General features: G+C 62.8%; 98 protein-coding genes, 3 pseudogenes and 2 CRISPR repeat arrays (2 of these 103 running past the window's edge). Of the genes and pseudogenes, 53 read left to right on the plus strand and 48 right to left on the minus strand.

From position 1 onward, the window contains the following. From AC0L2V_RS13485 to AC0L2V_RS13505, 5 genes and pseudogenes are all read left to right on the plus strand, one after another. On the plus strand, positions 1-437 hold the 3' portion of the coding sequence (locus tag AC0L2V_RS13485; RefSeq protein ID WP_473520309.1) for an MBL fold metallo-hydrolase. It extends 523 nt beyond the left edge of the window; 437 of the gene's 960 nt are visible here — the last part of the coding sequence; its start codon lies off the left edge, out of view; it ends in the stop codon at positions 435-437. A gap of 52 nt (positions 438-489) precedes the next feature. Further along, complete coding sequence (locus tag AC0L2V_RS13490) at positions 490-696, plus strand: (2Fe-2S)-binding protein (protein WP_473520438.1); 207 nt, start codon at positions 490-492, stop codon at positions 694-696. Between the two features lie 148 nt (positions 697-844). After that, positions 845-1012 (plus strand): hypothetical protein, encoded by a 168-nt coding sequence (locus AC0L2V_RS13495; protein WP_473514872.1) that lies wholly within the window; start codon positions 845-847, stop codon positions 1010-1012. A gap of 85 nt (positions 1013-1097) precedes the next feature. Then, positions 1098-2349, plus strand: a pseudogene (locus AC0L2V_RS13500) (cytochrome b). Between the two features lie 99 nt (positions 2350-2448). Beyond that, a complete protein-coding gene (locus AC0L2V_RS13505) occupies positions 2449-3954 on the plus strand; it encodes a mechanosensitive ion channel family protein (RefSeq protein ID WP_473520310.1) in 1506 nt (501 codons plus the stop codon). Positions 3955-4087: 133 nt separating this feature from the next. On the opposite strand, the gene AC0L2V_RS13510 is transcribed toward AC0L2V_RS13505, so the two are convergent. Then, positions 4088-5080 carry a sensor histidine kinase gene (locus tag AC0L2V_RS13510; RefSeq protein WP_473520311.1) on the minus strand — a complete coding sequence of 331 codons (993 nt, stop codon included), beginning with the start codon at positions 5078-5080 and terminating at the stop codon, positions 4088-4090. Positions 5081-5203: 123 nt separating this feature from the next. Between AC0L2V_RS13510 and AC0L2V_RS13515 the strand changes: the two genes are divergently transcribed. The 9 genes and pseudogenes from AC0L2V_RS13515 (at position 5204) to AC0L2V_RS13555 (ending at position 11419) form a co-directional block, all read left to right on the plus strand. Further along, positions 5204-5989: an alpha/beta fold hydrolase gene (locus AC0L2V_RS13515; protein WP_473520312.1), complete on the plus strand. Its 786-nt coding sequence runs from the start codon at positions 5204-5206 to the stop codon at positions 5987-5989. Positions 5990-6043: 54 nt separating this feature from the next. Continuing rightward, positions 6044-6139 (plus strand): annotated as a pseudogene (locus AC0L2V_RS13520) (NmrA family transcriptional regulator); the annotation flags it as partial. A gap of 336 nt (positions 6140-6475) precedes the next feature. Continuing rightward, positions 6476-7246: an SDR family oxidoreductase gene (locus tag AC0L2V_RS13525; protein WP_473520313.1), complete on the plus strand. Its 771-nt coding sequence runs from the start codon at positions 6476-6478 to the stop codon at positions 7244-7246. 199 nt (positions 7247-7445) lie between these two features. Continuing rightward, positions 7446-8276, plus strand: a complete 831-nt coding sequence (locus AC0L2V_RS13530) for an alpha/beta fold hydrolase (RefSeq protein WP_473520314.1) — start codon at positions 7446-7448, stop codon at positions 8274-8276. 97 nt (positions 8277-8373) lie between these two features. Further along, positions 8374-8796 carry a cupin domain-containing protein gene (locus AC0L2V_RS13535; protein ID WP_473520315.1) on the plus strand — a complete coding sequence of 141 codons (423 nt, stop codon included), beginning with the start codon at positions 8374-8376 and terminating at the stop codon, positions 8794-8796. Between the two features lie 72 nt (positions 8797-8868). Further along, positions 8869-9306 carry a CBS domain-containing protein gene (locus tag AC0L2V_RS13540; RefSeq protein WP_473520316.1) on the plus strand — a complete coding sequence of 146 codons (438 nt, stop codon included), beginning with the start codon at positions 8869-8871 and terminating at the stop codon, positions 9304-9306. A gap of 64 nt (positions 9307-9370) precedes the next feature. Beyond that, positions 9371-10015, plus strand: coding sequence for a glutathione S-transferase C-terminal domain-containing protein (locus AC0L2V_RS13545; RefSeq protein ID WP_473520317.1), 645 nt, complete (start codon positions 9371-9373; stop codon positions 10013-10015). Beyond that, the gene (locus AC0L2V_RS13550; protein ID WP_473520318.1) at positions 10002-10721 is read left to right on the plus strand and encodes an SDR family NAD(P)-dependent oxidoreductase; all 720 of its coding nucleotides are present in this window, start codon (positions 10002-10004) and stop codon (positions 10719-10721) included. Before AC0L2V_RS13545 ends, AC0L2V_RS13550 begins: the two co-directional genes overlap by 14 nt. Positions 10722-10771: 50 nt before the next feature. Continuing rightward, entirely contained in the window at positions 10772-11419 is a 648-nt protein-coding gene (locus AC0L2V_RS13555) for an HD domain-containing protein (protein WP_473520439.1), read from the plus strand. Positions 11420-11531: 112 nt separating this feature from the next. On the opposite strand, the gene AC0L2V_RS13560 is transcribed toward AC0L2V_RS13555, so the two are convergent. Genes AC0L2V_RS13560 through AC0L2V_RS13575 form a run of 4 tightly spaced genes read right to left on the minus strand, consistent with a single transcriptional unit; the run spans position 11532 to position 16873 of the window. Continuing rightward, a complete protein-coding gene (locus AC0L2V_RS13560) occupies positions 11532-12239 on the minus strand; it encodes a response regulator transcription factor (protein ID WP_128177292.1) in 708 nt (235 codons plus the stop codon). Beyond that, positions 12229-12618, minus strand: coding sequence for a response regulator (locus tag AC0L2V_RS13565; RefSeq protein ID WP_128177265.1), 390 nt, complete (start codon positions 12616-12618; stop codon positions 12229-12231). The genes AC0L2V_RS13560 and AC0L2V_RS13565 overlap by 11 nt, the downstream gene beginning before the upstream one ends. Beyond that, positions 12615-13262, minus strand: a complete 648-nt coding sequence (locus AC0L2V_RS13570; protein ID WP_128177267.1) for a response regulator transcription factor — start codon at positions 13260-13262, stop codon at positions 12615-12617. The genes AC0L2V_RS13565 and AC0L2V_RS13570 overlap by 4 nt, the downstream gene beginning before the upstream one ends. Then, entirely contained in the window at positions 13259-16873 is a 3615-nt protein-coding gene (locus tag AC0L2V_RS13575) for a PAS domain-containing protein (protein WP_473520319.1), read from the minus strand. The genes AC0L2V_RS13570 and AC0L2V_RS13575 overlap by 4 nt, the downstream gene beginning before the upstream one ends. Positions 16874-17156: 283 nt before the next feature. On the opposite strand from AC0L2V_RS13575, the gene AC0L2V_RS13580 reads away from it, so the two are divergent. Beyond that, complete coding sequence (locus AC0L2V_RS13580; RefSeq protein WP_473520320.1) at positions 17157-17678, plus strand: carboxymuconolactone decarboxylase family protein; 522 nt, start codon at positions 17157-17159, stop codon at positions 17676-17678. Positions 17679-18069: 391 nt separating this feature from the next. On the opposite strand, the gene AC0L2V_RS13585 is transcribed toward AC0L2V_RS13580, so the two are convergent. Together AC0L2V_RS13585 and AC0L2V_RS13590 are read right to left on the minus strand one after the other, a co-directional pair. Continuing rightward, positions 18070-19797 carry a DHA2 family efflux MFS transporter permease subunit gene (locus AC0L2V_RS13585; RefSeq protein ID WP_473520321.1) on the minus strand — a complete coding sequence of 576 codons (1728 nt, stop codon included), beginning with the start codon at positions 19795-19797 and terminating at the stop codon, positions 18070-18072. Beyond that, on the minus strand, positions 19794-20825 hold the full coding sequence (locus AC0L2V_RS13590; RefSeq protein ID WP_473520322.1) for an HlyD family secretion protein: 1032 nt from the start codon (positions 20823-20825) through the stop codon (positions 19794-19796). The genes AC0L2V_RS13585 and AC0L2V_RS13590 overlap by 4 nt, the downstream gene beginning before the upstream one ends. Positions 20826-20907: 82 nt before the next feature. Between AC0L2V_RS13590 and AC0L2V_RS13595 the strand changes: the two genes are divergently transcribed. Continuing rightward, positions 20908-21534, plus strand: a complete 627-nt coding sequence (locus AC0L2V_RS13595; protein ID WP_473490904.1) for a TetR/AcrR family transcriptional regulator C-terminal domain-containing protein — start codon at positions 20908-20910, stop codon at positions 21532-21534. Between the two features lie 344 nt (positions 21535-21878). Here the strand turns inward: AC0L2V_RS13595 and AC0L2V_RS13600 are convergent, their stop codons facing one another. From AC0L2V_RS13600 to AC0L2V_RS13610, 3 genes are all read right to left on the minus strand, one after another. Further along, positions 21879-22247 (minus strand): SPW repeat protein, encoded by a 369-nt coding sequence (locus AC0L2V_RS13600; RefSeq protein ID WP_473520323.1) that lies wholly within the window; start codon positions 22245-22247, stop codon positions 21879-21881. 258 nt (positions 22248-22505) lie between these two features. Next, the gene (locus tag AC0L2V_RS13605; protein ID WP_473520324.1) at positions 22506-23816 is read right to left on the minus strand and encodes a patatin-like phospholipase family protein; all 1311 of its coding nucleotides are present in this window, start codon (positions 23814-23816) and stop codon (positions 22506-22508) included. A 228-nt stretch (positions 23817-24044) separates the two neighbouring features. Further along, complete coding sequence (locus tag AC0L2V_RS13610; RefSeq protein WP_473520325.1) at positions 24045-24398, minus strand: cupin domain-containing protein; 354 nt, start codon at positions 24396-24398, stop codon at positions 24045-24047. A 501-nt stretch (positions 24399-24899) separates the two neighbouring features. Here AC0L2V_RS13610 and AC0L2V_RS13615 point away from each other — a divergent pair. Together AC0L2V_RS13615 and AC0L2V_RS13620 are read left to right on the plus strand one after the other, a co-directional pair. After that, the gene (locus tag AC0L2V_RS13615) at positions 24900-25538 is read left to right on the plus strand and encodes a response regulator transcription factor (protein WP_473520326.1); all 639 of its coding nucleotides are present in this window, start codon (positions 24900-24902) and stop codon (positions 25536-25538) included. Between the two features lie 110 nt (positions 25539-25648). Further along, positions 25649-27487 carry a PAS domain-containing sensor histidine kinase gene (locus AC0L2V_RS13620; RefSeq protein ID WP_473520327.1) on the plus strand — a complete coding sequence of 613 codons (1839 nt, stop codon included), beginning with the start codon at positions 25649-25651 and terminating at the stop codon, positions 27485-27487. Between the two features lie 9 nt (positions 27488-27496). On the opposite strand, the gene AC0L2V_RS13625 is transcribed toward AC0L2V_RS13620, so the two are convergent. The 4 genes from AC0L2V_RS13625 to AC0L2V_RS13640 form a co-directional block, all read right to left on the minus strand. Next, positions 27497-28486: an ABC transporter permease gene (locus AC0L2V_RS13625; protein ID WP_287309657.1), complete on the minus strand. Its 990-nt coding sequence runs from the start codon at positions 28484-28486 to the stop codon at positions 27497-27499. Beyond that, positions 28486-29244, minus strand: a complete 759-nt coding sequence (locus AC0L2V_RS13630) for an ABC transporter permease (protein WP_473520328.1) — start codon at positions 29242-29244, stop codon at positions 28486-28488. Before AC0L2V_RS13630 ends, AC0L2V_RS13625 begins: the two co-directional genes overlap by 1 nt. 101 nt (positions 29245-29345) lie before the next feature. After that, a complete protein-coding gene (locus AC0L2V_RS13635) occupies positions 29346-31148 on the minus strand; it encodes an oligopeptide/dipeptide ABC transporter ATP-binding protein (RefSeq protein ID WP_473520329.1) in 1803 nt (600 codons plus the stop codon). A gap of 29 nt (positions 31149-31177) precedes the next feature. Next, complete coding sequence (locus tag AC0L2V_RS13640) at positions 31178-32734, minus strand: ABC transporter substrate-binding protein (RefSeq protein ID WP_473520330.1); 1557 nt, start codon at positions 32732-32734, stop codon at positions 31178-31180. A gap of 802 nt (positions 32735-33536) precedes the next feature. Between AC0L2V_RS13640 and AC0L2V_RS13645 the strand changes: the two genes are divergently transcribed. The 3 genes from AC0L2V_RS13645 to AC0L2V_RS13655 are packed head-to-tail and all read left to right on the plus strand — an operon-like array spanning position 33537 to position 36199. Then, the gene (locus AC0L2V_RS13645) at positions 33537-34751 is read left to right on the plus strand and encodes a macrolide family glycosyltransferase (protein WP_473520331.1); all 1215 of its coding nucleotides are present in this window, start codon (positions 33537-33539) and stop codon (positions 34749-34751) included. Positions 34752-34754: 3 nt separating this feature from the next. Further along, positions 34755-35267, plus strand: coding sequence for a hypothetical protein (locus tag AC0L2V_RS13650; RefSeq protein WP_473511122.1), 513 nt, complete (start codon positions 34755-34757; stop codon positions 35265-35267). Continuing rightward, positions 35264-36199 (plus strand): hypothetical protein, encoded by a 936-nt coding sequence (locus AC0L2V_RS13655; RefSeq protein WP_473520332.1) that lies wholly within the window; start codon positions 35264-35266, stop codon positions 36197-36199. Before AC0L2V_RS13650 ends, AC0L2V_RS13655 begins: the two co-directional genes overlap by 4 nt. A gap of 2 nt (positions 36200-36201) precedes the next feature. Here AC0L2V_RS13655 and AC0L2V_RS13660 read toward each other — a convergent pair whose 3' ends face one another. Beyond that, positions 36202-36474 (minus strand): hypothetical protein, encoded by a 273-nt coding sequence (locus AC0L2V_RS13660; protein ID WP_473520333.1) that lies wholly within the window; start codon positions 36472-36474, stop codon positions 36202-36204. Between the two features lie 103 nt (positions 36475-36577). Between AC0L2V_RS13660 and AC0L2V_RS13665 the strand changes: the two genes are divergently transcribed. Genes AC0L2V_RS13665 through AC0L2V_RS13675 form a run of 3 tightly spaced genes read left to right on the plus strand, consistent with a single transcriptional unit; the run spans position 36578 to position 40657 of the window. Next, entirely contained in the window at positions 36578-37237 is a 660-nt protein-coding gene (locus tag AC0L2V_RS13665; protein ID WP_473520334.1) for a (2Fe-2S)-binding protein, read from the plus strand. Then, positions 37237-39645: a xanthine dehydrogenase family protein molybdopterin-binding subunit gene (locus AC0L2V_RS13670; protein ID WP_473520335.1), complete on the plus strand. Its 2409-nt coding sequence runs from the start codon at positions 37237-37239 to the stop codon at positions 39643-39645. Before AC0L2V_RS13665 ends, AC0L2V_RS13670 begins: the two co-directional genes overlap by 1 nt. Before the next feature lie 22 nt (positions 39646-39667). After that, positions 39668-40657 carry an FAD binding domain-containing protein gene (locus AC0L2V_RS13675; RefSeq protein WP_473520336.1) on the plus strand — a complete coding sequence of 330 codons (990 nt, stop codon included), beginning with the start codon at positions 39668-39670 and terminating at the stop codon, positions 40655-40657. A 470-nt stretch (positions 40658-41127) separates the two neighbouring features. Here AC0L2V_RS13675 and AC0L2V_RS13680 read toward each other — a convergent pair whose 3' ends face one another. Both AC0L2V_RS13680 and AC0L2V_RS13685 read right to left on the minus strand, forming a co-directional pair. Beyond that, the gene (locus AC0L2V_RS13680; RefSeq protein WP_473514903.1) at positions 41128-44310 is read right to left on the minus strand and encodes an efflux RND transporter permease subunit; all 3183 of its coding nucleotides are present in this window, start codon (positions 44308-44310) and stop codon (positions 41128-41130) included. After that, positions 44307-45518: an efflux RND transporter periplasmic adaptor subunit gene (locus AC0L2V_RS13685; RefSeq protein ID WP_473511112.1), complete on the minus strand. Its 1212-nt coding sequence runs from the start codon at positions 45516-45518 to the stop codon at positions 44307-44309. Before AC0L2V_RS13685 ends, AC0L2V_RS13680 begins: the two co-directional genes overlap by 4 nt. A 765-nt stretch (positions 45519-46283) precedes the next feature. Here AC0L2V_RS13685 and AC0L2V_RS13690 point away from each other — a divergent pair. The 3 genes from AC0L2V_RS13690 (at position 46284) to AC0L2V_RS13700 (ending at position 49589) form a co-directional block, all read left to right on the plus strand. Then, positions 46284-48551 (plus strand): 2OG-Fe(II) oxygenase, encoded by a 2268-nt coding sequence (locus AC0L2V_RS13690; RefSeq protein WP_473511111.1) that lies wholly within the window; start codon positions 46284-46286, stop codon positions 48549-48551. Between the two features lie 203 nt (positions 48552-48754). Further along, positions 48755-49039, plus strand: coding sequence for a hypothetical protein (locus AC0L2V_RS13695; RefSeq protein WP_091597632.1), 285 nt, complete (start codon positions 48755-48757; stop codon positions 49037-49039). Beyond that, positions 49029-49589, plus strand: coding sequence for a type II toxin-antitoxin system VapC family toxin (locus tag AC0L2V_RS13700; protein ID WP_473511110.1), 561 nt, complete (start codon positions 49029-49031; stop codon positions 49587-49589). Before AC0L2V_RS13695 ends, AC0L2V_RS13700 begins: the two co-directional genes overlap by 11 nt. A 290-nt stretch (positions 49590-49879) precedes the next feature. Here AC0L2V_RS13700 and AC0L2V_RS13705 read toward each other — a convergent pair whose 3' ends face one another. Together AC0L2V_RS13705 and AC0L2V_RS13710 are read right to left on the minus strand one after the other, a co-directional pair. Then, complete coding sequence (locus AC0L2V_RS13705; RefSeq protein WP_473511108.1) at positions 49880-51094, minus strand: aldo/keto reductase; 1215 nt, start codon at positions 51092-51094, stop codon at positions 49880-49882. A gap of 158 nt (positions 51095-51252) precedes the next feature. Continuing rightward, complete coding sequence (locus AC0L2V_RS13710) at positions 51253-52113, minus strand: helix-turn-helix domain-containing protein (protein ID WP_473520337.1); 861 nt, start codon at positions 52111-52113, stop codon at positions 51253-51255. Positions 52114-52403: 290 nt separating this feature from the next. Here AC0L2V_RS13710 and AC0L2V_RS13715 point away from each other — a divergent pair, with 290 nt between their 5' ends. Together AC0L2V_RS13715 and AC0L2V_RS13720 are read left to right on the plus strand one after the other, a co-directional pair. Beyond that, a complete protein-coding gene (locus AC0L2V_RS13715; RefSeq protein ID WP_473511104.1) occupies positions 52404-53093 on the plus strand; it encodes a hypothetical protein in 690 nt (229 codons plus the stop codon). A gap of 51 nt (positions 53094-53144) precedes the next feature. Then, positions 53145-53360 (plus strand): hypothetical protein, encoded by a 216-nt coding sequence (locus tag AC0L2V_RS13720; protein ID WP_287171293.1) that lies wholly within the window; start codon positions 53145-53147, stop codon positions 53358-53360. Between the two features lie 144 nt (positions 53361-53504). On the opposite strand, the gene AC0L2V_RS13725 is transcribed toward AC0L2V_RS13720, so the two are convergent. From AC0L2V_RS13725 to AC0L2V_RS13770, 10 genes are all read right to left on the minus strand, one after another. Continuing rightward, positions 53505-54521 carry a formate dehydrogenase subunit gamma gene (locus AC0L2V_RS13725; RefSeq protein ID WP_473511102.1) on the minus strand — a complete coding sequence of 339 codons (1017 nt, stop codon included), beginning with the start codon at positions 54519-54521 and terminating at the stop codon, positions 53505-53507. A 53-nt stretch (positions 54522-54574) separates the two neighbouring features. After that, on the minus strand, positions 54575-55171 hold the full coding sequence (fdh3B, locus tag AC0L2V_RS13730) for a formate dehydrogenase FDH3 subunit beta (RefSeq protein WP_027151217.1): 597 nt from the start codon (positions 55169-55171) through the stop codon (positions 54575-54577). A 15-nt stretch (positions 55172-55186) separates the two neighbouring features. Further along, complete coding sequence (locus AC0L2V_RS13735) at positions 55187-58099, minus strand: formate dehydrogenase subunit alpha (RefSeq protein ID WP_473520338.1); 2913 nt, start codon at positions 58097-58099, stop codon at positions 55187-55189. 7 nt (positions 58100-58106) lie between these two features. Continuing rightward, positions 58107-58325, minus strand: coding sequence for a formate dehydrogenase (locus AC0L2V_RS13740; RefSeq protein WP_292403870.1), 219 nt, complete (start codon positions 58323-58325; stop codon positions 58107-58109). A 33-nt stretch (positions 58326-58358) separates the two neighbouring features. Next, positions 58359-59018 carry a TorD/DmsD family molecular chaperone gene (locus tag AC0L2V_RS13745; RefSeq protein WP_473520339.1) on the minus strand — a complete coding sequence of 220 codons (660 nt, stop codon included), beginning with the start codon at positions 59016-59018 and terminating at the stop codon, positions 58359-58361. Between the two features lie 114 nt (positions 59019-59132). After that, a complete protein-coding gene (locus tag AC0L2V_RS13750; protein WP_473520340.1) occupies positions 59133-59819 on the minus strand; it encodes a DUF3306 domain-containing protein in 687 nt (228 codons plus the stop codon). Beyond that, entirely contained in the window at positions 59816-60328 is a 513-nt protein-coding gene (locus AC0L2V_RS13755) for a DUF3305 domain-containing protein (protein WP_473520341.1), read from the minus strand. Before AC0L2V_RS13755 ends, AC0L2V_RS13750 begins: the two co-directional genes overlap by 4 nt. Positions 60329-60341: 13 nt before the next feature. Beyond that, positions 60342-61358: a DUF6352 family protein gene (locus tag AC0L2V_RS13760; RefSeq protein WP_091597660.1), complete on the minus strand. Its 1017-nt coding sequence runs from the start codon at positions 61356-61358 to the stop codon at positions 60342-60344. Continuing rightward, complete coding sequence (locus AC0L2V_RS13765; protein WP_473520342.1) at positions 61355-61897, minus strand: DUF6505 family protein; 543 nt, start codon at positions 61895-61897, stop codon at positions 61355-61357. Before AC0L2V_RS13765 ends, AC0L2V_RS13760 begins: the two co-directional genes overlap by 4 nt. Then, on the minus strand, positions 61888-62625 hold the full coding sequence (locus AC0L2V_RS13770; RefSeq protein ID WP_156942557.1) for a biotin/lipoate--protein ligase family protein: 738 nt from the start codon (positions 62623-62625) through the stop codon (positions 61888-61890). The genes AC0L2V_RS13765 and AC0L2V_RS13770 overlap by 10 nt, the downstream gene beginning before the upstream one ends. 101 nt (positions 62626-62726) lie before the next feature. Between AC0L2V_RS13770 and AC0L2V_RS13775 the strand changes: the two genes are divergently transcribed. Together AC0L2V_RS13775 and AC0L2V_RS13780 are read left to right on the plus strand one after the other, a co-directional pair. Next, positions 62727-64766 carry a 4Fe-4S binding protein gene (locus AC0L2V_RS13775; protein ID WP_473520343.1) on the plus strand — a complete coding sequence of 680 codons (2040 nt, stop codon included), beginning with the start codon at positions 62727-62729 and terminating at the stop codon, positions 64764-64766. A 246-nt stretch (positions 64767-65012) separates the two neighbouring features. Further along, entirely contained in the window at positions 65013-66248 is a 1236-nt protein-coding gene (locus AC0L2V_RS13780) for a GGDEF domain-containing protein (protein ID WP_288142045.1), read from the plus strand. 9 nt (positions 66249-66257) lie between these two features. Here AC0L2V_RS13780 and AC0L2V_RS13785 read toward each other — a convergent pair whose 3' ends face one another. Beyond that, positions 66258-67544 carry a hypothetical protein gene (locus tag AC0L2V_RS13785; RefSeq protein WP_473520344.1) on the minus strand — a complete coding sequence of 429 codons (1287 nt, stop codon included), beginning with the start codon at positions 67542-67544 and terminating at the stop codon, positions 66258-66260. Between the two features lie 109 nt (positions 67545-67653). Here AC0L2V_RS13785 and AC0L2V_RS13790 point away from each other — a divergent pair, with 109 nt between their 5' ends. Continuing rightward, positions 67654-67860, plus strand: a complete 207-nt coding sequence (locus AC0L2V_RS13790) for a DUF6494 family protein (protein ID WP_031254328.1) — start codon at positions 67654-67656, stop codon at positions 67858-67860. 41 nt (positions 67861-67901) lie between these two features. Here AC0L2V_RS13790 and AC0L2V_RS13795 read toward each other — a convergent pair whose 3' ends face one another. Beyond that, positions 67902-68777: a substrate-binding domain-containing protein gene (locus tag AC0L2V_RS13795; RefSeq protein WP_473520345.1), complete on the minus strand. Its 876-nt coding sequence runs from the start codon at positions 68775-68777 to the stop codon at positions 67902-67904. A 100-nt stretch (positions 68778-68877) separates the two neighbouring features. On the opposite strand from AC0L2V_RS13795, the gene AC0L2V_RS13800 reads away from it, so the two are divergent. The 5 genes from AC0L2V_RS13800 to AC0L2V_RS13820 are packed head-to-tail and all read left to right on the plus strand — an operon-like array spanning position 68878 to position 74296. After that, positions 68878-69570: an ABC transporter permease gene (locus AC0L2V_RS13800; RefSeq protein WP_473520346.1), complete on the plus strand. Its 693-nt coding sequence runs from the start codon at positions 68878-68880 to the stop codon at positions 69568-69570. Positions 69571-69572: 2 nt separating this feature from the next. After that, complete coding sequence (locus tag AC0L2V_RS13805) at positions 69573-70295, plus strand: ATP-binding cassette domain-containing protein (RefSeq protein WP_473520440.1); 723 nt, start codon at positions 69573-69575, stop codon at positions 70293-70295. 8 nt (positions 70296-70303) lie between these two features. After that, entirely contained in the window at positions 70304-71155 is an 852-nt protein-coding gene (locus AC0L2V_RS13810; protein WP_473520441.1) for an ABC transporter substrate-binding protein, read from the plus strand. Positions 71156-71205: 50 nt separating this feature from the next. Continuing rightward, complete coding sequence (locus tag AC0L2V_RS13815) at positions 71206-72327, plus strand: molybdopterin-binding protein (protein WP_473520347.1); 1122 nt, start codon at positions 71206-71208, stop codon at positions 72325-72327. A gap of 7 nt (positions 72328-72334) precedes the next feature. Next, positions 72335-74296, plus strand: coding sequence for a molybdopterin biosynthesis protein (locus tag AC0L2V_RS13820; protein WP_473520348.1), 1962 nt, complete (start codon positions 72335-72337; stop codon positions 74294-74296). Positions 74297-74306: 10 nt separating this feature from the next. Here AC0L2V_RS13820 and mobA read toward each other — a convergent pair whose 3' ends face one another. Together mobA and fdhD are read right to left on the minus strand one after the other, a co-directional pair. Then, complete coding sequence (gene mobA / locus AC0L2V_RS13825; protein ID WP_473520349.1) at positions 74307-74954, minus strand: molybdenum cofactor guanylyltransferase MobA; 648 nt, start codon at positions 74952-74954, stop codon at positions 74307-74309. Then, positions 74944-75834: a formate dehydrogenase accessory sulfurtransferase FdhD gene (gene fdhD / locus AC0L2V_RS13830; protein WP_473520350.1), complete on the minus strand. Its 891-nt coding sequence runs from the start codon at positions 75832-75834 to the stop codon at positions 74944-74946. The genes mobA and fdhD overlap by 11 nt, the downstream gene beginning before the upstream one ends. Before the next feature lie 181 nt (positions 75835-76015). Here fdhD and AC0L2V_RS13835 point away from each other — a divergent pair, with 181 nt between their 5' ends. From AC0L2V_RS13835 to fdhF, 4 genes are all read left to right on the plus strand, one after another. Then, positions 76016-77272 (plus strand): molybdopterin molybdotransferase MoeA, encoded by a 1257-nt coding sequence (locus AC0L2V_RS13835; RefSeq protein WP_473520351.1) that lies wholly within the window; start codon positions 76016-76018, stop codon positions 77270-77272. A 129-nt stretch (positions 77273-77401) separates the two neighbouring features. Further along, positions 77402-77641, plus strand: coding sequence for a sulfurtransferase TusA family protein (locus AC0L2V_RS13840; RefSeq protein ID WP_031254334.1), 240 nt, complete (start codon positions 77402-77404; stop codon positions 77639-77641). Between the two features lie 208 nt (positions 77642-77849). Beyond that, positions 77850-79523 carry an NADH-ubiquinone oxidoreductase-F iron-sulfur binding region domain-containing protein gene (locus tag AC0L2V_RS13845; protein WP_473520352.1) on the plus strand — a complete coding sequence of 558 codons (1674 nt, stop codon included), beginning with the start codon at positions 77850-77852 and terminating at the stop codon, positions 79521-79523. A gap of 1 nt (position 79524) precedes the next feature. Beyond that, entirely contained in the window at positions 79525-82314 is a 2790-nt protein-coding gene (gene fdhF / locus AC0L2V_RS13850; protein WP_473520353.1) for a formate dehydrogenase subunit alpha, read from the plus strand. Between the two features lie 64 nt (positions 82315-82378). On the opposite strand, the gene AC0L2V_RS13855 is transcribed toward fdhF, so the two are convergent. The 6 genes from AC0L2V_RS13855 to AC0L2V_RS13880 all read right to left on the minus strand — a co-directional run bounded on the left by AC0L2V_RS13855 (position 82379) and on the right by AC0L2V_RS13880 (position 88878). Then, the gene (locus AC0L2V_RS13855; protein ID WP_023797622.1) at positions 82379-83128 is read right to left on the minus strand and encodes a ribonuclease activity regulator RraA; all 750 of its coding nucleotides are present in this window, start codon (positions 83126-83128) and stop codon (positions 82379-82381) included. 23 nt (positions 83129-83151) lie between these two features. Continuing rightward, positions 83152-84315, minus strand: coding sequence for a mandelate racemase/muconate lactonizing enzyme family protein (locus AC0L2V_RS13860; RefSeq protein ID WP_473520354.1), 1164 nt, complete (start codon positions 84313-84315; stop codon positions 83152-83154). Positions 84316-84381: 66 nt separating this feature from the next. Beyond that, complete coding sequence (locus tag AC0L2V_RS13865; RefSeq protein ID WP_473520355.1) at positions 84382-85479, minus strand: ABC transporter ATP-binding protein; 1098 nt, start codon at positions 85477-85479, stop codon at positions 84382-84384. 10 nt (positions 85480-85489) lie between these two features. Further along, positions 85490-86380, minus strand: a complete 891-nt coding sequence (locus AC0L2V_RS13870; protein WP_473520356.1) for a carbohydrate ABC transporter permease — start codon at positions 86378-86380, stop codon at positions 85490-85492. Then, positions 86377-87336 carry a carbohydrate ABC transporter permease gene (locus tag AC0L2V_RS13875; protein ID WP_473511069.1) on the minus strand — a complete coding sequence of 320 codons (960 nt, stop codon included), beginning with the start codon at positions 87334-87336 and terminating at the stop codon, positions 86377-86379. Before AC0L2V_RS13875 ends, AC0L2V_RS13870 begins: the two co-directional genes overlap by 4 nt. Before the next feature lie 66 nt (positions 87337-87402). Next, entirely contained in the window at positions 87403-88878 is a 1476-nt protein-coding gene (locus AC0L2V_RS13880; protein ID WP_473520357.1) for an ABC transporter substrate-binding protein, read from the minus strand. A 211-nt stretch (positions 88879-89089) separates the two neighbouring features. On the opposite strand from AC0L2V_RS13880, the gene AC0L2V_RS13885 reads away from it, so the two are divergent. From AC0L2V_RS13885 to AC0L2V_RS13925, 9 genes and pseudogenes are all read left to right on the plus strand, one after another. Continuing rightward, on the plus strand, positions 89090-89797 hold the full coding sequence (locus tag AC0L2V_RS13885; protein WP_027151244.1) for a GntR family transcriptional regulator: 708 nt from the start codon (positions 89090-89092) through the stop codon (positions 89795-89797). Between the two features lie 59 nt (positions 89798-89856). Then, positions 89857-91023 (plus strand): mandelate racemase/muconate lactonizing enzyme family protein, encoded by a 1167-nt coding sequence (locus tag AC0L2V_RS13890; protein ID WP_473520358.1) that lies wholly within the window; start codon positions 89857-89859, stop codon positions 91021-91023. 63 nt (positions 91024-91086) lie between these two features. Then, positions 91087-92436, plus strand: coding sequence for a mandelate racemase/muconate lactonizing enzyme family protein (locus AC0L2V_RS13895; protein WP_473520359.1), 1350 nt, complete (start codon positions 91087-91089; stop codon positions 92434-92436). 17 nt (positions 92437-92453) lie between these two features. Continuing rightward, positions 92454-93653: a mandelate racemase/muconate lactonizing enzyme family protein gene (locus tag AC0L2V_RS13900; RefSeq protein ID WP_473520360.1), complete on the plus strand. Its 1200-nt coding sequence runs from the start codon at positions 92454-92456 to the stop codon at positions 93651-93653. 309 nt (positions 93654-93962) lie between these two features. Beyond that, positions 93963-96263: a CRISPR-associated helicase Cas3' gene (gene cas3 / locus AC0L2V_RS13905; protein ID WP_473520361.1), complete on the plus strand. Its 2301-nt coding sequence runs from the start codon at positions 93963-93965 to the stop codon at positions 96261-96263. Between the two features lie 46 nt (positions 96264-96309). Further along, a complete protein-coding gene (gene cas5c, locus AC0L2V_RS13910; RefSeq protein ID WP_473520362.1) occupies positions 96310-96978 on the plus strand; it encodes a type I-C CRISPR-associated protein Cas5c in 669 nt (222 codons plus the stop codon). Continuing rightward, a complete protein-coding gene (gene cas8c / locus AC0L2V_RS13915; protein ID WP_473520363.1) occupies positions 96975-98723 on the plus strand; it encodes a type I-C CRISPR-associated protein Cas8c/Csd1 in 1749 nt (582 codons plus the stop codon). Before cas5c ends, cas8c begins: the two co-directional genes overlap by 4 nt. Then, positions 98720-99676, plus strand: coding sequence for a type I-C CRISPR-associated protein Cas7/Csd2 (gene cas7c / locus AC0L2V_RS13920; RefSeq protein WP_473520364.1), 957 nt, complete (start codon positions 98720-98722; stop codon positions 99674-99676). Before cas8c ends, cas7c begins: the two co-directional genes overlap by 4 nt. Before the next feature lie 2 nt (positions 99677-99678). Further along, positions 99679-99846 (plus strand): annotated as a pseudogene (locus tag AC0L2V_RS13925) (CRISPR-associated protein Cas4); the annotation flags it as partial. Positions 99847-101201: 1355 nt separating this feature from the next. After that, a CRISPR array of direct repeats spans positions 101202-101831; the repeat unit is 32 nt; unit sequence GTCGCCCCTCTCGCGGGGGCGTGGATCGAAAC. A gap of 100 nt (positions 101832-101931) precedes the next feature. After that, positions 101932-102491: direct repeats of the CRISPR family, unit length 32 nt; unit sequence GTCGCCCCTCTCGCGGGGGCGTGGATCGAAAC. Between the two features lie 663 nt (positions 102492-103154). Here AC0L2V_RS13925 and AC0L2V_RS13930 read toward each other — a convergent pair. The 7 genes from AC0L2V_RS13930 to AC0L2V_RS13960 form a co-directional block, all read right to left on the minus strand. After that, a complete protein-coding gene (locus AC0L2V_RS13930; RefSeq protein WP_473520365.1) occupies positions 103155-103889 on the minus strand; it encodes an ABC transporter ATP-binding protein in 735 nt (244 codons plus the stop codon). Then, entirely contained in the window at positions 103882-105654 is a 1773-nt protein-coding gene (locus AC0L2V_RS13935) for a branched-chain amino acid ABC transporter ATP-binding protein/permease (RefSeq protein ID WP_473520366.1), read from the minus strand. Before AC0L2V_RS13935 ends, AC0L2V_RS13930 begins: the two co-directional genes overlap by 8 nt. Further along, positions 105647-106480: a branched-chain amino acid ABC transporter permease gene (locus AC0L2V_RS13940; protein ID WP_473520367.1), complete on the minus strand. Its 834-nt coding sequence runs from the start codon at positions 106478-106480 to the stop codon at positions 105647-105649. The genes AC0L2V_RS13935 and AC0L2V_RS13940 overlap by 8 nt, the downstream gene beginning before the upstream one ends. A 66-nt stretch (positions 106481-106546) precedes the next feature. Continuing rightward, a complete protein-coding gene (locus tag AC0L2V_RS13945) occupies positions 106547-107713 on the minus strand; it encodes a substrate-binding protein (RefSeq protein WP_473520368.1) in 1167 nt (388 codons plus the stop codon). A gap of 54 nt (positions 107714-107767) precedes the next feature. Next, complete coding sequence (locus AC0L2V_RS13950) at positions 107768-108613, minus strand: nitrilase family protein (RefSeq protein ID WP_473520369.1); 846 nt, start codon at positions 108611-108613, stop codon at positions 107768-107770. 261 nt (positions 108614-108874) lie between these two features. Further along, positions 108875-109504, minus strand: a complete 630-nt coding sequence (locus AC0L2V_RS13955; RefSeq protein WP_292596107.1) for an ANTAR domain-containing response regulator — start codon at positions 109502-109504, stop codon at positions 108875-108877. After that, entirely contained in the window at positions 109505-110644 is a 1140-nt protein-coding gene (locus tag AC0L2V_RS13960; protein WP_473520442.1) for a transporter substrate-binding domain-containing protein, read from the minus strand. Between the two features lie 45 nt (positions 110645-110689). Here AC0L2V_RS13960 and AC0L2V_RS13965 point away from each other — a divergent pair, with 45 nt between their 5' ends. Together AC0L2V_RS13965 and AC0L2V_RS13970 are read left to right on the plus strand one after the other, a co-directional pair. After that, the gene (locus tag AC0L2V_RS13965; RefSeq protein WP_473520449.1) at positions 110690-111127 is read left to right on the plus strand and encodes a hypothetical protein; all 438 of its coding nucleotides are present in this window, start codon (positions 110690-110692) and stop codon (positions 111125-111127) included. Between the two features lie 51 nt (positions 111128-111178). Beyond that, on the plus strand, positions 111179-112684 hold the full coding sequence (locus AC0L2V_RS13970; RefSeq protein ID WP_473520370.1) for a calcium-binding protein: 1506 nt from the start codon (positions 111179-111181) through the stop codon (positions 112682-112684). A gap of 247 nt (positions 112685-112931) precedes the next feature. Here AC0L2V_RS13970 and AC0L2V_RS13975 read toward each other — a convergent pair whose 3' ends face one another. Then, a complete protein-coding gene (locus AC0L2V_RS13975; protein ID WP_473520371.1) occupies positions 112932-113135 on the minus strand; it encodes a DUF6074 family protein in 204 nt (67 codons plus the stop codon). 31 nt (positions 113136-113166) lie between these two features. Between AC0L2V_RS13975 and AC0L2V_RS13980 the strand changes: the two genes are divergently transcribed. After that, the gene (locus tag AC0L2V_RS13980; RefSeq protein ID WP_473520372.1) at positions 113167-113421 is read left to right on the plus strand and encodes a hypothetical protein; all 255 of its coding nucleotides are present in this window, start codon (positions 113167-113169) and stop codon (positions 113419-113421) included. Between the two features lie 21 nt (positions 113422-113442). Here the strand turns inward: AC0L2V_RS13980 and AC0L2V_RS13985 are convergent, their stop codons facing one another. Next, on the minus strand, positions 113443-114213 hold the 3' portion of the coding sequence (locus AC0L2V_RS13985; RefSeq protein WP_473520373.1) for a LysR family transcriptional regulator. 99 nt of this gene lie beyond the right edge of the window; the window shows 771 of its 870 coding nt (coding positions 100-870); its start codon lies off the right edge, out of view; it ends in the stop codon at positions 113443-113445.

Consider the following 114213-nt stretch of genomic DNA (forward strand, 5'->3'; position numbering starts at 1 on the left):
AGTCGCCCGATTTCTCCCGCGCCTCCATGCCAACGGGGTTCCCGGATGCGCTTCGGCGGGCGGCCAAGCGGTTCGTGAACGAGTACCGCAGCCAGTTGCGGCCGTTTGAGACAGAGCACGAGGTGGCGCCGGGGGTGGTTGTCACGCTCACTGGCGGACACACCCCCGGGCACAGCGTGGTCCGCCTGGCGTCCGGCGGCGATAGGCTGACCTTCGCCGGCGACGCCGTGTTCCAGGTCGGGTTCGACCAACCCGACTGGCACAACGGCTTCGAACACGATCCTGAGGAGGCGGCCCGCGTCCGCATCAATCTTTTGCGGGAGCTGGCCGCGACCCGTGAGCCGCTGGTGGCCACTCACCTGCCATTCCCGTCTATCTGCCATGTGGCGGTGGACGGCGATGTCTTTCGTTGCGTACCGGCTGTCTGGGACTACTGACCCGCTTGTCGGGTCAGAGCCGCACCAGGTCGGCATCGAGACTTATCGCGCCATGATCGTGTGCTCGTGCAATGTGTTGAGCGATCAGGATGTCCGCTCCGCCGTCAAGGCGGAGCGGACGTGCACGATCCGCCAGGTCTATGGCTGTCTCGGCTGCAGCGCCCAGTGCGGCCGTTGCGCGCGTACTATCCGCCGCATCATTGACGAGGCGCTCGCCAGCGCTCGTGCGGCATCCTGCAACGGCCGCACGCAGTCCTGACTTGGCCGCCTCGGCCGTCCGGCGCAGCCTTTCAGTCAGGAACCCATAGACCAACGTATCGGACGCATGCGTCCTCGGCATTATAGTTCGAACACTGGAAAGGCTGGCATGCTTGGGTCCTCCACAACCCAACCAAGGAGCATCGGAAATGACGCTCGGATTCGTTCTTTCGAGGATGCTGCAGATATTCCTGAGGGTCTGGGCCGTCGACACGACGGCGAAGCCGGTTAGGCGCGGCGGTAATGGGTTTGCTCGCGCGATGGTCCCGCCGATCTACTTACGCGTCCCGTCGAGGAAGGTTCGTGACCGCGAGTGAACCCGCTCATCCGTGTTAAAGGGCGGCTGGCCAAGGAGCGCCGGCCGATATCGATACCGGCAATTTCAAAACCAGAGGCACTCCGATGAGCGGTGGGCATTCCACCTATATTCCCAAGACCAGGATCGGACGCTGGTTCGACGCCCGCCTGCCGGTGCCGCGCCTGGTGCATGATCAGTTCATCGTCTACCCGGTTCCGCGCAACCTGAACTACGCCTATTCGTTCGGCGGCATCCTGTCGATGATGCTGGCCGCGCAGATCGTTACCGGCGTCGTGCTGGCCATGCACTACGCGGCCGACACGACACTGGCCTTCAATTCCGTAGACAAGATCATGCGCGACGTGAATTCCGGCTGGCTGTTGCGCTACCTGCACTCCAACGGCGCGTCGTTCTTCTTCATCGCGGTCTACGTCCATGTCTCCCGTGGCCTCTATTACGGCTCCTACAAGGCGCCGCGCGAACTGCTGTGGGTCCTCGGCTGCACCAACCTTCTGTTGATGATGGCTACGGCGTTCATGGGTTACGTGCTGCCTTGGGGACAAATGTCGTTCTGGGGCGCGACCGTCATCACCGGCTTCTTCAGCGCCATTCCGCTGGTCGGCGAATGGATCCAGCAGCTTCTGCTCGGCGGCTTTGCGGTGGACAATCCGACTCTAAACCGCTTCTTTGCGCTGCATTACCTGCTGCCGTTCATGCTGACGGGCGTCGTCATCCTGCACATTTGGGCGCTTCACGTCGCCGGCCAGACCAATCCGGCAGGCATCGACGTGAAGTCGGAAACCGACGTCGTGGACTTCACGCCCCATGCCACAATGAAAGACGTGCTCGGGGCCGTGGTGTTCCTGCTCGCCTTTGCGTACTTCGTGTTCTACGTGCCGAACTATCTCGGGCATCCGGACAACTACACCGCCGCCGACCCGTTGAAGACGCCGGCGCATATCGTGCCCGAGTGGTACTTCCTGCCCTTCTACGCGATCCTGCGCGCCGTCACCTTCAACATCGGGCCGGTCGACTCGAAGCTCGGCGGGGTGCTCGCCATGTTCGGCGCCATCGCCGTGTTGTTCTTCGTGCCCTGGCTCGACACGTCGAAGGTGCGCTCGGCCGTCTACCGGCCCTGGTACAGGCGGTTCTTCTGGCTGTTTGTCGCCAACGCCCTCTTCCTTGGCTGGCTGGGGTCCAAGCCGGCGGAAGGCTGGTATCCCCGCCATGCAGGTATCGACCCTCTACTACTTCGCGTTCTTTCTCGTCGTCATGCCGCTTCTGGGCGCGATCGAGACGCCGCGCCGGCTGCCGAGCTCGATAACCGAAGCGATCCTGGAGAAAGGCAAGGATTAACACCGAAGGTTCGCTCGTCATGCTCCGAGGCGAGGATTGTGTGAGGATTTTATGGATTCGGATCCGGTCACGAGCTGGTGGAATGCTCCCCATCTCTACATGGTGCTGGTCGGTCTCGCCGGCATAGTCGTTTGGCACGTCATTCCGCGGCGGCTCTCCACCACCAGGCTGATTGTCCAGATCGCATTCTTCCTTACCATGTCGGTCCTGCTGCTTGACGGAGCCGTGCTCCCCTACGAACCGACACGGGGCACCGAGACAACCGCTAGCGCAATCCTCGTCGGTTCGGCCAAGTTGCTGTGGTGGGTTCACCTCGCCTGGGCGCTGATCGGATTTGTCCGCATCTATCTCGTGTTCGAGCGCAAGCCGCGCGAGGCGCGCCTTCTGCAGGACCTCGTCGTCGGCGCCGTCTATGTTGGGATGCTGCTGTCGATCCTGGCTTTCGTCTTCGGTGCGCCGGTCGGAACGCTGATCGCCACCTCGGGCGTCTTTGCCATCGTACTCGGACTGGCGCTCCAGAATACGCTGAGCGACGTCTTTTCGGGCATCGCGCTCACCCTCGGCCGACCTTATGTGCTTGGGGACTGGATCGTTCTGAGCGACGGCACCGAAGGCCGCGTCGTGGAGACCAACTGGCGATCGACCCACCTGCTCACTTTGGCCCACAACGTGGTGGCGCTGCCGAACAGCTTCCTCGCGAAGCTAGGGCTGACCAATGTCAGCAGCCCTGAGGAGAGCCATGGGCTGTCCGTCACGATAAGATTGGCGCCGACCAAGATGCCGGCGATCGTCGCGGACGTCATGAACGCGGCCTTACAAAGCAGCAACACAATACTGAGGGAGCCGCCGCCAGTGGTCGCCATCAAAGCTCTGGATGCGACGGCGATCGAGGTCGATTTGTTTTTTCGGGTCGCAAATGTTGGCCAGCGTATTCCAGCGACGAACGAAATCTTCGACCTTGTCTACCGTCATTCCAAGTCCGCGGGTTTGCGGCTGGCAACGCCACCCTCCTCTTCGATTCTCATGAATGACTTGCCGAACGAAGAGACGGCAAATCTCCCAGAAGTCACGCCGATCAAGCTTATAAATGCCATACCAGTATTCTCGGCGTTGACGGACAACGAAAAAGAAGCCCTCGCGGCAACGGTTACGGTGCGCACCTATCGCAAGGGCGACATCATAGCACGACAGGGAGAGATGCTGCCCTCCCTCATGATTGTTCGGACGGGCATCATGGTCCGAGAGCGCGGCGAAGATGACGCCCAGCCGCAGGAGATCGGCCACCTCGCTCCCGGCGACTTTTTCGGAGAGACGGGCCTGCTCGCGGGCATTGGCGAGACCTCGACCTTGCGCGCAATGAGCCACGTCGTGGTCTACGAGATTGACCAGCAAAGCTTCGCGCCCCTGCTGCTCGACCGGCCCGAAATGGCTGAAGATCTTGCGGCGGTCCTCTCAGCCAGGATGTCCCTCGGCGGTAGCCGCACCGGACAAGAGCACACGGATTCGAAATTCGCGCTGCTCAAAGCCATGCAGACGATCTTTCACCCAGCACCGTTCCGGCGCGTTTCGAGCGCCGGCAGACCGGGCGTACAAGAAGGGAGATAGCCATGAGCATCCGACAAACCAGCGTCACAGATATCGTTTTGCCGGTGTCCAGCGAACCGGCGAGCGGTTTCAAGGTACGGCGCGTATTGCCCTCCAGGGGCGCCCTGTGAGCCGGCACCCTATTGGCTTGCAGTTAATCCTGACGGGCCTCCATGGCGGGCAGGCGCAATATCACTGTCGTGCCCGAGCCGAAGGCGCTTTCGATATCGACACGGCCGCCGTGGCACTCGGCAAAATGCTTCACCATCGGCAGGCCGACGCCGCCCAGGCCCGTGCCCTTGGTGGTGAAAAAGAGATCGAAGGCGCGGAGCACGGTCTCGCGCGTCATCCCGATGCCACTGTCCTCGACCCGGAGTTCGACGGCAGTTCCAGGATCCAGAACGACCGCAGCGGCGCTTATCGAGATCAACCCCCCATTTGGCATCGCATCGCGCGCGTTGAACACGAGATTCAAGATCGCGTTCTGTAAACCCAGGGGATCACACCTCGCAGCGGGCAGATTTCGCTCGACGTGAACCATAAGACGGATGTTCGCCTCCAATGTGCTTTGGACGAGGTTTTCGACCTCGGCCAGGCATGCGCTTACGCTTGACCGTTCAGGCGTCCGATGACTGGTTGCGGCACATCCTACGGTTTCCCTCACGAGCGCGCCGGCTTGCTGCAGGGCGGTCCTGGCGCTGGCGATTACGGGGTCGAGAGCTGGAGCCGTCGAGACGCTCGGGTCGCGGGCGACCCGATTCAGTGCAGATGAAGCGACCTGAATAAGATTGCCCAGATCATGAACAATGCCGGCCGTCGACTGCTCTACCGGCGCGTCGGACGGGGAAACATCGGTAGTCCGGTCAAAGACATGATTGTCGGCCGTGCCTGATCTTGTTTCCGCGCCTGACATTTTCATGCCCTCTTTTGTTCGGTCGACCCTGGCAATCCGGTCGTGTGAGGACACTATATTGAGGAGCATTTCCGGGTCGATTGGATGGAGGACGAGGGCGAGCCATACGGCGGTATATGTCTCGCTGCAGTTTTCGCCGGATTGATCGCCATGGCGGCGCGGCCTTGCCCCGGCGATGCATTCGATCGATGCCGGGAACCTACCCGTGCGCCGACCACCGGCTACAGCTGCCACTCCCCCGGGTGCATTGTCCTAGACTTTCGGATCGCCTGACCGAGCCGTCCGTCGAATATTTTCGCGCGCCAAGTGGGCGCATTCTTTTCGGTATCGGACGACCCGCCGCACAGGAGAAGACACGTGCACAAGATCATCAGAGCTCTGGCCCTTGTTTACGCATGTTGCGTGTCGGACAGCGCGACGACGCAGGCCGCGGACCATCAGGCAAAACCGACGATCGTGCTGGTGCACGGGGCCTTTGCTGAATCGTCGAGCTGGAACGGCGTCATCGCCGAGCTCAACAGGGACGGTTTCCGGACCATCGCTGCGGCCAACCCACTTCGCGGCGTTGCAAGCGATGCGGCCGCCGTATCGGCCGTCATCGGATCCATCGGCGGACCGGTCGTCCTGGTAGGCCATTCTTACGGCGGGCCGGTCATCACCGAGGCAGCTAACGGGAAGAACAATGTGAAAGCGCTGGTCTATGTGGCCGGATTCGCCCCGGACAAAGGCGAGTCCAGTCTCACGCTTTCGGGGAAGTTCCCAGGCAGCACGCTTGGCGAGGCGCTCCTGTCGGTGGCGCGGCCGGATGGAGGACAGGACCTCTACATCCAGCCGGAAAAGTTTCACCTGCAGTTCGCGGCCGATGTGACGGCAGCGCAGGCCAGCCTGATGGCGGCGACACAACGCCCGGTGGCTGACGCCGCCCTGGCAGAACCCTCCGGCGCGCCTTCTTGGAAGACAATTCCATCCTACGCGATCTACGGCTCGGCGGATCGGAATATCCCGCCGGCGGTCATGAAGTTCATGGCCGAGCGCGCGCATTCGGTGAAGACCATCGTCGTCGAGGGCGGGTCGCACGCGCTGATGGTCTCGCGTCCAGAAGCGATCGCCTTGCTCATAGAGGAAGCCGCATCGGCGCAGTGACGAAACCTCGCGCCGGCTGCATTCAACAAGTGCAAGCCCCCAGGAGACATCGACATGAAAATCGTGGTCATTGGCGGCACTCGGTACATCCGGTTAGCGACCGTCGAGAGGTTGCGTCAACAGGGGCACGACGTCGTGGCGGCGTCGCCGCAACGTCGTGCCCTCACAACGGTGGCACCTCATGATCCCGGCCACGCTGGCAGACCTCTTCGGGAATTCCTCGAGAACACCGCCTCCGTCCTGCGCCACCTATGGCACGGCCGACAGCTTTGGCTTCGGCTACTACGGCAGCGCCTCGGAGTTCCTGGGTCGGGGCCAAGCGAGGGACGGCTGCGAAGACAGTGTCGCTTGAGCCAAGCCCTTGCGCTGGCGGTCGAGCGAGTCGCGGACGCGCGTCGCTCTCATCGAGGAATTCAGGGCCGGCACGGTTAGAGCCGCCGGCGTTGTTCCAAGTAGATCTTTTCGAAGTCAGAACAGGAGAATGACATGAAAATCGTAATCATCGGTGGCACCGGACTTATCGGCTCCAAGACCGTCGCAAGGCTGAGCGTGAAGGGCCACGACGTGTTGGCGGCGTCGCCAAGTGGCGGCGTCAACACCTTCACCGGTGAAGGATTGGATGAGGCTCTTGCCGGGGCGGCGGTTGTCATCGACCTCGCCAATTCACCGAGTTTCGAGGACGAGGCCGTTCTCGAGTTCTTCGAAACAGCCGGAAAGAACCTGCTCGCGGCGGAAAAGGTTGCCGGGGTGAAACACCACATCGCGCTCTCGATCGTCGGGGCGGAGCGCCTGCCCCGCAGCGGTTACCTGCGCGCCAAGATCGCTCAGGAGAAGCTGATCAGGGAGTCGGGAATTCCCTACACGATCGTTCACTCGACCCAGTTCTTCGAGTTCCTTGGCGGCATTGCGCAGTCGGCAACCGTCGGTGACACGGCTTCGGTATCGTCGGCCTATTTCCAGCCCATCGCCTCCGACGACGTCGCAGATGTGATGGCTGACGTGGCGCTCTCCCAGCCGATTAACGGCGTGATGGAGATCGGCGGCCCCGAGCCCTTCCGCATGAACGAACTGGTCGCGCGTTTTCTGCAGCTCGCCAACGATCCCAGGAAGGTGATCGGTGATCCTCATGCGCTCTATTTCGGGACCGAGCTAGACGACCGATCGCTTGTCCCGGGCGCGGGCGCCCGCATCGGTTCGACGCCGTTCGAAGACTGGTTCGACCACGCCCCGTCTCGGCGAAGCGGTGTTGCGGCGTAACGGCGGCATCTGAAGACAACCCGCAAGGGAAACGACGATGGACCACAAGCTGCCCATTGCGCCTCAGGCAAGTCGCCGAGCCCTCCTCCTCGGCGCAGCGGCCGCCGGCATTGCAACCGGCCTGCCCAAATATGCGCTCGGGCAAGGGCCAGCCGGCCAGGAATCGAACTCATCCATCTCTCAAGAAGGATCGAAAGATATGAGCACTACCACCACCAAGGATGGCACCGAGATCTACTACAAGGACTGGGGTCCGAAGGATGCTCAACCGATCGTCTTCCACCACGGCTGGCCGCTCAGCGCCGACGACTGGGACACGCAGATGCTTTTCTTCGTCGGGCATGGATATCGCACCATAGCCCATGACCGGCGCGGGCACGGCCGTTCCGCGCAGGTGAGCGACGGTCACGATATGGATCACTATGCTGCCGACGCGGCGGCGGTGGTCGAGCATCTCGGCCTGAGGGACGCAATCCACGTCGGCCACTCGACCGGCGGCGGCGAAGCCGCTCATTACGTCGCCCGCCACGGCAACGGGCGCACCGCGAAGCTCGTCCTCATCGGCGCGGTGCCGCCAATCATGGTGAAGACGCCGGCCAATCCTGGCGGCCTTCCGATCGAAGTGTTCGACGGGCTGCGCAAGTCGCTCGCCGACAACCGCGCGCAGTTCTACATCGATTTCCCATCGGGCCCCTTCTACAGCTTCAATCGGCCGGGCGCGAAAGCGATCCCGGGCATCATCCAGAACTGGTGGCGGCAGGGCATGATGGGCAGCGCCAAGGCGCACTACGACGGCATCAAGGCCTTTTCGGAAACCAATTTCACCGACGACCTCAAGATCATCGACGTGCCGACACTCGTCATGCACGGCACGGACGATCAGATCGTGCCCATTGCCGATTCCGCGCCGTTATCCGCAAAGCTTCTGAAGAACGGCACGCTCAAGATCTATGAGGACTTTCCGCACGGGATGTGTACCACCCATGCCGATGTGGTGAACGCCGACTTGCTCACCTTCATCAGGTCCTAGGCTCACGCCGTGTCCTCAGGCGAGAGCCCGATCGCCGGCCGTCCTCCCCTCCGGCCGGCGATCACCCCCAATCTCAACCGCAACTGGAGCCAGACAAATGATCAGGACCATACTTTACAGCACCGCTGCTCTCGCGGCGTTCATCGCCACCGCGGCCCTGGCCGACAATGCGGCTGGCGCTTTCAAGAACGTGAAGCTGGTCTACGACCATCCGCTTCCCAACGTTCCGGGCAAGAGCATGAGGGGCGTGCTCGTTCACTACGAGCCTGGCGGCAGTTCGCCCGCACATCTCCACCCCAAGTCGGCCTTCATCTACGCCACGGTTCTCGAAGGCGCGATCAAGAGCCAGGTCAATGACGGGCCGGTGACCACTTATCGCGCTGGCGAAAGCTGGTCGGAGTACCCCGGCGATCGCCACAGGGTCAGCCAGAATGCCAGCGAGACCGAGCCCGCACGGCTGCTTGCCGTCTTCGTCGTCGACACCGGCGAGACCGAACTTGTGCTGCCCTTCGAAGAGTAAGGTCGGGATTCATCGCCCTGCTGAACGGGGAAACCGCCGCCGAAGCATTGATGCAACCAAGGACGGCCGCAAATGCTCATCGATAAACTGCATGCCTTCACGTCATCGCGCCTCGCCGTGATCGACGTCAATGCGACGGTGCAGGCGGCCGCGCTGTCGCTTTCCAGGCCCGGCATCGGCCTGGTTGTGGTGTGCAATGCTGGCTGGGTCGCGGAGGGTGTGCTCAGCAAATCCGATCTCGTGCGCCATCTCACCGGCCTGGGGGCCAAGACACCGCCAGTGTCCGACCTGATGAACAGATCCATTGTCTCGTGCAGTCCGCAGGACGATGTCCACGACGTATGGCAGACCATGGCGGTGCGAAGCTTGCAGAACATTCCGGTCATCGACGTCGGCGCCAGGCCTCTCGGCATACTGGACATACGCGACGCAATGAAAGTGTTGTTCGAGCAGGAAGAAATGCAGGAGCGGATGCTCTTCAACTATGTCGCCGGGGTCGGTTACCGCTAGCCGCTTTACCTGCAGCGATGCCTCGCGCCTCCAAGCATCTCCTCCAAAAAAAGGATCGTTGAACATGAAACTATACTACAGCCCGCTTGCGTGCAGTTTGGCCGATCACATCGCCCTACTCGAAGCTGGCGCGCCATTCGAGCGGGAGAGCGTTAACCTGAAGACCAAGCGAACGGCATCGGGGGCCGATTTCAACGATGTAACGCGAAAGGGCTACGTTCCGGCGCTGGTGCTGGACAGCGGAGAAATCCTCACCGAGAACATCGCCGTCCTCGATTGGCTCGCCACGGAGTATCCAACGCTCGGTATTCCAGGAAACCTTGGCCGCACGCGCGTGCTAGAAGCGCTGGTTTTCATCTCGACCGAGGTGCACCGCAGCTTCAAGCCGATGTGGCAAGCAAGCAGCGAAACCCAAAAGGCACAGGCAAGAGCGACGATCTCCAAGCTGCTGGACATACTCTCCGAGAGGCTTGCGGGCAACTACCTGTTTGGCGCAACGCCCAGCGTCGCGGATTTCTATCTGTTCGTTATGCTCTTGTGGGCCGAGCGCTATGATGTCGGCATTCCCGCGCCATTCGTTGCATTGCGTCGCCGCATGGCGAGCCGTCCGGCAGTGCAAGCGGCCATGCGGCAAGAGGGCCTGATCTCATTGATAGACAGTGAAGCGAATGCTCACACCCGTGAAGAGCGCGATCATGTCACTGGATGACAAGGTTGTCATCGTCACCGGAGGAAGCTTTGCCAGGCAAGGTGCGAAGATCCTCATCACGGGACGCCGCCCAGCAATGGTGGAGGAAGCGGCCGCTGAGCACCCGAATATAATGAGTCTCGTCGCCGACGCTGCGAAGCCCGAGGATGCCCCTCGCACCATTGCGAAGGCAATCGACACATGGGGACGTCTGGACATCCTCGTAAACAATGCCGGCGCTGGCGCTCTCTTGCCTCTGGGCGATGCTACCGCTGAGCGGATCGCGGACATCTTCGCGGTGAATGTCGTTGGCCCAAGCCTGCTGGCGTCGGCAGGCCTTCCGCATCTGACGGCGGCGAAGGGAGCGATCATAAACATATCGAGCACGTTCGGTCACAAGCCCGCGACGGGTCTGTCCCACTACGCCGCCAGCAAGGCAGCGCTCGAACACCTGACGCGCTGCTGGGCGCTCGAACTCGCGCCACAGGGAGTGCGGGTCAACGCCATCGCTGCCGGTCCAACCGAATCGGGAGCACCGACGGGTATGATGGGGCTCTCTCCGGAACATGCAGCGGTTATCGAGGAAGCGGAGCGAGAGCAGATACCGCTCAAACGACGTGGCAGTCCGGACGACGTAGCCCGGTGGATCGTGCATCTCGCCGAATCGGCGTCCGAGTGGGTGACCGGGCAGGTAATCGCCGTGGATGGGGGCCTTGGCCTCACATGACGGACGTGCCGACGAACAGCCGTTCGAAAATCGCTGAGGAGACTATAGACATGAACCGAGCCAGCGGTCGAATCCTTGGAGGGGTTTTGGTTCCCGATACGCCGCTTGTGCAACGGGCCCTCGACTATGCTCGGCGCGAATGCGAATCCTATCTGTTCAATCATGTCGTCCGTTCTTGGCTATTCGCGGCGCGGATTGGACAGCTTCGGAACATCGATCACGACGCGGAAGTCGTCGCCCTGGCGACGCTGCTGCATGACATCACGCTCAACGAGCGCTTTAACGGCCCGCGCCGCTTCGAAGTCGAAGGCGCCGATCTAGCCCGGATCTTCGCACAGCAAGGCGGTGTCGACGAGCGCCGAGCCCAGCTGATCTGGGACAGCGTCGCCCTAAACTCGACACCGTCGATAGGCCTCTACAAGGAGGCGGAGGTGGCGCTCTGTACTGCCGGCATCTGCCTGGATGTGATCGGCCTGCAATACGAGCTTGTCCCTGCAGCGGAGATCGCAAAGATCGTCGAGGAATTCCCGCGGCTCAAGATGAAGCGTCGCATGACCCGGTGCTTCTGTCACATCGCCGAGACCAGGCCGGAAACGACCTACGACAATTTCGTCCGGGATTTCGGTGAACGCTATGTATCTGGATACCGAGCTCCTTCTTCCGTCGATCTCGTGTCGAACGCGCCATTTGAAGGTTGAATACGGCTGGAGCCGGATTGTCCGGATTCGTCGCACCCGGCGAATTCGGCTGTCTACCTTCGCCCGTGGCCGGCGACTCGTGCCCTTCCGGTGAGCCGCTGCCGGAACTGTTTCATGCCGCTGTCCTGGCCCCGCCGACCTCGCGCATCGGCGCGGGCAGAGTTTCCCATTCCCGGATCAACTCACCGATGGAAGCGGCCTCCATCTTGCGCATGACGTTGCCGCGGTGCAGCTTTACCGTCACCTCACTAATGCCGAGGTCGAAGGCGATCTGCTTGTTGAGGCGTCCCCGCGCAACCTGACAAAGAACCTCCCGCTCGCGTGGCGTTAGCGTCTCAAAGCGTTCGACATTGCGCTTGACGACCGCAGCTTCCGCCCGCCGCGCGGCATCCATCGCAATGCCCGCAATAACAGCGTCAAGCAGCGTTTGGTCCCGCACCGGCTTGGTGAGAAAATCCACAGCCCCGGCCTTCATCGCCTGGACGGTCATCGGAATGTCGCCATGCCCGGTCAGGAAAATGACTGGCTTGGGATTGCCGCTTTGGGCCAGATGCCGCTGCAGATCGAGACCGCTCGCTCCCGGCATACGCACATCGAGGATCAGACAACCGGCGCTATCCAGTACGTCGGCATCGAGCAATTCGCGCGTCGAGCTGAAACAGACATGCTGGAACCCGGCGGAGAGTATCAATTCGGACAGCGCCTCCTGAACAGACGCATCGTCATCCACAATGATTACGAGTGGCTGCTCCGCGTCGCTCCTGCGCTGCGATGACGACGGCGCCGATCTCCGTAAGTGCGGCAGCTGCTCAACTCTCATGTTCACCTCCATTTTTCGATTTGCGTAATGCATTGCCGATGGTTGCCAGCATGTCCTGCGCATCGAAGGGCTTTCGGAAGCACCCGCTGACGCCCTGGGCTCTGTCCGCATCGGCAATCTCGTGGCGCCCGGTGATCAGGAACACCGGCAGGTCCGGGCGCACCTTCTTCACCAGACCACAAAGTTCGAAGCCGTCCATGCCGGGCATCCCGATGTCGGTTATGAGCACGTCAAGGCCGGATAGCCCGCTGATGAGCAATGATCGCCCCGACGAGAAGCTGCGGGCCGCATAGCCGGCGGACTCCAGCAGATCCTCCAGCGACTCGAGTAGCCTTGGATCGTCATCGACAACGGCCACGACAGGTCTTCCCTTGGTCACGCCCGGTGCCCTCCCGCTCGGCGCGAGTGGGTGATCGGTATCTCCAGTCGCTGCGCGATACGTACGAGATCGGCGAGCGATGACGCCGCCATTTTCTGCATCACGTTCCTTCTATGGATCTGCAGCGTGACCTCGCTGATTCCGAGTTCAGCGGCTGCCTGTTTGTTGAGAAGGCCGCTCACCACGAGCGGCAGCACCTCGCGTTCGCGCGGCGTCAGGTCGAGATAGCGTTGCTTCAGCGCCACCAGTTCAGCACGCGCGGACCTCCTTTCCCGATCCTCGGCGAGCGCCGCCTGGATTGCAGCCATGAGATCCGCATCACTGAAAGGCTTGGTGAGAAAGTCCACGGCGCCATGCTTGATCGCCTGGACGGAGGACGGGATGTCGCCGTGCCCTGTTATGAAAACGATCGGCGGATGATCTCCCTTTGATATCTGCCTCTGCAGATCCAGGCCGTTGATGTCGGGCAGCTCGACGTCGAGGATGAGGCATGCCGGGATGTCCGGCTTGTTTGCACCGATGTATTCGCTGGCCGATCCGAACGCAGCGGCGCGGATACCGTACGAATCCAGCAGCTCGCTCAGCGCCTCCCGCAGGCGCGCATCGTCGTCCACGATGAAGACGATATGGTCATCTGTGGTCATGGCGCCGCTTTCACTTCAATCGGCAAGGTGAAGACGAACGTCGCCCCCTGTGGTTCGTTCTTCTCCGCCCACAGGCGTCCGCCGTGCGATTCGACGATCGAACGGCAGATCGCGAGCCCCATGCCCATTCCGTTCCCCTTCGTCGTGAAGAACGGTTCGAAGATGTTGTCGGGAAACTCGATCCCCGCGCCACGATCGCTGATCTGCGTCTGAACCACATCGCCTATGCGGCGCACACGGACCTCAAGAACCCGGTCGCCCGTAACGGCGTCCATGGCATCCATGCCGTTGCGAATGAGGTTCACCAGAACCTGCTGGATGTGTACGCGGTCCAGCGCGACGAGCGGCAGGTCGCTTTCGACATCGATATCCATGCGGACGCGCCGCCGCGACGCTTCCTCGGCCATGAGGTTGCGCGCCTCGACGATAACGCCACTGAGCGCCGTAGAACTCCTTGCCTCGCCGGACTGTTTGAACAGAGCACGGATGCGACTCACGACGTCGGCGGCCGCATTTGCGTCACGAATAATGCGCTCCACCGTCTTTTGCGCACGCTCGAGATTTGGTGGCTCAGCCATAAGCCATCGCTGGCAGGCATGCGAGTTCGCCACCACGGCCGCCAGCGGCTGGTTCACCTCATGCGCGATGGAAGCAGAGAGCTCGGCAAGGCTCGCGGCCTGACTCGCTCGTGCAAGGCTCTCTTGCGCCAGCCGCAGCTCTTCCTCCGCCCGAACCTCATTTTCAACGTCGAGGCAGATGACATTCCACTGCACGATAGTCCCTTCGGTATCGCGCATCGGCGCGGCGCGTGTCTCAACCCAGCGATACTCGCCGTCGAACCGCCGCAGGCGGTGCCTGCGCGCATAGGGCTCGCCGGTGGACAACGAATGAGCATATCCTCCCTTGACCCCCGCCAAGTCGTCGGGATGCACACCGGCGTCAAGCGTGCCGGCCAGCCGGGACTTTCCGGTGCCGTCCAATCGCTCAAGCTCATACCCCAGGAACTCGCGGAGCTGTTGGCTACGATAGACCGGCTCGCCATCCGGCGCCGCGCAATCGATCATTGCCGGCAGCGTTTCCACGAGTTGCCAGAGGAAGCGCTCCCGCTCTTGCAGCGCTTCCTGAGAAGTCACGAAATCATGGATATCGACGTTGGCGCCGAACCACCGGATGATGCGGCCGCTCTCGTCACGGAGTGGTTCAGCACGCCCCTCCGTCCAGCGGTATGAACCATCCCACCGGCGGTTGCGAAACTTCAGCTCGAACGGTTCGCCCGTGCTGAAGGAATGGGTCAAGGCCTGCAGCAAAGAGGCCCTGTCTTCTGGATGGACGATGGTCCGGATCGCACTGGGCAGGCCTCCGTCGGCATCAAAATCATCCAGCTTCAGGCCGATATAGTCCATCATCGTTTTGTTGATGTATGCAGGGTCCCCGCCAGGCGTGACGCACCAGATCTGCACGGGCACGGTGTCGATGAGCTGTTGAAGCTGACGTTCCCGGTCGCGCAGCGCTTCCTGCGCGCGCATCTCATCGTCGATGTCAATGGAAATGGCATACCATTGCATGATCGCGCCGCTTTGGTCCCGCACCGGTTCCCCGCGGCCGTCCACCCAACGATACGCGCCATCCGCATGACGCATCCGATACTTCATGGAGTAGGGCTCCCCGGTGGCGAAGGAGTGGCGGACGGTCTCCAGCAGACGTGCGGCATCTTCCGGATGGACGAGGGTCGTTATGGCTGCCGCCAGTCGGCTCATGTCCGGCTTGTCCAATTGGGCCAGGTCGTTCAAGCCGAAGAAGTCGAGCAAGCGCTTGTTGAAGAAGGTCGGCTCGCCTTTCGGCGTCAGACGCCTGATATGGACGGGAACCATATTTACGAGCTGCGAGAGCTCGCGCTCCCTGTCGCGCAAGGCTTCCTGCGCACGCACCTCATCGTCGACGTCGAGCGAAACGCCGTACCATTCCGCGACCTCACCGTCTTCGTTACGCCGAGGCTCTACCCTGCACTCCGCCCAGCGGTACGCGCCGTGCTGTTCGCGCCAACGAAATCGCATCGTGGACATGCCACCGGTTTCGAAGCAATTCCGTAGGGTGTTCTGTACCTCGGGAGCATCTTCGGGATGGATCAGTTCCTGCAGCAGTTGCTCGATGCGCGGCTCCCCGAGAGCTTCGAAATCCGCAATGACGGAGCGGAAATGGTCCTGGTAGCGCTTGTTGAAGTAGACCGGCCCGCCCGTAGGCTTTGCGCTCCAGATCCGGACTGGTACGGCATCGATCGTCTCCTGAAGCTGCCGCTCGCTCCGCCGCAGCGCCTCTTCGGCATGCATCTGATCGTCTATGTCGTGACAGAGCCCGTACCACTGGACAATGCGCCCGTCCTGGTCCTTCATCGGCTCGGCGCGGCTCGACATCCAGCGGTAGACCCCGTCTTGACGGCGCAAGCGATATCGCATCGCAAGGACCTCGCCGGTGGCGAGACAACGGCGGAGCGTGTCCGATAACGCTGCTCTGTCGTCCGGATGGACGCCGGCCTCTATCATCGCCGTCATGCGGCTCATGCCCGGCTTGATCGTATCCGCCACGTCCAGGCCGAGAAAATCGACCATGCGCTTGTTGAAGAAAATCGGCTCGCCGTCGGGCGCGAGACGCCAGACGTGGCTTGGAACCATATCGACAAGCTGCGAAAGCTCCCGCTCCCGGTCGCGCGATGTGACCAGCGCCAGCTGACGCTGCCGAGATATGGCCGCTACGATGAGCGCCGAAAATGCCGAGATTGCCAGGAAAAGCTGCAGCATGACCTGCCTTTCCCTCTGGAACTCGGGAGCGCCGACAAACTGGCTGTCTCCAGATATCGTGAGCGCCATCGTGATCAGGGCGAGGAGCGTCAAGGCGACGGCGGCGCCTCTGAACTCGAAGCGCGCCGCGGCCCAAAGAAGGGGCGGCATGATGATGTAGGGGGTGGGCAGATAGACGTCGCTCAAGGAGAGCGCGGCGACTCCCAGGAAGATCAGACCCAGGACGCCGGCTTCCACCCGCTGCGCGGAAGAGAGTTGGGTCTTGCTGCGCCAATACTGGATCACGACCAGCGCTGGTGGCGCTACGAGCAGGATTCCGGTAGCGTCTCCAATCCAAAACAGCGGCCATACCGCCGTGAAAGTTTGTGATGCTATGCCAAACCATGCAAGCGTCGCGCTTCCGACCGTCGCGCTTACCAGGGGCGCAACTCCTGCGCCCAGAACGACGAATGCGAGAACTTCCTGCAAGGCTTCCAGCCGGACCGGGCGCCCGCATGTCCGGTTCACCAGCGTTGCGCCGACAGCCGCGCCAAGGGCGTTGCCGACATAGATCAGGAAGCCGGCAGGCAGCGGACTGTGGAACCACACGAGCTGCGCGAACATCTCCGCCAAGCAGCCCGCCAATATCCACCACGGCCAGCTGTAAGGAGAGGTGAGAATGAGCGTTGCGATGAAAACGCCGCCCGGAGGCCAAATGGAAACGGTTATTCCGGGGACGATTGCGAGTGCTTGGGCGAACCCGCAGCCTAGTACATATGCCGCGAAAAAAAGCGCCAGGTGCAGGAATTGGGGGCGCTGCGACCAGACGGACATCATCGGCTTCTCCTGCCGGGCAAAGAAAGGCTGGGGGTTGTCAGCGATGGGTGTAGCACGTCTCCGCGATATCTGGGCTGGCGAACTCATGGCCCACTCTAATCCGGCCATTCTCTGGCTGCACCTCATGGAAATCCATGAGGCGTGGCCGAAGCATACCTGGCCTAGCCCTCAGGATGATACCGCCTAGACCAGCCGAGTGGCGACATGGCCTCTCGCATGATGGCTCGGCCCGGCGCGTCCCGGCATGATTTGCAGGCGATAAATCGCCTTCAAGGAGACATTCATGAATATCACCACCAAACCGACGGCGCAGGCCGGGACCAAGCATGGGCCCCGTGTTGACTGGGCCGAGCAATCTCCGGAACTCGTGAAGAAGTTCACCGGGGTTGCCACGGCTCTCCGTGCAAGCTCGATCGAGGAGTCCATCCTCAATCTTGTCAATATTTGTGCTTCGCAGCTCAACGGCTGCTCCTTCTGCCTCGATATGCACGTCAAGCAGGCAAAGATGCACGGCGAGCGAGAACTGCGCCTCTACCACTTGGCCGCGTGGAGGGATTCGACCCTGTTCGCCCCACGCGAGCGCGCCGCACTCGCATGGACGGAAGTCCTGACCAAGCTGCCGGACCAGGGCGTTTCCGATGAGATCTATGAGCGCGTCCGCACGCAGCTGTCGGAAAAGGAGATCTCCGATCTTAGCTTCGCTGTCATGCTGATCAACTCGTGGAACCGCCTCAACGTCGGCTTCAAGACCGTGCCGGGTTCCGCCGATGCAATGTATGGCCTGGACAAGGCGGGGCTCAATTAGCCCGCTACAGACCGGCGGCGCGGCTGTCGCCGTGTCGCCGCTGATCCTTGGCTGTGCGCAATGATCCGCCGGGGACGCGCTATCGACAACCATGCGTATCGCCGGATCGCTGCGGCCGGGCTTCCGCCGCGTTTGGCGCCACTGCCGGCCAGTGCGCCATTCCCATGCTTATTTTCACGACAATCCGAGAATTCACCCAGGACTTGTCCGGACACTCGCCCTGCGAGCTAGCCCGGTCGTCTCGAGTTTCATTCCATCGCGCCGGCCAGTTTCGAATTCCAATGCCAGTTCATCGGCCTCGGGCCCTTACCCATGTCATGGCTGCCAATCGGTCACACCGTACTGCGGGCATCCACGACATGGCTGGCGAGAATCTTTCCAGGGGCGTTTGTCACGCTGGCAACTTCGCGTCTTCCATTTGCCTGAGACTCCCTTCGACAAGGGCGTTCGAGGCCAAGGTTGACGGCGGCAAGCTCGGGGTCATGTCGGGCGTCGGCGCGATCGGCATCGGAACCGCCCTCAGCGCCAGGGACGACTGTTCCGCGCGCTTTCTCATGTATCGGGCGAGGCCGATCTTGATCGTGACCAGCACGGGCGCGGCAACCACGAACAGCAGCGCGACTGCGTTGAACGCAGTGTCGAAGGCGATCACTGTGGACTGACCGGCGACCGCTCTGCCCAGCAGGCTCGTCGCAGCCCGGCCAGCTGCCACGGGATCCATTCCTTTTGCCGCGAGCATGGCTGTCGTCGTTGCCAGACGCTCGCTGACCGCGGGAATGCCCGCGGTGACGTTGGCGCCGAGCACCGCGACATTGGCGGCGACATTATTCTCGATCAATGTCTGCAGCCAGGCGACACCCATGAGTCCGCCAAGCTGGCGACCCGTGTTGAAGAGGCCTATGCCGGATGTGATGTTTTGGTCGTTGAGCTTGGTGAAGGCGATGAGGGTGATCGACAGGAACAGGAAGCCGAGGCCGAGGCCACGCAACAGGATGGCCGGCATCATGTCATCCGCGCCGCTCTCGATGGTCGAACCGGACAGCATCCACATCGCGACCATGATCATTAGGATTCCAAAGGGCACCGTGGTGATCGGAGGAATGTGGCGGGCCTGCATCACGAATGCAGCGAGGAGGAGGGCACCGATAAAAAGCGCGCCGCTCGGCAACAAAAGCAGACCCGCCTCGGTTGGCGTGAACGCGAGGACTGACACGGCGAATGACGGAATAAGAAACGCGCTTCCGAACAAGGCGGCGCCGGCGACAAAACTGACGATGAAAGCGAAGGTGAAATCCTCCGACCGGAACAAAGTAAAATCAAGCAGGCCCTGGCCTTTGGCCATAGCCTGTTGGCCGATAAACGCCAGCAGCGCGGCCGTGCCGATCACTGTCAGCCACAGGATGCGGGATTCCTCGAACCAGTCCCATCGGCTGCCCTGGCTAAACACATAGGTGAAGCAGAAGAGTGTGGTGAAGACGAGCGAGAAGCCGATCCAGTCGAACGGTCGGCGTGCCACTTTGACGGGCGCTGGGCAGTCCGCGAGCAGCAGGAAACCGGCCGCCGCCAGCGACACTGGAACGACACTGAAGAAAATCCAGATCCATGACTGGCTGTCGAGCAACCAGCCCTGAAGGGCAGGGGCGATCGTCGCGGGGGCAACGACCGAACCGATTGCAAACAGGGCCTGGAGAAACGGTTGGTGGCGTCGCCGATAGGCGAGAAAAATGATCGCCTGCCCCGCGACGAGCAGGATGCCTCCGGAGAAGCCTTGCATCACGCGGAGCAGGACGAGCAGGTCCAATCGAGCCGTGATGGCGGCAATGGCGCAGGCCGTGCCCATGACCAGGACCGAGCCGACGATCAGGCTGCGTGGGTTCATACGGTTCATCAGCCAGGCCGCGGCCATGAACCCGATCAGCTTCGGAGCGGTATATCCGACATCCAGCCAGGCGAACTCATCGGGTGTTGCATAGGTGTCGCCGATGATGTCGCCGCGCCCGAGCGACAGGACCGTGCTGGCGATCGCCTCCGTCAGGGTGGCGAGCACTATGCCCGCGACGAGAAGCGTTCCTGTCGCGGGTCGATCGCGGCATGGCGTGGCGACAAGCGCCGCGGTCACGAGCCGCTCCCGACATCGATCTCGACGCGGGCGGACAGGCCCGGGACGAGGCGGCCAGGCAGTGGGTTGCCAACAAGCCGGATCTTCACCGGAACACGCTGGACGATGCGAACGAAGTTCCCTGTCGCATTGTCGGCGGGAAGCAGGCTGAACGCTGATCCGCTGCCGGGCGAAAAGCTGTCCACCACGCCTTCAAACATCTCGTCCGGGTAGCCGTCGACGGTAACTCGCACACGCTGACCGGCCCGTATATGTTCGATCTGGGTTTCCTTGAAGTTCGCCACGACCCACAGATCGTTGACCGGAACGATATCGAGCAGGGAGGCACCCGGCGCCACAAGCCGGCCAATGCGAACCTGGCGGTTGCCGACGACGCCGCCGATCGGCGCACGTATCACGGTGTTGTCGAGGTCGATTTGAGCGAGCTCCTCTGCGGCCCGTGCTTGCGCTACTGCGGCTACAGCGGCTTCTCGCTGGGCGTCGAGAACAGCGATGCGCTGCCGCTGTGCCTCCAGCGCTGCCGATGCCGCCGCCACCGCCGCTTCGGCTCTCGACCGCGCAGCGTCGCTTTCATCGACCTGGGCCTGGCTTACGGCGTTGGCGCGAATAAGTTCGCGGCGGCGGTCGGACGCCTTTGTCGCGAGATTCAGCTCGGCCTCGGCCGAACGCATCTGGGCTTCGGCCTGCCTGATGAGGGCGTGCTGAAGCTGGACTTCGGCATCGACATTGCCGAGGCGCGCCTGGGCGGTCTCGACATTGGCCACGGCTTGCGCCAGCCGCGCGCGGTAGTCGCGGTCGTCGATCCGGAACAGGACGTCACCGGCTTGGACGGCCTGGTTGTCCCGAACCTCTACCGCGGTGACATACCCCGCAATCTTCGGCGAAAGACCGGTCACGTCCCCGCGGACGTAGGCGTTGTCGGTCGACGTCTCGCTCGAACGGGCCCAAGCCCATCCCGCACCCAGGGCGAGCACGGCCGAGAGGCACAGTAGCAAGCCGATCGTCTTTTTCCTGCTATGTTGCGGCATGACGGCCTCCGGTAATAGGTGTTACCATTGACGTTTATGGTAATTATTGTTACCAGTCAAGGGATGCATTGGGAGTGGATGAATGGCTGCGGCTGTAAAGACCACGCGGCGCAAGGGCAGCCGGGAGGCGCTTCTTCAGGCGGCCACCGAGGTCTTTTTCGAACAAGGCTACGCCGCGACAAGCATCGACGCGATCATCGAACGTGCCGGCGGATCGAAACGCAACATCTACAATGAGTTCGGCAACAAGGAGGGCCTGTTCTCCGCAATCGTCCGGGAAAGTGCAAACAAAGTGCTGGCGCCCCTGGTGATCGAGGAAATAGAGGGCCACGATCTGCAGGCGACGCTGACGGCGTTCGGCCGTCATTCCGTGGACGCCTACATGTCGCCCACCTTGATCGGAATTTACCGAATTGCCGTCACCGAGGCCAACCGCTTCCCCGATCTCGTGAAATCGTTCTACGAACAAGGGCCCGGTCGGACTACGGTCCGGCTGGCCGAAGTGCTCGAAGCTGCCAGGGAACGAGGAGAAATCCAGGCGGATGATTGCTTGCGCCTGGCCGGGCACTTTGTAGGCATGATCCGCGACAACATTCATCTGCAGGTGGTTCTCGGCCTCCGGCCACCGCCGTCGGACAAAGAAGCGCAGGAGGCGGTCGCTTCCGCCGTGGAAGTCTTTCTGAACGGCGTTCGGCGCGGTCAGAAGTAAAAGGGCAATCGTCATCGTCAGCACCGGGCTGTTTGCCGAGAGGTCGGGCGGTGTGCTGCGTTTGACCAACAAGCCTCGACGCCGACGTGCCTCGCGGGCCTCGTGAACGATCCGCCTCACATCATCGGCGCAGACGTTGTCGCGCCTCATCAGATGCTGGACGATAGGATCGTCCAGCATCTCTTCGAGTGTTGGTTCTGGAGTCACGGGGTCCATGATCTGTTCCCTTGCCGGCTCGGGCTTGCGGGGGCGGGTTTTCACTCGCAACCCGCCGAAGCATCCCAGGGGACGGTCGCAAAAACAGCTCGCGCGCCCCGTCCACTGGTGCCTCGCCTTCAATGACATCATCTGGCGTTGAACTTGGAAGGTATCTGCGCCTTGCGGCCGCTTGAAAGCTGGAAGATCGCGATCGTCGTGACGCAAAGCCCAACCAGGACGTGCGTCCACATCGCCGCCTGCGCCGATCCGAAGCCGAGCAGGAACGGAGCCGCTATTGCCCAGCACCCCAAGACGAGATTGGACCACTCGGCCCAGGCTCCGTAACGGTAGAGCGCCACTGCCGAGCAGCAGGCAATCAGCACGCCGACGATCCGCGCATTCCAAGCCGCGTCAGGCAGCTCGGTGAACGCGAAGGCAGCGCAGGCCAGACCTGCGCCCAGAACGAGGTTGGTCCATTCCAATCCCTTGCTCGGTACTTCACTTAACATTTTCATCTCCTTCTCCAGTCCGGCTCCGCACTCACGCCATCGATGTCGAGGGCTGCCGGATGCGAGGAGAATGACGCGGTCCTGCGCAGCGGCCTATTCTACGCAGGCATCTGTCGGGCGATGCTAAGGTCTAGTGCGGCCGAACGCGGTGTTGGCGGAGGATATCGGAGCGCTTGGGGTCACAGCGTTCTTGGGCGTAGGGATTCCGCCTTGCTTACTGTCGAGCACGCTCCTGCCGAGCAGCACTGACGTTCAGGATGCCGATCACAGCCGTCCGTCGGCGAAAACAGGGCGGTCTTTCCACAGGTTCCCAGTCGCCAAGCCAGAGTATCCGAGGTCATAAACGGCCTGCATATAGCTGGTGTTGAAAGGATCGAGCATCGAATAGGGGACTTGGGCGTCAATGGTCGCCAGATGGAAACGTGCCCCGGTCAGTTTGGCGTAATTGTAGAGGATGGCCAGTTCGCTCTGTGTCTGGGACTTGAGGAGGATGGAGTATGCTCTTGCGATCACGGACAGCGTTTTATTCCGCGTGGTAGCGAACTCCGGTATGACCGCGTTGTTTACGATCACATGGAAATCAACACTCTGGCGTTTCGCCGGCACGAGAGGGTTCGTGCTTGCCAAAATTGCCTGTGGAAGTATCAAGACCTGCGACGTGGACCCACCATCGGAATGCATTTCCTGGAAGTGACGCCCTCCCGACTCGGCCTCGATCATGACCGCCGGATAGACGCCCGGGATACTTGCCGACGCTATCAGCACGTCCTGGAACAGCTTCAACGCGTCCGGTCGGCCGCTGTTGGCAATGGCGCCCATGTTCCAGACCACGGCACGTTGGGTATCGAGATTGGTCGTGAGGACCAGGAGGCGACGGCCTTCCCGATGTTGGGCTGCAACCTGCTGCAGGACCGCTTGTGTGATGGAGTTTTCGACCATCCGCCTCATTGGCGTGGATCTCAGCAAGCTTGATCCGATCAAGCCCACGGGAAATTTGGTTGCAAGAAGGTCGTCAGCGACGCCGCTCGTAAAGAGATGCACCAGGGTGTGGTCATAAGCCGATCCGAGGAACGCGAATGGCGCGATCAGGGCGCCAGTGCTTACGCCGGTGACTATATCGAATTGCGGGCGGGTCCCGGCCGCGCTCCACGCCGAAAGCACGCCGACACTGAAGGCGCCTCCCGCACCGCCGCCGGAGATCATGAGGACATCGAGGCCATCCGGCTCGGTTGCCGGCGTCCAGTCGCGAACGTCTCCTGCAGCGATTCGGGCGTCGCGATATATCCTGATCTCGCCATAGCCGGCGATCGAAGCCGTTTCTGCTTCCGTGGCGTCGAGGGGTCTGTCCGTCGCGGCGATCCGGGGTTCGGACCCCGGGAACCAAACGATTGTCGCAACTACTGCCGCCAGTCCAACGAGCACCGACATTTTCAAATGGCGCAAACCGGATCTCCAACATGCGCATGGCGTGCTCATCGCTCGACGCGGCGACGTCGTGATGAGCCGGATGGAGCAGGCTATGTGGAAGGTGCGGTCGTAGTCGATTAATTCAAGGATGATGGCGGGCCATACCATGGTATAGGTCGCCTGCTACAGTGGCCTCGGGAGACGCTAGTTCTATGCGCTGTGATGACGATGGCTCGGTGCGTGTTTCCATCGTCTGAAGTGCGCGCCTGACCCCCGGTAGCCCCGACAGCTCCAGTCCGCCGGACTGAACCACGAAGCAGCCGGCGAGTGTGAGGACATGGAGTGTCGATGCTGCTTTCATCGCTGGTTCCGTGACAATGCCGCGATGGCGGCGGCCTAGTATCCCTTCGGCGGAACGAAGAGGCAGACGGTCCTGCTGTCGGCGGCCCCGGCCACCGAGCACCAGTGATAGACGCCGTCTGGCGAATGCTTCACCCGGCCGTCACTATAGGCGACGACCTCGCCGGTCCCCTTGATGACATAGCCTTCGGGTCGCTCGCTGATGGCCTTGTCGCTGACCTGGCGGCAGTCGATGCCGGAGCAGCACGAGTGCGGGTAGCTCCAGCCCAGCGGCTTGGCGGCTGTCGGCAATGCGTCATGCGCACTGACCGGACATGAGAACAGAATCACCGGGAACATGGAGGCGGCAAGAGAAGCGCGGTGGGACGGCATTCCGGTCGAATTGCGCATTGTTTTCCTCCGTGGAGGCTTTAGCCAGTACAGAGGAGAATGCGGCAGGCCGCGGCGCCAACCTATTCTACAAGGGTCTTTGTGATGCGATGCAAAGGTACAGAATACTTGCGCTTGGAGCTCATGAAACCAGTCAGGATAGGCACTGTACAGCGGCTTCTGGCGCGGCAGCCGATTGATGTGATGGCGATGCGCCACTTTGAAAGCGGCGGAGGGCAGGGAGACTGGAACCCCCGGTCCGCACACCTATACCGAAGTCTAGGTCAGCCGTTCAAATCGGTAGGTCCGATCACCCTTTGCAGTGTTGCGTTGCCCGCCGCGATACAGGTACGCAAGACCTGACGTACAGACAACGGATTGGCGGGCATGGCTGGCCATCGACGAGTTCCGGCGGCCTCGCGTGAGGCGCAGGTCCTGGTTGACGTGTGACAAATGCGCGGCTGATACTGACTGCGTGAACGCGGCCTTTCGTGTCCAGCATATCTCCCCGAGGCAGGAGTCGTGGGCGTGGCAACTTCAGGGATCGCAGACAGTCCGATAACAATTTTGGTCGACGATGACGCAACGGTTCGCGACGCGTTGGAGGAGTTGCTGAATTCTGTCGGCATAGACACGATGTCGTTTTCTTCGGGCCAGGAATTACTGGACGCAAAACTGCCGGACCGCCCAGGCTGCCTCGTTCTCGATGTGCGAATGCCGGGTCTGAGCGGCCTCGATCTTCAGCATCTTCTTGCAGCCAAAGGCATACTAACGCCGATCGTATTCTTGACGGGTCATGGTGACATCGCCATGAGTGTCGAGGCGATGAAGGCGGGGGCAGTGGATTTCCTGACCAAGCCGGTGCGTGACCAGACGTTCCTCGATGCCGTGTCCACCGCTATCGCTAAGGACGTCACGCGAAGAGCAGCATCGACCGTGTCGCGCAAGAACTTGGCCGTTTATGAGACCCTTACGCCCCGCGAGCGGGAAGTGCTGAGGCTTGTGGTCTCCGGTGCGATGAACAAGCAGATTGCATCGGATCTCGGCATCAGCGAGATCACCGTAAAGCTCCATCGGAGTAACATGATGAAGAAGATGAACGCGAGGTCCATCTCGCATCTCTTCAACATATGGCAGTCGCTTCCGGTCGACAGCCGGTGAGCGGCTGCGGGAGAGGACAGGTGTTCAATCAGGCGTTGGGCTCCGTAACTGACTTGGATAACGGCCGCGATAGGGAGCGGGGACACAGAGGCGGTCTCTAGAGGTCTGAAATGGAGCTGACGTCAACGAAACAGCGCCGCGCCGTGGCATTGGCGATCGGAGCTGCGAGCGTTTTGCTGGCATGGTTCGTCAATGAGCCATACGTTCTGCTGGTCGCAGTTGCAGTCATATGCATCTGCATCGGCTGGGAGGCCGGCTTGGTGGCAGTTACCGCCGCCGGTCTGCTTTCATCCGTGATCCTGTTTTCGCTGGAATCGGGGGCCACAAGCGGCGTGGTCCGTTTGACGGTATTTGTCGTCGCGGCGTCAGCCCTATGGTTCGTGATAACGATTTTCAGGACCATGAGCTTCTATGACCGGGTCTACCATGACACTGGACCGAGTATCGCCGATATTCCGAGCCTCGGATGGTCGGCCTCTCCGGAAGGCCGCCTTCGCGTGGTCAATCCTGCGGCGCTCGAGTATGTAGGTGTGACAGCCGATGAGATGCGCCGGATCATGGATGGCGATGATTATCATTGGACACAGTTCATCCATCCGGACGATGTCGAGGCGAGCATGGCGCGTTGGCGTCACAGCTTACAGACGGGCGAGCCTGTGATCGACGAGCATCGTTTGCGTCGGTTCGATGGGACATATCGATGGTTTCGCGACACCGGGATTGCTTCGCGTGATGAGCACGGAACGATCACCGGCTGGCATGGCCACACGACGGATATCGACGATCAGAAGAAGGCCGAAGCTGCGTTGCGTGAGCGCGAGCGCGAACTGCGCCTGCTGGTCGATACAGTTCCCACCATGATCTGGCTAATGACGCCGGCAGGAGTACCGTACTATTTCAACAGACGGTTCGTAGATTGGGCGGGCATCAACTCGATTAAGGAGGAACCGCGAGGCACGCGGCAATTCGCCCCGCATGTAGAGTTGTTCCATCCAGATGACCGGGCGGCCGTCAAGGCTGTGTTCGAGAAGTCCTTTGCCCGTGGAGAGCCACTCCAGCACAAAGGTCGGCTGTGCCGGAAGGATGGCGAATATCGCTGGATTGATTCGCGGTTCGAACCGCTACGCGACGAAGACGGCACTATCCTTCGCTGGTACGGCGTCAACTTCGACATCGACGATGAGGTTCGCGCCCAAGAATCCCTGCGTCTGGCGGACGAACGGCTCGCGCGCGCCTTGCGCGCAGCCAGCCTGTCCGAACTATCCGTGTCCATTGCGCACGAACTCAACCAGCCGCTCCAGGCGGTCGTGGCCAACACCGGCGCCTTCCAGAGATGGCTGAACGCTGATCCGCCAAATTTCAATCACGCCAGCCGTGTCGCCCAAAAAATCATCAGAAACGCCGACGCGGCGGCACAGGTGATCACCCGCATCCGGGCCCTGTTCAACAAGACGGAAGGCGAACCGCAAGCGATCGATCTGAACGCGGTGATCCGCGAAGTGTGTGATCTCCTGGCCGACAGGCTCGCATTGAGCGGCGTCAAGCTGGACCTTCACCTCGATCCCCGCCTTCCCGCGACGGTCGCCGATCATGTCCAGATGGAGCAAGTCGTTCTCAACATCGTCCGCAACGGCATTGAAGCGATGCAGGAAGTCGACAGCAACGTGCGATGCCTGCGAATCGTTTCGCGGTCTCAGAACGACGGAACAGTTGAGGTCGAAGTGCGAGATAGCGGCCGCGGACTTAGCGATCCAGAACGGATTTTCGAAGCGTTCTACACAACCAAGCCGGATGGAATGGGGATGGGCCTGGCAATCTGCCATTCGATTGTCGAGGCGCACCGCGGACGGCTTTGGGCGGAAAATGCCGAGACCGGTGGAGCATCCATAACTTTCAGCCTCCCCGTTGCCGACTCGGCCCAGACGCCCAGCACGACTATAGGCGCCTGAGTGGCCGCTTCAGAGATTGATCCGGGAATCGGCCATCGACTGTCCGATCTCGATGAGCGTGCTGATTAGAATGTACAAAATTCCAAAGACGATTGCGACGCCCAGCACTGCCGGAAGATCGGCGCTGGCAAAAGCCTGGACCGTGTAAAGACCCAGACCAGGCCACCCGAAAACGCGCTCGACGACAAGCAAATTGCCGAAGAGAATGGGAACCTGCAATCTGAGCATGGACAGTGGGGCCGTGGCGGCATTGCGCAAACCGTGGCGCAACAGCACCTTTATCTCGCTGAGACCCTTGCCACGCGCGGTCCGGATGTATGGCTGCCTCATCACCTCGTGAAGCGCACCGTTCAGGCTTCGCCCAACCGCGACGCCGATTGGCAAGGCCAGCGCAAGCGCCGGCAAGATCATGTGCAGCAGCGCGTCGATGCTGACTTCGGGCCGGCCGACCAGTAGTCCGTCGATGACGTAAAGTCCCGTTGGGCCTGCGAAGTCGCGGTAGGCAAGCCGACCCGCTCCGGGAAGCCAATCGAGACGGAACCAGAAAAAGTAAGCGAGAAGCAAGGCCGACAGAAAGATCGGCGTTGAGCCTATCCCCACTATTGCGAACCTTATCCCGCCAGATCCCGGAATCAGGAACTGAAGCGCCGCCATGACGCCGGCGAGCGCCACTCCCAAAACGATCGACGCCAGTCCAAGTTCAAGCGTAGCGGGAAGATATTCCCGTATGTCGTCAAACACCGGCTGTCGCGTCCTTACCGACGTCCCCAGATCCGCATGCGAGAGGCGCAATAGAAAGCGCCCGTACTGAACAAGGACCGGGTCGTCCAGTCCGAGGTGCTCACGCATCGCTTCGACCGTTTGCGGCGGAGCGCTAGGCCCGGCAATGGCCCGCGCCGGATCGGCGGGAATAATGCTTTGGAGACCGAAAACAATGAAGCTCATCACCAGGAGAACGACAACGGCGCCGACGATGCTTTTGGTGAGATATGCCAGCACTACGCCCCCCTCAGCGCGGCGCGAATGCCGTCGCCCGCAAGGTTGGCGAGGAGACAGAGGAAAAAGATGATCGCCGCCGGCAGGATCGGCAGCCACCAATGGACCGTGAGACTGTCGAGGCTGCGCGCCGTCATCGCTCCGAGCTCAGGCGCCGGTGCTGGCAATCCAAGGCCAAGGAACGACATCAGCGACAAAGTCATGACGATGTTGGCCACATCCAGCGATGCCCCGATGAGCAAGGCTGGGACCACTCCCGGCAACAAGTAACGCAACAGCAGGCGTGGACCGCTGACCCCGGCAATACGCGCCGCCTCGACATGTGGACGGGCCTTCAGGCGACGGATTTCATCACGGGATATGCGCGCATACCAGGGCCACCAGACAATGGCGATCGCGATCATCGTGTTGCCGAGCCCGGGGCCAAGGGAAGCCACGACAGCGAGCGCGATGAGCGTTGCCGGAAGAACCAAGAACAGGTCGACGATCCGCTGGATCACCAGATCGACCTTGTCGCCTACCAGGCCCGAAATCAGTCCGACCAGGGTGCCCACGGTGAGACTGAAGCCGATAACGGCAAGCGCTGGCAGCCACGTATATTGAGCGCCGAGGATGACGCGCGAGAACAGGTCGCGGCCGATTTCGTCGGTGCCGAACCAATGTCCTGCCGAAGGCGGCAGGTAGGCTCCGGCGACGCGCAGCTGCGGGTCGAACGGCGTAATCCAGGGCGCCAGCACGGCCACAACGGTGACGACAGGCACCCCGATGATACCGACGCTTTCAAGCCAGCCGGCCCGCCGGAAGAAATCGCGCCAGTTGAATCGACGCCGCGCAGGCAGCGTGTCCGGGCTTGGCCCTCCGGTCATCGTCCGTGTCCCGGCTGAAGGGACGGCATCGCCGCGACGAGAGATCGCGTGTAGGAGGACTGCGGTGCGGCAACGATGGCATCGGGATCCGCAATCTCAACCAGTTGGCCGTCCTTCAGCACGGCGACACGGTCGGCGATGATCCTGGCGGCCGCTAGATCGTGGGTGATGAACAGCATGGCCATGTCGAGCCGCCGCCTAAGGTCGCTAAGAAGATTCAAGGTGGTGGCCGCCAGCGACACGTCCATGGCGCTGATTGGCTCATCGCATAGCAAAAGCCTTGGGGGGACGATCACTGCGCGAGCCAAAACCGCGCGCTGGCATTGACCCACCGATATCTCGGCGGGCAGCGCGTCCATCAGGACCGGGTCGAGGCCGACCAGCTTCATGGCCTCCCCGACGCGACGGCGGCCGTAATCGCTGTCCGGTGAAATGGCCCGCAGGCGCTCGCCGATCTGCTCGCCGATCGTGAGCCACGGCGTCAGCGCCGCCACGGGGTCTTGAAAAACGACTTGCGGAGGAAGCTTGTCGAAGCGTGTGACAGTGCCGCTCTCGGGGACCACAAGCCCGGCAGCAATCCTCAGGAGGGTAGACTTGCCGGCGCCACTCTCGCCCACCAGGGCCACGCACTCGCCAAGCTTGATCGAGAGGTTGACCGACCTGAGAACAGGCTGCGGTTGACGCCGTCCCCAAAACGATCTGGCGCCAGTCGGGAATGTTTTTCCGATGTTAGACAGCCTCAAGGCGGCGGTTTCCTGGATTGCCTGGGCCGGCCATGATTTCGCACCAGCGCGCTGCGTTGCGAGAATTGCGGTTTGCTCGTGATGAAGGCAGGCGACTGCGCCACCATGGACAGAAGCAGGCTCCAGCGGTGGGCGGATCGCCGTGCAATCCGGCTGGGCGATCGGGCAACGTTTCGCGTAGGCGCAGGCGTTTTCAACATTTATGGAGGGCGTGTGCTCGGACGGGAGCGTGGGAAGCGGGCGCAGTCGATCGGAGTCCAGATCGAATCGAGCGGCGAGCAGGCCGGCGGAATAGGGATGCGCGGCATTGCGGGCCACATCCTGCGTGCGGCCCATTTCAACGATGCGTCCGGCATAGAGAACGAGGACGCGGTCGGCCAGTGATGCCGCCACGGTTAGATCGTGCGTAACGAACAGAATTGCCGTCTGCTGATCGCGGGCAAGATCGCGCAACAGGTCGAGAATCTGCGCCTGGATGATGACGTCGAGCGCGGTGGTAGGTTCATCGGCGATGAGAAGCTTCGGTCTTGCCATCATCGCCATGGCAATAAGCACTCGCTGACGCTGCCCCCCCGACAGGCGATGCGGAAGCGCATCGGCGATGCGTTCCGGATCAGGCAGGCCGGTTCGGCTGAGCCAGTCTTCGATCGATCTCTCGGAGCCCCCATTGGATTCGCGCATCTGGCGGCGGATCGTCATGGTGGGATTGAGCGCACCCATCGGATCTTGCGAGATGGCGCGGACGAGGTGGCGGCGGGCCGCCTGCCAAGTATGCCTTCCCGCGCCGACAAGCTCGATCCCCGCAAGCCGGATCGAGCCTGCCACCTGCGGAAGGTATTCGCGCGGCAGGAGCCCCTGAAGCGTCAACCCGATGCTTGTCTTGCCGGAACCGCTTTCCCCGACCAGCGCGGTGATCTCGCCCGGAAACATGTCGAAATTGATGCCATCGAGGATGCGGGAGGGATGGCCTTCGCGGCTAAGAATGACCGACAGGTCTTTGACCGCGAGGACGGGCTCGGTCACGGATTCGGACATTCGGTGCGAAAGCTTGACCATAAGGGACGAGCCTGGCCTGGTTCTGGAATTCAGGGTCCCCAGCGAACGGTGGCGAAGTCGATGTTGCCGGGTGGGTTCACGGGACGGAGTCCAAGGTCCTTCAGACCCTTGGCGTGGACAACCACATCGTTAACGTCGACGAGCGGGATGACGATGCCGGCATCGAAATACATGTGCCCCGCTCTCTCGTAGAGAGCGTCGCGTTCCTTGACGTCGGTCAACTGCCCGGCCTGGTCCACGACGGCATCGGCTTGCGGCAGCACCTGCCCAAAAAAGTTGAGGGAACCGTTCTTTGTGAAGAAAGCCTTGGCCTGGCTCTCCGGATGAGCGGCGTCCGGTCCCGCGATCGTGAGTAGCAAATCGGGAGGGTTTGGGTCGTCTTTCAGGGTGTAAGCAGCGCCGGCGGGCAGCACGTAAGCAGTTGCCTTTACGCCGATCGACGCCAGTTGCGCTATCATCAGGTCGGCGATGCGGCCATAGCTTGGGGCCGCGCTGTACAGACCAATGGTCAAGTTGACCGCGCCATGTCTGGCGATCGCATCTTTCGCTGCCTCGAAGTCGGTCGGAAACCGGATCGGATTCACTGGGTCGAGCATCACGTTCGGATAAATCGACCTCGACAAGCTTGCGAACTCTCCAAAGGCGTCCTTGACCCACAGCGCCGGGTTGATCGCTGTCAAAACGGCCTTGCGGACCTCCGCATCATCGAGTTGCGAGTTCGGCTTAACGAAGAGATAATACGGTATCATGCTCGGGGCGGCGGTGATCTCCAGACCCCCCGGCAGGCTGGTGAGTTGCGCGAACGGATAGTCGATCGGCACGGCATCGATTGTACCAGCCTGCAATTGAAGTATCTGCTGGCTGATATCGGGCACGACCGAAATCTGGATCTGCCGGAAGAACGGTTTGTCGCCCCAGTAGTCGTCGTTGCGCTCGAGCACATAGCGCTGACCGCGTTTGAATTCAGCCAGTTTGAATGGACCCGTTCCGGCCGCATGCTCATTGAGCCAGGTCGTCGCGAAATCGCGGTTGTCATGCTCGGCGAGCGCTACCGGACTGATGATCTTGGGCCCCCACGGACTGGAAAGGGTATCAAGGAACGACGGCTGAGGATGACCCAACGTGAGCACGACCGTCGATTCGTCGGGCGCCCTCATGTCCTTCACGTTGGCCAGGAAGTAGCTCAGCATAAGTCCACCATCGCGGCGGCGCTCGAACGACCGTATGACCGCCGCCGCATTGAATGGCGTGCCATCATGGAACTTGACACCGTCGACCAGGTGAAAGGTGTAGGTCAGTCCGTCGTCCGAGATCTCCCAACTCTTGGCGAGCAGACCAACAATCCTGGTCGAATCCGGCTCGTAGTCGACGAGCCCTTCATAGACATTGTTGATTGCGCTGATCCCGCCGACCTCGAACCCGTTGTCCGGATCGAAAGTGCCGATATCTGCCACGTAAGGTATGCGCAGCACCTCTTGCGCGTAGACTGGCGCAATCAGGACCAGCAAACCGAGAGCGAATCCCAGCATGCGCAGTCCGAACCTGGGTTTGTAAGATCGTTCGGTCCGGTATGCGTCGATCTCCATCGAGGATTCCCGTTGGCCTGGTACTTCACTTGGGACTGCGGGAAGGCCACCCGCAGTCAATTCCTGGCCAACGAGGCATTCCACGCTCATGTCCAACTCATCGTCACCCGATGCCATCAAGGTCTTCTTGCGGCGCTTGGCATCGATGCGAATACCCGGACATTTTCGCCAACGCTACCTCAGCCCGCTGATCGCGGTCTATGAGCATCAAGCAGAGGTCACCCTATCCCCAGGGTATAGATCGTGGCACCCTCGGACTGGTATGTGAACGCTTGCAGACGCGCATCCGCTAAAGAACGCGCTTGCAACCGACTAAGCCTGACGGGAAAGCTGGCTGCTGCCCCGCCACGCGCGTGGAGTGCTGACGAGACTGCCTATGTGTCGGTGGTCGAGTCGTAGCCGCGCTCCGGCGTGCCTCAAAAAGTCGCGGCGAACACAAAAATGCGGATGGGCGCCCAGTGCGACGAGAACTTGCCGGACCGGTATGCTCGAAATAGTGCCCGAGCAGGCCGGCAAGCTGCTGGCATTATGAGGCGGGCTGGTGGCGGTCCTCGATATAGCTTTTGACTTGCGCCATCCCATCCCAGCGGCGCCGGGCTTAGCCGTCGCACCCGACCGAGCAGAGCGTCCTAGAGGGAGGTCATAGTCTCCCATACTTCGGCATCGTCCAACCGATCCTACCGTTTGATAGGCTGGTGCCGCGGGTTCCACGAACATTGGCTGCATCGGACGGCGGCCCTTGCCGGATTGGCAGGGGATGCGTCCAGCCACCCCCTTGAATCTTCCGACCCCGGAGGCGTCGATGAGCACCGTCTCTTTCCTCAACATCGGCATGCACGGCTACATTAACCCGACGCTCGCGGTCGTGGCAGAGCTCGCCCGGCGCGGTCACACCGTGACCTATCACACCTCCCCTGCGTTTGCGGCCCAGATTGAGACTGTTGGTGCGAAGGTCTACCTCTACTCCGGGGGCGACCTGCCCTTGCCGGATCCGCCGATCCCCCTCGCGATGCTGGAAGAACTCGCTCGGACCGCCCTCGGCCTGTTGCCCGGCGTGCTCTCGGACCTCCGCGCCATACGGCCCGACCTGATCGTGCATGGGGCGGCCTGTCCATGGGGCGCCGTGGCCGCGCGTGAGCTCGGTGTGCCGGCGGCCGCCACGTTCACCACGTTCGCCTTCAACGGGCAGGTGCCCAGCCCCACCCGCCTCTCCCGTGACTTGGTGGCCGCCGCAGCCGCCCGTCCTCGCATCGGCTGGAGCTACGTTTGCGCGCGCTGGGCCCTGCACCGCGGCTACGACACCGGCGGGCTGCCCCTGATCGACCTGATGAACGCCCGCGAGCCGCTGAACCTGGTCTTCACATCCAGCGCGTTCCAGCCTGGAGCCGACGCGTTCGACCCCTCGTACCGGTTCGTCGGGGCGAGCGTCGGATCCCGCCTGACCGATCCGGGATTCGACGCCGCCCGGCTGGAGGACCCCGTGCTGTACGCTTCGCTGGGCACGGTGTTCGATGGGGGGCCCGCCCTGCTGCGGACCTTCGCGACCGCGCTGGCACCGCTGGGCGGCACCGTTGTCGTCTCGACCGGGTCCACGGAACCGGCAGACCTGGGTCCGCTGCCAGCCAACGTGCTGGCCCGCCGATCCGTGCCGCAGCTCCAGGTGCTGGACCGGGCGGCGCTCTTCGTGACCCACGGCGGCATGAACAGTGTCAACGAGGCGATGCGGACCGGGGTGCCGACACTCGTCGTGCCACAGGGGGCGGACCAGCCAATGGTGGCGCGGCGGGTTGTAGAGCTCGGTGCCGGCCTCGAGCTCCGCACGGCCGACGCCACTGCAGAGACGGTGCAGGGGCTCGCCCTGACTCTGCTGGACGAGCCGCGCTTCCGCGAGGCGGCAGCCGCACAGGGCGCCGCACAAAAGCAGGCCGGCGGCGCCCGGCGTGCCGCCGACGAGCTCGAGCGGTATCTCGACGACGTGCTCGGAGGCATCGCGACCGATCGAGCACAGGGGCGCTGAACCATGTCGACGACGGTCGCCGTACTACTGGTCCTCGCCGGGCTTTCCGAGAGTGCCGGGCGGGTGCTGCCGCTGGTGGCGCGCAGGCCCAAGCTGTCCCCGCGCCTCGTGGCTGGTCTGATGGTGACCGGCACCGTCGTCGAGGGCACGGTGATCGCGCTGTGGCCCCTTGCCACATGGACCGTCGCCGACCTGGTGCAGCCGGTCGTGGCGCCTGACGCGGCCCCGCTGCCCAGCACGACCGGGCTGGCCTGGACACCCGCCCTGGTCGCCCCGCTGCTCCTGGCCGCCGTCCTCGCGTTCCCGCTCCTCGGGCCGTTCCTGCACATGCTGCTTATGGCCGGTGTCGGAGCAGGGCTGGCCGGCCCGCTCGCCGCGGCGTCGGGACTGGGCTGGTGGACCGCGGTCGGGTGCATCGCCGTCGCGGGGGTCGGGCTCGCGGTCACGGTCGAGGTTGTCCGGCGGCTGATCGCCAGGATCATCGCCGGCGCGCGGGAGCGGGAGTCGATCGTGTGAGCGAGCACCTCCTGCTCGTCGCCCTCTTGGCGCTCGGCCCTTTCCTGCTCGCCGAGGGCCTGCTCGCCCGATACGAACTCATGGTCTATACCATCGGCCGGCGCGCACCGGCCGCCACGCTCTCACCGGAGGTGCCCTATGCCAGGGGGGCCGATCCAGGGCGGCCGCCGGACGCCTACGTGGTCTACCTGGACGGGATCGGCAAGCGCCGTCTCACCGATACGCGCGATGGCGGCCAGCTCGTCAAGGCCATCATCGCCGGAGCACCGGAGTTGCGCGTGCTGGGCCAGGTCCAGCCCTACTCGCCCCTGGCGGACCCGCTCGTAGGGCGCCCGGTGTGGGATTGGCTACGGCGGCACGTCGGCATCACGCTGTTCCTGCACAACGTCATGCAGACCTTTGTGGCCGCCGATCGCCGATACCGCCCGCTGTACAACCGAGCAGTGGGTGCCCAGATCGCCGACCAGCTCCGGCTCGCAGGCTACGAGCCCGCCAGCGGCATACCGGTCGTCCTGCTCTGCTACAGCGGTGGCGCCCAGGTGGCCACCGGCGCGGTCGAAGAGCTGTTCGCCCAGCTCCGCACTCCGCTGTTGCTGATCACGCTCGGCGGTTTCCACAACGGCGCCAACGACCTCACGCATGCGCGCCACCTGTACCGGCTCACCAGCGCGAACGACTGGATCGAGCGGCTGGGCATCGGACTCTTCCCCCAGCGTTGGCGCCTATGGCGGCGCAGCGCCTGGAACCGGGCCCTGGACGCCGGGAAGATCACGGTGTGTTCGCTCGACCCGGCAACCCACGTCGGCCCGCAGAGCTACATCAGCCCCACGGCGCGGCTCGTCGACGGGCGCAGCCATCTCGATCGCGCTACCGAGATCGTGATCGAGATCATCCGGCGCGACTGCACAACGAAAATGCTCGGAGGGAGATAAAGCTACGAATCGAGGCTGAAACCTTCCTCGACGAGAGCTTGGTTGGGCCCACCATTTTTCTTTGTTATCAATAGGTTATAATGGGTGCTGCCAAGCCGATTTGGCAGCATTTGGCAGCGCGCCGGCAGCAACGAAAAAGGGCGGCCCGCGCCGCCCCGGTTTCTTTGCTGACGATCCGCTGCGGCGGCGGCGCTGCCGCCGGCGATCATGATAAGCCTCAAGCCGCTTTGTGCCCTCGACGGCATGCCCAGCGTCGCGATCGCCTCGACGGTCACTTCGTTGTGATGGCGTCTGGCACGAACCGATCGGTCCCCTAGCTTGGTGCTGATCCGATCACCCTAGTTTTGGTAACCGCTGTAACAAATCCGGAGGTACAGCATGGCGGAATTGAGCCGCAGTCAAGGTTCGGGCGGATCCACGAGATCGGGCATCTCTCGTCGGACGTTCCTGAAGCACGGTGGCACCTCGGCCGTGGGGGCGGCGTTGCTGGAAGCAGGGGCGGCGCAGGCAGCCGTTGATGGTTCTATGCAGGACGATGCCAACGAAGTGCTTGGCCCTGGTCTGATCCCGATCGATCTCACGATAAATGGACGACGGGTCCCGGTGCAGGCGGAACCCGCCACCACGCTGGTCGACGTCCTCCGCAATCACCTCGGCCTGACCGGCACCAAAATCGGCTGCGATCGCGGAGCCTGTTCTGCCTGCACGGTCTGGCTCGACGGTCAGCCTGCCAGCAGTTGCATGACGCTGGCGCTCGACGCCCGGGGCAGGAACATCACCACGATCGAGGGGCTGGCCGAGGGCGGCAAGCTTCATCCGGTGCAGCAGGCGTTCATCGAGCATGACGCCCTTCAATGCGGATTCTGCACGTCTGGAATGGTAATGAGTTGCGCAGCGCTCATAGATCGTAAACCCGACGCCGGCATCGACGAAGTGAAGGCCGCGATAAGCGGTCACCTGTGCCGCTGCGGCACCTATCCGAACATCTTTGCGGCAGTGCTCGCCGTCGCCGGCGAGAATCGGAGGAGGGGCACCTGATGGCTACCGAAAATCAGGCACGGGCCGACCGGCCTTCGTTACGGTCCCAGTCCTTGCTCTACGGTATCGTCGGGCAGGAGATGAGGCAGGTGACTCGGCAGGTGCCGGACGATGAGCCGCCGCAGTTGCCAGTGAACGCCGAACTGCGCTCAATCGGCAAGTCGATCCCGCGGCTCGATGCCGTGCAGAAGGTGACGGGCGCGGCGAAATACACATTCGACGTGCAACTGCCGGGAATGCTCTACGCACGGCAGATCGTCTGCCCATGGCCGCATGCCAGGGTGATCTCGATCGACACCTCGGCGGCGGAGCGTCACCCCGGCGTCCGTGCTGTACATGTGCTCGAGACACTGCTGCAATCCGCCAGGCTTCGCGATCCGGAGGCCGAGGCCCGCAACAAATACCCGACGGTCCGCTTCGCCGGCCAGACCGTTGCCGCGGTCGCCGCCGAGACGCAGCGGATCGCCGACCAGGCGGCGAAGCTCGTCAAGGTCGAATACGAGCGCTTGCCGCATGTCACTGACCTCGATGCGGCAATGGACGATGAGGCACCGATCGTCTTTCCAGGACCGGTCGAGCAGCCATCAACGGCCGGCGGCGGCGGCGCACCGGAAGGCTTGCCGCAGAAGGGCAATGTGCGCGGTCCCAACTTCGGCATGCCGGGTATGACGCCCACGGGCGATATCGACCAGGGCCTGGCGGAGGCGGACGTGATCGTCGAGGCCGAATATCGCACGCAGGTTCAGACTCATGTGCCGATGGAAACACATGGCATCGTCGCGGATTGGCAGGATGACGGGCTGACCATTTATGCCTCCACGCAGCACACGCACAGCGTGCGCGATGAGGCCGCCGAATATTTCGATCTGCCCAAGAGCAAGATCCGGGTAATCAGCGACTTCACCGGCGGCGGGTTCGGCGCCAAATATGGGATCAACAATTTCGGCCTCCTCGCCATTCATTTGTCGCAAAAGGCCGGCGCGCCCGTGCGCATGATGCTGGACCGCCGTGAAGAGCATGTTTCGGCGGGCAATCGACCCAACAGCTTGCAGCGCGTACGGATCGGCGCCAAACAAGATGGCACCCTTACCGCCATCGACGTCATAAGCTGGGGCACCGGCGGCATCGCTGGGGGCGCCGGCATAGGCTTCTGCCACAATGCGCTATATCCGTGCCCGAACATGCGCACCGAGCAGTATGACGTGTTCACGAATGCCGGCCCGTGCGCGGCTTTCCGCGCACCCGGACAGGTGCAGGGCATCTTCTCGCTCGAGCAGGCGATGGACGAACTCGCGGATCGGCTGCAACTCGACCCGCTGATCCTGCGCGATCGCATCGACACAAAGCCCACCGACGACATGCTTGCACGGGCACATGAACGCAAGGTCGCGGCCGAGCGGTTCGGCTGGAGCCGCCGGCGTCCGCCGAACGCCGACGCCGGGCCGATCAAGCGGGGGATCGGCATGGCGCAGGCGCAGTGGGTGTATGTCGTCAGCCCTCCGACGACGGTGGAGGTGCGGGTCGCCGATGACGGGTCGGTCTCCGTCTACAACAGCACGCAGGATGTCGGCACCGGCACGCGGACTGTGCTTGCCCAGGTGGTTGCAGAGGAGTTCGGCCTCAATGCCGAGGACATCGGCGTCTTTATCGGCGACACGCGGTTCCCGTGGGGACCGCCGTCCGGCGGCAGCCGGGTGACTGCGTCGGTGACCGCGCCTGCCCGCAATGCGGCCTATGCGGCGGCACGCGACCTGGCCGCGCGCCTCGCGCCGCTTTTCGACGACGCCGATCCCGATGACATTTTTTTCGCCGACGGCAAGGTGGGCGTCCGCGGCAAGGAAGGGGCCGCAAGGCCGCTCAAGGATGCAGCCAAGGAAGCCAAATTCGGCGAAATCTCGAAACTCGCCAAGCGGCACGACGACTATGAGGGATTTGCGGTGCCGGGAGAGCTCTCCATCAGCCGGCATGGGCTGGGCGGTGTCCAATTCGCCGAGGTGGCGGTCGATGTCGAGACCGGCGTGGTCAAGGTCGAGCGCATCGTCGCTGCCAGCGATTGCGGCAGGCCGATCAACCCCAAACTGGTCGAGAGCCAGGTGATCGGCGGCATCATCCAGGGTGTCAGCTACGCGATCTACGAGGACCGCATCATGGACGCGGCGAGCGGCCATCAACTCAACGCCAATGTCGATCAATATAAGATGGTCGGATCACGCGAGACTCCGGCGATCGAGGTGCTGCTCATGGAGCAGATCGGGGCGCAGTCGTCGACCGACGCGCGAGGCATCGCCGAGGCAAGCAATGTGGCGACCAGCGCCGCGATCGCCAATGCATTCTACAACGCCACCGGAAAGCGGATCCGCACTTTGCCGATGAACCCGGCAAATGTGCTGGCGACGCTCAGCGCCTGAGATCGGCCAGAAGGAGTCCATCATGGCCATGAACAGCTTCGAATGGGTGGATGCCACGACGGTCGAGCAGGCAGCAGGTCTGCTTGCCGAAAGCACCGAGCAACGCCCCGTCATCGCCAAGGCGGGCGGGATCGACCTTCTGGACTTGATGAAGGAAGGGATTCTAGCGCCGATGCGACTTGTAAATCTGAAGACCATCCGCGGTCTCGACGAAGTCGACACGGAAAACGGGCTGTCGCTCGGCGCGCTGGTGACGCTGGACCGCATCGACAACGATCCACAGATCCGCGCGCGCTACTTGGCGCTGTCGGATGCTGCCGGGCATGCGGCGACGCCGCAGGTCCGCAACGCCGCAACGATCGGGGGCAATCTGCTGCAGCGGCCGCGCTGCTGGTATTTTCGGCACGATCATTTCCATGGCGAAGGTGCAGATGAGATGGGGAGCAGGGGCGCTGACGAGAACCAGCATCACGCGATCTTCGACAACGACAAAAACGCGATGGTCCAAGCCGCGACGCCGGCGACGGCACTGGTCGCCTATGATGCAAGCGCCGAACTTGCCGGCGGCGCCAACGGCTCACGCGTCGTAAAGCTCTCGGATTTCTTCTTGCCACCCGAAATCCAGCGCGCTCACGATGCGAGGATCGAGACTGGCGAGGTTATGACGCGCGTGATCGTTCCGCCGCTGAACGCCGGGACGAAGGCCGCCTACCGCAAGCAGACCGAGCGCGACAGCTACGACTGGCCAATCTGCGATGTGGCGGTGGTGCTGACGATGGAGGGCCAGACAGTGCAAAATGCTTCGATCGTCATGGGATGGGTCGCACCAACGCCTCGCCGCGCCGTCGAAAGCGAACGTCTCCTCATCGGCAACAGGCTTACCGACGACTTGGCGCGACAGGCGGCCCGTGCCGCGGTGGCCGGCGCTACCCCGCTGGCGAAGAACAGCTACAAGGTGCCTGTGCTGGAGACGGTCGTTCGCCGCACAATCCTGGCCGCTGCCGCGGGCTAGCGTCCTGGGGGCGTCCAAAATGGGTTCGGCAACTTCGCAGCCACACGCGGCGCCGGCAGTCTGCCGACGGTTGCGCTCCAAGGGCGCACCCGGGACAGGTTACGGGAGCGGCGTCGACTTCAACGCAGGCTACAGTTCGACCGCAACATTCTGGTGTACCGCCACGGCCGGCGTCGTCGGGCCTGATGACTCCTACGTCCATCCGCACGTATGCATAAGCGCTCGGATATGCTTCCTGAGTCCTTCAGAGCAGGATCAAGTTTCATGATATTGGTGGAGAAGGCGACAGCCAACTGTTGTGGGTTTGATTGACTCAACTCTGGGTAGCAGGTCGTCTCTCTGTGAGCGCCGTGACGACGGTTGGCACGCGGCTCACGGCAACCGGCCATTGAGCGTGCATGGTGCCACCGAGACTCAGGAACCCGCTGCTTCGGCTTCAGCCTGAATCCGGCGCCTCATCGGCTCGGCGTCTACTCGGCTGCGCCGCTCTCGGAAGCCAGGGCCGGGCCGGCTTCAGGCCGCCTGCGCCGGAATGTCCTGCGCAGAGCAACGTAGAAGACCGGCGTGAGGAAGAGGCCAAACAACGTCACGCCCAGCATGCCGGAGAACACGGCCGTGCCGAGCGATTGGCGCATTTCCGCGCCAGGCCCGCTGGCGATCACTAGTGGCACCACGCCCAGGATGAAGGCGAACGCCGTCATCAGGATCGGCCGCAGCCGCAGCCGGCAGGCCTCGACGGCAGCCTCGACGGCGTCAAGGCCGCGCTCCTCACCTTGGCGCGCGAATTCGACGATCAGGATCGCGTTCTTCGCCGCCAGGCCGATGAGCACAATCAGCCCGATCTGCACGAGGATGTTGTTGTCGAGACCGCGGAAGGCGACGCCCAAGAGGGCGGCCAGTACGCTGAGCGGGACGATAAGCACGATGGCGAAGGGCGTAATCCAGCTTTCGTATAGCGCGGCGAGCACCAGAAAGACGAACAGAACCGACAGGCCGAAGATGAAGACCGCCGTGTTGCCGGTCTGCCGCTCCTGGAAGGCGAGTTCAGTCCATTCGAAGGAAGTGCCCTGCGGCAGCGATTCGGCTGCGATCCCCTCCATCAGGTCGAGCGCCGTGCCCGTGGCGACACCAGGCGCTGCATTGCCCTGAAGCGGCACGGAGACATACATGTTGTAGCGCTGCACGAGCGAGGGACCGGTGACGTCGCGGATCTCGATCAGTGTGCCGAGCGGCACCAGGTCGCCGGCCGCCGAGCGCACCTTCAGCTTCAATATGTCGTCGCGATCGATGCGGAAAGCCTGGTCGGCTTGCGCCCGCACCTGGTAGACACGACCGAAGGCATTGAAATCGTTGACGTAGGCGGTGCCTAGATTGATCGACAGCGTCTCGAAGATGTTGGGGATCGGCACGTTCAGCATGCGCGCCTTGTCGCGGTCGATCGCCAGGAAGAATTGCGGGCTGGAGGCCGAGAAGGTGGTGAAGACGCCCATCAACCCGGGCGTCTGGTTGGCCTTGCCGGCGATTTCGTTGGCCAGCGCCAGAATCGGCCGCATGTCGGCGCTGTTGCGCTCCTGGAGCATCATCTTGAAGCCGCCGGAGTTGCCGATGCCCCGCACTGGCGGCGGCGGCAGCGCGATAATGAAGGCCTCCTGGATGCTTTGCAGGCTGCCAAACAGCGTGCCGATGATCTTGTCGGAAGTATCGCCGCTCTCGAGCCGTTCCTCGAAGCTCTTGAATGGCGCGAAGATCACGCCGGAATTGCTGGCGTTGGTGAATGTCGCGCCGTTGAATCCTGCGAAGGCGACGGCGTTGGCGACACCCGGGGTCTCGCGGATGATATCCGACGCCTTCTGGATGATTGCGTCCGTTCGGGCGAGCGAAGAGCCCTCCGGCAATTGCACGACGACGATCGCATAACCCTGGTCCATGTTCGGGATGAAGCCGCGCGGCACCGTCTGCAGCATGTGATAGGTCGCGTAGAGCAGGCCTGCGAAAACGAGCAGCATGGCGGCAAGCGCCAGGGTCGTGCCGACCAGTCTGTGCACCAGCCAGGCATAGCCATCCGCCATCCTGTCGAACCCGTTGTTGAACCCGTTCGCCAGAGCGCGGCCGAACCTTGCCAGGAAGAAGTTCGAATGTTCCTCGCTGTGCGGCTTGAAAAGCACGCCGGCGAGAGCCGGCGAAAGCGTCAGCGAGTTGAATGCTGAGATCGCGGTGGAGACCGCGATGGTGATGGCGAACTGCAGGTAGAACTGGCCGGAAATCCCGGGAATGAAAGCCGCCGGAACGAAGACGGAGATCAGCACCAGCGAGATCGCGAGGACCGCGTTTCCCACTTCATCCATGGTCTTGTGCGCAGCGGCGCGCGGAGCGAGCCCCAGCCGGATGTTCCGCTCGATATTTTCCACAACCACGATGGCGTCGTCGACAACGATGCCGACCGCCAGCACCAGCCCGAACAGAGTGAGCATGTTGAGCGAGAAGCCGAAGGCGAGCAGCACGGCAAGCGTGCCGATCAGCGAGACCGGTATCGCCACGATCGGCACGATCGCCATGCGCCACGACTGCAGGAACACGATGATGACGATCACCACCAGCAGGATCGCCTCGGCGATGGTGACATAGACCTCGTTGATGGATTCGGCGATGAACTCGGTCGGATTGTAGATGATCTCGTAGGCCAGCCCCTTCGGGAAATCCTTCGAAAGCTCCGCGATGGTCGCCTGGATTTCTTCCGCCGAGGCCAAGGCATTGGTGCCCGGCCGCTGGAAGATGCCGAGCGCCACCGCCGCCTTGTTGTTGAGATAGGAATTGGTGACGTAGTCCCTGGCGCCGAGCTCTATGCGCGCCACGTCCTGCAGGGAGATCAAGCGGCCGTCCTCGGCCGACTTGACTATGACGTAGCGGAAGTCGCGCGCGTCTTCAAAACGCCCTTGCGTGGTGACCGTATACTGGAAGGCCGAGCCGTCGCCAATCGGCGGCGCGCCGATCGAGCCGCCCGACACCTGGACGTTCTGGTCGCGCAGCGCCTCGACTACGTCGCCTGCGGTCATGCCGTAGGCGGACAGCTTTTCCGGGTCGAGCCAGACGCGCAGCGAATATTCGCGCTCGCCGAAGATCTGCACGTCGCCGACGCCGTCCAGTCTCAGCAGGACGTCGCGCACGCGCGAACGCGCATAATTCGAGACGTAAAGCTGATCATATGTGTCGTCGGGCGACAGCATATGGACGACCATCATCAGGTCGGGCGAACTTTTCGCCGTGGTGATGCCGAGCCGGCGCACCTCTTCCGGCAGGCGCGCTTCGGCGATCGAGACGCGGTTCTGGACCAGCACCTGCGCCGCGTCGAGATCAGTGCCGGGGCGGAAGGTGATGGTGAGCGACATCGAGCCGTCGCCGGAGGAATAGGACGACATGTAGAGCATGTGCTCGACGCCGTTGATTTCCTGTTCGATCGGCGTCGCCACGGTCGCGGCGACCGTCTCGGCGTCGGCGCCCGGATAGGAGGCGCGCACCACGATGGTCGGTGGCGCGATTTCGGGATATTGCGCGACTGGAAGCTGCGTATAGGCGATGCCGCCGACGAGCACGAGCACGATCGACAGCACCGCCGCGAAGATCGGGCGGTTGACGAAGAAATGGGCGAAGTTCATTGCGTCTGCCCTTCGGCTTCAACCTTGGGCGGCAATTTGGTCATCTCGGACTTGACGGTGACGCCCGGCCGCACTCGCACCAGCCCGTTGACTACCACGGTCTCTTGGCCGGTGAGGCCCTCGCGGATAACGCGATAGCCGTCGATGCGCGGGCCGGTGCGGACCGGCTTGGCCGAGATCAGGCCTGCCTGGTCGACAACGAAGACGATGCGGCGGTTCTGGTCGGCGCCGATCGCCTCGTCAGGCAGAAGCACGCCCGGATGCGGCAACGAGCCGGGCACGTTGATGCGGCCGAACATGCCCGGCTGCAGCACGCCGTCCTTGTTGTCGAAGCGCGCCCTGGCCCGCATCGTGCCGGTAGCTTGGTCCAGACGGTTCTCGGCGAAGTCGAGCTTGCCCTTGAACGTCGCTTCATCACGGTCGGCGACACGGACGACAACGTCGACGCCGCCGGCGCCCTCCTGCATGACGCCGCCGCGCTCGCGGGCGTCGCGCGCATAAGAGAAGTAGGTCCGCTCATCGATGTCGAAATAGAAGTTGATCGGGTCGATCGAGACGATGGTGGTCAGCACGGTCTGGTCGGCCTGCACCAGATTGCCCGGCGAGATTAGCCGGCGGTCGACCCGGCCGGAAAACGGCGCCTTGATCTCGGTGAATTCGAGATCGAGACTTGCGTTTTCAAGTGCCGCCTCCGCGCCGTCCAGTTGCGCTTGGGCGGCGAGATATTCGCGGCGGCGGTCGTCCAGTGTCGAAACCGGTATGTTGCCTTCGCGCGACAGGGTCTCGGCGCGTTCGAACTGCATCTTGCTGAATTCGACCAGGGTCTTGGCCGAGTCGACCTGCGCCTGCGCCTGGTTCAGCGCCGCCTTGAACGGCCGCTGGTCGATGGTGAACAGGAGGTCGCCCTGCTTGACCAGCGTACCGTCCTGGAAATGGACCTGGTCGAGATAGCCGCCGACGCGGGAGCGTAGCGAAACCTGGTCGACGGCTTCGAAACGGCCGACGAACTCATCGTCCTCGACGATATCGCGCACCAGCGGCTTGGCTACCGTGACGACGGGCGCGGGAGGCGCTTCCTGCGCCTGTGCGGCCGGGGCCGCGAGCAAGCCGAGCGCCGCGAAGGCCGCGGCGGCGAGCCATTTTGCAGGGACGTTTCTGCTGGAGGGGGCGGCCAGAGAATCGTGGCGGAGACGTGCAGTGTGAACCATGGTTACCCCTCGTAATCGGTCCTTCATGCGAAGTCCGTAACATCTAGGCAGCTTGTGTGCCGCACAAATCAATTTTTTGTACTGACCACCACAACTGACAGCTTGCTATTGAACAAACATCGAACATCGTCAATCTTGACAAGGAAGCGGCTAACCGGGGAGCGCGAACGCACATCTCGCGTTTATCCGCTGCGTAGGCATCGCCATGTGCTCGAGCCAAAGCGGATCTGACAAGCCATTGCGCATCCCGACGTGCGGCGGTTCTGTCGGGAGGAACAGGGCCGCTCTCGCATAGAGGTCCGACCTGCTTCTCATTCTGCGGTTATAGGCGGCGATATAGGCTTCGATAAAATCGGCAGATTGGACATTTGCTACACTCCGAAAACGCTATTGCACCATTGCACCACTCGCATAGCACTGGGACGTGACAACCGCACGTCCGCACGTCTCCTGCAGTTTGGAAAAAAGATCGTCGATAAGCGGCGCATGTATGGCGCGAACGAGGGTGAGGTCGAACAGTTCAAGCACCTTATCGGAAGCGTGCCCGGAGCGGCGGCTGCGCCGCGGAAATTCTCTATCGTGGCCCTCCATAGGGCGCTCCACAGCGCTGCTGGGCCGATTTTCGGGTTTTGATGAACGAGAAGGGCCATCTCTCAGATAAGGCAACGACAAGTATCGGGTGTCTTGCTGTGCAAAATTTCTTGAGAGGCCGACGGGCCGGGTCTAGGTAAGGTTTTCCATAGTGTTCATTTCCAGACTGTCGGGATGCCCATCTCGTCGATCGCCGCCGCCCTGCCTGATTGCCTGCGCTCGGTCGAGCGCCCCGGCGACTTCTGCGTCGGTGGCCTGCGGGAAATCTTCATGCCGACGATCGACGTGGAGAGCGTGGGCAGGATCGCCTTCCCGCTTCCGGAGGCGCAGGCCGAACGGCTGGTCGCCGTAGCCGATGCGGCACCCCATGGACGCGGCGAGGAGACGGTGCTCGATCGCGACGTGCGCAGAACCTGGCAGATCGACCCGCGCAGGATCCAGATCGGCGGGCGTAGTTGGGAGACGACGCTGGCCGAGCTCGTAACCGACGCTGCCCGCGGCCTTGGCGTCGAAGAGCCGGTCGAGGCGGAGTTCTACAAGCTTCTCGTCTATGACGCCGGCAGCTTCTTCCTTAATCACCGGGACACCGAAAAGACGCCCGGCATGTTCGCGACCCTGGTGATCGTACTTCCCTCTGCTCATCGTGGCGGCGAGCTGGTCGTGCGGCACCTGGGTCGAGAGGTGATGTTCGATCTGCACCCCGAAGATCCGTCGGAAATCGGATACGCCGCCTTCTATGCAGACTGCTTGCATGAAGTGCGCCCGGTCATCATCAGACATCGCCTGATCCTCGTCTATAATTTGCGCTTCCTCGGCAAGAGACGCACACTGCGGGCCCCCGACTATCGCGCGGTCGAGGCGCACGTCGCGGACCTGCTGCGCGGCTGGGCCGGCTCGGAGGACGAGCCCGACAAGTTGATCGTGCCGCTCGAGCATGCCTACACGCCGGCGGAGCTGTCGTTCGACACCCTCAAGGGGGCCGATGCGGGCGTGGCGTCGGTGTTGATCGAGGCGGCAGCGGCGGCGGAGTGCGATCTCCATCTTGTCCTGGTATCGATCGAGGAGAGCGGCAGCGCCGTGCACACCGGCAATTATCGCCGCAGGCGCTGGGATCGAGACGACGAGGGCGATGAAGAATTCGAAGTCGCGGAGGTTTTCGACAGCTCGCTGACCCTGTCGGCGTGGCGGCGTCCGGACGGCGGCGAGGTCGGGTTTCACGACTTTCCATTCAATGAGGAGGAGCTCTGTCCGCCCGATGCGTTCGAAGATCTGAGGCCCGACGAGCAGCATTTCCACGAGGCGACGGGCAACGAGGGCGCCTCTTTCGACCGTACCTATCGCCGCGCCGGTCTGGTGCTGTGGCCGCGCGCGCGGCGGCTCGCGGTGCTTAACCAGGCCGGCCTCGGGGCGACGCTGCCGTATCTCGAAGACCTGGCGAAGCGCTGGGAGACGAGCGACACCGCCGCCAAGCGACAGTTGTGGGGGGAGGGCGATGAGCTTTCGGGACACATGCTGCGCTCCTGGTCCCGTGAGACATGGCGCAGGGAGGACGATACCGATGCCGGTCGGATGCTCGACTTGCAGGTTCGGCTGAGCAATGCCGCGCGCATCGACGAATTTGTCGCGGAGTTGTCGGCCAACGGCCACTACGCCGCGTCCGATAACGACGCCCTCGTGCGCGCCGCCGCGCTCCTTCCACGACCGCGGGCCACGGACTTGCTGGTCGAGATCGTCAGACGCAATGCCGCGGCCCACCTCGGCGCCTGCGCCGATTTGCTGATGCGTTGCGTAGCGGCGCCGACCGAGTCCGCTGGCGACGCCGCGAAGATCGGCGCAGCTTTGATCGACGTCTTGCCGGGTGACCCGGCCAAGCGTGCCAAGCTCGACCCCTGGACGCGACCTGCGTCCGTACTGCCTGGCTTCGTCGTCGATCTCCTGACGGCGACGAGCAAGATCGACGCCGGGCTTGCAGCGCGCGCGATCGAGCACCTGCTGGCCTGGCCCCGGACCTACACGCCGGACGCGGTGCTCGTCCCGGCGGCACTGGCCTTCGCCAAGCGGGCGGAGAGCAGGGCATGGCCGGCCATCGGCCGGCTGCGTGAGGCGGCTCTCGACCATCTGCGCGGTCGCATCGCGCTGCCGCTGGAGGCCCCGCGGGACTGGTCGCGAACCAATCCGCTCAAATGCACATGCGACGACTGTCGCGCACTCGGCGCATTTCTGATTGACCCTCATCAACAGCAATGGCGCCTGAGGGCGGCCCAGAACCGGCGGACCCACGTCGAGGAGAGCGTCCGAAACGCCGTGTGCGACCTTGACCTCGCCACCGAAAGGCGCGGCAGCCCGCACACGTTGATCGCGACCAAGAACCAGGCCAGTTACGAGCGACGCGCCAAACAGCGCCGGCAGGATCTGGAACATGTATCGGCGCTTGGTGGATGAAGGACGATCTCGAGAACCTGGCGGCGGGAGAGTCCGAAGGACAGCCGCAAGGGTGAAGGGCCGCTCCGGATCAGTGTTCAGGGGAAGGTTTCAGACCGGTCCGAACTGCTGCGGGCGCGGCGGTGAGCGCGGATCAACAGTCCGCATCCGCGTCTTGAATCTGTTGGCCAGAATCGCTATTTTGTCTAACAAGGAGATCCTTGATGCCGTCCCATGAAACTCAGCCGCCACCGATTCAGGCAAGTCTGCGGCGGCGGACGGTCATTGATACGGCGCGGCAGCTCGGGCTGCTTGAAGGCGAGAATGGCCGGATCGGCGGTCGGATTCGACGCGACCTCATAGCGGCTGCCAAGGAAAAGTCCGGCATTACCACCGATACAGAACTACTGGAATACGCCTTGGCGAAGGTCGCGCTTGAGGACGACTTTGGGGTGAAGGTGGTCCGCCGGAAGGGCCGGGTCGCGAAAGAAATCGACCTTGAGTTTTGATCTGTCCCGTGCGCTGCGGCGGATCAAGCCGCAACGCAGCACAGATACTATCCAACGCCGCTCGGCCGCCGATCTGCCTATTCTTCGGAAGCCGATTTCAGCTGGCCTTGAGCTGTTGCTCGATAGCTGCGTCTATATCGACGTACTCCAAGGGCGTTCTCCCGTAAGCGTGGACGAACTGCTTGAGACCCGGATCGTCAATCACTCCACCGTTTGCCTGGCTGAGCTGACGCACCTGTTCGGCCGCCTCGATCCGTCGCACCCGGCCACGAAGACCGTGTTACGCGAAATCCGGCGTACCCTCGAAGACATACCAGGCCACCGGCTCTTTTCCCCATCGGAGACCGCCATGGGCGAGGCCGGAATGCTGGCCGGCTTGGTGACGTGTCTGTCAGGCGCTGCCCGCGGCGAGAGCCTGCTGAACGATGCGAGCTTATATCTCCAGGCGCTGGAACGCGGCTGGATTGTTCTCACACGCAATGTGCGCGACTTCGACTATTTCGATCAGCTTCTGCCAGCGGGTCGTGTTCTTTTCTATGAGCAGGGGTAGCCGGCTTGGGCCCATTGGGTGGCGATATGTGTCGCCGACCGACAAGTACCCGAGAATTTGCGGTTTCATGGCAAGCCGCGGAACCGGGCAGTACAATACGGGAAGATTTCCAATTCTGGCCCAGGAAAAAGACAATGAAATCAGTGCCGTGAACACGTCCTCCGTCCTCCGGGCCACCAAAGTCCATGAATCAACCACTTATGGTCAGTTTCGCTTTGAAGTGGGGCCAATTCAGATTCGCTATGTCCCACGACTCAGGTGCATTCACCTTGAGCAGGCGGTCACCCGGACTAAGCCTTGGGTGGGGCCTCCACGCCGGACATTGCGAGAACCGCAGGAGGAAGCCGAGCGCCTTCGATCTTGACCGCAGCCACGTCAGCATTGAGCTGATGCAGCTCGTCCTCCGTAAAGGTGATGGCAGCGGCCGCAATGTTCTCGTCGAGGTGGGCGGCCTTCGTTGTACCGGGGATCGGCACGATGAACGGCTTCTGTGCCAGCAGCCAGGCCAGCGCCAGCTGGGCGGGTTTGACCTCCTTGCGTTGCGCCCACGTCCGCACGACATCGACGAGCGCCATGTTGGCCGCCAAGGCATCCTCAGCCATGCGGGGAACCCAGGCGCGAAAGTCTCGCTCGGGGTCGTCGCCAAAGCGGGTTTCTGCCGTAATCGTGCCGGTCAGGAAACCATAGCCCAGCGGAGCCCAGCTCACGAAGCCGATACCCAGTTCCTCGCACAGAGGCAGCACGTCGGCCTCGGGACCACGCCAGACCATCGAATATTCGTTCTGGATGGCGGCGAGCGGCAGAATCGCGTGTGCGCGTCGGATGGTCTCAAGTCCCGGCTCCGAGAGCCCGAAATGCAAAACCTTGCCCTCGGCGACGAGATCCTTGACCGCGCCGGCGACGTCTTCGATCGGCACAAGCGGGTCGACGCGGTGCTGGTAAAGCACGTCGATGCGGTCGGTGCGCAGGCGGCGCAAGCTGCCTTCGACGGCGCGCTTGATGTGCTCGGGCCGGCTGTTCCGGCCCTCTCCGATCTTGCCGGTCTCAAGATCAACGTTGAACCCGAACTTACTCTCCAGAACGACGGTCTCGCGCAGCCCCTGCAGCGCATCGCCAACGATCTCCTCCGAAATGAAGGGTCCATACACTTCCGCCGTATCGATGAGGGTGACGCCTTGGTCTACCGCGCGCCTGATAAGCGCAACGGCGGCGGAGCGATCTATGCGGCTGCCGAAATAATCCTGGGCGGTGCGCTCGTCAGGGCCAGGTTTCCACTGGCATCCGAGCCCCACGGGAAACACTTCGAGGGCGCCCAGCTTGCGGCGCTGGCTCGCGGGTTGCGGGCTGGCCGTTTGCGCCGCCGCTTCGCCAAGCGAAGACAGCAGCCAGGGCGCAACGCCGAGACAAGCTGCCGACGCCAGAAATTGCCGGCGCTGCGGGTTGTCAATGTTCGAGGGAGACTGGTTGTTTGAGGGAGACTGGTTGACTCGGTGAGATTTCGTCATGTCACGATCCTTGGCTCGCCATGAGGCCGGCGCGGATGTTCGGTCGCCGGCCTCAAAGGGTGGTTTGCTGAAAATAGGCACGGCCGGCGCCGCGGACAGGGTCGATTCTTGCTCACTTCGTGGATCGCCGGGTTCAGGCGAAGCTGTCGCCCGAAGCCCTATCGGTGCCGGATGGACTGAGCCCGCGCCTGCCTGCCTATGTCCGATGGCGGCACGCCGTACTGCCGCCGGAACAGTTGACGAAAATGATGCAGGTTCGAGAACCCCGCAGCCGCAGCCGCCTGCGGCACGGTTGCCTGGGTCGACCGCAGAGCGTGAAACGCTCGATCCAGCCGACTTGCAGTTACAAAGCGATGCGGCGGCATGCCGAAGGTGTTGGCAAAACTGCGCGCGAAGTGAAACGGGCTGAGTGCGGCCGCCTCGGCAAGATCTCCCAAGGTCAGCGGTTTGTCGGCGGTGTCCAGCACCAGTTCCACCACACGCTGACGCCGCCGCGCGTCAAGCGTTCGCCAGATAAGATCGCGTCCACCGAAGTGCCGCCGCAGCACCTGGGCATAGGCGGCGCGAACCAGTGTCTCGGCCTCCATGTCCGACATCGGTATCCACCCGCGCAGGGCGGCGCGCAGTCTGGTCTGCACCGCCTGGATGATCGGGTCCTGCCAGCCATGCACGTCATCGAGATCGGCGTGGCCTTCGACACGCATGTCCCGCGCCATCTCGCGGCGCAGCCCGGTCGCCCCGGTGATTTCCAGAACGTCGGAGGGAGAGTCCGTCTCCAACCAGGCGATCGGCGTGTCGCCGCCAAGCCCGATTGTCATAGGCGGCACGGGCCGTGGCCTTGCAGTGCCATCGGCTACGCGCACAACGGCAGCCGCCTGGCCGGTGAAAGCCATGCCGATCGACCCGGGCGCCGACGTCGACTCGATCTCGCCGTCGCGCCATGCCGGCAAAAGGCAATGCGCCAAACGGAAGGTCTTGCTTTCCCGGCGGATGATCTCGGGTTGCGCGCGGCTGGTCATCCTTCGGCTTTTCCCGCTGATGTGGTGGGCGAAAACGGCCGCCTGAGCGGCTTCGCGGCTAAAGTACGCCGCTGATTTGCGGCATTTTTCCGTCCGCGGCCGATCGCCCTCGCGATGTCGACTGCCATCGGTTTTCCGTTGGCCTCGCGCATGTAGTCGTCAGTCATCTCATCGAGGACAGTGATGGCCGAATTGCGAGGCAGGCCTCGCAATCCCATGGATCGTTCTGGCACCTCTGACGTTATGTTGTCGCCGAGGCGGGTGATTTTCATCACGGAAGGAGCAAGGCGATGAAAAAAATGCTTCTCGCAGGGATCGTTGCCTTGTCGGCGTCGACGTCGCTGGCGCAGACGAGCACTGCCCCCGAGCCCGCGCCTCCAGCGGCTGCAACGCCTGCTGCCCAGCAGGCAGGCGGGCCTGCAAATCTCTGCCAGGAGCTCCTCGCCTTCATGAAGGCGCCTGCCGAAGCGGCCAGCCCGACCGCGGCTGCCCCGGCTCAGCAGTCTGGCACATCTTCCACCAGCGCAGCCGCGCCCGCCAAGCCCGAGACCGGGACGGGCTCGGCGCAGAAAATTACCGGGCAGGCTGGGGTTGCCAGCGATGCTCCACAACCGAGCAAAGAGAAGGTGGCCAGCGGATCGGCGACGAACGCGCCCCAGAAGGAAAGCAGGGCCGCGCCGGTGCCTCCCTCCGATACGTCGAGCACTCCCAAGGATTCCGTGATCAATGCCGCGAAAGCGGAGGAACTGGCCGCCGCCAACGACATTGCACAATGCCAGAAGACCGCGCGGGAAATGCGAGTGGCCGGCGTCGCCATGCCGCCGCCGTTGCTTGCACTGGCCGCACTCGACCTGCAGTATCAGCAAAAGTCCGGTGCGGCCCCTCAGGGATCTGGCAATCCATCTGTGACGGGGCGGGATCCAGCGCCGCAGACTCCAGCGCCGCAGACGCCACCGCCACAGACGCCACCGCCACAATGAGTGCATGACTGCGGAACTTTGAGCAGGTGAAAGGGAGAAGGCGGGATGGGTATGATCTTGACCGGAATTGTCGTTTCGATCGCGATTGCGATCGGGGCCGGCTATTTTCTTCTGAGCGCGCAGCAGCAACAGCCAGCATGGCAGGTCTACAGCAGCGAGAGCACTCGCGTCGGCGATCCGGGGCACAATCTGGTCGGTCAAAACTGGACGGGCGAACCGGGCGACAACTCTACCGCAGCCGCGGAGGGCGAGGAGACGCCTTCGTAGTATGAGATATTGGGGGCTAGCCCGGATATAGGCCTGCGCTAGCTGGCGTGGATTTCGAGGCACGCTCGCGCAATGAAGCCTACCAGCACGCCAAGAAAATGCCCGGACCAATGGCCCGGGCATTTCGATTGTGCGCAGAAGCTATTATTCGGCCGCTTCGGCCGCCGAGCGCGGCGGTATCGCACCTTTGGCCTCCTGTCTTTCGACCCAAAGACTATGATGCTCCTTCGCCCAGTTGATATCGACCGTGCCCGAGCCCATTGCTTCATAGGCGCCTTCCATGCCGAGCGTGCCGATATAGATGTGAGCGATAATAACAGCGATCAGGATTATGCCGACAGTCGCATGAACATACTGGGCCGTCTGCATGCCGTTTATGTCGGTGAATGCGAACGGGAACAGCATGAATATGCCGGATACCGAAAGCGCAATTCCACCGAGCACGACGGCCCAGAAGATGAGCTTCTGACCGGTGTTGAAACGTCCGGCCGGCGGATGCGTCCTGTTGGATTTGTCGAAAAAGCCGCCGCCGACCTTGAGCCAATGCGCGTCATGGCGATCGGGAAGGTTGTCCCAGGCCCATGTCACCAGCATGACCAATATGCCGAGCATGAACGCCCAGGAGACGAAGTCGTGGGCATATTTCGCCCAGATCGACCAGGTTGAAAATGCATCGGCCCCGATCAGCGGCATCAACAGACGCTTGCCGAAGATAAAGTTCAAGCCGGTGATGGCCAGGATGATGAACGCCGTGGCAGTCATCCAGTGGGTCAGCCGCTCCAGAGCACCGAAGCGCAAAATCCTTACGCTCGATTCGGGCGCCAGTGTACGGATGCGGCCCCTGTAGACATAGAACAGCGCCAGCAGCAGCAAAATTCCTGTTATCGCGATGCCGCCGATCCACGGCAGCCAGCCCTCGTGGAAGCCGCGGTAATCGCGGCCTTGCGGTTGCTCGAGCAAGCCGGCGGCGGTATTGGGCAGGGTGACGCGCCCCTCGATCTTCCGCAGCTCATCAAGAAGCTGCTGTTCGTTCACCGCCTGAGCGGTCGGGTTGCTCCCGGATGGGGCTTGCGCGTACACGGGCGCCGCGACCAGCAGCGTGAGCGTCATGAACGCCGCGATAGCCTGCGGAATCAGTCGACCAAGCCTGTTGTCCGGCATTTCTCCGTCCTCCCTGCTAGCTCCGTTGCGCGCGAGACGAGCCCAACTGCCTCCTACACGTCGATTGTTTCCCGATAGGCCGTCTGCCAGCCCCAGGCTCCCGAACCATAGCCACGCTGCGTCACACGCTCCTTGTAGATCGCCGCGATGATCTCCCCGTCGCCGGCCAGGAGCGACTTGGTTGAACACATTTCGGCGCAAAGCGGCAGCTTGCCTTCAGCCAGCCGGTTGGCTCCGTACTTGGCATATTCAATTTCGGTGGAATCACCTTCCGGGCCCGCGGCGCAGAAGGTGCATTTGTCCATCTTGCCGCGCGAACCGAAGTTGCCGACACGCGGATATTGCGGGGCGCCGAACGGGCAGGCGTAGAAGCAATAGCCGCACCCGATGCACAGGTCCTTGGAGTGGAGCACCACCGCGTCGGCCGTGGTGTAGAAGCAGTCGACCGGACAGACCGCCGCGCAAGGCGCGTCGGTGCAATGCATGCACGCCATCGAGACGGAGCGTTCGCCGGGCTTGCCGTCATTGATGGTGACGACGCGGCGCCGGTTGATGCCCCATGGCACGTCGTGCTCGTTCTTGCAGGCGGTGACGCAGGCATTGCACTCGATGCAACGATCAGCGTCGCAAAGGAATTTCATCCTGGCCATTTCTGTTCCTCCCGTTCACGCCGCAACGATTTGGCAGAGCGTGCACTTCGGCTCCTGCATGCCCGTCACCGGGTCGTAGCCGTAGGTGGTGATGCTGTTGACGCTCTCTCCCAGAACATATGGATCGGTGCCCTGCGGATAGTGGGCCCTGAGATCCTTGCCCTGGAACCAGCCGCCGAAGTGGAAGGGCATGAACGCGACGCCGCGGCCGACGCGCTCCGTGACCAGCGCCTTCACCCGCGCCTTCGCGTTGTTCTCCGCACCATTGACCCAAACCCAGGTCCCATCGCCGATGCCGCGTTCGGACGCGTCGGCCGGGTTGATCTCGACGAACATCTCCTGCTGCAACTCGGCCAGCCATCTGTTCGACCGCGTTTCCTCGCCGCCACCCTCATATTCGACGAGCCGGCCGCTGGTCAGGATCAGCGGGAACGTCTCGGCGATGCCCTTTTCCACCGCCGCCTGCTGCACGCTGAAGCCTATGTTCGGCAACCGGAACTGCGTGGCGTCGGGATAGGTCGGATATTTTGCGACCAGATCCACCCTCGGCGAATAGATCGGCTCGCGATGGGTGGGTACCGGGTCGGGCAGGTTCCACGCTACTGCGCGCGCTTTGCCGTTGCCGTAGGGATGGCAGCCATGGCTGAGCACGACGCGCTGGATCCCGCCTGACAGATCCGTCGACCACGAGACCTTGTTGATGTCGTCGCCGATCTTTTCGATCACGGCGCGTTCTTGCGCCGTCAGATCCTTGTCCCAGCCGAGTTTCTTGAGCACGGCCATGGTGAACTCCGGATAGCCGTCGGTGAGTTCCGAGCCTTGCGTGTAGGAGCCTTCCGCCAATAGGGTCTGGCCGTTTCGTTCGACGCCGAAGCGGGCGCGGAACGGGCTGCCGCCGTCCATGACATGCAGGCCGGTGCTGTAAAGATTGGCCGTACCCGGGTGGCGGATCTCAGGCTTGCCCCAACATGGCCACGGCAGGCCGTAATAGTCGCCGCCGACCTCGGGATCATCCTTCGGAGCCCGCATCGTCACCAGGTCGAACTTGTGCTGGTTCTTCATATGCGCCTTGAGCCGCTCTGGCGACTGACCGCAATAGCCCGTCGACCAGCTGCCGCGGTTCATCTCGCGCAGCACGTCCTCCGGCACCGGACGGTCGCCCTCGACGGCTATCTTCTTGAACATCTTGTCGGCAAGCCCGAGCTTCTTCGACAACAGATAGATGACCTGGTAGTCGTCCTTCTGCTCGAAGCTCGGCTTCACGATCTGCTCACCCCACTGGATGGCCCGATTTGAGGCGACGCGCGAGCCTGACGTCTCGAATTGCGTGCAGACCGGCAACAGATAAGTGTTGTCCTTTCGCCCCGCCTCCACCGCCAGCGATGCCCAGGTGGTGGGATGGGGATCGGCGACGACAAGCAGCTCCAGGCCTGTCAGGCCTTTCATCGAATCCGGGATACGGGTGATACTGTTGCTGGCGTGGCCCTGAATGAACATGGCGCGCATGCTGTCGCGCTGCGCTATCTTGTCCTTGGGCAGCGAGACGGAATCGAACCACCTCGTCAGCGGTATGCCCGGGGTTTCCATGGCATCCTTCGAGTCGAACTGGCTCAGCAGGTCCTCGTAGGGGATCTCCCAAACGCGCGACCAGTGCTTCCAGGCGCTTTCCGTCAGCCCGTAATAGAAGGGCAGGGTGACCACATCGAGCCCGATATCCGTCGCGCCCTGGACGTTGTCATGGCCGCGGAAGATGTTCGCGCCGGTCCCCGGCTTGCCGACATTGCCGGTGGCGAGACACAGTATGCAACTTGCGCGTGTATTGGCGGTGCCGACCGTGTGGTGTGTCTGGCCCATGCACCAGATCATCGTCGACGGCTTCTGCGTGGCGAACAGCTCGGCGACGCGCTTCGCCTGATCGCCAGGCACGCCGGTGATCTGCTCAACCTCCTCCGGCGTGTATTTCGCGACTTCCTTGCGGACCTCATCCATCCCATAGACGCGCTGCGCGATGAATTCCTTGTCCTCCCAGCCGTTCTCGAAGATGTGCCAAAGCATGCCCCACAACAGCGCTATGTCGGTGCCGGAGCGGAACCGGACGTACTCGGTCGCATGGGCGGCGGTGCGCGTAAAACGGGGATCGATGACGATCAGATTGGCCTGGTTGAGTTCCTTGCCTTCCAGCAGATGCTGCATCGCTATCGGATGTGCCTCAGCCGGGTTGCCGCCCATGATGATCATGGTCTTCGAATTGCGAATATCGTTGAAGGAGTTCGTCATCGCGCCGTAGCCCCAGGTGTTGGCTACGCCGGCGACGGTGGTCGAATGACAGATGCGGGCCTGGTGGTCCTGATTGTTTGTTCCCCACAGCGCCGCGAGCTTGCGGAAGAGATAGGTTCCTTCGTTGGAAAACTTGGCCGACCCCATCCAGTAGACGGATTCCGGGCCGGACTTTTCACGGATCTCGAGCAGTTTGTCGCCAATCCCATTGATTGCGTCGTCCCAGGAGACACGCTCCCACTGCCCTGCGGTGAGCTTCATCGGGTATTTCAGCCGGCGGTCGCTGTGTACGAGCTCGCGTACGCTTGCGCCCTTGGCGCAATGGGATCCGCGGTTGATCGGGCTGTCCCACGAAGGCTCCTGACCGGTCCAAACCCCGTTCTGGACTTCGGCGGTAACGGTGCAGCCGACCGCGCAATGGGTGCAGACGCTTTTCTTCAGTTCTATAGGCACGCCTGGCTGCGGCGGACTTATGGCCGCCGCCTTCTGAACGGTGCCGAGATGGAACGACCCGAGTGCAGCCATTCCGCCGGCCGCGAGACCGGAGCGGCGAAGGAAGGTTCGCCGGTCGATGGGAGCGGAGGCGACCGTGCCCATCAATGTGTGCAATCTTGTGCGGCTCGCCTGACCGCTCTTGCGCTTGGTCAGCATGGCGCCCTCATTTCTTCAACGTCTCATAACCGTTCACACGGTAAAATGCCTTGACGTGCTCGGTCTCGCGGTAGCGAGCCCTCGTCTCCTCCTCACCGGGATCGTAAGCTTGCGCCTCTCCTGGAGTGAGCGTCACGGCGGCGGCGGCCACGGCGGTGGTGGATGCGCCGCCGAAGGCGCGAAGGAAATTGCGGCGGTTCATTGCCGTCTGTTTGTTTTCCTGCATCTGCCTTCCTCCCTATGCGTCGACGCGATCAGGTCACGAGCTTGGTCGCGCCTCCATGGCAAAGCCTTCGGCTTCGATGTCGATGAAAATCCGCCCCAATGCGCCGACTGCCCGGTAAAACCTGGCCGAGGCCGCGTTTTCCAGATCGGCCAAGAAACGGCTCGCCCACGGCGCGATGTGACGTTCAAAGAAGTCCCGCTCCTCGCCGGCGGGAACCACGAAATGGGTGGCGGCAAAGCCGCTCATGATCTCGAACAGCGTGCCGAGATGATCTTCCGGGTCAAAATGACCGTCCGCGCGTTCAAGGCCGAGGCGCCTCATGTCCCCGCGCAGGCGGGCAAGCGGCCGTTCGTTGAGAAAGCCGGTCAGGTAGTAGGAGGCGTAGGGAACGAGTTCGCCGCGCCCGACCCCGATGAAGAGCTCGAAATACTCGCGACTGAGGGCAACCGGAGAGGCTGAAGAAGCGGCCTGGCCGAGTGCAGCATGAGCCTTGCCGAGCGGGGTCTCGGCGTCGCCTCGCAACCCGGAAAGCCGCGCCATGAGGTTTGCATCCGGAGCGGCCAGGAGAAGCGTGGCGAGCAGCGCGTACTCATCCGCGCGTGCGCTGTTCACGTCGTTGACGTCAGCATCTTCTACGCCGGGAACCAGAGCGTCAGCTCCGAACGACGTGCCGATTGCCTCCTCCAGGCGCAAGTCTGGGTTCATCTACTGACCTCGACCGTGCCCCTCAACGAGTGGGTAAGTGAATACTAGTGCCCCGCCCGGCAATTGCAACAGCGACTGTGCCAAAATGGCAACAAATCCAGATCAGCGCGGCATGGCGCCGCCATGGCGTCGCTGGCGATCGATCGGCGATGATTCCGCAGCGCCGGCGCCTTCGTCGCGGTCGATAGCGGTCCCGGCGCCGTCGGCCGAAGGAGATTCGGGGTTTGCCGGTTCGATCGAACTGTCCGGCGTGACAGAATCCGACCCATCGGCTGAGGCGTTCACGCCCTCGTCCGCCAAAACGGCGCTGGTCGCTGGCGCCTTCTCCGGCGCCTGCGAAGCCATGGCGGCGGGTGCCGGATCGGTCGGGTTGCCGCCGTTCGACAGGAAATCCACGACAGCTTCGCTGGATGCTTTCAAGGGGCCGAATCCCGCCATGGATCCAGGGCTGTTGAAGTCCCAGGCATATTCGGAAGGCCCGATATGATCACGAATTGCCGGATCGAGCGACCACATCTTGCGCAATGCGGCGCGCTTCAACATTTTGGGCACGCCTTTGCGCAGGAAGGCTGAGAGATCGCTTTGAGCGGTCAGATCCTCGAGGCGAGGGAGGGGCTCGGCGGCCTCCGGCTCGACAATTGCTGGTGCAAGCTGCTCACCAGTATCGGCTGGCGCCGCAACTTCGTCAGGCGAAAGCTGATCGTTCTGCGGCCCCGCAGTCGAACTGTAACGCGCCGCCTGTTTCAGGCGCGACCAGCGGGCGAAGACATTGTCGCGTCCCGCGCTCATTCGGCATCATCCGTCGTTCCGGAACGAGGACCGCGCCTCGCCAGGGCATCAGGGTCCGCCCGATCGCGCTTGCGCTTGATGAAAGGACGCTCGTCGTGATGCGTCTCGACAAAGGCGGCCAGCCATTGCTGAAGCTCGATCGGCATCGGCACGGCCTCGATGATGTCGGGGCCAGCCTCGGTCAGCGACTCGCCCTCGAAAGGGTCAGCGGTCACCAGGTGCAGCACAACTCCGGGTGGAGCATCGCTCGACCGGAGCGCGATCCACAGGCTAGGCCGCCCCGAACGGAGGTTGTCCCGGTACATGCCCGTGTCGCACCCGAAGAGCTCAAGCTTGAAAGTTCCGGCATAGAAGCGCGTCACGCCGTCTGATTCGTGCAGCACCGACCATGGCGCCGCGCTCGGCGCGCCCGCCAGCACGGCCACGGGAACCCAGACATGGTCGATCCACGGGTTGTCCAGAGCCCGTCGCTCGACGATCACCCCGACTTCCGCCGTCTCCCGCACCATGGCACCAATCCTCCTAGTTCACCGTCCCTGGGGCGCGAAACGGCAGGCCTGCGACAAGGTTCTGCGGCTTCATGCGGATCGTTCGGTCAGGGGTCATGGCCATTATGAGCCAGACGGGCCTGGCGCCCACCTGCGGCAGTACTTCGCCTGTGTCGGAGAAGGTGAGCCGGAACAGTGCAATCACGCGCTGTGCAGCCTCCGGGTCAAGTTCATCGCCGGCCCAGAGCGTGTTGCCGATGCGGGTCGCTTCGGCGTCGAGGCCGACGAACCAGGCCCAGTCCTCGTCCTCGATCCGCTCCACCGGCTCGATCTCCACGTCCACCGCAAGTAGATGGCGAACCCAGATCTCCATTGCTGTGGCAAGGCCGCGCCGGGTCGGACTGCGCGCGCTGCCCAGCTTGAGCACCATATCGAAAGCGTCGCTCCTGGCGAAGTAACGCTCGGCATTGTTCTCGTCGAGTATCTCCAGTTCGGTGACGGCTGGGCCACCAAGCATGTTCAGGAGTGGCGAGGCATGGCGGTTCTGTTCATGCAGCTCTATGGTTTCGGCATCGGCGAGAAGCACGGCGCCCTCGTTAGACGTCACCCGTTGCGGCCGATAAAACAGCTCCGCGGCTCGCACGACGCAGGCGTCGTGCTGACCATCCAGCGCATTGCGCAGGACGACCTGCGCAAGCTGGTTCATGAACAGCGGCGGGATAGTTTCGGCCGAGCCGCGCGCCAGCGCGAGATATGCGGCCTCGAGCGAGGGAGCGGCCAACACATGGTCGCGAAAGGCGATCATGAACTCCCAGTTCTCGCGCGCATCCGGGTCCTCCAGGGCGGCGATCTCCTGCTTCGCGACCGGCCGGCGCGGATGATGCATCAAAAGCTCGTGATGCAGGCGCAGCTCCGCCGGGCAGGCCGTTTCGGGAGGGAGAAGCTCTGGCCGCGCAAAATATGCCTTCAGAAAGGAGTCGGTCACCAGCAGGCGCCCGGCCTCATCCCTGTCGAGAAGGTGATGACCTGAGGAAACCCAGAAATCCTTCACTTCTGCCTCCCGGCCAATGCTAGGAGATCGAACTTTTCCGTCGACTCCTCCTCGCCGTCGATTTCGACAAAGCGGAATGCCGTTGCCGGCTCCAGCCGGCTCGCCTTGCGATGCAGGGTTCGGAAACACTCGCGGGTGCCGGCCTGTTCGCTGGTGCGGTTGACCGCAATCAGCGTGTTTGGCGGGTGGTCGCACAGCGATTGCGCGAATTCTATCTCCTCTTCGGCGGCGGCGCGCGCCGTTTCGGTGTCCGGCGCACCGCATCGCACCACAAGCTGCTCGGCCAGCCGATCGACGGCCGCCGCGCGATCATGCACGGTCGCGTCCGTGACCACGACGAGGGTGGACCAGCCGAAGCTATCAATGCCGAGGAACCCGGCGCGGAACGCCTGCCGTTGCTTGCCGGAAAGCTTGGCCACATCGGCGCCGAAGAACAGGAAGGTGCCGGTCACCGCCCATTCGCCCGGTTCTGCAGCGCGCGAATAGACAAACGTATCCGATGGATCGAGGCGGATCGTTCGCGGCAGCTTCAAAGCCATGGCGTGCCCGTCATCGGATCGAGCCACGAGGGCCTGGCAAGCGCCTCGGGCAGGCTTCTTCGCTCGCGAAGCCCGTGAGAGGCCGTGTCGGAAATCAGCAGATCGCCGTTGCCGGCAAGCTCTGCATGCTCATCGCCCTTTCGGGGCAGCCGGTCGAGCCAGCGGCTGGCGATCGAACCGAAGCCGGTATCGCTCCATTCGTGGAATGCGGCCATCAGATGGCGGGAGAAGCTCGCAACGATCTCACCGGCATCGAGCGCCACGAAGCCGAGTTCGTCAAGCGCGCCAAGCAGCGGCCGCAGACCGGGCTCGCCGGCGCGGATGACGGCGGTGCGGATCATGCCGGAGAAGACGATCCAGTCGGGGATTTCGTTCTCCCGTGCCCCTTCCGGCCAGCCCAGGCGGGCGCCGCCGACGAGAACCCCGTCGACGCGAACAGTGTCGGGCCAGTCGAAGGTGATGGGCCGCGACGGCGGAGCATGGACCGCAAGCGCATCGGCAAGTGCGTTCATGCCGGCATAGATCGCGCGACGCGCATCCTCCAGCGGCTCTTCAGGCTCGAGCACCACTGCGAATTCGGCCAGATCGTAGCGGCGCACCCAGGCAAGCGTGCCTGCCCCTTCGTCTGCCGCAATCGCGCAGGCGTGCGCAAAGGCGTCACCGGCCTCTCTCAGCGGCACGAGGCTGTAAGGCGGTGGCAGTTGGATGTCGCTGACAGAGGGCCGCATAGGCCGATCCATATTTTGATGACGGCGACTGTAATGTCTTTATAATACTTCCAAGCAAGAGGCGCTACCGCGTGGACAAGGAAGATGCCACGGGAGTCGGAATGAGCCTGGACAAACGACGCACGGTCCTTGTCTGCTCCTGCGAGCGGAGCATGCCACGCTTCGGCGCCAGCGTCGCCCGCGGATGCAAGGGCGCACGGGTCGAGGCGGGGGACCAGTTCTGTGGCGCGGAACTCGACCGGGTGCGCAGCGCCCTGAGCGGCGGCGAAGCAGTCACCATCAGCTGCACGCAACAGGCGCCGCTTTTCGGCGACCTCGCCGAGGAACTCGGTTTCGCAGGCGATCTGGTTTTCGCAAACATTCGCGAGACGGGCGGCTGGTCGCAGGATGCTGCTGCTGCCGGCCCGAAAGCGGCGGCTCTGCTCGCCATGGCGGCCGAACCCGCTTCGTCACCCGCGCTCGTTACGCTTTCGAGCAATGGTGTCGTCCTGGTCTATGGCTGCGACGCGACGGCGATCGATGCGGGCCGGCAACTCGCCGAAAAGCTGGACGTCACTGTGTTGCTTAGCCGTCCGCGCGATATCGCGCCGCACCGGGTCTGGGATTTTCCCGTCATGCAGGGAACGATCCGGCAAGCGCGCGGCCATCTTGGCGCCTTCGAATTGACAGTCGACGATTTCGCGGCGCCCAATCCATCTTCGCGCGATCGGCTTGGCTTCGGGATATCGCGGGATGGAGCGGTCTCGAACGCCGACATCATCCTTGATCTCTCCGGCGGGGTTCCACTTTTCCCTGCTCATGAATTGCGCGACGGCTACGTGAAGGCCGATCCCGGCGATCGCGCCTCCGTCGCCGTTGCGATCGCAACGGCAGCCGATTTGGTTGGCGAGTTCGACAAGCCGCGCTTCATCGATTTCTCCGCCGATCTGTGCGCCCATTCGAGATCGCGCATCACCGGCTGCACGCGGTGCCTCGATCTGTGCCCGACAGGGGCGATAGCGCCTGCCGGCGACCACGTCGCAATCGATGCGGAAGTGTGCGCCGGCTGCGGCAGCTGCGCGGCGGCATGTCCCACGGGTGCTGCCGCCTACGCCGTGCCGGATGCCGAGTCGCTGCTTCGGCGGCTGCGGACGCTTCTTGTCACCTATCGTGAGGCGGGCGGCCTGGATGCGATTGTGCTTTTCCATGATCTCGGCCATGGCGAGCCGCTGATCGACGCACTTGCCCGCTTCGGCGCGGGTCTGCCCGCAAATGTCCTGCCGGTCGCGGTGAACGAGATAACCCAGTTAGGGGTCGAGGCGTGGACCGCGCCGGTCGCCTGGGGCGCTTGCGCCGTAAGGGCGCTGTCGTCGGCCAAGCCAAGGCATGAGCTTACCGGAATTGCCGCAAACGTCGCAATCGCCAATCTTTTGAGCCGGTCTCTCGGTTATGGCGCGGAGGTCTGCGGATTGATCGAAGTGGACGATCCCGACCTCCTCGCCTCGGCGCTCGACCTGATTACTCCAGATGTTGCGTCGCGGCGCCCGGCGGCATTCCTGCCGCTCGGCAAGAAGCGCAGCTTGCTGACGAGCACCATGCTCGAGCTGCATCGAGCCGCGCCGACGCCGGTCGACCGGGTGGCGTTGCCTGCTGCAGCTCCGTTCGGCGGCCTGGACGTCAATGTCGAAGGCTGCACGCTCTGCCTCTCTTGTGTCTCGGCTTGTCCAACCGGGGCGCTTTCCGACAGCGAACAGCAGCCGGCCCTGTATTTTTCCGAGAGCGCCTGCGTGCAGTGCGGCCTTTGCGCCGCGACCTGCCCGGAGAAGGTCATCACCTTGACGCCGCAGGTAGATTTCCAGGCATGGGGTGCTCGCAGCCGGGTCGTGAAGCAAGAGGAGCCGTACAACTGCATCCGCTGCGCAAAGCCGTTCGGCACAAGGAGCACCGTCGAGCGGATCGTCGCCAAGCTCGAAGGCAAACACTGGATGTTTGCAGGCGAGAACGCACGGCGGCTCGACCTTGTACGGATGTGCGACAATTGCCGCGTCGATGCGGCGATGAATGAGGGCTTCGATCCTTATGCAGGCCCTGGTCGCTCGCCGCCGCGAACCACTGAAGACTATCTGCGGGAGCGCAAGGCCTCGAGCGACAAGGCGGTCTGAGCCCTCGGTCTGAGCCCTCGCTTTGGACTGCCCCTCGACATAGGTCGGGTGCACCGCCTTGCCGGCGTCAAGCGGAGAGCCGGTTTCGAGGGTTGCAATCAACACGCAAATAAACGGTTTTAGCAATCAAATCTTCAGCATAGCGTGACATGCTTGCCGCTCGGCTGACCACCGGGTGGCTCGAATGGATGTATGGGAAAGGGGGGCCTCAGGGCCCGTCGATTGGTAGATCGAACGCACCTCGACATGCAGGACGATCCTGCCGTCACGGCGGAAGTTGAGCGACTTCTGGCGCAGCGCACGCGCGACATCCGGCTCAAAGGCGAGATCAAGCGCCTGTTTCAGGCACGTGTCTGGTCGCAAACGGCCAAGATCATCCGCGCCTGGATGACATGGGTGGCGTTCCTGGATGTCCTGACGCTGGCGCTCAACCTGGTGATGCTTCCAAGGTCGATCGCGCTATCCATGCTCTTGCCTGGCGCCATCATCCCTCCCGTCGCTGCAGCCGTGGTCCTTGTCTGGCGAAAACGGCGCCCGTCCTGGGTCCAGGGGGGTTCCCTGATCACAGGCATGTTCCTCATCCTGTTGTCGATCGTATTGGTCGGCGCAAGCGCCGGCGGCGAGTTCTACGAACGGCACTTGAACATCATGCTGTTCGTAGCGATTACCGCCATCATCATCTTCGGCGTCCCTCAGGCATGGACCGTGACGGTCGCGGCTTTGGCTCTCGGTCTCTATCTCGTCTTCCAGGTGCAGAACCCGGGCCTTGAGATTGGCAATGCGGTGGCTGCCACGTTGTTTTTTGCCAGCGGCATTCTCGCTACGGTCGCCGCGCGGCGTACGATGACAATTCTGGCTCAGAAGACTTTTCTGTTCGAGCTTCGAGACCGACACAGGGTTGCCGAACTGGCAGAAGCGAACGATCGGCTGGAGCTTCTGGCGAGAACCGATCCGCTGACCGGCGTCGACAATCGGCGCCGGATGACGGAAACGCTCGACCACGTCTGGGGCGGTGGCGGCAAATGCCCCGGCGGGGCCGCCATGCTGATGTGCGACATCGACGACTTCAAGAAGCTCAACGATCGTCTCGGTCATGCCGAGGGCGATCGTTGCCTCATCGAGGTCGCCCGCTTGATCCGGGAGAACGTTAGGCGCGATCGCGATCATGTTGCGCGCTACGGCGGTGAGGAATTTCTCGTGCTGCTTCCAAGTGTGAACGAGCAGGAGGCCGCCATTGTAGCCGAGCGAATTCGCGAGTGTGTGGAAGCTGCTCGTCTTCCTAACCCTGGATCCCGCGTGTCCCGCTATATCACCCTCAGCATCGGCGTGGCGGTCCAGGCGCCGGACCAGGCCATTTCGCCGGAGCAGCTCCAGCGCCAGGCCGATGAAGCACTCTATGTTGCCAAGCAGACTGGCCGCAATCGGGCGGTGTTCCACAGGCTGGAGTCATCGAGCCTTTTGGGCGCTCGGTCGATGCGGTGATGTCGAAGTTCAGTCGGTGCGTGTCTCGGCCTGAAGAAAGCGGATCAGGGCTGCCCGATCCTCGGCATTGCTGATCGTCTGTTCAGGCATCTTGGTGCCGGGGGTGTAGGCGTTCGGACCCAGCTCGAACAGCTCTGACACGGTTTTCGGTGTCCAGACGATGTCCATTTTCCGGAAAGCGGGCGAATAATGGTAACCCGGCACGGACGCTATCTTGCGCCCGAAAATGCCATGCAGCGTCGGCCCGGCTCGATGGCCATCGTTCGGGTCGAGCGTATGGCAGGCAACGCAGGCGCGAAATACTTCTGCGTCCGGATTGCCTGCGTATCTGGCCATCGGATCGGTCCTGCCTGCTGTAGCGGCTCCAAGGCGCTCGCCCGTCTCGACGTTCCATTCCCGCACCAGATGGTCGGCGCCGCCAGCCAGAAGCGTCTTGCCGCCAGCCGCGAACGCAAGCGACCATACCGCCACGCCGGAGGTGTCGAGCGTGCGGATGGTGGAGAGGCTGATGGCGTCCAGCAACAGGATTCCATCACCGATGCCGGCGACGGCGAGATAGTTCGCGTCTGGGGTGGCGGCGAGAGCAATCACCGGTTTGCCCAAGACCGGAACTTCCAGCTGCACTTTGCCGCGCCGGTCGAGCAGCCGCAGCTGCCCGTCAGCACCTGCGACGAACAGGCGGTCGCCGGACGCTCTTGCTAGCGCGTTGAGCGGCGTCGGCATGATGGCCCGAAGCGGAGCCGCCCCAGCCTGGCTCGGCCAAAAGATGACTGTCGCGTCATAGCCGGCGCTGACGAGGGTTGCGTCCGCCAAGAAGGCGAGCGCATTGACGTTTGCACGATGGCCTTCGAGGACGCGCGCTGGCCCACCGGCAAGCGGCCAGAGCCGGACGGTGGTGTCCCAGGACGCCGAAGCCAGCATCGATCCGTCGGGTGACAGTTCGAGGTCGGCGACAGGCCCGGTGTGGCCCTCCAGGATGCGGGCCGGCTCGCCTCGACCGATTTGCCAGATCGCGATGCGACCATCCGTACCGGCGCTGGCAAAGCGCCCGTTTGGCAATGCAGCGACGGCAGTTACCTCACCTTCATGAAAGAGCAGCACGTCGCGTGCTTCGCCGGTCTCAAGCGACCAGATGATTGCCTTGGTATCAAAACTGCCGGTTGCCACCGTCTTTTCGTCCGGCGCCACGGAAATCGCCCGCACCGGACCGCCATGCCCGCGCAGTTCCGCACCATGTGCCGTCGCGCCGGCGAGGAAAACAGCAGCGAGCAAAGCTGTTGCGAGCGTCTTATGCATTGCGCATCATACGTTTCCGTGTTCCGCTGGCGGGCAGCGTCTTTGCCGGGGAACAGCATGCGATCGCGACCCGACCAGCCGCACAGTCCAAGCTATTAGAGGCAATCCTATGACTCAAAACATGGAAACCGATGCCTTCAACGTGTCGATGCGCAAGTTCCTGAAGCAGGTCGGCGTCACCTCGCAGCAGGCGATCGAAAAGGCCGTGGCGGATGCGGGACTGAAAGGGCAGGGGCGCCTGACCGTGAGGGCCGTGATCACGGCCGAACGCGCGGGTCTGCACCACGTCGTCGAAGGCGACATCGACCTTGGCTGAACAGGTTCGGCGGTGCGCCCGGCGCTCCATCGACACCCACATCAATGGAAGAATCGGACCTGCCCGGCCGGGCTCGTGTCATAGCCCGTGAGTTCTGCGGCACGCTGAGCGAAGCTGTCCTGGGCCATGAGGCGGATCAGCGCCTGGATCGAAGGCTGGAAATAGGTTCGCTGCCGCATCAGCAGATCGAAATTCTCCCACGCCAATGACACGAATTCGAGGCCGGCGGCGCGCGCGGCGGCGCGTGTGGCGATGCCGCAATCGGCCCTGCCGGTCCGGATCGCGGCAGCGAGTTCCGGCCCTGTCAGGCATGGCGGCTCGAGCCGGTTCAACCGCCTCTGGCTGGCGCCGGCGCGGGCGACCAGGACATCCAGCAGCATTTGGGCTCCGGCCCCGACCTGGCGCATCGCGATCTTGGCGCCGCTTTCTAGGACATCGGCCAGGCTGTTGAGCGATCGGGGGTTGCCCGGCGGCAGCAGCAGCCCTTTTTCGCGCCGCGTGAAACCGATCAGCACCGCATCGTGCAGCCGCGGCATGGCGCGCGCGGCCTCCACATTGGGGTCGGCGGCATCACCGTGGAAATGGATCGCCGCAGCGGCAATCTCGCCACGCAAAAGACGCGCAACGCCGCCTGCCGTCCCCTCGGTAAGCGAGGCGAGGCCAGAGCCCGCCTGGCGAAGGCTCCATTCAAGCAGGTCGTCCTGGCTGCCGCCGACTATGGGCGGCGGCTCGGGCGCAATCATTCCGTCGGGACGCGCCAATCCCGAGAGAACCCACCGGTCGAGCTCGTTGCGCGGAAACAGCCATTTGCCCGTCACTTTGCTGCACGGGATGCTGTTTTTGGCGACCAGCTCGTAAAGCTTGCGTTCGCCAAGGCGCAAATAGTCTGCGGCTTCTGCAGTCGTCAGCAAATCCATCCTGCAATCTTATGCATATTCCTGCGCAGGTTCAATTGTTTGACGAATGCGGAGTAAATGCAGCAGAAATAGCAGGACGACGCAGCGCAGGTGAAAGGGTATGTCAGAAGGCCTAAATGCATGGCAGCTTATCGCGAGTGGCGACGCGACGCTGATCTCGATCGTGCGGCTTTCGCTGACCATTACCCTGGCCGCCGTTGCAGTTGCGGCCGTCGTGGGACTGCCGCTCGGGGCGTTGCTGGCACTGACCCGTTTTCCGGGACGTTCCGCGCTCGTCGTGCTTGTCAACGGCTTCATGGGCCTGCCGCCCGTAGTCGTCGGCCTGACCGTTTACCTGCTGTTGTCGCGATCAGGGCCGCTCGGCGCGTTCGGCCTGCTGTTCACACCGGCCGCCATGGTCATCGCGCAGGCGCTTCTCGTCCTGCCGATTATCGCGGCTCTGACGCGCCAGACCATCGAGGATTTGTGGCGCGAATATCGCGACGAACTGACGGCGATGGGCGTCGGCCCGACAGGCCGGGTGGCGACGCTCTTGTGGGACAGCCGTTTCAGCCTGATCACCGCAATGCTCGCCGGCTTCGGCCGGGCGGCCGCCGAAGTCGGCACGGTCATGATCGTCGGCGGCAACATCGAGGGCTTTACCCGAACCATGACCACCACGATCGCGCTCGAAACCTCAAAGGGAGACCTGCCGCTCGCGATGGGTCTCGGCGCCATCTTGATCGGCCTCATTCTTGCGATCAATGCCGCTGCCTGGGGCCTGCGAGTGTGGTCGGAGCAACGGGTGGCTTGATGATGCGGGCCGCGCTAACCGACCTTCCTCTCATTCTGGACCGGGTCTCGCTCAGCGCCGGCGCCACGACCATGCTCCACCGCCTGAACCTGGCGATTGCTCCCGGTGCGCCGACACTGGTGCTCGGTCCCAATGGCGCGGGCAAGACGTCACTGCTTCGGGTTTGCATGGGACTTGCCGCGCCTTCCGCAGGAACTGTGAGCTGGGGTGGGCGCACCGATCGCGGCCTCGGCCGCCGGGCAATGCTGCTCCAGAAACCGGTGATGCTGCGCCGCTCCGTCGCCGCCAACGTGGCTTACGGACTGGCGCAAGCTGGCTGTCCGCGCCATCGTCGCGCGACACGCACCGAGGAACTTCTCGATCGTGTGGGCCTTCTGGGCCTGGCGGCGCGACCTGCGCGGCGCTTGTCCGGCGGCGAGCAACAGCGCGTGGCGCTTGCCCGCGCACTGGCGCGCGAACCCGAGGTCCTGCTGCTCGATGAGCCCACCGCCAGCCTTGATCCCGCTGCAACCCGCCATGTCGAGGAGATCATCCTCATGGCCTCCCAATCGGGCACCAAGATCGTCATGGCTTCGCACGATCTCGGTCAGGTGCGACGGCTCGCGGGAGATGTCGTCTTCCTCGTTCGCGGCCGACTGTGCGAGCACGCCAGCGCCGGTGATTTTTTCGATCGCCCCGCATCCGCAGAAGCTGCAGCCTTTATCCATGGGGAACTCGTTCTTTGACTGCGGAAATGGAGCTTCCAGTGCTGAACCGTCGGCAGTTTACCGCAATTGCGGTCATTTTGACCTTCCTCGCCTCCAGCGGCGCATCGGCCAGCGCACAGGAACAGTCGATCGTGGTGGCCTCGACGACGTCGACGCGGGATGCCGGCCTTTTCGACCACATACTGCCGTTGTTCACCATAAGGACCGGTATCGAGGTGAGGGTGGTCGCGCAGGGAACCGGCCAGGCGCTCGACGCCGGCCGCCGGGGAGACGCAGACGTGGTCTTCGTCCATGCCAGGGCGCAGGAGGAGAAATTCGTCCAGCAAGGTTTTGGCGTGAGACGCTTCGATGTGATGTACAATGATTTCGTCCTGATTGGGCCCAGAAGCGACCCGGCCGGCATCAAGGGTTCGCCGGATATCGCAGTCGCCTTGACATCGATCCAGAGCAAAAAAGCTGTTTTTGTTTCCCGCGGCGACAAATCCGGAACCCACTTTGCTGAACTCGGACTCTGGAAGGCGGCAGGTGTCGATATCGCGGCGATGAAGGGGTCCTGGTACAAGGAGATAGGGCAGGGCATGGGCGCTGCACTCAACACAGCCGGCGCCATGGATGCCTATGTGCTTTCCGATCGCGCCACATGGCTGGCGTTCAAGAACCGCGGCGAACTGGAGATCGTGGTCCAAGGCGATAAAAGGCTGTTCAACCAGTACGGTGTCATGGTGGTGAATCCCGCGAGGCACCCGAGCGTCAAGGCTGAACCCGGCCAACGCTTCATAGATTGGCTGATCTCGCCTGAAGGACAGCAGGCGATCGGCGAATACAATATTGACGGCCAGCAACTGTTCTTCCCGAACGCTGAGCAGAAGCGCTCCTGAAGTCGGTTGCAAAGCGGGTTGCATCTGCCCCATCATCGGACATGATGAGAATGCAGCCTTCCTTCGGCGCGCTGACCGGTCTCGAAGCGGCTCTCGCCGCACTCCTCGACGGAGTGGAGCCGGTTGCGCCCACTCTTTTGCCGCTTGACCAGACGCTTGGGAAGATCGGCGCCGCCATGCCGCCCCGGGCACGCGCGCATCCCATCCACGACACGGCAAGGACAGATGGCTGGGCGTGCCGCGCGCTCGATCTTGCTGGTGCGTCGGCCTATTCGCCGCTGCCGCTGATGGCAATGCCGGTCTGGATAGAGGCAGGCGGCGCCATGCCGGAGGGATGCGATTGCGTTCTCGATGCCGATCTCATCGATTGCAGCGGCCCGATGCCCCAGGCGCTCGATGAAGCGGCACCGGGCCAAGGCGTGCGACGCGCCGGCGAGGACATGGCGGCGGGCCGACCGCTCATCATTGCAGGGGACAGGCTGTCGGCCGCTGACCTCCTGACAGTGCGAAGCGCAGGGATTGGTGAAATTGCGGTGCGGATGCCGCAGGTGCGCCTGATCGATGTCGCCGCCCCGACGAGCGATACTTTCACGGCGCATTTTATCGCCGACCTTGCAAGAGCCTCTGGCGCGACCGTATTCGATATCGAAACGGTTGCGCGCGACGCCAGATCCGTCGCCCAGGCGCTTGGCAATGCAGCCGGCGATTTGATCATCCTGATTGGAGGCACTGGTGCGGGGCGCGCCGACGCTACAGCTGACGCGCTTGCCGCGCGTGGGGCGCTCGTCGCCCACAACATAGCGCTGCAGCCCGGCCGAACCGCGGCGATCGGCCGGCTCGTCGGGGTCCCGATCATTGCTCTGCCCGGCGCGCCCGATCAGGCCTTTGCCGGCTTTTTGGCGCTTGTTCAGCCGGCTATCGATCGCCTGACGGGCAGGAGCGCCCGGCGACAGACGGTCCTGGCACTGGAGCGAAAAATCTCCTCCACGGTCGGACTGGCCGAGATCGTCCTGCTGAAGCAGGAACAAGACAGATGGCGGCCGCTTGCGATAGGAGATTTTTCGCTGGAGGCGATCCGCCTGGCGGATGCATGGCTTGCCATTCCAGGGGGCAGTGAGGGTTGGGCCGCGGGAACAGCTGTCGGCGCCTTTGTGTTTGACGATCCCAGATGAGTCGGTGATGACCAGATCCACCCGCCCAGATACCGGCCAGGAGCATACCGGCCAGGAGCAGTTCCTGACGGTCCTGTCGCGCGACGAGGCGCTCGCCCGTTTCGAGGCGGTGCTATTTCCCAGGACGACCCCGACCGAAGAACTGATGCTGGCGGATGCGCTTGGGCTGCCGCTTGCCGATGATGTCACGGCTCCGATCGACGTGCCGCCCTTCGACCGTTCGAACGTCGATGGTTTTGCCGTGCGCGCCGCCGACATCGCCACCGCGTCGGAGGCGCTTCCTGCCAGGCTCCTGCTCAACCGCGAATCCATCGCCTGCGGTGTCGCCCCGCAAATCCCTGTGCTCGCAGGCACCGCCACCTCGATCGCGACGGGCGGGCCGGTGCCGCGCGGCGCCGATGCCATCGTCATGGTGGAGCACACACACCCAGCCGAAGGCGATGCCATCGAGGTCAGGCGCGGAGCCTCGCCCGGCCAGTTCATCTCGCATGCCGGATCCGACATTGCCCGCGGTGAGGTTCTGCTGCGCGTCGGAACGGTGATCGGCTCGCGTGAAATCGGCATGCTTGCCGCCTGTGGAATTGCGCTGGTGACGGTGGCGCGCAAGCTGCGGGTGGCGGTTTTGTCGACCGGCGACGAACTTGTCCAACCAGGCGACACCCTGCGACCCGCCGGCATTTACGACGCCAATGGCGCAATCGTCAGCGCCGCGATAACCGAAAATGGCGGCCAGGCGAGCTTTCTCGGCGCCTATCCGGATGACGAAGCCACACTCGAAGCCGCCATGCGCGAGACGCTGGCGGCGCATGACGTGCTGATAGTGTCGGGTGGGACGTCCAAGGGCGCGGGTGATGTCAGCCACCGCATCGTGAACCGTCTCGGCGCGCCCGGCATCGTTGCCCATGGCGTGGCGCTGAAGCCGGGAAAGCCGCTTTGCCTCGCCGTCTGCGACGGCAAGCCGGTCGTCGTGCTGCCGGGATTCCCGACTTCGGCCATGTTCACCTTCCACGACATGATCGTACCCGTGCTGCGCCGCATGGCGGGCCTGCCGCCTCGGACCGAAGCGAAGGTCGCGGCAAAGGTCCCACTGCGCATTCAGTCCGAACTCGGCCGCACGGAGTTCGTGATGGTATCGCTGGTCGAGGGTGAGCAGGGGCTGGTCGCCTATCCCACCGGCAAGGGCTCGGGGGCGATAACGTCCTTTGCCCAGGCCGACGGCTTCATCAGCATCGAAGCTCTAGCCGACAATATGCCTGCCGGAAGCGAGGCGTCGGTGACGCTGTTCACCCCGCACGTCCGTGTTCCCGATCTCGTGGTGATCGGCAGCAACTGCACCGGCCTCGATCTTGTCGTGGGCATTCTGTTTCGCGCCGGCCTGACGGTGCGGTCCATCGCGGTCGGCAGCCTGGGCGGCCTGGCCGCGGCCAGGCGAGGCGAGTGCGATATCGCGCCCATCCACCTCTTCGATGCCAAGACGCAAAGCTACAATGCGCCGTTCCTGAGCGAAGGTCTCGAACTCGTGCAGGGATGGAGACGCATGCAGGGCATCGTCTACCGCTCGGGCGACGTGCGCTTCCAGGGGACCGACCCGGAGGAGGCGGTGCGAGCCGCACTCGCCGATCCCAATTGCATGATGGTCAACCGCAACCAGGGTTCGGGTACGCGCATCCTGATCGACCAACTGCTTGGCCCGGCGCGTCCCGACGGATATTGGAACCAGCCCCGCTCGCACAATGCCGTCGCGGCGGCAGTCGCACAGAACCGAGCAGACTGGGGCGTCACCATTGCGCCGGTGGCGCGCTCAGCCGGGCTCGGTTTCATTGCGCTGAAGGAAGAGCATTATGATTTCGCGCTGGTCTCTGCCCGCAAACAGCGACCCGCGGTGCAGGCCTTCCTTGCCGCGCTCGCTTCGCCTGAATTCAACGAGGGGATCGAGCGCATGGGTTTTACCCGACCCGGCCAAGTGTGAAATATTCGGGCTAAGGGTCGGTAAGCTGCCAAACGAGCCGTTCGGCCTCGGCAAAATCTGTAACCGTGTTGACATTGAAGAAGGGGTCCACCGGCTTGTCCGGCCAGCACGCGGTGGCAACCTGGTAGCGAGCCGTCCACAGGTCGATCTTGCGAACGCCCTCTTCGACGAGTGCATGGCGTAACGCATCGCGCATCGCCACTTGCCAGAGCCCGATGACAGGATGCGTCCGACCCGCTGACATCGCCACCGCCAGATCCGCAGCTTTCGCTATGCGCGCCCGATGCAGCCGTTCGACGAGGTCGCGCGGCATGAAAGGACAGTCGGCTGCGACGCTGACGATCCATTCGACATCGGGCCTGTTCGCCGCTGTCCAGTCGAGGCCCGCAAGCACGCCGGCAAGCGGGCCCGGATAGTTCTCGACCGGGTCGGCGACGACTGGAAGGCGAAAACGGTCGAAGCGGGCAGGGTCGCCATTGGCGTTCAGCAAGAGCCCGTCGCATTGCGGGCTGAGGCGCTCGAGGACACGATCGAGGATGGTGGTTCCGTCGAGCCGACGCATGGATTTGTCGCCGCCGCCCATGCGCCGGGCGAGTCCCCCGGCGAGAACGACGCCCAAGGTCGGCACCTTTTCATTCGTCATCGGCTCATTCGCCATCGGCAGCTCCCTTGCGTCTGTGACGCGGTGCTTCCTCGTCGACGGAAGCGAGGTCCTGGTCGAAGACGATGCGGTCCGCGCCCGACAGCACGGCGAACCGCTTGCCGCGCGCCCGACCGACCAGCGTCAGGCCGGCCTGACGGGCCAGATCTACTCCCCAGGCGGTGAAACCCGAGCGCGAGACGAGGATCGGAATGCCCATTCGAACCGTCTTGATCGTCATCTCCGACGTCAGCCTGCCCGTCGTGTAAAGGATCTTGTCAGCGGCATCGATGCCGTGGCGATACATCCAGCCGGCGATCTTGTCGACGGCGTTGTGGCGCCCGACGTCCTCCATGTAGCAGATCGGCGTGCCTTCCTTGCAAAGCACGCAGCCATGAATCGCGCCCGCCTGGAGATAGAGCGACGGCGTCGTGTTGATCGTGCGGGTCATTTGGTAAAGCCAGGAGGTGTGCAGCGCGGCTGGCGGCAGAGTGACATCGAGCGCCTCGAGAAGATCGCCGAAAGCGGTCCCCTGCGCGCAGCCTGAAGTCTGCGTCCGTTTTCTAAGCTTCTGCTCGTAATTTGTGTTGCGCTCGGTACGGACGACCACGACCTGCACGTCGTCGTCATATTCGACCTCGGTTACGACGTCGTCAGATTTGAGCATGTTCTGATTGAGCAGGTAGCCCAGCGCCAGATATTCGGGATAGTCGCCGATCGTCATCATCGTGACGATCTCCTGGGCATTCAGATAGAGCGTCAGCGGGCGTTCAACGGGGACGCGGATTTGAAGAGCGGCGCCCGTATGATCGATGCCGCTGACCTGTTCGGTCAATCGGATGTCATCCGGGCTCGGCATGATGATGGCGGGGTCTGGTCGGGTTTTCATCTGTTGCATGGCGCTCTCTTGAAATTGCAATCCCGCTCGCCGGAGTGGACGCGTTACCTCCGGCTTGACCTGCACTATATAGCCTGTTCAAACCGATGCCGGTCCACAAAAGCGCGCACAGGCGCAGACTGGGCTTGCCGGATGGCGCCGAGCTGCCGGCTCGGCCAGATCCATAGAGGCTGAAGGCTCGATGGCGCAACTTTCAGATGACTGCTTCGCTTTCGGCGGCCCGATGCGATCGCTCGATGATACAGCCGCACTGATTGCTTCACGGCTGACCGTTGTCGACGAGACCGAAACCGTCCAGCTGGCGATTGCCGATGGGCGCGTCCTGGCGAGTGATCTGGTGGCGCCGCTGGCCCTGCCGCCTTTCACCAACTCAGCCGTCGACGGCTATGCACTGCGCGGCGACGACCTGCCGGGAACCGTTGAAAAAACCTTGCCGGTGAGCGGCAGGATCCAGGCTGGGATGGCGCCGGATCGGCACGCCGCGCCCGGACAAGCCATACGCATCTTCACCGGCGCTCCGCTGCCGGAGGGGGCAGATACGGTCTACATGCAGGAAGATGTCCGTGTCGACGATAGCGGCAGGGTCATTCTTCCGCCCGGCCTGAAAAGAGGAGCCAACGTGCGGCCGGCGGGCGAGGACGTCGCAGCAGGCAAGGTGGTCCTGCAGGCCGGCCAGCGCATGCGCCCGCAGGATGTTGCGCTCGCCGCGGCGCTCGGCATGACGCAGATCGATGTGCGGCGCAAAGTTCGCGTCGCGATCTTCTCGACCGGCAACGAGATCGTCGCGCCGGGAAAGGTCCGGGGACCGGCCCAGCTTTTCGATTCGAACCGCTTCATGCTGATGGCCATGCTGGCAAGATTGGGCTGCGAGACCACCGATTTGGGCATTCTGATCGACGACAGCAGGCTGATCGCGGATGTGCTGAGCAAGGCTGCGCCAGGACAGGACCTGATCCTGGCGTCCGGCGGGGTCTCGACCGGGGAGGCCGACTGCGTCAAGGCCGCCGTCGAGAGTGTGGGCACCCTGGTCTTCTGGCGGGTGGCCATAAAACCCGGCCGCCCAGTCGCCATGGGGGTGATCCGGGGAACAGCCTTCATTGGGCTGCCCGGCAATCCGGTGGCGAGCTTCGTCACATTCGCCCATATTGCGCGCGCCGCGATCTTTGCACTGGCCGGCGCACGGCAGCAGCCACCAATTTCGCGGCCGGTGCGGGCCGCCTTCTCCTACCGCAAAAAGCCGGGGCGACGCGAATATGTGCGGGTAAGCCTGCGTGGGACGCAGGATGGCACATATGAAGCCGTCAAATTCCCGCGCGAGGGCGCTGGCATGCTGTCTTCTTTGGTTCAAACGCACGGCCTTGTCGAACTCGGCGAGGAAACAGCCGAGGTCGAGCCGGGCCAGACCGTTCAGTTCCTTGCCTATTCGGACCTGTATTGACGAACGCCGTCGAGCCGGTGGGCATGCAGTATGCCAAAATGCGGTGCGACGCCTGGCCGCTCTCACTTGCGGTACCCCTGAGGCGGTGACCGTTGACGACCAGTGAGCGGTCCGCCATGGTGCGCCACCATGACGACGAGACAGCTCGATCTGACGGGATTGAAATGTCCCTTGCCGGCGCTGAAAACCCGCAAGGCGCTCAGCGGCATAAGCCCAGGCGAGCGCCTTGAGGTCCGTTGCACCGATCCGCTGGCAGCCATAGACATTCCCAATCTGATCAACGAAATGGGCGACCGCCTGGAGGCGATGCAACGGCAGGGAGACCACATCGTTTTCTTGATCGAGAAGGCGCAAGCTGCCCCGGTATAGGCCGTGCGACAAATCAGGGCGCAGATCAGTTCTGTCGCGGCGCCCCGGCCATGCTAAAATTGTCAAACCGGCATTTGGTTCAACTTGTCTGCCAAGTCGATTTGTGTGCCAAGTCCTTGAATCCAAGGTGCGCCGGGCTGAGGGAACTCACAACCACATTGGTGGCGGGAGCCGCCTTCCTCAGACGAAGGGTCCGGGAGGAGAGAGGATGACAATGCAGCAACGGCGATCTCCCGATCGCGGACCCAAAGGGCGGGCGCTGGATGATGTTGCCCTGGCCGAGGTCCGGGAACTTCTTGGCCATCGCGAACGGCGCCGGGATCTGTTGATCGAATTCCTGCATCTGATCCAGGACCGCTACGGTTGTCTGTCGGCCGCGCATCTGCGCGCGCTTGCCGAAGACATGCGCCTGTCCCAGGTGGAGGTTTACGAGGTCGCGACCTTCTACGACCATTTCGATATCGTCAGGGAAGGCGAGGCGAGACCCGCGCCGCTGACAATCCGGGTGTGCGAATCGATAAGCTGCATGCTGGCGGGCGCCGAACACCTGATTGGCGAACTGGCCGCCAAGGCCGACCCAAACACAGTCCGCGTCATGCGTGCGCCCTGCATGGGCCGCTGCGCCGCAGCGCCCGCGGCGCGCATTGGCGACCGTGAGGTCGACCAAGCCAGCAGCCATATCCTCATCGATCTGGCTCGCTCGGGCGATACGAAAGTTGTCGTGCCCGATTATGTTGGCCTCGATGCCTATCGGGCCGCTGGCGGCTATCAGCTTCTCCGGAAGGTGAAGGCGGGCGAGACCGGCATTGACGCCATCATCGAGATCATGGAGCACGCCGGTCTGCGCGGTCTCGGCGGCGCCGGCTTTCCGGCCGGCAAGAAATGGAACTTCGTGCGCGGCTATCCAGGGCCGCGGCTGATGTCGATCAATGGCGACGAAGGCGAACCTGGCACTTTCAAGGACCGCATCTATCTTGAAAAGGATCCGCACCGCACCTTCGAAGGCGCGATTATCGCCGCCCACGCGGTCGAGGCCGAGCGCATCTATTTCTACATGCGCGACGAATACCCTGCCGTGCTCGCCATTTTGCGCGCCGAGATCGCGGCGCTCGAGGCAGCCGGCATCGTCAAGCCCGGTTTCATCGACCTTCGGCGCGGCGCCGGCGCCTATATTTGCGGCGAGGAAAGCGCGATGCTGGAAAGCATCGAGGGCAAGCGCGGCATGCCCCGCCACCGGCCTCCCTATATTGCCGAAGTCGGACTTTTCGGACGCCCGACACTCAACCACAATGTCGAGACGCTGTGGTGGATTCGCGACATCGTCGAGAAGGGACCCGAATGGTTCGCCGCGCAGGGCAAGCCCGGCCATCAGGGAATTCGCTCCTGGTCGGTTTCCGGGCATGTGAAGGAGCCGGGTGTCAAGCTGGCCCCGGCTGGCGTCACCGTGCGCGAACTGATCGAGGATTATTGCGGCGGCATGGCAGACGGGCATGAATTCAAGGCCTATCTGCCAGGTGGAGCCTCGGGCGGCATCCTTCCGGCGTCGATGGGCGATATTGAACTCGATTTCGGCGGCGAACTCGCCAAGCAGGGCGCCTTTGTCGGCTCACATGCTGTGGTCGTGCTTTCGCAAGCCGACAACATCAGGGATGTGACCCTCAATCTTATGAATTTCTTCAAACACGAGAGTTGCGGGAAATGCACGCCGTGCCGGGAGGGAACCGAAAAGCTGGTAATGCTCTTGAAAGAGAAGGGCGTGCCGAATGAGACGGCGATGCGCGACCTTGAAACAGTGATGCGCGATTCCTCCATCTGCGGTCTCGGCCAGGCGGCGCCCAATCCGGTCAATCACCTTTTGACGCATTTTAGGGATGATCTTTGAAATGGCAGATGGCGTCATATTCACCCTCGACGGCAAAACGGTCACAGCCGCTGACGACGAGACGATCTGGGACGTTGCAAAGCGCGAAGGCACCAGGATCCCGCATCTGTGCCATGTCGACATGCCCGGCTATCGGCCAGACGGCAATTGCCGCGCCTGCATGGTCGATGTCGAGGGCGAACGGGTGCTTGCCGCCTCCTGCATCCGCAAGCCTTCCGCCGGAATGGTGGTGAAGACGGATACCGAACGGGCGACGAAATCGCGCCAGATGGTGTTCGAGCTTCTCGCCAGCAACATGCGGCCGTCGGCCGACGGTCCGGATCAGCAGTCGATGTTCTGGCAGTGGGCTGGTTCGATGGGCATTTCCGGCGCTCGCTACAGCTCGAAATTCGCCACCGATGATGTCCGGCCAGAATTCGACATCACCAATCCCGCCATTGCCGTCAATCTCGACGCCTGCATCACTTGCGGCGCCTGTGTCCGGGCCTGCCGCGAGGTCCAGGTCAACGATGTGCTTGGCATGGCCGAGCGCGGCAATCACTCGCTTCCCGTCTTCGACATGCACGATCCGATGGGCCTGTCGACCTGTGTCACCTGCGGTGAATGCGTGCAGGCCTGCCCGACCGGCGCGCTCTACGAAAAGTCGCTGATGGATGAGGCAGGCAAGACCCGGGTCATCCAGGAATTCGACAAGGTCGTCGACACGCTGTGCCCGTTCTGTGGCGTCGGTTGCCAGACCAGCGTTGCGGTCAAGGACAACAGAATAGTCCAGGTCGATGGCCGCAATGGCTATGCCAACGAGAACCGGCTCTGCGTCAAGGGTCGTTTCGGCTTCGACTATGCGATGTCGCCTGAACGCCTGACCAAGCCGCTGGTCCGGCGCGACGATGCGCCGAAGTCGGGCGATGCCGATATGCGCGGCGTCGATCCGCTGACCGTTTTTCGCGAGGCTACCTGGGAAGAGGCGCTTGCGCGCGCCGCCGGCGGGCTGAAGACGATTCTCAGGGATCATGGCGGGCAGGCGCTGGCCGGTTTCGGTTCGGCGAAAGGCTCCAACGAAGAGGCCTATCTGTTCCAAAAACTGGTGCGCCAGGGTTTTGGCACCAACAATGTCGACCATTGCACGCGGCTTTGCCACGCATCTTCGGTGGCGGCGCTGATGGAAGGCGTCGGTTCGGGTGCGGTTTCGGCGCCCTTCAACGACGCGCTGAAGGCCGAATGCATCATCGTCATCGGCGCACGGCCGACCACCAACCATCCGGTCGCCGCGACCTATTTCAAGCAGGCGGCCAAGCGCGGCGCCAAGCTGATCGTCATGGACCCGCGCGGCCAGGACCTGATGCGCCATGCATCGCATTCGCTGCGATTCAAGGCTGGCAGCGACGTCGCCCTGCTGAACGCGCTGATCCACGTCATCATCGAGGAAAAGCTCTACGACGAGCAGTATATCCAGGCCAACGCTTCCGGATTCGAGGCCCTGAAGGCCAAGGTGAAGGATTTTTCGCCCGAGGCGATGGCCGAGGTCTGCGGCGTCGAGGCCAGCGTGCTGCGCGACGTCGCCCGCACCTACGCGACCGCCGAGCGGTCGATCATCTTTTGGGGCATGGGCATTTCCCAGCACACACACGGAACCGATAATGCGCGCTGCCTTATCGCCCTGGCGCTGATCACCGGACAGGTCGGCCGGCCGGGAACAGGCCTGCACCCACTGCGCGGCCAGAACAACGTGCAGGGCGCATCCGATGCCGGGCTCATCCCGATGTATTTTCCGGACTACAGATCCGTCGAGAATGTAGACATCCGCGGCCAGTACGAGAATTTCTGGGGCCAGACGCTCGACCCGAAGAGGGGGCTAACGGTCGTCGAAATCATCGACGCCATCCATGAAGGCGAAATCAAGGGCATGTACATATTGGGCGAGAACCCGGCCATGTCGGATCCGGACCAAACCCATGCCCGGCAAGCACTGGCCATGCTCGACCATCTCGTGGTGCAGGACATCTTCCTGACCGAGACCGCCTGGCACGCCGATGTGGTGCTGCCAGCCTCGGCGCATGCCGAAAAGCTCGGCACATACACCAACACCAACCGGCAGGTGCAGATCGGCCGGCCGGCGCTCGACATGCCGGGCGAGGCGCGCCAGGATTGGGAACTGATAGTCGAACTGGCGAGGCGCATCGGTCTCGACTGGAACTATAACCATGTCTCCGAGGTCTATGCGGAAATGGCTGATGTGATGCCGTCCTTGAAACATATCTCCTGGGACCGCATCGAGCGCGAAGGTTCGGTGATCTATCCGGCCGACGGTCCCGACAAGCCCGGCAATGAGATCATCTTTTCGTCCGGATTCCCGACCGCGGACGGACGCGGCCGCATCGTGCCGGCCGATTTGCTGCCGCCTGACGAAGTGCCCGATGAAAAGTTTCCACTGGTGCTCACCACCGGCCGCCTGCTCGAGCATTGGCACACCGGCTCGATGACCCGCCGGGCGGGCGTGCTGGACGCGATCGAGCCACAAGGCATCGCTGCGATGAACCCTTATGAGATCAAGCGGCACGGCCTGCGCCAAGGAGAGATGATTGCGGTCGAGACCCGGCGCGGGACGGTAGACGCCATCCTGCGCGCCGACCGGGAGGTCGCCGACGGTATGGTGTTCATGCCGTTCTGCTTCAACGAAAGTCCGGCCAACATGCTCACCAATCCGATGCTGGACCCCTACGGCAAGATCCCGGAGTTCAAATACTGCGCCGCGCGAATTGCGCCGGCGGCGAGGGCCGAAGCTGCCGAATAAACCAGTACCGCGCGCCATCTGTGAACGGTTGCCAGCTGCCGCCCGCCACGGGGTAATCCATGCGCTAACCGGGGTTCTCCAAGCGGTTTGTTTTGCGCCACTCCTCGTACTCCCCGCGGGCATCGTCATGCAGCGGATAGTAGCGTTGCAACGGCCCGCCCTCCATCAGCTTCACTCGCGAGAACTCCTCCCAATCGTGATGCTTCTGTGATTCTTCGATTACCGCCGGGGCCATTGCGACGGGAAGCACCACCACCCCGTCGTCGTCGGCGACGATGATGTCACCGGGGATCACCGTGACACCGCCGCAGGCAATCGGAACGTTGACGGCATTGGGATAAATGCTGGTCTGCACATGATAGTTCGGCGTCCAGCCGCGCAGCCATAGAGGCAGATCGAGCTTTTCAACATTGGGCCGGTCGCGCATGCATCCATCGATGACGATGCCGGCGCCGCCCCTGCCTTTGAAATACGTCGACATCATATCGCCGAAGACGCCCGAGCTCATGTCGCCGCGCGCGTCGACCACGACCACATCGCCCGCCTGCGCGTGATAAAGCACGTGCCGATGCAGCTGCGTCTCCGGATCGGCATATTCTCCCTCGGTGAACAGGTCCGGCCGCTGTGGCATGAACTGCAGCGTCAGCGCCGGCCCGACGATCGACTTGCCGTGGTTCTGCGCCACCGGTCCGACCATGTGCGGATTGCGAAAACCCATGTGGCCAAGCGTGCCGGCAACCGTCGCGGCGCCGATCCCCCTCAGCGCGTCGATCAGGTCTTTTGGCGGCCGCGTGATGTCGGGAGCATGTGTCATGGTGGACTCCGGTTGAAAGGCGACTACCAGTTCGTAACAGAACCGTCGCGGCGCTTAAGGTGAGGCGCTTCCCAGAAACGAAAGCTCGCCGCCTGGATCGCCGCCTCGTTGACCTCGACGCCGAGCCCCGGCAGGTCGCCGACCGGATAGTCGGTCCCGTCGAGCCGTGGTTGCACGGGGAAGAAGTCGGAATTGTCGAAGCCCAGCTTTGTTTCGGGTTCCCTGGTCTCGAGCCACGCGAAGTTGGGTACCGCGGCGGCGAGATGCACGGTCGCGGCCGTGCACACCGGACCAAGCGGATTGTGCGGCATCAGGTCCACATAGTGCGCCTCGCTCCAGCCAGCGACTTTCATCGCCTCGGTAAGCCCGCCGACATTGCAGACATCGAGCCGGTTGAACTGATGAATGCCGCGCTCGATGTAGGGCAGGAACTGCCACTTGCTGGAAAACTCCTCGCCGATGGCAAAGGGGATGTCGGTCATCGTACGCAGCGATTCGTAGGCCTCCGGTGTCTCGTCCCGGATCGGCTCCTCGAGGAAATCAAGCACGCCGCGGCCGAGCTTGTTGCAGAAGCTCGCCGCCTCGGCCACCGACAGCCGATGATGATAGTCGATGCCGAGGACGACGTCGTCGCCCAGCACCTCGCGCGCCCGGTTAAGGATACTGGCGGTAGTGCCGATCGACTCGCGCGGCTCGAAGATGTCCCTGCTGTTTTGCCCGGCGGGGAAGAAGCGGATCGCCTGCCACCCCTGTACGCGTAGCTCGCGGGCTCGTTCGATGGCAGCGTCACCTTCGGCCTCGTCTCCGGTCGAGGCGAAGGTGGGGATGCGGTGGCGCTGCTTGCCGCCGAGCAGCTCGTAGACCGGCACTCCCAGCGCCTTGCCCTTGATGTCGTGAAGGGCGATGTCGATGGCGGAAATCGCCGCCTGCAGAACACGTCCGCCTTCGAAGTACTGGCTGCGATAAAGCTCCTGCCAGATCCGGCCGATCTGCATTGGGTCGCGGCCGATGAGAAACTCGCGATAGTGCTCGACCGCACCGGCCACCGCCTTCTCGCGACCACTCAAGCCGCTCTCGCCCCAGCCGAAGATGCCCTGGTCGGTCTCGACCTTGACCAGCATCTGGTTGCGCGTTCCTACCCACACTGGATAGGGCTTGATCGCGGTGATCTTAAGCTTCGTAGTCATCCACGCCCACGTTCCAAACGCATCCCCCTGTTTCAGTTGGCGCCCTGTTTCAATTGGCGCCTTGTCTCAGTCGGCCTTGAGGGCCATTTCGGTTTCGCCGTCGAACAGATGCATCCGCTCCTGGTCGAACTCGAGCCAGATCTGTTCATCGGGCGCGACGGCAATGTTCGGCGGCACGCTGACGTTGACGATGGCGCCGGACAGGAACGCCTGCACGAAGGTGACGTCACCGGTCGGCTCCACCGTGTAGGCCTTGGCCGGAATGGCACCGGGGACCGCGCTGTTGCGCAGCTTGATCGTCGAGTGACGTGCGCCGAGCACGACTTTCCTGGTCGTTGCCCTTGCGACCTTCCGGGCGTTGCGCGGCGAGAGCTCGAAGCTCCAGCCCTCCGCGCTGGTCAACACAGCGTTGCCGTTTGCCGTCGATGCCTGCAGCGGAATAAGGCTCATCGCCGGACTGCCTATGAAGCTGGCGACGAACATGTTGACCGGATGGGCAAAGACCTGCGCCGGTGAATCATATTGCTGCAGGTAGCCGCCGTTCATCACCGCCATCTTGTCGGCCATGGTCACGGCTTCGAGCTGGTCGTGCGTCACATAGATGATCGTCGCCTTGAGGTCTTGGTGGAAGCGCTTGATCTCAGACCGCATCTGCACGCGCAGTTTGGCGTCCAGGTTAGAGAGCGGCTCGTCCATCAGGAACACGGCGGGGTCGCGGACAAGCGCACGGCCGAGCGCCACCCGCTGCTGCTGCCCGCCCGAAAGTTCGCGCGGCTTGCGCTCGAGCAGGTGCGTCATGTCGAGCACTCGCGCCGCTTCCTTGACCTTCTTGTCGATCTCGTCCCTGGGCAGTTTGCGCATCTGCAGCGGGAACGCCAGGTTCTTGTAAACCGATTTCTGCGGATAGAGCGCGTAGTTCTGGAACACCATGGCGATGTCCCGGTCCTTGGGGTCGAGGTCGTTGACCACCCGGTCGCCGATGACGATGTCGCCCGATGTCATCGGGATCAGCCCCGCGACGAGATTGAGCGTGGTTGTCTTGCCGCAGCCTGAAGGGCCGACGAGCGCAACGAACTCGCCGTCATTGACCGTCAGCGACACGTCGTTGACGGCTTTGAAGCTGCCATAGGATTTTACGAGATTTTTGAGGACCACGTGGGCCATCGGCAACTCCCTAGTGCTTGACCGCGCCTTCTGTAAGGGCGCGTACGAAGTATCGTTGCAGGACGAGGAACAGCACGACGACGGGCACGCTCATCATGAAACTGGCCGCCATCAGGCCCGGAAAGTCCGTCGTATTTTCCGAGAAGAAGCGCTGGATGCCGACCGGCAGCGTCAACTGGTCGTTCTTGGTGAGGAAGGTGTAGGCGTAGATATACTCGTTCCACGCGCCGATGAACGAATAGATCGCGGTGGCGATGATCCCCGGCGTCGAGAGCGGCATCACAATCAGGATGAAGGCCTGGAACCGCGTGGCCCCATCGATGCGCGCCGCCTGCTCGAGCTGCACCGGAATGTTGTCGTAAAAGCCCTTGAGCAACCAGATCGCCAGCGGCAGGCCGAAGGTGAGATAGGTGAGAATCAGCGAGCCATGCGTGTTCATCAACCCGAGCAGGCGCATCAGGATGAACAGCGGCACGAGAAAGATCACCGCCGGGAACATGTTGCGCAGCAGCACGGCGAAGAACAGGAGGTTCCGGCCGGGGAAACTGAAGCGCGAAAACGCGTAGGCCGCAGGGACGGCGACGATCACCGAGAGGATTGTCGTGACGGTCGACACGAAAAGGCTGTTCCAGAAGAAGCGGAGGAAGTCCTGGCCGACGCTGTTCTGGGGATCGAGCAGCTTCTCGTAGCTGGCGAGGGTAGGTTCGTCCGGCCACCATTGCGGCGGGAATTGCAACGCCGCGAACCCGGACTTGATCGAGGTGATCAGCATCCAGATCATCGGCACCGCGGTGTAAAGCAGCATGAATGCGAGGAAGATACGCCCGGTCCACCGCCATCCGTCGACGCGCATCCGGCGACGGCTCAGGGCTCGCGGGGCGGTCTCGGCAGTCGTGCTCATGCGCTCCCCTCTTGCCGCTCGTTACCGCTTAGCGCACGGACGTAGAAGTAGCCGAGCGTCATCAGGGTGAGGAACAGGAGCACCGAATAGGCAGATGCCACGCCCCAGCGCTGCCGGCCGAAGGCGAGCTCATAAATGTGGGTGATCCAGATATGCGATGCGTTGGACGGGCCGCCGCCGGTCATGATCCAGGGGATGATGAAGGAGTTGAAGTTGGCCACCGCGAGCAGCAGGATCGTCACCGTCGAGACGTTGCGCAAGTGCGGGAAGGTGACGTGCCAGAAGCGCTGCCAGGCGCTGGCACCGTCGACCTGCGCGGCGCGCAGCAACTGCTCGGGCACGGTCTGCAGGCCGGCCATCATCATGATCATGGCAAACGGAAACTCGCGCCAGATATTGACGACGATCAGGGAAGGCAGAACCGTGTTGACGCTGTCGATGAAATTCGGCGGTCGGTCGGCCAATCCGAGGCCGACCAGCACCGCACCGATGATCCCGAAGTCCGAATGATAGATCCACTTCCAGATATAGGAGGCGGCGACCGCGCTGATGACCCAGGGAATGATCAGGATTGCGCGCAGCACACCGCGGCCGACAAACTCGCGGTGGAGCGCCAGCGCGGTGGCAAACCCCAGGACAAAGGCAATCAAGGTGGAGCCCAGCGTCCAGATCAGAGTGTTCCAGGTGACTCTCCAGAACACCTCGCTGGTGAGGATGGTCGTGTAGTTGTCGAAGCCGATGAAGGTCTTGTCGCGAAGCTGCAGGCCAGGCGGCGTCTTGAAGAACGACAGCTCGATCGTGTAGTAGATGGGGTAGGCGATGACGATCAGCATCACGACGATCGCAGGCAGCACGTACGCGTAGTCGGCGCGATGCTCCCAGATCTGGCGTAACGCGCCGGACCTGCCGGATTGCAATCTTCGGCGAGCCTCGGCCTTGCCGGTCACGATCGTCACTATGGCGCGCCCCTGTTTCTTCTGAACGAACCGGCTGCACTATCGGTGCAGCCGGTCAGGCTTTGATCAGAGTCCGCCCATCAGCTCTCTTACCCTCTTGGCCGCGTCGTCCGCTGCCTCGTCGACGGTCATCGCTCCGGTCAGGGCATTCTGCAGCATGTCCGGGACGATGATGTTCATGATCTCCGGGGCCTGCGGCAGCGCTGGGAACGGGATGCCGTATGGCAGCATCGAGGTCGTCACGTCGAGGAACTTGATGTTTTCCAGACGTTCCTTCATCCATTTGGTCTTGAAGCCGTTAAGGTTGCCCGGGTTCGAGCCGGCATAGGCCATCTTCAGCGACCATTCAGGGCTCGTCCACATGCAGATGATAGCCTTTGCGGCCGGCTCGTCGACCTTGCCGCCCTCGACATATTCGGGCTTCAGGATGTGAATGTTCGAGCCGCCGAACACGACTGCGCGCTTGCCGTCGGGGCCAGTGGGAATCAGGCCGTAGCGCATGTTGTCGATGACGGTCTGCGCCTTATCCTTGTCGGCGCCCGTCGCCTTCTTCTGCAGGTCGAGCATGACGTCGTAGTCGGACGGATGCGAGATCATCATGCCGAGCTGGCCGGCGAGGAACAGGGGCTGGTTATCGGCCTGCTGGTTGGTGAGCGCCGAAACCGGAACCGACTTGTCGCGAACATACATGTCGTACGAGGCTTGCAGGGCGGCCTTGCTCTGCGGGCTATCGAGCTGGACATCCTCATAGGTCGGGTTCGCAGTGGCTTCGTCGAAGACGCCGCCGCCATGGGCCCACAGCTGCGGCATGAAGCGGTACGGCGTATTGCCGGCATTCTTGCGAGCCACGAGGCCGTAGCCGGCAATGCCGAGCTTGTCGTGGATCTGCTTGGAATACTTGACGACGTCGTCCCAGGTTGCCGGAGCCTTGTCTGGATCGAGGCCCGCACGCTTGAAGATGTCGGCGTTCCAGATGAACGCCATCGTCTCGTTGTTGGTTGGAATGCCGTAAGTCACTCCCTCCCAAGTCACGGCCTTCATGGCGCCGGGCCAGAAGTCCTCGGTGGAATACCCGACATCCTCGGGTTTGAGCGGCTCAAGATAGCCTTTTGAGGCGAACTCGGTACCACCCAGGATTTGCAGGCGGACCGCCATCGGCGCGGCGTTGCCGAGGAGCGCCGTGCGGAACTTGTCCAGAAGGTCGTTATAGGTGAGGGCTTGTTCCTCAAGCTGGATGTTCGGATAGGTCTTGCGGAAGGTTTCGAAGAAATCCTTGTAGTACTGGCGCAAAAGGTCGGGGTCGCCCTCGAACACGCCCTGATACCAGAAAGTCAGTCGCCCCTTGTAGTCGAGCGGGGTGACCTTGGCGCAATCGGCCGCGGTGTCAAAATCCTCTGTGCCCGCAATGGAGCGCACATATTCCGGCGACCACTTGCTGAGGTCGACGGGCGCTCCGAGCGCCGATGTCGACATCAGCGATGCCATCAAAGCAGTGGCGACAGTGCCGCGCAGGACCGCACTGCCGAGCGTAATCCTCGTCATAGGTATCCTCCCTGGTTCTCCATGCCGCCGTGCGCCGAGGCAAAGCGGTCTAGCTCGTTCGACCGCGGGACGCTTTCTGTTCTGTGTATCCCTTCGATCATTTTGTACGTTTTCAGATCGTGGATTGCCTGTCAACGCGCTGGATCGTACATTGTTTGTGAAAACCGTGTGTGATATCGGGCAGGGTATGTGTTGATCAGGGGAGCCGGTCTTGGCCGAAATAGATGACTTTAAAGCCATGCCGCCGGTGGAGACTGACCCCATGGCCTCCAGCGAGGGCGCCTCGCTTTATGAACTGATCAGGGAAGACATCATCGAGGGACGGCTCGCCGCCAACGAACGGCTTGTGGTCACCGATCTCGCCCGGCGTCACGGCACCTCGACCAACCCCGTGCGCGAGGCCCTGCAACTCTTGCGCGGGGAGGGCTTTGTCACCTTTCTCCCCAACCGCGGGGCGCGCGTGCGACCCATAGACCAGGATTTTGTCCGGGATATCTATGAAATCGGTGTTCTGATCGAGCCGGCCCTGACGCGATGGTTTGTCAACATGGCGACCGGCGAGGACATCGCCGAACTCGAACGTCTCCAGGGGCTGATTGAAGAGAACAACTTTGCCGACACATTCAGGCACAGTGAACTGGATACCGCCTTCCACACCGTGATGTACCAGCGGCACTATAACCGCCATGCCGCCGAACTTTGGTGGAAGCATCGCGAAGTGCTGCGAGCCGTGAGCCGGCGTTTCAATTTCACGCTGGCGCGGCGTGCCGCGATCATTCGCGAGCACCGCGAACTCATCGCGCACGTGAAAGCGGGAGAAGCCGACAAGGCGGCCGAACTCGTTTCCCGCCATGTCGAGGGTTCCGGCCGGCATATCCTCGAACAGATGCGTGCGCGCAACGCCGCTCGGGCCGGATAGGAACGAAGGTCCAGTCTCGAACGCCGTTAGCCCTAAGCATTTCAGATAAAGGGATTGAGATGAAAATCACGAGCATTCGGCCGTGGCTGATCAAGTCCGATGCTTCTTATTGGGGAGAGTTCCTGTTCGTCGAAGTGACGACCGACGAGGGGGTGAGTGGCTGGGGAGAGATCACCACCACGACAAGGCTCGCCAACCGCGCTCTCTGCACGATCCTGCGGCAGATCGGCGTCGCCGTGACAGGCGAGGATCCAGCGCGTATCGAGCATCTCTGGCACAAGATCTTTCGCAGCTTCACCTATATGGGCAGCCGCGGCGCCGCCGTCGAATGCGTGAGCGCCATCGATATAGCCCTCTGGGACATCCGCGGCAAAGTCCTCGGCAAGCCGATTTGCGAGCTGCTGGGCGGACCGGTACGCGACGAAATCGCGCTCTACACCCATCCCAACCAGGCCAAATTCACCAGCAAGGAGGCGGTGGTCCGCGAAATTCTGGACATCGTCGAGTCCGGACACACTGCGCTCAAGTTCGATCCTTTCCCCCACCAGGGCCACAGCGCCGATGGCCTGCCCCGCGAACAGCGGGACGGCTACCTCGATGGCAGCATGACCCGGAAGGACGAGCGCGAAGCCGCCGAACTCACGGCGCTGATCCGCGAAACGGCGGGGCCTGACGTCGACATTCTCATCGACGCGCATGGCCGCTTCGACGTTCCCACCGCCATTCGCCTCTGTCGGAGTCTTGAGGAAGCCGGCCAGATCGACTGGTTCGAGGAGCCTTGCCCGCCCGAGAGCCTGAACGCCCTCAAGCAGGTGCGTGAAAAAGTCAGTGCCGCCATCGCGTGGGGCGAGCGCGGCCACACGAAGTGGGATTTCGTGCCGGTACTCGAGAACAGGCTCGCTGACTACATCATGCCTGATATCACCTGGACCGGCGGCATTACCGAGCTCAAGAAGATTTCTGCCCTATGCGAAGCCTACTACATTCCGGTCTCGCCACATGACGCCGCGGGGCCGATCAACGTGGTTGCGGGAGCGCAGGTGATGATGACCGTTCCTAACTTCTACAGGCTCGAAACGTCGGAGTGGAACCTGGGCAAATACGATCACCTCATCGACAGACCGCTCGACGTCTCGAACGGCAGCCTCAAGCTGACGCAGAGGCCTGGTCTCGGTATCGAGATGAACCGCGACTACCTGCAGGCCCACGAGATTGAGCTGGCCTAGCAACGCTCCATGCCGGCACGGCGTGCGGGCGACAAGCCCCATCCACCAGAACGAGGACAAGTCATGGCAAAAACGGCCGACGAGGCGCTCAATCGGGTGAACGCGAACTCCAAGCCATCCGAGCTTCGCATCACCGACATGCGGGTAGCCGAAATCGTCGGCGCGCCGTTCACCTCGACCCTGCTCAAGATTTACACCAACCAGGGCATCGTCGGGCTTGGCGAGGTGCGCGACGGCGCCAGCGCCACCTATGCGCTGATGCTGAAGAGCCGGCTGCTTGGCGAGAACCCTTGCAACATCGATCGCCTGTTTCGCCGGATCAAGCAGTTCGGCGGGCACGGCCGGCAAGGCGGCGGCGTCTCGGCGGTCGAAATCGCGCTGTGGGATCTCGCCGGCAAGGCCTATGGCGTGCCCATCTACCAGATGCTCGGCGGCCGGTTTCGAGAGAAGGTGCGCCTCTATTGCGATACCGACGCCACCGTGCCGGCCGAGACCGGCAAGCGCCTCAAGCAGCGCATGGCGCTCGGCTTCACGTTCCTCAAGATGGATCTGGGATTGATGCAGATCGCCGATGTCCCCGGTGCGGTCGTGTCACCTGCCGGCTCACTTGATGGGTACCGCGTCCAGCCCGGCCGCGGCCCGGTCAAGACCCTTGAAGAGCGGCGCGCCCGCAACGCCGCCTACGATCTGCATAACGTCCCCCACCCGTTTACCGGCCTCCACTTTTCCGACAAGGGCCTCGACTTGCTTGAGCAGTATATTGCCGAGGTTCGCGAGGTTATCGGCATGGATATTCCGCTCGCTATCGACCACGTCGGCCACATCTCGCTGCAGGACGGTATTCGCCTCGCCAGGCGGATTGAAAAATATGTGCCGGCCTGGCTCGAGGATGTGATCCCTTGGCAGTACACCGAGCACTACCGACAACTGCAGGACGCCACCACGGTGCCGATCTGCACCGGCGAGGACATTTATCTCAAGGAGGGCTTCGAGCCTCTGCTCAAGAGCGGCGGCCTCTCCATTATCCACCCGGACCTGCTCACCAGCGGGGGCATCCTCGAGACCAAGAAGATCGGCGACATGGCGCAGGACCACGGCGTCGCAATGGCCATCCATATGGCGGAAAGTCCAATCGCAGCAATGGCCGCGGCACATGTCGCGACAGCAACCGAAAACTTCATGGCGCTCGAATACCATTCTGCCGATGTCGACTGGTGGGACGATATCGTCACCGGCGTTGCCAGGCCGCTCGTGAAGGACGGCTTTATCACTGTTCCCGACAGACCGGGTCTGGGGATCGACGACGTCGTCGACGAGGTGATCTCGCAGCATCTGCAGCCGGGTGTCACCGGCATCTGGCAGCCCACGGATCACTGGGACGACGAGTATTCCTGGGATCGCACCTGGAGCTGAGGCGAAAGGAACCGAAGATGAAGATCACCGACCTCCGCTGTGCCGTCATCGGCAAGCATCCCATCGTTCGCGTCGTTACCGACGAGGGCCTCCATGGCCTGGGCGAGGTCGAGTACACCAAGCCCTATCTCAAGCCCTGGGTCCTGCATTTTCGCGAGGCGCTGCTCGGCGAGGACCCGACCGACGTCGAACGGGTGATGCTGAAGATCCGCCAACGCGGCTCTTTCAAGCCCTATGGCGCGGCGGTCAGCGCTATCGAGCATGCGCTGTGGGACATTGCCGGCAAGGCCGCAGGCGTGCCGGCCTACAAACTGCTCGGCGGCAAGGTGCGCGACCAGGTGCGCGTCTACAACGGCTCGATCCGCAGGAAACGCACGGGCGACCGGCCACAGGATTACGCCGCCGACGTCAAATGGATGATGGAGCAGCCGCAGAACTTCTTCATGATCAAGCAGGGAATCTCGTTCCACTCCAACATGAAGGACACCATCGACGGCTTCCATTACGGCGTGACGCAGAAGCAGGCCGGCTATCACGGTGCCATGGATCAGGGTGTGATCAGCGAGCGCGGTTTCAATCACATGCTCGACTGCGTGATCGCGATGAAGGAAGTGCTGGGCGACAAGGTAAGCCTGGCGCTCGACTGCGGCCCGGGCTGGATGCTGCCCGATGCGATCAAGTTCGCTCGCGCGGTCGAGAAGTACAATTTAATGTGGCTGGAGGACATGCTTACTGGCGACTATGTGCCGTGGGTCAATCCGCAGGCCTATCGGGAGCTGACAACCTCCACCTCGACGCCAATCCATACCGGCGAGCAGATTTACCTCAGGCACAATTTCAAGGAGCTGATCGAGACGCAGGCGGTGCGCGTCATCGGCCCCGATCCTGCCGATATTGGCGGCATTGCCGAGCTCAAATGGGTCGCCGAGCACGCCCATATGCACTCGATCCTGATGGCGCCGCACGGCACGGCGAACGGCCTGCTTGGCCTCGGCGCGTTGATCAACGTCTGCGCCACCTTGCCCGCCAACTACATCGCCTTCGAATATCCGAGCGCCTCCGATCCCTGGTGGGAGGACCTCGTGATCGGCCTGCCGTCGCAGATCGTGACGGACAGCATGGTGGACCTGCTGGAAGCGCCGGGGCTGGGCCTCGATCTCGACGCCGAAGCAGCCCGAAAGTATCTCAGGGAAGAGGATGCGGGCTTCTTCGACTGAACCATCTTCTTGCGTCCTCGGGGGCATGTTGGAGTATCTCGAGGTCAAATCCATTCTCGGCTATTTCTAGACGACATCTTCGCCAGGCGCAGAGGGCGCGCCGGTGTGGCTGGCGGTGCTGATGTCGGTCGCCGCTGCCATAGTGACGTGATGCGCGGCTACGGCTGGACTACGAAACAAGTTGCGGCGGGCATGCTGCTTTGCGCGTGAAGTCAAGTTGTGAAAAAGCTATCGAAGGGAAATTGGCGCCAGGCCAGCTCAGCTTTGCGTATCTCCAGTCGAACGGCATTCAATCTCGCAGAGGGCACGATGTACTACGCGCATTCGACCGCCGAACCCGTTCGCTCCAACTGGCAACCCTTGAGCGACCATCTCATCGGTGTCGCCGCGGTCGCGCAGCAATTTGGCGCGCGGATCGGCATCGGTCGTGCAGCCTGGCTTGCTGGCCTGCTTCATGATCTCGGGAAATACACGCCGCAATTCCAGGCGCGATTGTCCGGTGCGGAGGAGCGAGTCGATCATTCCACCGCAGGCGCTGCCACTGTTGTTCAACTGGCCAGGGCAGCCAAAGCGGACGACAGGATCGTTGCCGAACTAATCGCCTATTGCATTGCCGGTCACCATGCCGGTCTCCCGGATCAACAGGGCGAGTCTCTTTCCACACTGTCCGAACGCCTCAATGGCTTTTCGGACGAGGGACTCGACCCTGTCTGGAGGTCCCAAATCGCGCCAGAGATTGCCAATCTCTTGCCGCCGTTCCCCAACTGGGAAAAGGCGGACAAGGCAAGAGCCGCCTTCCAGCTCGGCTTTCTTGGCCGAATGATTTTCTCCTGCCTCGTCGATGCCGATTTCAAGGATACTGAACAATTCTATGCTCGCACTGAGGGGAGGTACATCGACCGCCGTTGGCCGGAATTGCAATTGATCCTGCACAGCCTTGTCGAGGCTTTCGAGGTCCATATGGGCCAAAAGCGTAGATCGGACACATCGGTCAACGTCTTGCGAGCGGACATTCTCGACCATGTGCGTTCGCGCGCAACCGAAAAGCCGGGCCTCTTCACGCTGACAGTGCCGACTGGGGGCGGCAAGACGCTCGCCTCACTCGGCTTCGCTCTCGATCACGCCAAAGCGCACAGGCTTGATCGCATCATATACGCGATCCCTTTTACATCGATCATTGATCAGACGGCGGCGATCTTTCGTGAAATAGTTGGCGACGGCGGCGTGCTGGAACACCATTCGGCCATCGAGGATGAGGAGCGCCGCCCACGTGAACCACGGGATGCCGACAGCACCAAGGCCGACAAAGACAAGCTCAAGCTCGCCATGGAAGACTGGGCGGCGCCTATCGTGGTCACGACCAACGTGCAACTCTTCGAGAGCCTGTTTGCCGCGCGAACTTCGCGCTGCCGCAAACTGCACAACATCGCCAACAGCATCATCATTCTCGATGAGGCGCAGACATTGCCGCGCCAGCTTCTCATCCCTGCCGTTTGGGCGCTGCGCGAACTTGCCGAGAATTATGGCTGCAGCATTGTTCTATGTACCGCGACCCAACCGGCGCTCGACCAGCGAAAATTCCCGGCAAAGCATCCGGCAGGCCTGTCGCTGGCAGGCCGCGAATTGGCGCCGGACCCCGACGATCTGGCAGAAAAACTGGAACGCGTCAGGCTGGTCCATGGTGGCGCGATGGACGACACGGCCGTTCTGGCAGAACTCGGCAAGACCGATCAGGGCCTCGTCATCGTCAACAGCCGCAAGCATGCGCTGGCGCTCTATCGGCAGGCGAAGGAAGCGGAACTCGATGGCGTCGTCCATCTGACGACGCGCCAATATGCAGCGCACCGGCGCGAGATTCTGGCTGCGGTCAGGGAAAGACTGATGAAGGGCAAACCTTGTCGCATGATCGCGACCTCGCTGGTCGAGGCCGGCGTGGATCTCGATTTCCCGAAGGTGTGGCGCGCGGAAGCAGGGTTGGATCAGATAGCGCAGGCGGCTGGGCGCTGCAATCGTGAGGGTCGGCGACCCATGGCGGACAGCATTGTCACTGTCTTCCAGGCGCCGGAAAACCCACCCCCGCCGGAGATCGCAGGCTTATCAGGCGACATGGCCCGGATGATGGCGAGGCACGAAAAGCTCCTGTCGCCCGCCGCGATCGAGGATTTCTTCGGTGAAGTCTATTGGCGCGTCGGTCCCGAAGGGCTGGATCGTGGACGCAACGACAGAATGCCCCTCGTGGATAAGTTTCGCATCGGCAGCGGCGGCACAAACTTTTCCTATCGCGCGGTTGCCGAGAATTTTCGCATGATCGAGAGCGGCATGGTTCCGGTGATCATCGCTCGAGACGAGAAAGCTAAAACCGTGATTGCAACGCTGAGGGTAGAGACGATTCCGTCCGGCGTGATTGCCCGTGACTTGCAGACCTATATCGTACAGGTGCCGCCGAAGGCACGGGCACGGCTTATCGCCTGCGGCCATGTGAAATTTGCCGAGGAGCGGCTGCGCGCTGACCAGTTTGCGGTGCTCATGACGCCTGGTCTCTATGACCCGGAAGTTGGCCTCGTTTGGGAGGACGCCGAATATTTATCGCAAGAGGCTATTGTTATTTAGTTCCTGATATGTTCCATGCGTATTAAATGTCTCTGGGGAGGGGCGAATGTCGTTTGGCGTCAGGCTGAGGGTTTCAGGGAGTCACGCCTGCTTTACGCGACCGGAGATGAAGGTTGAGCGCGTCTCCTATGACGTGATGACACCTTCGGCGGCACGTGGGATTCTGGAGGCGATCCACTGGAAGCCAGCCATCAGATGGGTGGTGGATGCCATCCATGTTTTGAATGTCATTCGTTTCCAGTCCGTCCGCCGCAACGAAGTCGGCAGCAAGGTTTCTGCTCGAAACGCCAAGACCGCCATGAACCGCGGCAGCCTCGAAGGGTTGCACCTTCTCGTCGATGAGGATCGCCAGCAGCGAGCCGCCACAGTGCTCGTCGACGTCGCCTATCTCATCGAAGCGCATTTCGAGTTAACCGACAAGGCCGGTCCCGACGACAACGAGGGCAAGCATCTCGATACGTTCAACCGTCGCGCGGCGCGGGGGCAATGCTTCCATCAGCCCTGCCTCGGCACACGCGAGTTCGCGGCAGCCTTCGAACTGCTGCCGCCGGGTGCACCGTTGCCGGACGCGATCAAGGAAACGCGCGACCTTGGCTTCATGCTGTGGGACATCGACCATGGGGCGCCGGACAAGCCTTCGCTGTTTTTCCGTGCTGGCCTCAACAACGGGGTGATGCGCATTCCGGCTCCCAATTCTTCGGAGATCCGGCGATGAGCATTTTGGCTTCACTTGCCAAGGCCTACGACCGCCTGCCCGATGTTCCGCCCTTTGGCTATTCCACCGAAAAAATAGGCTTCGTTGTCTCACTCCACGATAATGGAACAGTGGCTAGCGTTGTCGATCTGCGAGACGGCACGGGCAAGAAGAAACTGCCGCGCATGATGCAGGTGCCGCAGCCGACCAAACGCACCGCAGGCATCGCGCCCAACTTCCTCTGGGATAAGACTTCCTACGTGCTTGGCGTCACGGCAGGAGAGGGCAAGCGCACAGCCGACGAGCATGCCGCTTTTGTGAAACGCCACCGCGAGGCGCTTGAAGACTCGGACGACACCGGCCTGAGGGCGTTGTCCCTGTTCCTTGAAGGCTGGGCGCCCGGACGGTTCGTGGGGCCAACATGGCTTGACGAGATGAAAGACCAGAACGTGGTCTTCGCGCTCGAAAGCGAAAGGCGCCACGGCATATATCTTCACGATCGGCCAGCCGCCAAGGCTTTGTGGGTGGACCGGAGCAGCGGCGGCGGGGATGCCGCCTCGATCTGCCTCGTGACCGGCTCGAATGGAGCGGTCGCGCGCCTCCACCCGGCGATCAAAGGCGTATGGGGTGGGCAATCCTCCGGCGCATCCATCGTATCGTTCAATCTCGACGCCTTCACGTCCTATGAACACGAGCAGGGCGACAATGCTCCCGTCTCCGAAGCAGCCGCCTTCAAATATTCCACCGCGCTCAACACATTCCTTGCCGGCAAGACCAACCGGATCCAGGTCGGCGATGCCTCCACCGTTTTCTGGGCTGATGCCTCCAACGCCGAGGTGGCGCGTACGGCGGAAGGCACGTTCGGCGCGATGTTTTCGGACGTCGACGAAGTCACCCAAGCCGGCAAGGTCGGCGATATCCTCGCACGCATGCGCAAGGGCCTGCCACTCAAGGTGGCCGCCCCCGAACTTGAAAACGGCGTCCGCTTCTATGTCCTTGGTCTTGCTCCGAATGCCGCGCGGCTTTCGATCCGGTTCTGGTTCGAGAACGATTTCGGCGTGCTGGCGAAAAACTATCAGCGTTTCGTTGCCGAAATGGACGTCGATCCGCAGCCGCGAAATGCGTATCCCGCACTATGGAAATATCTCGCCGAAACCGCGGTGCTGGGCAAACGCGAAAACGTGCCGCCTAATCTCGCCGGGGAATGGATGCGATCGATCCTGACCGGCACCCGTTATCCGCTGACGTTGCTCTCGACGGTGCTGATGCGCATTCGCGCGGACGGAGAGGTGAACGCGCTCAGGGTGAGTATCCTGAAAGCGCTGCTCGTTCGAAATTTCAACAAGGCAATTGGGGAGGTTCCTGTGTCATTCCAACCGGAGAATAGGAACAAGGGCTATCTGCTCGGGCGGTTGTTCGCTGCCTATGAACAAATACAAACGGCCGCGCTCGGTCGCAACGTCAACGCCACCATCAAGGACAAATTCTACTCTTCGGCATCCGCCCAACCTCGCAAGGTGTTCGCTTTGCTCGACCGGGGATCAGCCAACCATCTTTCGAAGGTCGGCAAGCAAAGGCCAGGACACAGGGTCAATCTCGAAAAAACCATCGGCGCTATCCTCGAACGCATGTCGCCCGACAGCGATCCCTTCCCGGCATCCCTATCCGCCGAAGAGCAGGCACTGTTCGGCCTCGGCTACTACCATCAGCGCGGCGAATTCTTCCGCAAACCCGAAACCGTCGACACACAGGATGCCGCATCATGAACGCCCTTTCCAACCGCTATGATTTCGTCCTGCTGTTTGATGTATCCAAAGGCAACCCGAACGGCGACCCGGATGCCGGCAACATGCCGCGGCTCGATCCCGAGACCAATCACGGCCTGGTTTCGGACGTCAGCCTCAAGCGCAAGGTGCGCAACTATGTCGAGTTCGCCAAAGGCGAACATCAGAGCTACAACATCTACGTCAAGGAAGGCGCGATCCTGAATGAACAGCACCGCAAGGCCTATGTCGCGCTACGCCCCGACGACGGAAAAGCCGCCAAGGACGCCAAGCTAAATCCCAAAGACGACGATGAAGGGCGAGCTCTGACAAGATTTATGTGTGCGAATTTCTTCGATGTTCGCACCTTCGGCGCGGTCATGTCGACCGGCATCAATGCTGGCCAGGTGCGTGGGCCGGTGCAGATGACCTTTGCGAGTTCCATCGAGCCGATCGTGCCCCAGGAAATCTCCATCACCCGCATGGCTGCAACCAATGAGGCAGAGAAAAAGCAACGGGTGGAGGGCAGCGAGGAAGGCAATGGCCGCGTTGACAACCGCACCATGGGCCGCAAGCATATTGTACCCTATGGGCTCTACCGAGCCCACGGTTTCGTCTCCGCGAAACTTGCCGAACGCACGGGCTTTTCCGATGCAGACCTTGACTTGCTCTTCGAGGCGCTCTCGACAATGTTCGAGCACGATCGGTCGGCAGCGCGCGGAGAAATGGCAAGCCGCAAGCTCGTCGTCTTCAAACACGCGAATTCGCTCGGCAACGCACCAGCCCATGTGCTGTTTGATCGCGTAAGGGTTGGCCGCAGCATCGACGGCGTGCTCCGCGATGTCGACGATTCCGGCATTGGCAATTATCCACCGGCTCGTAAATTCAGTGACTACCAAATCGAGATCGATCGTGAAGGGCTACCTGACGGCGTGGAGATTATCGAGCGTCTGTGAGCATGGCGCCGGGCGGAACCCTGGCCACCCAGCCCGACGAACGGGATGCCGATCCCATTCCGCTCTCGGCGTTGCAGCACGCTGTCTATTGTCTGCGGCAAGCCGCACTCATCCATGTCGAGCGAATGTGGGAAGAGAACCGGTTTACGGCGGAAGGCCATGTCATGCATACTCTCGTTATCTGAATCCATTGAAAGCGCGATACAGCGCGAACATGGAACGTGCCGGAAAATTCCGACGGATTCGCACCGGCGCTAGTTCTTTGAAATCGTGGAACTATGTGCGTCAAGCAGGGTTTTCGCCCGACCTTCTGCTCAGTCGTGGGACCATGTTTGCGATCCAGCTCATATTTCTTCAAACCTGGCAATCTGTTAGCTGAGGCAGTGTCGCCCCTCTCGCGGGGGGCGTGAATCGAAACATTTCATCTCCTGTCTCGGCGCGCGCTCAAAAGGGCGTCGCCCCTCTCGCGGGGGCGTGGATCGAAACTACCTCTGCACCAACATCCACACAAAGCCCTTTGTCGCCCCCCTCCGGGGCGTGGATCGAAACTCCATCAGTTCGGCGCCGTCAACGATTTGGCAATCGTCACCCCTCTCGCGGGGGCGTGGATCGAAACAACAAGCTTCTAATGCCCGCTGGCGCGCTTGCGGACGCCCCTCTCGCGGGGGCGTGGATCGAAACCCATGTCAGTCCTCCTTGACCCGGCGATCCGGCTGTCGCCCTCTCGCGGGGGCGTGGATCGAAACATGTGCGACAGCACGACGTTGAAATTGTCGGGGGTCGCCCCTCGCGGGGGCGTGGATCGAAACACGGACCAGCCGTGTTTCCAATGCGTTTCCATGTCGCCCCTCTCGCGGGGCGTGGATCGAAACTTCGTCGTGGCGAGCACCTTGGCACCCGGGTAGAGGTCGCCCCTCTCGCGGGGGCGTGGATCGAAACTCACCATAGACGCCGAGATCGACCATCGTGCGTGGATCGAAACATGCTTTCGGTGCCGGCTTTCGTCGACGGCGATGGTCGCCCCTCTCGCGGGGGCGTGGATCGAAACCATGTCCCGCCAGTCAGCGTGACGGTATGGGCCGGTCGCCCCTCTCGCGGGGGCGTGGATCGAAACGATATGACGCCGGTTGCAGGATTGCCTGCAAGGTGTCGCCCCTCTCGCGGGGCGTGGATCGAAACCACTGCGCGTCGTTCTTCCCGGCAATGGCTGTAGTCGCCGGGGCGTTGGATCGAAACACAGTCACGGACAACTCGGCATCCGGCACAGCGGGTCGCCCCTCTCGCGGGGGCGTGGATCGAAACTGGGACCCGGCGCACTGGCAGCTGAAGGGCTGGCGTCGCCCCTCTCGCGGGGGCGTGGATCGAAACTGGAATCATGAAATGTTCAAGCACGTCGTGCCGAAGTCGCCCCTCTCGCGGGGTGTGGATCGAAACATGCACTCCTGCACATAATCGATGGCGCCAGGAGTCGCCCCGGGGCGTGGATCGAAACATCATCGCCGCACTAACGCTAGCGTTTGCAGCCGTCGCCCCTCTCGCGGGGGCGTGGATCGAAACCTGCACACAACCACGAAGGACACGCTGCCTTCCGTCGCCCCTCTCGCGGGGGCGTGGATCGAAACCACAAGGGCAACATCTGCATACCCTCATCGTGCAGGTCGCCCCTCTCGCGGGGGCGTGGATCGAAACCATGTCTTCACGCTTTCGGCGGCGTCGGGAACCGGTCGCCCCTCTCGCGGGGGCGTGGATCGAAACCATGTTGGAAAGCATCAGGAACAAATCGGCGTAGGTCGCCCCCTCTCGCGGGGGCGTGGATCGAAACATGTGTTCCCCCTCTGGTTGCCGTGCTTGGCGGTGTCGCCCCTCTCGCGGGGGCGTGGATCGAAACGACCATCAATTATTCGGAGATGGTCAAGAAAGCGGGTCGCCCCTCTCGCGGGGGCGTGGATCGAAACTCCCGCACTCTGCAGCCGTATGTGCGTGGCACGGGTCGCCCCTCTCGCGGGGGCGTGGATCGAAACTTCGAGGGCAGGCAGTGGACCGCTACGGCGCTGGCGTCGCCCCTCTCGCGGGGGCGTGGATCGAAACATGTTGGAACGCAGATCGACTATATCGCGGCCCTGTCGCCCCTGTCGCGGGGGCGTGGATCGAAACTACCGTCCGGAAGTGGACGCCGCCTTTGACGAGGAGTCGCCCCTCTCGCGGGGCGTGGATCGAAACGATCAAGCTTTGATTGACGGCAACGTTGCGCTGAAGTCGCCCCTCTCGCGGGGGCGTGGATCGAAACAAGGCGTCCATGCCGTCGAAGCGGTCGAGCGCGCGTCGCCCCTCTCGCGGGGGCGTGGATCGAAACTTCGAAGCATCGTCGTCCCGCTCGCCACGCGCGCGTCGTCCCTCTCGCGGGGGCGTGGATCGAAACCACTCATACCCGAGCGGCGCATACCCGAAGGTAGTCGCCCCTCTCGCGGGGGCGTGGATCGAAACTATTTCGAACCCGGTTCGCTGAGCACAAGGGATGGTCGCCCCTCTCGCGGGGGCGTGGATCGAAACCCTCTCCACAAGCACGACACTGCGAGCGCCTGGGTCGCCCCTCTCGCGGGGGCGTGGATCGAAACACCTTCGAAATGATGGAAACGGCGGAAATCTTGAGTCGCCCCTCTCGCGGGGGCGTGGATCGAAACTTCTCAGCCGGCGGTCGCTATTCGCCGATGGCTTGTCGCCCCTCTCCAGGGGGCGTGGATCGAAACTCGGCCTTTCGCCCGGATATATATATCGGGCATAGTGTCGCCCCTCTCGCGGGGGCGTGGATCGAAACTACACGCCGCTGTCGTTCGACAATCTGCTCAAGACGTCGCCCCTCTCGCGGGGGTGGATCGAAACATCTCGGAAAGGGTTGGCTGGTCGCTGTCGCCAGGTCGCCCCTCTCGCGGGGGCGTGGATCGAAACTTCGTCGACTATGAGGACGCCGAGGGCGGGCGCCGTCGCCCCTCTCGCCGGGGGCGTGGATCGAAACAGCGTCGGACGTGCCACGGTGCCCGCGTGGTCGAGTCCCCCCGGGGGCGTGGATCGAAACAAGCACGTATCGAGAATGATCCGGAAGCCGTCGCGTCGCCCCTCTCGCGGTTCTCTCGCGGGGGGCGTGGATCGAAACCATGTGCGGAGATCTTCCAAGATCCGGCGTGCCGGTCGCCCGCGGGGGCGTGGATCGAAACGTCACCAGCGTGCCATAGCCGTCCCTCACCTCAGAGCACGGGCCGTTCCCCTCTCCAAAGCTTTTTGCAGAACCTTCAGGACACTATCCCCGGCTGCGCGCGGCTGGCGTCGCTCGACGCAAATAAACCGATCGACGCGACGCTAGCGGAAAATAGGACCCTGAACGGACACTCGGTCTCCAGACTGAAAGGCCGCCCCGAACCGGACTATTGTCCTGGTTGCCGGTTCGGATTTCCCGTCGCCGCAACCCTTCCGGATGGATGCCTCAGATCTTCAGGTGCTGAAGAACGCGGGCCGCTGTGCCTGCCGTCACATCCCCGGCATCGTCGATCCGGCCGAGCTTCAGCACCGCCCAACTGTCCGCGATGCCGAGGGCGAAAGGCAGGTTCTGCTCGACGATCAGGATCGTCGTGCCGTTCGTCCGGCGCTCCTCCCTGAGTGCCGCGGCGATGCGTTCGACGACTGAGGGCTGCAGGCCCTCGGAAATCTCGTCGATCAGCAACAGCTTCGGCTGCAGCATCAGCGCGCGGCCGAGGATGAGCATCTTCTGCTCGCCGCCGGACAGCGTTCCGGCCCGTTGCGACAGGCGCTCCCCGAGGAACGGAAAATGTCCAAAAACCCGTTCCACGGCTTGCGCAAAATCGCGATCCGAGCGCAAGGCGAGGCGCAGATTGTCGCGCACGCTGAGATCCTGGAACAGCGCCTGCTCCTGCGGTGCGTAGCCGACGCCGGACGCGATCAGCGAAGCCTGCGAGACGCCTGAAATGGACGCGCCATCGAGGCGGATGTCGCCCGAACGCAGCGCCACGAAGCCGAGGATGGTTTTCAGCACGGTGGTCTTGCCCATGCCGTTCTTGCCCATCAGCGCGAAGATCTGTCCGGGCGCGATCGCCAGCGACAGCGCCTCGATGATGGCAACCGGCCCGTAGCCGCTCGACACATTCGACAGCGACAGTTTTGGCGCGAAGGTTTTGGCCTCTGCCTGCCTTGCCTCAAGCATGGGCGCCTCCCGAATAGATCGTCCTCACCACTTCGGAATTGACGACCTGATCGACGCTGCCGTCGAGCACCAGCTTGCCCTGGTGGAGAACGACGATCCTGGTCGAGATGTCGCGGACGAAATCGAGATCGTGCTCGACCAGGATGACGGCGAAGCCGAGCTCGCCGGTCAGCTTCTGCAGCGTCGCGCCGATGGTGGTGCGTTCGACCTTGGTCAGCCCGGCCGTCGGCTCGTCGAGCAGGATGAGTTTTGGCTCGAGCGCAACGACCATGGCGAGCTCGAGACTCTGCTTCTGGCCATGCGACAGCAGCGACACCGGCCGACCGAGCATGCGGTCGAGGCCGGTCGAGCGCAGAATGTCTGCGGCGGCCGTCGGCAATCCAAGCATGACGGAGCGGCGCAGCAGGCTCGGCGCATTGCGCGAGGCGCGTGCCATGCGCAGGCAGGCGGCGACGGTCAGGCTGTCGAAGACGCTCGCCACCTGGAACTTGCGTCCGACCCCGAGGGCGACGATTTCATTCGGCGTCATGCCGCTGATGTCCTGGCCGGCGATGGTGACGGTTCCGGTCGTGGCTTCGGTGCCGTCGGTCAGGCAGCGCATCAGCGTCGTCTTGCCTGCGCCATTCGGACCGACGAGGCTGACCAGCTCGCCGGCGCGAACGTCGAGGTCGATCCCTTGCAGCACCTGCAGGCTGCCGAAGGATTTGCCGAGGCCGCTGACGGCGAGCACGCGGTCGCCGACCTCCAATCCGTTGCCGCTCGGCTCGGCGACGAGGGCAGGGCACCCAGGTTGGCTGGTCTGCTCTCCATTGCGGCGCGGCAGGACCATTCTGGCCAGTTGCGCCAGCCCGTTCGGCAACAGGATGATCATCACGACGAACAGCGCGCCGACCACCAGGTTCCACAGGAAGGGCAGGTCGCCGGAAAGCTGGGCGCTCAGGTAATCGATGCCGATCGCGCCCATCACCGGCCCGATGATCGTGCCGCGGCCGCCCAGCGCCGTCCAGATGACGATCTCGGTGCCGAAGACGAAGCCGGTGTTTTCCGGCGCCACCACGCCCGAGGCGTTGGCATAGAGGAAACCGGCAATGCCGGCGACGCCGGCAAGGATCGTCGTCAGCACGATCTTCAGCCGCTGCGGATCGAGACCGAGATAGGCGCAGCGCGCTTCATTGTCGCGAATGGCGACGAGCAGCTTGCCGGCATCCGAGCGGGTGAAGACCAGGGCGACGAGCGTGGTGACGATGAGGCAGACGCCGGTCAGCCGGAAATAGCCCGGCAAGCCGAGCGGCAGGCCGGAATAGCCGACCAGCCCGCTGCTCGATCCGGTCCACACGCCACCCGAAAACACCAGCTGCGTGACCACGATCGGCACGACCAGCGAAATCACCGTCGCATAGAGCGGCGTCGAGCCGTGGCCGAATGACAGCCAGCCAACGAAGGCACCGAGCAGCACCGGCACGATGATCGCCAATGCAAGCGCCAGGACCATCAGCGCCGGGGAGGCGCCGAGATGGCTGAGCACCATCGCGCTGGCATATGCGCCGGTGCCGAAGAACGCAGCCTGGCCGAAGGTCAGGATGCCGGTGTAGCCCCACAGGATGTCGACGGTCACTGCCAACATAGCGTAGATCATCGAGCGGGTCAGCACATTGAGCGTGAAGCGGTCGAACAGCGCCGGGCCGATGATGACGACGACCGCCGTTGCAAGCGCCAGCGCGGCAAACAGCCAGGCCCTTGGTGGGGTGGAACGGCTCTCAGGCACGGGCAAATCCCTTCGGGCTGATGCGCAGCACCAGGGCGCAGAGGACCGCCACCGTGATGCCGCCGAAAATGGGGCTGACGAAAGTGCTGACCAGAACCTGGGCGCCACCGAAGACGAGGCAGGCGACGGCCAGCGTCGAGAAGGACGAGCCGGCGACCATGACCAGCATGAACGAGCCGATCAGCCAGGCGACGCCCATGTTCGGGTCGACGCTGGTCAGCGGCGTCAACAGCACGCCGGCCAGCGCGGCGAGCCCGGTGCCGATCATGAAGGTGGCGAGGCGCACGCGCGCGGTGTCGATGCCGAGCGCGCGCGCCAGCATCTCGTTCATGATCACTGCCTGCGCCGACAGGCCGAGCCGCGTGCCCTCGAGAAGGAAGGTGAAGGCGAGCCCGATCGCCAGCGCGGCGGCGACCGCAAACAGCCGGTAGAGCGAATAGCCGACGCCAAACACATCGACGGTGCCCGACAGGAGATTGGGAGTGAATTGCACGTCGCGCCCGAACCACAGCGTGATCAACTGACCGATGACGATGCCCAGGCCCCAGGTCGCCAGGATCGCGTCGAGCGGGCGGCGATAGAGCGGCCGCACGATGACCAATTCGGTGATGCCGCCAAGGACTGCGCCGACGGCAAAGGCGATCGGCAGCGCCAGCCAGGGGTTGAGCCCAAGGCCGGCTGTTGCCACCGCGCAATAGGCGCCGATCGTCAGCCAGGCGCCGTGCGCGAAATTGATGATCTTCAGCACCCCGAAAATCGCCAGCAGGCCAGCGGCGACGATGAACAGGATCGCCGCCGTCGTCACCATGTCCAGGAGAAGCATCATGGCAAGTCCCCGATCATGTGGAAGGGGCGGGGGACAATCGCCACCCCGTAACGATTGCCGGCGCGACTACAGGGTCGGGCACTGTTCGCCAGGGTCGACGCCCTCGAAAGTGTCGACCACCGTGACCGAGCCATCCGGCTTTACCTGGCCGAGATACATGGTCAGCGGAGCATGGTGCTGCCTGCTCATCGAGACCGTGCCGCGCGGGCCGACAAAGGATACTTCAGGTAGGGCTGCGAGCACAGCGGCGGTGTCGGTCGACCCGGCTTTCTCGACTGCGGCCTTGTAGAGATAGATGCCTTCATATTCCGGCACCGAAAGGTCGTTCGGCGTGCGAAGTTCGGCGCCGAATTTCTTCTGCATGGCGGCAAGGAAGCTCTTGTTGGCGGCGCTGTCGATGCTGGTGACATAGGAAGCGGAAATGAAGATTCCGGCCGCGTCTGCGCCCATGCTCCTGGCGGTTCCTTCATCGACGGCCAGGTTGCCGTAGGGGATGGTGACACCGGCGCCGCGCAACTGCTTGGTCAACGTGACATTGGGCGCGCCGCCCGCCGTCGAGGTGATCACGGCATCGGCGCCAGAGCCCTTCAGATTGGAGATGATCGCCGTCCAGTCGCTGCCTTCCATCGGCAGGTATTCCTCGCCGACGATGCTGGCGCCCGACTTCTCGATGTAAGCCTTGGCGAACTCCAGCATGCCGCGGCCGAAAGCATAGTCCGAGCCGATCAGGAAGAATTTCCTGGCGCCTTGCGACTTGATGAAATTGTCGACGATCGGCGGGACCTGCTGCTCGGGCACCCAGGCGTTGACGAACAAATTGGCGTTGCAGGATTTGCCCTCGTAAAACGAGGTGTAGATGTAAGGGATGTCGCCCTTCGAGATGATCGGCAGGCCGGCATTGCGCGCCGCGCTCGTCTCCATGGTGATAACGGCGTTGACCTCCTTCTGGAAGACCAGCGCATCGAAGGCCTTCTGCGCGCCGGCTGCACCGGAGGCGTCGTCGGCGATCTCCAGTGCAAGCTGCCGCCCCAGCACACCGCCAGCTTCGTTGATCTCGGCGACCGCCAATTCGGCCGACTGGACGACCGAGGGCGCGACGACGCTGTTGGCGCCCGACAGTCCCACCGGGATGCCGATCTTGATTGGCCCGTCCTCGGCGAAGGCGGTGGTCGCCACGGCGACGCCGGCCAAGGCGGCGCTGGCGATTGCAAGGATCACTGTTCTGTTTGTCATGGTATTCCCCTTTCTCAGTGTTGATCGTACCGGTTCGTGCCGGCTTCTTCCTGGTTATCCGTAGACGTCGGTGCGGCGGTCGCCGATAGCGTCGTTACGCTCGCTCAGCGCCCGGCTCCTGGCGACGTCGCCGAGCCTGATCGTGGCGATGAGGATTTCCTCGTCCTGCTCGCTGGCCGGGCCGGCGATCGGCCAGCCGGTCGGCCCGACGATCAGGCTCCGGCCGACAAAGGGCTGGCCGCGCTCGGTGCCGACGCGGTCGGCGCAGGCGATGTAGATGCCGTTGCTGTGGGCGGCCGCCTTGTGCAGGATGTTGGCCATCGGTTCGAGGTGATGGCCCTGGCCGGGCATCGGCACCCAGTTGGTGGGAACGCAGACCAGCTCTGCACCCTGCAGCGCCAGCTGCCGGTAGGTCTCGGGGAACCAGCCATCGTAGCAGATCGCCACGCCGATCCTGCCGATCGCCGTATCGAACACCGGCAGGCCGAGATTGCCCGGCTGGAAATAGAGCTTCTCCCGGTTCCACAGATGCAGCTTGCGGTAGGTGCCGATAGGGCCGGACGGCCCGCACAGCATGGCTGCGTTGAAGAACCGGTCGCCATCGCGCTCGGCAAGGCCGCTGACGATGTGCATTCCGAGTTCATAGGCTAGCGAGCATAGCAGCACGGCACTGCGTCCGGCAGGGATGGGGGCGGCGATTGCGGCCAACTCTTCCTGGCTGTCGAAGACATAGCCGCTGTCGGCGAGTTCCGGCAGCACCACCACCGTTGCGCCGAGCCCGGCGGCCTGGCGGATCAGCCGCTCCATCGACTTGAGATTATCGTCCAACCGGCCGACGGCCGGCTGGAACTGGATGCAGGCCAGACGGAGGTCCGCGGAAGCTTGCTCAGATATTGCCAAGTCCAGTCTCCAAACGCAAAAAACCCCTGGCGCGGACATCATCCGCGAGCCAAGGGCTACATAGCCATCAATGTGAAACGGCACTCCTGCCGATGAGCAAACCTGCTCGTGCTTTAAGAAGTTGCACAGCCGGGAGGCCGCGTCAAGGGCCAAAGAGCCCGGCAGTCTGCCGCGCAAGGAAGTGGCTGTTTAGAGGAATAAAATCAGATGGTTGTAAGAACTTTCTGATGCGATAATCTTGTCGGGCTGTCGGCTGTCCGGCTATTTCTGATTGCCTGGCGCGGAAATCCCGAAGCCGAAAGTCCGCATCGCCTCCTGCGCGGCGAGGATGCCTTCGGCCACCGAAACCAGGGCCACCCGCTTCGATGTCGCCTGGTCGCGGATCAGCTTGTAGGCGGTTTCCTCATCGACGCCGTTCATCTCGACCAGCACCTTGACCGCCTTCTCGATCGTCCGGCGTCCCTTCAGCGTATCCTCCAGCTTGCGCACCTTGTTGGCCAGCCGCCCTTCGTAGCCGTAGCGGTAGCGGGCCAGTGCAAACTGCGTCAGCACGCCCAACTGCCTGAGCGGCTTGGTGATGACGCCATGGGCGTTGAGGTCGATGATCGCTTTGATCGAGGTCGGGCTTTCATAGGTGACGATGGCGACCACGGCGGCGTTGGCGCCCTCGATGAGCGACACCATCGCGTCGGTCGGCGCCTCGCCGACCTGCACGAACACCGTGTCGATGTCGGCCGGGATCGAGGCCGGCGGCGGCCACGCCGCCCTGACTTCGCAGCCAAGGCGCCTGAGGTGGTCGACGAGGGCGGCGCCATCCTCGTCCTTCGGGTGCACGACGAGGATCTTCGCCTGCCGGAGATCGCTAAGGATGCGTTTGAGCGTCGCCGTCATCTAGAGCCACGGCTCTTCGAAATGGGTCGCAGCAAGATAGGGGTCTGGCCGGATCGCGACCTGCGACTGCCAGGCGATGTCGAACTGCCCGGTGGCGTTGGCGATGCCGATGCGTGGCGTCGACCAGACGTGGCGGTTTTCCTGGTCGAACATCATCCTGCCCTCCGGCGACGCATAGTCGACCTCAAGCGCCGCCTGGCCGAGGCGGTACGTGTCGAGGGTTCCGGCCTTTTCCAGCGCGCGGGCGAACAGGTGGACCTGCGTATACGCCGTCTGCGACCACATGGTCGCCGTCGTGCGATCGCCGAAGCGGCGAGCGAGCTCACCGACGAAGCGCTGGTTCTCGCCGCTGTCGACGCTCGCCAGATAGGGGGCGGCCAGCACATGCCCGGTGCAGTGCTCGGCGCCGATCACGCGAATCTCGCCTTCGGCGAGGGTCAGGCTGGCGATCGGCCGCCGTGTCCGGTCGATGCCGGCTTCAGCATAGAGCCTGTAGAGGATCTGTGCGCTGCGGCCGATGACGGTCGAGAAGACGGCGTTCGGCGCGGCCTTCTCGATGTCGGCCATCAGCCGGCGCATGCGGCGTTCATCGGCGTCGAGCGGCACATACTGTTCCTCGACGATGGTGCCGCCCTTGCATTCCAGGAGGTCGCGCATCACCCGGTTGGATTCATGCGGATAGATGTAGTCGGACCCGGCCATGAAGACGCGCGGTCCGTAACGCTGCAGGATGAAGTCGGCTAGTGCGAAGGTATTCTGGTTGAGGGTGGCGCCGGTGTAGAGGACGTTTTCCGAATATTCGAATCCTTCGTAGATCGACGGGTACCAGAGCAGGCCGTTGTAGCGCTCGACGATCGGCAGCACCGCCTTGCGGCTGCCCGACATCGAGCAGCCGAAGATGACGTTGACATCGTCTTCGGTCAGAAGCTTGCGGGCCAGCGAGCGGAACGCCTCGGGGTCGCTGCCAGGATCGTAGGCGATCGGCTCGATCTGCCGCCCCAGCACGCCGCCGCCGGCATTGATCTCCTCGATGGCGAGCGCGGTTCCATAGAAGTGCTCGCTTTCGGTGACCGAGGTGATGCCGCTGCGCGAAAAAAGGATGCCGACGCGCCATGTCCCGGCTGGTTCTCTCACGGCAATCCTCCCTGGCCTTTTCCGGCAAAGGCCTATTGCACGCGAGGCGTCATGGCAATCGCCATCGGGGCTGGAGTGGCGCTGGAGCCCGGCCGGGGCACGAGTGCCAGCATGCTGCGACGATGCTGGCCGCAACTTTCGGGGCAGGAAAGCGAAGAGCAGGAGGCGGCTTACTTCAGATGTATTGGTGCCGTTGAGCATGGCGACATCGGTGAGGCCACGGTTGGCTCCATCCGTATGTTGGCCTGGGTGGTACAAATGGGCTCGACGCAAAAGGTCGATCAGATCGCTTCGGGTCCGCAGTGCCTGATGCCCAGCACGACCGCACCTCGTCGGCTCGCCGCATCGCCGACTGGATTTCACCAGCGTCGGCCCATTGCCGAATCCAATCAGACAGTTCGGCATGATCACCGAATTAACCACATTCGAAGAAGGAGAAAGGCGGTTGGGTTTGTCACCGATCCGTCTCGCGCAACATGTTACTGTTAGAATTGGGGGCATCCGCAGCACGTCCAGGCGCAAAGGCAAGGAAGAGACAGGATGCCGACCTTAAGCAATGGCAGTGAACTCATCGTATGGAACGAACCAGAGAATCCCAATCCGACCCCTGACTCGGTCCTTTTCAGCATTACGGAAACAGACGGCGACGTAATCGGACCGATAGGCGCAAAGCCGGATTTCCCTTACGGTGGGATCGAACTAGCTTCGGTCGATGTCTTCGATGGCTTCTTCACCATCACCAGCTTCACCCACGAGGGCAGGACCGAAACCTGGACGACAGTGGAAACGCAGGTCTTCGACAACGAAGGCAATTTTCTCCGCACCGTGTCCGACCAGGCGGCTTTCCAGTCGGTCCGGATCGTCTCGATCAGCGCCGACAGCCCCGACGACCTCACGGTGACATGGATCGGGGCGAACGAATATTTCGGCGGCGAAAACACCCAATACGGTCAGCACCAGATCATCTTGAAAGGGGGCGTGCTTCAGTCCGACACCTTCGTTAATCACGCGCCCACCGTTGCCGACCTGGACTTGTCGATTTCGCAGGCGCAATCTCTCGACGACGTCAAGTTCAGCGCGACAGATGCCGACTACGATCTCTTGAACTTTATCGTCTTGGACGGGCCGGACAGCGGCACCCTGGAGCAGGAGACGAGTTTCGACGGTAACTACTACCCGTTTCACCAGGGTCATTATGGCACTACCCTGCACTATCATGCGGATTTTCTGAGCGGAAACCTGTTCGATTACACACCGGAGGCAGGGTTCATCGGCACCGACAGCTTTACGGTTTACGCTACGGACGGCCAGGGCCACAGCAATGTGGCGACGATTACGATCACCGTCACTCCGCCGGCCGAATCCATTACCCTGACCGAGGCCAAAAACATCGCGAGCTACGCAAGCCATGATCATGCCGTGCTCGTCGCCGCGCTGGGCGGGGGCGACCGCATCAGCGGCACCCCGTTCAACGATACGCTCGACGGCGGTGCCGGCCACGACCAGCTGTTCGGCGGCGCGGGCGCCGACGACATCATTGGAGGCGCGGGCACCGATTGGCTGAAGGGCGGCGGTGGCGATGACGAGATCAGCGGTGGTGAGGGCGCAGACGGCGTCCGCGGTGACACTGGCAACGACGTCCTCGACGGCGGCGCCGGCTCCGACGACATGCGAGGTGGTGCTGGCGACGACATCCTCAATGGCGGCGCCGGCCGCGACCGGCTGGCCGGCGAGGGGGGCAGGGATGTCTTCGTGTTCGACGCACTTGGGCCGGCGAACTACGACAGGATAGAAGACTTCAATGCGCTCGACGATGTGTTCTGGCTGGACAGCTCCGCATTCGTCGGGCTGTCGGCCGGCTCGCTTTCCGCTGCGGTTTTCATCGTCGGCAAGCACGCCATCGATGACAACGACCACATCATTTACGACAAGGAGACCGGCGATCTGCTGTTCGATGTGGACGGAGCAGGAGGCGCGGCGACTGTCAAGTTTGCCGCCCTGGACCCGAGCACATTCCTCACAGTGGACGAGTTCTTCGTGTTATAGGCGCGCATGGTGGGGGCAGCTACATAGACCGGGCGTGATCGCGCCCATGCGCAGGATTTCCTCCCCGATTGCGCAGTAGGGGGCGTCAGGGCTCATCCGAGCCCTTCATGACCCGACTGGCTGATGTCTGCAACGGTGAGGCATGATTTCGACGAACGCGGCTATCATTTCATCCGCATTGAAAAACCTTGCATTTGACGGATGCAGTGGTGCCACGCGGCAACCCATCGTCGTGAGCCAGCCAATGCTATCGTGCTAGTTTCGCCGCACTGCGGGTGGCTATATCATCCAAGACAGCATGAAGAAGCGTTCCGACTTCCTGTTCGGCCAGCCCGGGTGCAATTCCTGATTCGGATAATTGAACGAGAATTGCCTTGGCGGTGTTGCGCCAGAAGGCGTTCGCGTCCTCCCCGTTCTTGGACTCCAGGACCAGGGCGATCCCTTCGACCAATTTTCGCCGCCGATGCAGCGGAAATGCGCTTATGTTCGAATCGCACATCGATCACCTCACCCCTTCAGTCGCGCGAATAAGCATTGGCGGGTTAGAAAATTTGGTTAACAGCGCTTTTTTGACGGTGGTCAGCCATGGAACAATGCGTCCGCTGGGGTCGATGGTCGGTGCCGCGAATAGCGGCTGGACGCAGCGGCATGGCGAGTTCGAGTCCCTGTTGAAGTACTACGGCCTAGCCCTGACGGCGCAGGAGTCCGGCATGAGTGCCAGCATGCGGCTCAGTTGACGGCCGATCGACGCCTTAGGCTTACCGGATCGGCGTCTCGCCGCGAAACAGCGGCTGGTGCGCCCGCATCAAGGCGGTAATCCGGTCGGCGACTTTTCGCACCGGCGGCGCGTGACGTTCCTCGTGATGGCTGACGATCCATTGGTCGGTTTCGAGTTCGGGGATAGGCTGAGCGACGCGGACCAGCCGCGGATCGCTGTCACCGACGAAGCACGGAAAGATCGAAAGGCCGGCGCCGGCGGCGACCAGTTCGCGCACCGAATGGGTGTTGTTGCCGCGCACGGCGATGCGGTCGCCGTGATGGGCTTGCAGCCAGCGCGCCGAGGCAATGTTTGCCGCTTCGCCGGTGACGCCGACGAACAACCCGGCGGCGATGCCGTTGATCAGGTGGCGTCCGGAATAAATGGCGTAGGCGATCTTGCCGCTCTGACGGCCGGCCAACCACTGTTCGGTCGGGCGCTCGCCGCGGATGCCGATGTCGGCGGCACGGCGGCCGATGTCGACGCGGTCGGTGGTGGTGACGAGCTCCACCCTTATGCCGTCATCGACCGTCCAGATCTCGCCGATATGGGCGGAAACGAAGGCTGAGGTCCATGGCCCGGCCGAGACGCGGACAATGCGGTCGGGCAGGTTCCCCTCGCGCCAGCGGGTCAGCGACTGCATTGCTGCCTCGACGTCTTCGGCGCGCCGCAGCAGTTCTTCACCGACCGGGGTCAGCCGGTAGCCTGTCTGCTGGCGCACGAACAGCGGTTCGCCGATCTGCTTTTCGAGCGCGGTGACGCGACGTCCAAG

It is taken from the genome of Mesorhizobium sp. WSM4814 (assembly GCF_055811595.1).

What these genes read in the sequence shown, in the direction of transcription:
- AC0L2V_RS13680 (WP_473514903.1), bottom strand. Translation starts at nt 44,310, where the DNA reads ATGAACTTCGCCCATTTCTTCGTCAACCGCCCGATCTTCGCGGCGGTG.
- AC0L2V_RS13665 (WP_473520334.1), top strand. Translation starts at nt 36,578, where the DNA reads ATGGCGGAATTGAGCCGCAGTCAAGGTTCGGGCGGATCCACGAGATCG.
- AC0L2V_RS13490 (WP_473520438.1), top strand. Translation starts at nt 490, where the DNA reads ATGATCGTGTGCTCGTGCAATGTGTTGAGCGATCAGGATGTCCGCTCC.
- AC0L2V_RS13870 (WP_473520356.1), bottom strand. Translation starts at nt 86,380, where the DNA reads ATGAGCACGACTGCCGAGACCGCCCCGCGAGCCCTGAGCCGTCGCCGG.
- AC0L2V_RS13550 (WP_473520318.1), top strand. Translation starts at nt 10,002, where the DNA reads ATGTCACTGGATGACAAGGTTGTCATCGTCACCGGAGGAAGCTTTGCC.
- AC0L2V_RS13695 (WP_091597632.1), top strand. Translation starts at nt 48,755, where the DNA reads ATGCCGTCCCATGAAACTCAGCCGCCACCGATTCAGGCAAGTCTGCGG.
- AC0L2V_RS13705 (WP_473511108.1), bottom strand. Translation starts at nt 51,094, where the DNA reads ATGACGAAATCTCACCGAGTCAACCAGTCTCCCTCAAACAACCAGTCT.
- AC0L2V_RS13720 (WP_287171293.1), top strand. Translation starts at nt 53,145, where the DNA reads ATGATCTTGACCGGAATTGTCGTTTCGATCGCGATTGCGATCGGGGCC.
- AC0L2V_RS13820 (WP_473520348.1), top strand. Translation starts at nt 72,335, where the DNA reads ATGACCAGATCCACCCGCCCAGATACCGGCCAGGAGCATACCGGCCAG.
- AC0L2V_RS13645 (WP_473520331.1), top strand. Translation starts at nt 33,537, where the DNA reads ATGAGCACCGTCTCTTTCCTCAACATCGGCATGCACGGCTACATTAAC.
- AC0L2V_RS13785 (WP_473520344.1), bottom strand. Translation starts at nt 67,544, where the DNA reads ATGCATAAGACGCTCGCAACAGCTTTGCTCGCTGCTGTTTTCCTCGCC.
- AC0L2V_RS13635 (WP_473520329.1), bottom strand. Translation starts at nt 31,148, where the DNA reads ATGGTCAAGCTTTCGCACCGAATGTCCGAATCCGTGACCGAGCCCGTC.
- AC0L2V_RS13540 (WP_473520316.1), top strand. Translation starts at nt 8,869, where the DNA reads ATGCTCATCGATAAACTGCATGCCTTCACGTCATCGCGCCTCGCCGTG.
- AC0L2V_RS13860 (WP_473520354.1), bottom strand. Translation starts at nt 84,315, where the DNA reads ATGACTACGAAGCTTAAGATCACCGCGATCAAGCCCTATCCAGTGTGG.
- AC0L2V_RS13765 (WP_473520342.1), bottom strand. Translation starts at nt 61,897, where the DNA reads ATGGCTTTGAAGCTGCCGCGAACGATCCGCCTCGATCCATCGGATACG.
- AC0L2V_RS13535 (WP_473520315.1), top strand. Translation starts at nt 8,374, where the DNA reads ATGATCAGGACCATACTTTACAGCACCGCTGCTCTCGCGGCGTTCATC.
- AC0L2V_RS13650 (WP_473511122.1), top strand. Translation starts at nt 34,755, where the DNA reads ATGTCGACGACGGTCGCCGTACTACTGGTCCTCGCCGGGCTTTCCGAG.
- AC0L2V_RS13575 (WP_473520319.1), bottom strand. Translation starts at nt 16,873, where the DNA reads ATGATGTCCGTCTGGTCGCAGCGCCCCCAATTCCTGCACCTGGCGCTT.
- AC0L2V_RS13685 (WP_473511112.1), bottom strand. Translation starts at nt 45,518, where the DNA reads ATGGTTCACACTGCACGTCTCCGCCACGATTCTCTGGCCGCCCCCTCC.
- AC0L2V_RS13690 (WP_473511111.1), top strand. Translation starts at nt 46,284, where the DNA reads ATGCCCATCTCGTCGATCGCCGCCGCCCTGCCTGATTGCCTGCGCTCG.
- AC0L2V_RS13530 (WP_473520314.1), top strand. Translation starts at nt 7,446, where the DNA reads ATGAGCACTACCACCACCAAGGATGGCACCGAGATCTACTACAAGGAC.
- AC0L2V_RS13610 (WP_473520325.1), bottom strand. Translation starts at nt 24,398, where the DNA reads ATGCGCAATTCGACCGGAATGCCGTCCCACCGCGCTTCTCTTGCCGCC.
- AC0L2V_RS13570 (WP_128177267.1), bottom strand. Translation starts at nt 13,262, where the DNA reads ATGACCACAGATGACCATATCGTCTTCATCGTGGACGACGATGCGCGC.
- AC0L2V_RS13970 (WP_473520370.1), top strand. Translation starts at nt 111,179, where the DNA reads ATGCCGACCTTAAGCAATGGCAGTGAACTCATCGTATGGAACGAACCA.
- AC0L2V_RS13675 (WP_473520336.1), top strand. Translation starts at nt 39,668, where the DNA reads ATGGCCATGAACAGCTTCGAATGGGTGGATGCCACGACGGTCGAGCAG.
- AC0L2V_RS13670 (WP_473520335.1), top strand. Translation starts at nt 37,237, where the DNA reads ATGGCTACCGAAAATCAGGCACGGGCCGACCGGCCTTCGTTACGGTCC.
- AC0L2V_RS13555 (WP_473520439.1), top strand. Translation starts at nt 10,772, where the DNA reads ATGAACCGAGCCAGCGGTCGAATCCTTGGAGGGGTTTTGGTTCCCGAT.
- AC0L2V_RS13945 (WP_473520368.1), bottom strand. Translation starts at nt 107,713, where the DNA reads ATGACAAACAGAACAGTGATCCTTGCAATCGCCAGCGCCGCCTTGGCC.
- AC0L2V_RS13715 (WP_473511104.1), top strand. Translation starts at nt 52,404, where the DNA reads ATGAAAAAAATGCTTCTCGCAGGGATCGTTGCCTTGTCGGCGTCGACG.
- cas3 (WP_473520361.1), top strand. Translation starts at nt 93,963, where the DNA reads ATGTACTACGCGCATTCGACCGCCGAACCCGTTCGCTCCAACTGGCAA.
- fdh3B (WP_027151217.1), bottom strand. Translation starts at nt 55,171, where the DNA reads ATGGCCAGGATGAAATTCCTTTGCGACGCTGATCGTTGCATCGAGTGC.
- cas5c (WP_473520362.1), top strand. Translation starts at nt 96,310, where the DNA reads ATGTCGTTTGGCGTCAGGCTGAGGGTTTCAGGGAGTCACGCCTGCTTT.
- AC0L2V_RS13930 (WP_473520365.1), bottom strand. Translation starts at nt 103,889, where the DNA reads ATGCTTGAGGCAAGGCAGGCAGAGGCCAAAACCTTCGCGCCAAAACTG.
- mobA (WP_473520349.1), bottom strand. Translation starts at nt 74,954, where the DNA reads ATGGCGAATGAGCCGATGACGAATGAAAAGGTGCCGACCTTGGGCGTC.
- AC0L2V_RS13640 (WP_473520330.1), bottom strand. Translation starts at nt 32,734, where the DNA reads ATGGAGATCGACGCATACCGGACCGAACGATCTTACAAACCCAGGTTC.
- AC0L2V_RS13900 (WP_473520360.1), top strand. Translation starts at nt 92,454, where the DNA reads ATGAAGATCACCGACCTCCGCTGTGCCGTCATCGGCAAGCATCCCATC.
- AC0L2V_RS13775 (WP_473520343.1), top strand. Translation starts at nt 62,727, where the DNA reads ATGAGCCTGGACAAACGACGCACGGTCCTTGTCTGCTCCTGCGAGCGG.
- AC0L2V_RS13880 (WP_473520357.1), bottom strand. Translation starts at nt 88,878, where the DNA reads ATGACGAGGATTACGCTCGGCAGTGCGGTCCTGCGCGGCACTGTCGCC.
- AC0L2V_RS13845 (WP_473520352.1), top strand. Translation starts at nt 77,850, where the DNA reads ATGACAATGCAGCAACGGCGATCTCCCGATCGCGGACCCAAAGGGCGG.
- AC0L2V_RS13545 (WP_473520317.1), top strand. Translation starts at nt 9,371, where the DNA reads ATGAAACTATACTACAGCCCGCTTGCGTGCAGTTTGGCCGATCACATC.
- AC0L2V_RS13795 (WP_473520345.1), bottom strand. Translation starts at nt 68,777, where the DNA reads ATGGATTTGCTGACGACTGCAGAAGCCGCAGACTATTTGCGCCTTGGC.
- AC0L2V_RS13710 (WP_473520337.1), bottom strand. Translation starts at nt 52,113, where the DNA reads ATGACCAGCCGCGCGCAACCCGAGATCATCCGCCGGGAAAGCAAGACC.
- fdhF (WP_473520353.1), top strand. Translation starts at nt 79,525, where the DNA reads ATGGCAGATGGCGTCATATTCACCCTCGACGGCAAAACGGTCACAGCC.
- AC0L2V_RS13495 (WP_473514872.1), top strand. Translation starts at nt 845, where the DNA reads ATGACGCTCGGATTCGTTCTTTCGAGGATGCTGCAGATATTCCTGAGG.
- AC0L2V_RS13835 (WP_473520351.1), top strand. Translation starts at nt 76,016, where the DNA reads ATGGCGCAACTTTCAGATGACTGCTTCGCTTTCGGCGGCCCGATGCGA.
- AC0L2V_RS13740 (WP_292403870.1), bottom strand. Translation starts at nt 58,325, where the DNA reads ATGCAGGAAAACAAACAGACGGCAATGAACCGCCGCAATTTCCTTCGC.
- AC0L2V_RS13955 (WP_292596107.1), bottom strand. Translation starts at nt 109,504, where the DNA reads ATGACGGCGACGCTCAAACGCATCCTTAGCGATCTCCGGCAGGCGAAG.
- AC0L2V_RS13605 (WP_473520324.1), bottom strand. Translation starts at nt 23,816, where the DNA reads ATGGTATGGCCCGCCATCATCCTTGAATTAATCGACTACGACCGCACC.
- AC0L2V_RS13750 (WP_473520340.1), bottom strand. Translation starts at nt 59,819, where the DNA reads ATGAGCGCGGGACGCGACAATGTCTTCGCCCGCTGGTCGCGCCTGAAA.
- AC0L2V_RS13560 (WP_128177292.1), bottom strand. Translation starts at nt 12,239, where the DNA reads ATGAGAGTTGAGCAGCTGCCGCACTTACGGAGATCGGCGCCGTCGTCA.
- AC0L2V_RS13965 (WP_473520449.1), top strand. Translation starts at nt 110,690, where the DNA reads ATGGCAATCGCCATCGGGGCTGGAGTGGCGCTGGAGCCCGGCCGGGGC.
- AC0L2V_RS13725 (WP_473511102.1), bottom strand. Translation starts at nt 54,521, where the DNA reads ATGCCGGACAACAGGCTTGGTCGACTGATTCCGCAGGCTATCGCGGCG.
- AC0L2V_RS13865 (WP_473520355.1), bottom strand. Translation starts at nt 85,479, where the DNA reads ATGGCCCACGTGGTCCTCAAAAATCTCGTAAAATCCTATGGCAGCTTC.
- AC0L2V_RS13735 (WP_473520338.1), bottom strand. Translation starts at nt 58,099, where the DNA reads ATGCTGACCAAGCGCAAGAGCGGTCAGGCGAGCCGCACAAGATTGCAC.
- AC0L2V_RS13940 (WP_473520367.1), bottom strand. Translation starts at nt 106,480, where the DNA reads ATGATGCTTCTCCTGGACATGGTGACGACGGCGGCGATCCTGTTCATC.
- AC0L2V_RS13895 (WP_473520359.1), top strand. Translation starts at nt 91,087, where the DNA reads ATGGCAAAAACGGCCGACGAGGCGCTCAATCGGGTGAACGCGAACTCC.
- AC0L2V_RS13595 (WP_473490904.1), top strand. Translation starts at nt 20,908, where the DNA reads ATGGCTGCGGCTGTAAAGACCACGCGGCGCAAGGGCAGCCGGGAGGCG.
- AC0L2V_RS13525 (WP_473520313.1), top strand. Translation starts at nt 6,476, where the DNA reads ATGAAAATCGTAATCATCGGTGGCACCGGACTTATCGGCTCCAAGACC.
- cas7c (WP_473520364.1), top strand. Translation starts at nt 98,720, where the DNA reads ATGAACGCCCTTTCCAACCGCTATGATTTCGTCCTGCTGTTTGATGTA.
- AC0L2V_RS13800 (WP_473520346.1), top strand. Translation starts at nt 68,878, where the DNA reads ATGTCAGAAGGCCTAAATGCATGGCAGCTTATCGCGAGTGGCGACGCG.
- AC0L2V_RS13840 (WP_031254334.1), top strand. Translation starts at nt 77,402, where the DNA reads ATGACGACGAGACAGCTCGATCTGACGGGATTGAAATGTCCCTTGCCG.
- cas8c (WP_473520363.1), top strand. Translation starts at nt 96,975, where the DNA reads ATGAGCATTTTGGCTTCACTTGCCAAGGCCTACGACCGCCTGCCCGAT.
- AC0L2V_RS13620 (WP_473520327.1), top strand. Translation starts at nt 25,649, where the DNA reads ATGGAGCTGACGTCAACGAAACAGCGCCGCGCCGTGGCATTGGCGATC.
- AC0L2V_RS13600 (WP_473520323.1), bottom strand. Translation starts at nt 22,247, where the DNA reads ATGAAAATGTTAAGTGAAGTACCGAGCAAGGGATTGGAATGGACCAAC.
- AC0L2V_RS13980 (WP_473520372.1), top strand. Translation starts at nt 113,167, where the DNA reads ATGTTCGAATCGCACATCGATCACCTCACCCCTTCAGTCGCGCGAATA.
- AC0L2V_RS13780 (WP_288142045.1), top strand. Translation starts at nt 65,013, where the DNA reads ATGCAGGACGATCCTGCCGTCACGGCGGAAGTTGAGCGACTTCTGGCG.
- AC0L2V_RS13790 (WP_031254328.1), top strand. Translation starts at nt 67,654, where the DNA reads ATGACTCAAAACATGGAAACCGATGCCTTCAACGTGTCGATGCGCAAG.
- AC0L2V_RS13815 (WP_473520347.1), top strand. Translation starts at nt 71,206, where the DNA reads ATGCAGCCTTCCTTCGGCGCGCTGACCGGTCTCGAAGCGGCTCTCGCC.
- AC0L2V_RS13805 (WP_473520440.1), top strand. Translation starts at nt 69,573, where the DNA reads ATGCGGGCCGCGCTAACCGACCTTCCTCTCATTCTGGACCGGGTCTCG.
- AC0L2V_RS13770 (WP_156942557.1), bottom strand. Translation starts at nt 62,625, where the DNA reads ATGCGGCCCTCTGTCAGCGACATCCAACTGCCACCGCCTTACAGCCTC.
- AC0L2V_RS13810 (WP_473520441.1), top strand. Translation starts at nt 70,304, where the DNA reads ATGGAGCTTCCAGTGCTGAACCGTCGGCAGTTTACCGCAATTGCGGTC.
- AC0L2V_RS13580 (WP_473520320.1), top strand. Translation starts at nt 17,157, where the DNA reads ATGAATATCACCACCAAACCGACGGCGCAGGCCGGGACCAAGCATGGG.
- AC0L2V_RS13755 (WP_473520341.1), bottom strand. Translation starts at nt 60,328, where the DNA reads ATGGTGCGGGAGACGGCGGAAGTCGGGGTGATCGTCGAGCGACGGGCT.
- fdhD (WP_473520350.1), bottom strand. Translation starts at nt 75,834, where the DNA reads ATGCAACAGATGAAAACCCGACCAGACCCCGCCATCATCATGCCGAGC.
- AC0L2V_RS13855 (WP_023797622.1), bottom strand. Translation starts at nt 83,128, where the DNA reads ATGACACATGCTCCCGACATCACGCGGCCGCCAAAAGACCTGATCGAC.
- AC0L2V_RS13890 (WP_473520358.1), top strand. Translation starts at nt 89,857, where the DNA reads ATGAAAATCACGAGCATTCGGCCGTGGCTGATCAAGTCCGATGCTTCT.
- AC0L2V_RS13590 (WP_473520322.1), bottom strand. Translation starts at nt 20,825, where the DNA reads ATGCCGCAACATAGCAGGAAAAAGACGATCGGCTTGCTACTGTGCCTC.
- AC0L2V_RS13505 (WP_473520310.1), top strand. Translation starts at nt 2,449, where the DNA reads ATGGTGCTGGTCGGTCTCGCCGGCATAGTCGTTTGGCACGTCATTCCG.